Source organism: Pseudomonas sp. URMO17WK12:I6, from assembly GCF_003253625.1.
In the GTDB taxonomy this organism is placed as follows: Bacteria; Pseudomonadota; Gammaproteobacteria; order Pseudomonadales; family Pseudomonadaceae; genus Aquipseudomonas.
On record NZ_QKYZ01000018.1, the window covers coordinates 1 to 113,958 of the forward strand.

Here is a 113,958-nt window from a genome sequence, read left to right on the forward strand (position 1 = left end):
TTTTCAAAGTTTCCTTTGCAACTTCAACCACTTGCGCTTCCGATCTCTCGTTAGCGGGAGGCGAATTCTACAGCGTTAGTCGCTGCTGTCAACACCTCTTTTTCTCCGCTTTCGACCGAGAAGATCGAACCGTCAATAAGGCGACAACATCATGCCCTACCAACTCCTTCTGGCTTCGATGAACTGAAGCGTAACCGCTGTCGAAAACTGCGTAACTCGTTGTTTACCAAGGAGTTTTCCGTTTCGACTGCGCCGGAAGTGGGGCGAATTATAGACGTCCAGAGTCTGCCGTCAACCCCTGATTACGCTTTTCTATCAGGATGTTCAAAATCCCTGCTTATATATAGACGCAACCGCAACGAATGCGCAGTATATTGCCCAACACATTACACACTACTCTCGTTTCTCACCTCGGACGATGCCACGCAATGAATGACCACCCCCGCAGCCTTGCCTCGACCCTGTTCTCGGTAGGCCTGCTCTTGATAGCCATGGCATCGATCCAGTCCGGAGCCTCCCTGGCCAAAAGCATGTTCCCGGTTATCGGCGCTCAAGGGACCACCACCCTGCGGCTGATCTTCGCCAGCGTGATCATGCTGCTGCTATTGCGCCCATGGCGAGCGAAGCTCACCGCAAAATCCCTGCGCACGGTAATTGTCTATGGGATGGCGCTGGGCGGCATGAACTTCCTCTTCTATATGTCCTTGAACACTGTCCCTCTGGGTATCGCGGTAGCTCTGGAGTTCACCGGCCCATTAGCGGTCGCTATTTATGCCTCACGTCGGGCGATCGACTTTCTGTGGATCGCTCTGGCAGCAGTGGGTTTACTGCTGTTGATTCCAACTGGCGCCACGAGTGCAGGTATTGATCTGGTTGGCGCAGGTTATGCCCTTGGCGCCGGTGTCTGCTGGGCGTTGTACATTCTGTTCGGCCAGAAGGCCGGTGCCGACAATGGCGTGCAGACCGCCGCATTGGGCGTGATGATTGCTGCACTGTTCGTAGCCCCCATCGGTATCGTCCATGCTGGTGCTGCGCTGCTGACACCCTCGCTGATTCCCGTGGCCATCGGGGTCGCGATTCTGTCCACTGCCCTGCCCTACACCCTGGAGATGGTCGCCCTCACACGGCTGCCGGCCCGGACCTTCGGCACATTGATGAGTATCGAGCCCGTGTTCGGTGCACTGTCCGGCCTGTTGTTCCTCCATGAATACCTTTCCCTGTCTCAGTGGATGGCAATCCTGTGCATCATTCTGGCGTCCGTCGGCGCAACCATGACCATGGGGAGCACCGCCAAGCCCGCAGTAGCGGCGGATTGATACGAGATTTGACGAGGGTCTAGTATTTACCGCTCATTTAGGCCATGTTTAGGCCACGTAACTCAGTGTCAGACATGGATTTTTTCAGATAGGGATATCAGAACGCTTCAAGCAAAAGCGAATGCAGGCAGACCCGGGCACAAAGATCCGGGGCCTCAATAAGGACAGCAATGAAACGAATTTTGATACTGATCGCCGTGCTTGCAGTTGCGGGCTGCGCGGCGACCTCGAAAACCCAGATCAAACACGGCAAGAAAGGGCTGCATATCAACTGTTCCGGGCTGTCGTCCTCCTGGGACCAGTGCTACACCAGCGCTGCCAACTCGTGCGCGCCCAAGGGTTACAAGGTGATTGCCAAGTCTGGGGATGCGGTCGAAGAGCCCGGAGATTATCCGTTTGGCCTTAACCCGGCCGGCTATACCAGCCGCAGCATGATCGTCATCTGCAAGTAATCCTCCAACCCTATTGGGCTTGCGTAGCCCGATAGGCGCCTCGCCCGGGATGCTGCTAACGTTCGTCAGTCACTGACCGTTCAGCAAAGGGCGACATCCATGACCACCGCTATCAATAGCAAGAAAATCGTATTGGTCGTCGGCGCAGGCGATGCCACCGGCGGCGCCATCGCCAAGCGTTTTGCCCGGGAAGGCTACGTCGCCTGCGTCACACGTCGCAGCGCTGACAAACTTCAGCCACTGGTAGATGCCATCACGATCAGCGGCGGCGAGGCTCATGGTTTTGCCTGCGATGCGCGCAAAGAAGAGGACGTGATTGCGCTCGTCGAGCAGATCGAAACCGCGATCGGCCCCATCGAAGCGTTCGTCTTCAATATCGGCGCCAATGTGCCCTGCAGTATTCTCGAAGAAACCGCCCGCAAGTATTTCAAGATCTGGGAAATGGCCTGTTTCTCAGGGTTTCTCAATGCTCGCGAAGTGGCCAAACGCATGGTCACCCGCCAACGGGGCACGATCCTGTTCACCGGGGCCACCGCCGGTTTGCGCGGTGCCGCAGGTTTTGCTGCCTTCGCCGGCGCCAAGCACGGGATTCGCGCCCTGGCCCAAAGCATGGCCCGCGAACTGGGGCCGATGAACATCCACGTCGCCCATGTGGTGGTCGATGGTGCCATCGACACCGACTTTATCCGCGACAGATTTCCGGAAAAATACGCGACCAAGGATCAGGACGGCATCCTCAATCCCGAGCACATCGCCGAAAACTATTGGTACTTACACAGCCAGCCACGGGACGCCTGGACGTTCGAGCTGGATCTGCGCCCCTGGAGCGAACGCTGGTAAGCCTTCCCCTACGACAAAAAGAAGAGCACATCGACATGAGTAAAACCGTGGAGTTCTTTTTCGACCTCGGCAGCCCCGCCACCTACCTGGCCTACACCCAACTGCCGAAAATCTGCGCGCAGACCGATAGTCAGCTGATCTACAAACCGATGCTGCTGGGCGGCGTCTTCAAAGCCACCGGCAACGCCTCCCCGGTGACCATTCCGGCCAAGGGTCGCTACATGTTTCAGGACCTGGACCGCTATGCCAAGCGTTACGGTGTACCACTGAAGTTCAACCCGCACTTTCCCATCAATACCCTGATGTTGATGCGCGCGGTCACGGGTATGCAATTACGTCATCCCGAACGCTTTCAGGCGTTTATCGATTGCCTGTTTCACGCCCTGTGGGTGGAAGGGTGCAGCCTCGATGATCCCGCGACCGTTGCCGCCGTGCTGACGCAAAACGGTTTCGACCCGAACGAGGTGCTGTCGCTAGCCGCAGATGAGAACGTCAAAGCCGCCCTCAAGAAAAACACCGAGGAAGCAGTACAACGCGGTGTATTCGGCGCACCGAGCATGTTTGTCGGGAATCAGCTGTTCTTTGGCCAGGATCGGCTGGACTTCGTCCTTGAAGCCCTGCGGGCACAATAGCCAGGCATGAGCCAGGCGCTGTTTCCAGCGCCTGAACTCAAGCCGATCAAATAGCCGCGGTCCGGGTGTTCAACCACTCAAGGGCCGCGCCATCGAGCAACGGGCTCAGGCGCTCGCGCACTTCGGCATGGTAGCCGTTGAACCACTGCTTTTCGTCTTCGGTCAGCAGCGACGGTTCCAGGCAACGGGTGTCGATCGGGCACAGGGTCAGGGTTTCGAACTTCAGGAATTCACCGAACTCGCTCTTGCCCGCCTCGCGGTTCAACACCAGGTTCTCGATCCGCACGCCCCAGCGGCCCGGACGGTAGGTGCCCGGTTCGATGGAAGTGATCATCCCTGGCTGCATTGCAGTTTGCGGCGCGGCTGCCGCCTGATAGGCGATCACTTGCGGGCCTTCGTGAACGTTGAGGAAGTAGCCGACGCCGTGACCGGTGCCATGACCGTAGTCGACACTTTCGGCCCAGATCGGTGCGCGGGCAATGGCGTCCAGCAACGGCGACAGAATGCCCCGCGGGAACTGCGCGCGGGAGAGTGCAATCACGCCTTTGAGTACGCGGGTGCAATCGCGCTTCTGCTCGTCAGTCGGCGTCCCCACCGGCACCATCCGCGTAATGTCGGTAGTGCCGCCCAAGTATTGGCCGCCGGAGTCGATCAGCAACAGGCCGTCACCCTCGATGACCGCGTGCTCTTCTTCGGTGGCGTGGTAATGCGGCATCGCACCGTTGGCGTTAAACGCAGCAATGGTGTTGAAGCTCAGTGACACATAATCCGGACGCCGGGTGCGGGCCGCGGTCAGGTGTTCGTCGATGGTCAGTTCGGTGATGCGCTCACGCCCCCATGCCGCCTCCAGCCAGGCGAAGAATTCGCACAGCGCCGCGCCATCCTGCTCCATGGCCCGACGGATGTGCTCGGCATCGGCCAGGCTTTTTTGTGACTTGGCCAGGGTGGTCGGGTTCAAGCCTTCGACCAGTTTCACATCACTGTTCAAGTTATCCAGCAGACCTGCCGTGACCCGCGCCGGATCGACTTGCAGGCTCGCGCCGCTTGGTATGGCGCGCAAGGCGGCGACCACTTCGCTGTAATCGCGCAGGGTCACGCCGTCCTGTTCAAGGATGGCACGCAGCTCGGCGCTGACTTTACTCAGGGCGACGAACAAGGTGGCCTGTTGCTGGCTAATGAGCGCGAAGGACACAAACACCGGGTTGAACGACACATCGCCGCCGCGCAAGTTGAACAGCCAGGCGATGTCATCGAGGGTGGCGATGAAATGCCAGTCGGCACCGCGCTCTTTCAACACGTCACGCAGCTGGGCGAGTTTTTCGCCACGGCTGACGGTCGCCTGAGGCGGTAAGTGCTGATAAATCGGCTCGTTCGGCAAGCTCGGGCGATCACTCCAGACTTCGCTCAGCAAATCGATGTCAGTGCGCAGACGTGCGCCGCGTTCTTGGAGTTTGCTGCTCAGGGTACGCGCCGACGCCACGGCCATCACCGCGCCATCGACTGCAACGACACCGCCTTCAGGCGTTTGCTCGGCCAGCCAATCAAGCGGGCCGGGTTGACCCGGTTGCAGCTTGACCAGCTCGATACCGCTGCCCTTGAGTTCCTTGCTCGCTTGTTCCCAATAGCGGCTGTCGGCCCAGACGCCGGCGAAATCCGGTGTGACGATCAGCGTGCCGACCGAGCCATGGAAACCCGACAGCCACTGCCGCCCCTGCCAATAGCCCGGCAGGTATTCCGACAGGTGCGGGTCGGCCGACGGCACCAACAGAGCATGAATGCCCTCCCGGCTCATCAGCTCGCGGGTTTGCGCCAGGCGCCGGGGTACCAATCCATTGATCGAAGGCTGCGTACTCATCGTGTCTCCTGCTAACCACTTCATCATTATTGTTGGGTGCCGATCAGAGTCGGCGCTTAAGGACCTGTCGCCCAGAATGCCGGAGCACTGGCGGTGGCCGTTTTGATCAGGTGCGCAGCCTGGTCGATATCTTGCTCGGTGGTGAAACGCCCCAGGCTCAGGCGAATGGTGCGACTGGCCGAGCGCGCGTCATGCCCCAGCGCCAGCAGCACATGAGATGGCGCATTACTGGCGGAGTTGCAGGCCGACGTCGCGGAAAACGCGATCGAAGTGCTCAACGCCGCGGAGTTGAACTCACCTTCGTTGAAGGTCAGGCTCAGGGTATGGGGAATGCGTTGGGTCGGACTGCCATTGACGCGAATACCGGAAATGCTCAGCAGCTGATCGAGCAAGCGTTCACGCAGGCGCACGATGGTGGCTTTTTCTTCATCGAACAAAGCGGCCGCCAGTGCGAAAGCGGCGCCCATGGCTGCGATCTGGTGCGTCGCCAGAGTACCGGAACGCAACCCGCCCTCATGGCCGCCACCGTGGATCTGCGCCTGCAGGCGCTGTTGCGCACGAGGCCCGACGTACAGCGCACCGATGCCTTTGGGGCCGTAGACCTTATGCGCCGAGAACGACATCAGATCCACCGGCCACCGGGCCAGGTCGATCGCTACTTTGCCCGCGCCCTGAGCCGCGTCAACGTGGAACAACGCATCGCGATCACGCACCACCTGGCCGATGGCCGGGATGTCGTTGACGGTGCCCAGTTCGTTATTGACCAGCATCAGCGACACCAAAAAGGTGTCTTCGCGCATCGCCTCGCTGACTGCTTGCGGAGTTATCAGGCCTTCGGCATCGGGCACCAGATACGTCACGGCTACGCCGGCATCCTGCAATTGTTTGGCGGTGTCGAGAATTGCCTTGTGTTCAATCTGGCTGGTGATGATATGGCCGCCGGACACACCGCGGGCCTGGGTAACGCCCTTGAGTGCCAGGTTGTTGGATTCGGTGGCTCCGGAGGTCCAGACGATCTGCTCGGCCTGGGCGCCCACCAGTTCGGCGACCTGGCGCCGTGCGTGCTCGACCGATTGCCGGGCCTGTTGACCGAAGGCGTGGGAGCTGGACGCTGGATTGCCGAAGTTACCCGTGAAACCCAGACACTCGACCATCACCTTGATGACCCGCTCATCCACCGGCGTGGTGGCGGCGTAGTCGAAATACAACGGACGTTTATTCATAGAAGACTCGCAGAGCGTGTTCCGGGATCAGGAAGCTCGTCACTGGAAATATCAAAGCGCCGCCTTATGAGCGGCGCCGAATTTGCAGAACGATAGCAATACCCGATCGGAGGCCATTAAAGAAGAACAACTTCATTTAAAAGTGCGTAGGAACGCTCCTGAAGTCGAGCTTAACAGGCATCGGGCAACCGGTTGAAGCAATGCGTCAGCTAAAACTTTCAAGCAACAACGGATACATGGAAGCCACCAGCAACAAGGCCATGCCCCAGTTGAACAGGCGTAGCCAGCGGCGATCGCGCAGCACATTGCGCAACAGCGTGCCACAACCGGCCCACACACCGACGCTCGGCAGGTTGATCAGAGCGAAGACCGCGGCAATCACAATCACATTGGTGAAATAGCCCTGCATCGGCGTGTAGGTGCTGATGGCACCGATGGCCATGATCCAGGCCTTGGGGTTGACCCATTGAAACGCCGCCGCGCCCAAATAATTGATCGGCTTGCCCTCGCCCTGCTCACCCTCGGCGACCGGCCCGGAATGCGCAATCTTCCAGGCCAGGTACAGCAAATACGCCGCGCCGACATAACGCAGCACGGTGTAAAGCAGTGGATAGGTTTGAAACACGGTGCCCAGGCCGAAACCAACGGCCACCACCAACACGAAGAAGCCGCAGGTAATGCCCAGCATGTGAGGGATGGTGCGGCTAAAGCCGAAATTCACGCCCGATGCCAGCAACATGGTGTTGTTCGGGCCGGGGGTGATCGAGGTGACAAGGGCGAACAGGGCAAAGCCCAGCAGCAGGTCGAGCGAGAGCATGGGGGGCAGTCCATCAGAGTCAGTCAGGTGTTGACCCTATCGCACGCCTTGAGGGAAACCCATGGACAGTTGCGTGAAAGTTAGAGCAGTACAGTTGTCGCTCAGCTTTGGCGACCGTGCATCTGTACTGTGCGCTCGGCGTTCATCTCGCCTTGCTTGTCAAAACTGATCGATTTGGTCGGCTGGCCGAGCAATTCGGCTTTCTTCGCGTGGTACTCCTCGAAGGACAAGCCCCGACGGTTCAAGGCTTCCAGCGCCAGTTCCCGGGTTTCTTCAGCGGTGTAGGGGCGTAGTTCCGGTGAAACATGACTGGCACATCCGGCGAGGACGGAAACGGCGAGCAACAGAAAAGTGGTGAGTAGAGTTTTCATTTCGAAAGTCCGGATAGCTGGGTTCGGGGCAATGAACACAGGCTACCGACGCGCCCCGACGGGCAGAAATCAATGCTCTCGATAGTGGGTATCGGGAATTGGTGAACTGGCAGTGAACAAGCGTCGCGCCACAGAGAACCTGTCGATCCAGGTTCTTACCGCTGATGCACCAAAATTGCAGTGCGGCGCGTTGTCGTGACTGCGGCTACTCGTCGGGCACTCAGTTGTGGCGAAGGGGTTGACCTATAGTTATCCGACCGGAAAACGGCGAAGGAACACCTTAACTCCACAACAATAAAGGGAGAACCGTCATGAGCGTCAAACCTATTCCAGAGGGTTATCACAGCATCACCCCTTATCTGGGCATTCAGAAAGCTGCCGAAGCCATCGACTTCTACAAGAAAGCCTTTGGCGCCACCGAAGTCATGCGCCTGGCCATGCCCGACGGCGGCATCGGGCACGCCGAACTGCGTATCGGCGATAGCCCGATCATGCTGGGCACACCCTGTGACCAGGGGCCTTTGAGCAACCCGGACAAATCGCCGTCCGTGGGCCTGCATTTGTATGTGAACGATGTGGACAAGTCCTATAAACAGGCCATCGATGCCGGTGCCACGGCGGTGTCCGAGGTCAAGGATCAGTTTTATGGCGACCGCACGGGGACCTTGAAGGATCCCTATGGGCATGTGTGGTTTCTGGCCACGCGCAAGGAGGATCTGACGCAGGAACAGATCGAACAGCGGGCGAAGGAGATGTTCAAGCAGGGTTGATAGCTTCGGTATGTGATCAGCCCCCATCGCGAGCAGGCTCGCGATGGGGGCATCACATTCAACATCAATATTGGCTGTTCCCACACAGCGCAGAAACACGAAACATTTACTTTCATATCCCCTTTCGGGATTTCCGATGCTCATACGTCTTATTTAGATGCAGCCGGTCGCGTAGGCAAAAGCCACGACCGGGCCTTTCATGGACCTCAACGCTGGGAAGCCCGCAGCAGAAGTCCTCTCATCGAAACAAGACCTTTAATCATGTCGAAGAAATCCCGCTCAAAACTCTGGTTTCTGGTCCATAGCTGGCTGGCCCTGCCCATCTGGTTCTTTGTATTGATCGTCTGTGTGACCGGCACATTGGCGGTGGTCAGTCAGGAAATCGTCTGGCTGGCCAACCCGCAAATGCGCGCCAGCCCGCCTTCGGACGACGCGCCGCTGCTCAGCTATGACCAGATCATCGCCGCCATCAAAAAGGCCGACCCCCAAACGCTGGTCGAAAGTATCAACCGTCCCGACGAGTCGCATTTTGCCCTGGATGTGAAGGTCAGCTACCCGGACGGACGCTCGGTGACGGTCTATGTGAACCCCTACAGCGGGGCGATTCAGGGCACCGCTCCACCCTTCAACTTCCAGGCCTTCACTCGCGCGCTGCATGGCTGGTGGCTGGTGCCATTCACCAACGGCTACAGCTGGGGCTGGTATCTGGTGTCGTTCCTCGGCTTGCCGATGCTGGCTTCACTGGTGACGGGGCTCGTGGTCTACAAACGGTTCTGGAAAGGCTTCTTGCGACCGACCCTGCGCATTCGTCATGGCGCGCGGATTTTCTGGGGCGACTTTCACCGGCTCAGCGGCATCTGGTCGATCTGGTTCATTGCGGTGATTTCCGTCACCAGCACCTGGTTCATGATTGAAGCGATCCTGTCCGATAACCATATTTCGATTTCCACCGCGCCGGTCGCCCCCGTCGTCCCGCGTGAGAGCGTGCCGCTCACCGTCGATGGCGCACCGGCGCCGATGATCAGCCTGGAAAGCGCGATCCGCGAGGCCAAGGAACGCATTCCTGGCCTGGAAGACAGCTCTGTCAGCCTCCCCGCCAATGCCTATAGCCATCTTTTGGTGAGCGGGCGCAGTTGGTACCCGTTGATCTACCAGAGCGCCGAGGTCAACCCTTACACCGGTGACATTTCCACCACGCGCCTGCTGTCGGATCGTTCGGGTCTGGAGCTGGTGACCGAATCCATGCGTCCGCTGCACACCGGCGACTTCGGCGGTATCTGGATCAAGCTGATCTGGTTCTTCTTCGGCCTGATCCTGAGCATGATGGTCCTCAGCGGCCTGTTGATCTGGACCAAACGCACCGCTCTGGCCACGGCCAATGCCCTCAAGCGCAACAACAAGCATCCACGGGCTGCGCTGACCGGCCAGCCGGCCCCGGCCATGTGCCGCGAAGCCCCGGAGGGCAGCCGATGAGCCAGGTCGCAGCAGAAAAACCGCGCTCGCCGCTAAGCCGCTTCTGGCACACATGGCGCTTCCACATCAATGTGCTGCTGTTGCTGGTGCCGCTGGGGTTCATGCCCAAATACTTCGCCGACGCAGCGCTGTTTCGCGGAGACACCGGCCTGGGTGAGCGTGAAGTCGGTGAAATTCAGGTCGGCCCCTGGAGCCTGCGCCTGGCTGAATTGCGCAACGCAGCCCCGGTATCCGATGGCCCGGCCGGCTACTTGAAGTCCTTCAATGCTGCGCTCTGCGACAGTTGTCGCGATCAGGTCAAGGCGACTTACCTGCGCATTGGCAAACCGCGCAGCCTGCGCGCCGCCGGGGTGATTTTCTTCGGCACGCCCTACCACATGGGCGCCGCGCTGCCGGTACCCGAAAAGACCAAAAACGATGCTGAGCTGTGGATCACCATGGAAGGCTGGGACGGCGCCATGCATCAAGCCTCCATCCCCCTGAGCCAGGCGTCCCCGGCCACCGTCGCATGGCTGAACAGACAAGGAGGCAAACCATGACCAGCGTTTTTCGCCCCGTTTTACTGGTGCTCTGCACCGTCTTCAGCACCAGCGCCCTGGCCCACAACCCGATGTGCGAGTGCAAGGCCATCGACGCCGAACAGATCCGTTGCACCGGTGGTTTCTCCGACGGCAGCGGCGCGCCGGGCGTGACTCTGGATGTGATCGGCTACGATGAAACCATTCTGGTGCCAGGCAAGCTCGGCACCGATTCGACCCTGACGTTCAAGAAGCCCGGCGCTGAATTCTACGTGCTGTTCGACGCCGGTCCCGGCCACGTGGTCGAGATCGACCAAGCCGACATCGAGGCGCCCTGAGCATGAGCACGCCAACCACCCAAGTGGTGCGCCCGGCCGGAGCCGGCCATGAAACCCTCTATGTGTTGCTGTTGTGCCTGATGATCCTGGCGGTGGCCGGCTCGGTAGTCGCCTGGCGCGGCGAGTCCCGGGAAGTGAGCAGCGTCGGCAGCCATCAACTGGATGCCCGCCGCGACCTGAGCGCATCCGAGCAAGGTATTTACGCAGACCTGCGGGTCACGCTGGATGAAATCCACCTGTTGCGCGAGGAACAACAAGCACTGCCCACACCCGCCACCCTCGCCGATGAAGGTTTCGCGCCGTTTGCCCAAGACGCCAGTTCTGTCAGCCGAGGCGGTCATGCCTGGCAACTGCTGGACGCCAAGGCGTATTTCGGCCAGAGCCAGGCACCCACCGTGGCCGGCTCATTCCTGATGCGTTTGACTGCTGACGACGATGCGCCAGACGTCTGGCTCAACCGCTCCAAAGCCCTCGCGCCCCCGGCTGATCTGACTGACGCCGCGCTGGAAAGCGCTGGCTGGCAGCAGATCGTCGCGCAATTCGATGCCGGGGTCACCCGCCAGCATCGGCACTGAACCCTCGCCCTCACCCGAGAGAAGACCGCTTTCCCATGCCTAGTTCATCTCAACGTCGTTTTTTGCGCCTGCTGCTGGTCGGCCTGCTTGCCTGTTTGCTGACGCCTCTGGCCAGTGCCGACGAAGCCAAGCGCCTGCGAATCGGCATCACCCTGCACCCTTATTACAGCTACGTGGCCAATATCGTCGGCGACAAGGCCGAAGTGGTGCCGTTGATTCCGGCCGGTTTCAACCCGCACGCCTATGAGCCCCGCGCCGAGGACATCAAACGCATCAGCGGGCTCGACGTGATCGTGCTCAACGGTGTGGGCCATGACGACTTCGCCGACCGCATGATCGCCGCCAGCGAAACCCCGAATATCAAAGTGATCGAAGCCAACGAAAACGTGCCGCTGCTGGCCGCCACCGGTGTCGCCGCTCGCGGTGCCGGTAAAGTGGTCAACCCGCACACGTTCTTGTCGATCAGCGCTTCGATTGCCCAGGTCAACAACATTGCCCGCGAGTTGGGCAAGCTCGACCCGGCCAACGCTAAAACCTACACCCAGAATGCCCGCGCCTACGGTAAGCGCCTGCGGCAGATGCGCGCCGATGCCCTGGCCAAACTGACCCAGGCGCCGAACGCCGAGCTGCGCGTGGCCACGGTCCATGCCGCCTACGACTATCTGCTGCGCGAGTTCGGCCTGGAAGTCACTGCCGTGGTCGAGCCGGCCCACGGCATCGAACCCAGCCCCAGCCAACTGAAAAAGACCATCGATCAACTGCGGGAGCTGGACGTGAAAGTGATCTTCTCGGAGATGGATTTCCCCTCCACCTACGTCGAGACCATCCAGCGTGAGTCCGGGGTGAAGCTGTATCCGCTGTCGCACATTTCCTATGGCGAATACACCGCCGACAAGTACGAAAAGGAAATGACCGGCAACCTCAACACCGTGGTTCGGGCGATTCAGGAGTCTGGCGCATGACCGCTCAAGAAACCCTGACCGTACAAAGCGCCGGCCCGACCCTCGACTTCGCCGAAGTCAGCCTGACGCTGGGGCGCACGACCATCCTCGACAACGTAACTTTTCAGGTCCGGCCCGGCAGCGTGCATGCCCTGGTCGGCCCCAACGGTGGCGGCAAGAGTTCGCTGATCAAGACTCTGCTCGGGCAGATGCAGCATCGGGGTCGCTTGAGCCTGCAATGGCCCGACGAACCGGGGACTATCGGCTACGTGCCGCAAGCGCTGGAGTTTGATCGCGGTTTGCCGATGACCGTCGACGACTTCATGGCGGCCATGTGTCAGCGACGTCCGGCGTTCCTCGGTTTGAGCAAGCATTACGCAACGGCCATTGGCGAGGCGCTGGAACGGGTCGGCATGCAGGACAAACGCAAACGGCGCATGGGCGCGCTGTCCGGCGGCGAGCGCCAGCGGGTTTTGCTGGCCCAAGGGCTGATTCCGACGCCACAGTTGCTGGTGCTCGATGAACCGATGTCGGCGCTCGATGAGGCCGGTATCCAAGTGTTCGAACGGCTGCTGGGCGATTGGCGCCAGAGCGGCATCACCGTGCTGTGGATCGAGCATGATCTGGAAGCGGTCGGGCGTCTGGCGGACCGGGTCACCGGGCTCAATCGCCGGGTGTTGTTCGATGCCACGCCGAAACAGGCGCTGACCCCGGAGCGACTGCTGACCCTGTTCTCGACCCATCCCCGGAGCGCTGCCTGATGAGTTATGAAGCCTTTCGTTTGATGGTCCAGGGTTGGGCCTCGTCGGGTTACCTGCCGGAAGCGCTGGCCTATGGATTTGTGGTCAACGCCCTGCTCGCTGGATTGCTGATCGGCCCGGTGCTGGGCGGTTTGGGCACGCTGGTGGTGGTCAAGCGCTTCGCGTTTTTTTCCGAAGCGGTGGGTCACGCGGCGTTGACTGGCGTGGCCATCGGCATTCTGCTCGGTGAACCTTACACCGGGCCTTATGGCAGCCTGTTCGGTTACTGCCTGCTGTTCGGGATTTTGCTGAACTACCTGCGCAACCGCACAGGTCTGGCGCCGGATACATTGATCGGCGTGTTTCTGTCGGTGTCGTTGGCACTGGGCGCAAGCCTGCTGTTGATCCTGGCGGGCAAGATCAATGTGCACATACTGGAAAACGTGCTGTTCGGCTCGGTACTGACGGTCAACGGCAACGACCTGCTGGTGTTGGCCATCGTCGGCTCGCTGGTCATGGCACTGGCCCTACCGCTGTACAACCGCATCATGCTTGCCAGTTTCAACCCGCAACTGGCGGCGGTACGCGGTGTGGCGGTGAAAACCCTGGACTACCTGTTCGTGATCCTGGTGACGCTGATCACGGTGGCAGCGGTGAAAGTCATCGGCGCGATTCTGGTCGGCGCCCTGCTGGTGATTCCAGCGGCGGCCGCGCGGTTGCTCAGCCAGTCGTTGAAGGGTTTTTTCTGGTGTTCGGTGCTGATTGCCACGGTGAGCACCTTGTGCGGAATTCTCGCGCCGATTGTCTTTGACCTGCCCATCCCGTCCGGTGCCGCGATCATTCTGGTGGCCGGTATCGCCTTCGCCCTGGCCGCGATCGCTCGCGGCATCCTCCCCAGCCTGAAAGGGAACCTCGGATAAATGTGTTTTTCTCTGCGTCAACTGACCCTGGCATTGACCTTCACATTGCCCCTGTGCGGTCTGGCCAATACTGGCTTTGCGGCGGACAGCGCCAAACCGCTGCACGTGCTGGCGTCCTTGCCGATCACCTATGGTCTGGGCGAAGTGTTGCTCAAAGGCACCGAAATCAAACTGGAACGGGCCGCTCCAGAGAATCTGCCCGGCAGCCGACAGACCGCCTATTTCACCGGTCGTGGCGCTCCGGCGCTGGCCAAGCTGGCGACCGACGCCGATGCCGTGATTGGTCTGCGTTCCCTGTGGGCGGATGATCCGCTGTACCCGATATCCCGGCGCAGCAATATTCGTATCGTCGAAGTCGACGCCGCCCGCCCGGTGGATGGCGCCCTTCCCGGCATCGCCGTGCAGCCCGGCAGCAAGGTCGACGGGTTGAACAGCCAGCCGTGGCTTTCCAGCAACAACATGGGGCGCATGGCAGACGTGATGGCGGCGGACCTGGTGCGCCTGGCGCCGGCGGCCAAACCGACCATCGAGGCCAATCTGGCAGCGCTCAAGCAGCGCTTGCTCAAGCTCAGTGCCGACAGCGAAGCGCGGCTGGCCAGTGCCGATAACCTGAGCGTGATGAGCCTGAGCGATCATTTCGGCTACCTGATCGGCGGCCTCAACCTGGAGCTGATCGGCCTCGATGCACGGCCGGATGCCGAGTGGACGCCTGAAGCGCTCAAGCAGTTGAGTGCGACGCTCAAGGACCATGACGTGGCGGTGGTGTTGCATCATCGACAGCCGTCGGAGGCGGTGAAAGCGGCGATCTCGCAGGCAGGCAGTCGGTTGGTGGTGTTGAGTGTCGATGCGGCAGATCCGGTGGCCGAGCTGGAAGGGAATGTGGATCAAGTGATCAAGGGGTTGAGCGGGGCATAACGTCAGTTAAACCCGCGATGGCAGCCGCGCAGACAACAGAGATTTCAAACGTGAAAAACCCGCTGACCGTCACCGGTTCAGCGGGTTTCTTTTTGCGCGGCGACTCAGTGAGCCACGGCCGCCTGCTCTTCCATTTTCTGGCGCAGGCTCAGTGGACGCATGTCAGTCCAGACCTCTTCGATGTAGGCCAGGCATTCCTTTTTCAGGCCGCTCTTGCCCACGGTGCGCCAGCCTTGTGGCACGGCTTTGTAGTCGGGCCAGATCGAGTATTGCTCTTCGTGGTTGACCACGACCTGAAAGAGGATGTCCTCGCGGTCGAATACTGACGTCATGCTGTCTCTCCATCGCTATAGGGTGGGCTGCACACCGCGCGCAGCCGTTATGTAGAAGGAACGTTAAAGGCGCTGAAAAATTTAGAGGCTGGCGACGGCTGCGGCCATGGCCCTGCCGAAAATGTCGGCCACCCGATCGATTTCGGCAGCGGTGATCACCAACGGCGGCAGGAAACGCACGACACCGCCATGACGCCCGCCCAGCTCGAGGATTAACCCACGCTTGAGACATTCGCGCTGCACCAACGACGCCAGACGACCGAATACCGGTGGATGGCCTTGAGCGTCCGGCGCACCAGCCGGGTCGACCAATTCGACACCCAGCATCAAGCCACGTCCGCGAATGTCGCCCAGCTGCGGGAAGTCCCGCTGCAGGATGTGCAGGTGTTCGCTCAAGCGCTCGCCCATGGTGGCGGCGTGCTCGCAAACCTTGTGCTCGGTCAGGTAGCGCATCACCGCAGAGCCTGCGGCCATGGCCATCTGATTACCGCGGAAGGTTCCGGCATGGGCGCCCGGCAGCCAGGTGTCGAGCCATTCGCGATAGACCACCACCGCCAGCGGCAGGCTGCCGCCGATGGCCTTGGACATCACCACCACGTCCGGAATGATTCCGGCGTGCTCGAAGGCGAACATCTTGCCGGTGCGGGCAAAGCCGCTCTGAATCTCATCGACGATCAGCGCCACGCCGGCCTGCTCGGTGATGCGCCGCAAACCGCGCAGCCAGTCGAGATCGGCCGGAATCACCCCGCCCTCGCCCTGCACCACTTCGACGATCACCGCAGCCGGCAGTTGCACGCCAGCCTCTGGATCGTTCAGCAGGTTCTCCAGGTAATTCAGGTTGACCTGCACTCCCTGCACACCACCGAGACCGAACGGGCAACGGTAATCGTAGGGATACGGCATGAACTGCACGCCATTGCCGAGCAAGGCACCCAACGGCTTTTTCGGTCCCAGACTGCCCATCAGGCTCAGTGCACCCTGACTCATGCCGTGGTAACCGCCCTGGAACGACAAGACGGTACTGCGCCCGGTGGCGGTACGCACCAGCTTCAGCGCGGCTTCCACGGCATCGGTGCCGGTGGGGCCACAGAACTGAATCTTCGCTTCAGCGGCCAATGCCGGCGGCAGCAGGCCGAACAGGTCCTGGACAAACCGGTCCTTGACCGGCGTGGTCAGGTCGAGGGTGTGCAGCGGCAGTTCATCGCTCAGCACTTGCTGGATCGCTTCGATCACCACCGGATGGTTGTGCCCCAGGGCCAGGGTTCCGGCACCGGCCAGGCAATCGATGAAACAACGGCCTTCGACGTCTTCGACATAAATGCCCTTGGCACGCTTGAGTGCCAGGGGTATGCGTCGCGGGTAGCTGCGGGCGTTCGATTCCTGTTGGCTCTGACGGGCCAGCAGCGGCGATTCGTTGAACTGATAAAGCGTCTCGGCAGGCGTCGGGGCAATCCGGGCCGGCTGATCTTCGATAAGGCTGGTAGCGACTGACATCTCTCGACCCCTGTTGATAGTGACCAAAACTGCACACCGGGCAGGTGCGCATTCCGTTCACGGGGCGCACTTGCAGGTTTTCCTGTTCTGGAAACGCATCAAGGGCTCGAGGATTTAGACCCTCGATCAGCTTTCTATGAAGGTGGTGGCAGCGCCTTGTGCATGGGAATGGCGTGGAGCCCCGCCACCGTGAAAGCTTCAGCGCAAGCCCGGTAACCCAGGCGGTGGTAAAACGCTTCGCCGGTGCGCGTGCTGTTGAGACGTGCCAGGGGCAAACCCTGAGCAATCAACCACGTCTCCAGATCATGCACCAACGCTTGTCCGGCGCCGCGTCGAAACCATTCCGGTTGCACGTAACAAAACGCAACCTTGCCGCTGATCGCTGCCATGGCGACGCCGACCGGTTTGTCTTGCAACAGGTCGATGTTCAGGTACAACCGCGGGTCGTTCAGCCAGGGCTGCACGTGTTCGATGGTTTTGTTGTGGGTCCAGGTGGCGACGGTTCGCGGGTCGTTACGGTGGTCGAGCGCGCAGCCGACGCGAATGGAGCGCTCGACGATTCGGCTGATGATGCCGGCGTCGGCAGACGTTGCCTTGCAGATGTGTATCGATGCAGTCATGGCGCTGTTACCTCAATCCATTGAGTCAAAGCTGCCGGGGACGATAACGCCGTGGGGGCCGGGAGGCCAACGGAGAGACGTTACATTTGGTGTGCGACAACATAGACACCCTGTGGGAGCGGTGTCTGTTAGACAGGTTGCAACGGCATCGTCAATTCAACCCGCAGGCCATCCGGCCGGCTGTCGAAATGCAGGGTACAGCCGCAGCGCTGGACGATGGCCTGGACAATCGCCAGACCGAGGCCGCAACCGGTGCTCTGGCCATTGCGCCAGAAGCGTTGGGTCAGGTGTTGCAAGTCGTCTTCGGCAATTCCCGGACCGTGGTCGCGCACCAGAAAGTGCACGCGATTGCCATTGGTTTCCAGGCTCAGCTCCACCGCCCTATCGCCCGGCGTGTGGCGCAGGGCGTTGTCGAGCAAGTTGCGTAATGCAGCAATCGACAGCACTGCGGGCATTTGCAGCGGCGCATCGGAGAATCTGGCCGGCACCTGAAACTTGATCCGCTGACGATCGCCGCTGGCGGCATCCTGAATCGCCAGTTTCGCCACCTGCTCAGCGCTGCACTGCACGCCATCATCGAACGACAAGCTGCCCTCGACACGCGCCAGCAGTAGCAATTGTTCAAGGGTACGGTGCAGGCGGTCGGCGCCCTCTTCGGCCCGGGCCAGGGACTGATCCCGTGCGGCACCGTCGGTCATGCGCGCCACTTGCAGGTGGGTTTTGATCGCAGTCAGCGGGCTACGCAATTCGTGCGCCGCATCACCGGTCAGGCGCCGTTCACGCTCGATGGTCTTGCCGATGCGCTGGAACAACTGATTCTGGGTTTCCAGCAGCGGTTGCAATTCGCTGGGCAACGGCTGGATCTGCAATGGCTCCAGAGAATCGGCGCTACGCCGCATCAACGCATCGCGCATACGATTGAGCGGTGCCAGCCCCTGACCGATGCCGAGCCACAACAGGCACAGGCAGCCAAGCAGCGCCACGCCGACCGGCACCGAAGCCGCCAGCAGAATGGACATGTTCAGCGCTTCACGCTCGATCTGCCGGTCGGCGGTGGTAATGCGCACATCGCCCCGCGCCAAGGTGAAACTGCGCCATGGCGCGCCGTCGATAATCTGATCGTGGAAACCCATTTTCTCGGCTTCCAGCGCTTGCTCGGGGTTGCTGTGGCTGCGGGCCAGAATCTCGCCGCGCAACGAGCTGACCTGACAGGCCATGCCGCCGGGGATATTCAGTTGTTCAGCGCTGAAATGGGTGCCCTCGCCCTTGCTCGGCAATGCCGGCAGTTGCTCCAGTAACCCGGCGACCATCCGCGCCGAGGCAACCAGCCGCTGGTCGAGGGAAAACATCATCTGGTTGCGCAGATCGCTGAGCATCCAGGCGGCGGCCAGGGCCCAGATCAGCGCAAATGCGGCGCCGAGGGTCAGGCTCAGACGCAAACGCAGGCTCATCACTTCGATTCTTCTCCGCCATCGGCCGGCCCCAGGCGATAGCCCAGGCCACGCACCGTCTCGACAATGCCATTGCCGAGTTTACGCCGCAGGTGATGGATATGGACGTTAAGGGCGTTGCTTTCCAGCTCATCGTTGAAACCGTAGACGCTGTCTTTCAGTTGCTCGGTTGAGAGTACGCGACCACGGTTGTGCAGCAAGGCTTGCAACAGCGATTGCTCGCGACGGGAAAGGTCCACCGGCTGACCGCCCAGCATGGTTTCGCGGCTGCTCGGATCGTAGGTCAAACGACCGTGCTCGATCAGGTTGACGCTGCGCCCCGCCACTCGTCGCAGCAAGGTGTGCAGGCGCGCTGCCAGTTCGCGCAGGTCAAAAGGCTTGAGCAAGTAATCGTCGGCCCCGGCCTGCAAACCGTCGACGCGATCGGTGACCGAATCCCGCGCCGTGAGAATCAACACCGGAATCTCCAGGCCACTGTGACGTAACTGCTGCAACAGCTTCAGGCCATCCTCATCGGGAAGGCCAAGGTCGAGCACCATGACATCGAACTCAGCCACCTTGAGCATCGCCCGGGCAGCCGACGCGGTGGCGACGTGCTCGACGGTCAGGCCTTGCGCGGTCAGGCCGGCAACAATACCGCTGGCGATCAGCTCATCGTCTTCGCAAACCAGTACATGCATGGGAGCCCCCAGGACAAAAAAGCGAGTGAAGCAGCTGAGGATTAAGCCGCAATTATGGCAAGGCCCGCCGCTGACGAGAAGCAGCGCCTCCCTCGCAGGCGTCGCGATCGCAAATCGACGAAATTGAAAGTGAAGTTTGCTGTTAATGCATGGCCGGACGCCTGCGCACATGTCGTTTCAAACCGAAACATATTCCATCCTGAAAACATGACCACAGCCTAAAACATCACGCTACCCTAGCACGGCTCCACTCCAGGCCAATTATTACCTGGAAGAAAGTCATTTAAGACCCGAACCATACTTAATTATCTGAAAGGAATCAGATCATGCCGACACTTAAAAACATCGTGACCGTCGATTGGCGTTCAGGAAAAGACAAGATCTACTTCATCTTCAAAGACACCGATACTTATTCCCGCTTTGATATTCCCGATAACAAGGTCTCTGATGGATACCCCTGGCCGATTAAAGGAAACTGGGGGACGTTGGAAAACCACATGAAAAACCTACGGTTTGGATTTACGACCACGGGCATAACGCTTGATCGTCCCATGGACTCTTCTGACCTCGATATCCTTTGGCTTTTCTATTACGAGCGCACTACGCCGATGGTCTGCGCCTACAATCAGGATACCGATGCGGCAATGCAGACCCGCAAGGTTGAAGACACTAAATGGAAGCTGCTGTTGCCTCACTTTGATCGAATCGTTGCAGGGACATGGTGGCAAGTAAGTCGCCCCTCACTCTTTCGATTCATCATGAATGACGGGAACTCCCTCTATCTGGATTTGGACGAGGATCCCAACCGGGACCGCGGCTATATCGGTGGCAAACTTGACGACGACCTCCCTCCTCCTGTTGTGACCCCGGTCCAGTCACTGAGGACAGAGCCCATTACAGAAGCTACCTGGCCCGGTCTTGCTCCCTATAAAGACCGGATCATTACAGCGGTGCAAAACGATCGGACTTTCGCCGACAGTTATTACTATATCTTTCTGACTGACAATCAGTTTCTGACTTACAACATTCCGGAAAATCGCCTGGTTTCCGGTCCGCTTGCGGTCGACAGTCAATCCTGGCCAGGCCTGTTGCGCAACTGAAGACTGCCTTCTGACGGGGCAAGCGGGCGGTACCGGCGGCGGTTAATCATCGGTTAATCGCCGCCACCCATTGTGCAGTCAACTTGCACAGGGATAAGGCTTACCCATGCGTCGACTGTTTCTATTTTTTGTTCTCTTGATCTCGGGTGTGGCCCAGGCAGGGATAAATCCGTTCGACACCAAACCTGAATTCTTGCCAGTGGAAAAGGCCTTTGCCTTTACCTCCGAACGCCTCGAATCAGGTGAAACACAGCTCTATTGGCAGATTACCGACGGTTATTACCTTTATCAGAAACGCCTGAATTTCGAGGGTTTGTCTGCGCAACAGCACCCGGTATTACCTGACGGCGAAGCACACAGCGATGAGTTCTTCGGCGAACAAGAGGTTTATCGCCAAGGCCTGGAGCTGAAGATTCCGGCGGGAGCCACCGGTCAGATCAAGGTGGGTTTCCAGGGGTGTGCCGATGCGGGTTTGTGTTATCCGCCGCAAACCCAGATCGTGGACCTGGGCGGCAAGGCTACTGCATCTGCGGCCAGCGAAGCGCCGGACCAAGCCTTGGCCAGCGGCCTGCAACAACGTGCGCTGGGCTGGAGCTTGTTGGTGTTCTTTGGTCTGGGCCTGTTGCTGGCCTTCACCCCTTGCTCGTTGCCGATGCTGCCGATTCTGGCGGGGTTGATCGTTGGCAGTGGTGCCACGCCCAAACGCGGTTTTGCCCTCGCCGGCAGTTATGTGATCAGCATGGCGCTGGTGTATGCGGCGATGGGTGTTCTGGCGGCGTCGCTTGGCGCGAACCTTCAAGCGCTGTTGCAGAATCCATGGCTGTTGGGCAGCTTTGCGGCGGTGTTCGTGCTGCTGGCCTTGCCGATGTTCGGTTTTTTTGAACTGCAATTGCCGGTGGCCGTGCGGGATCGGCTGGAACATGTTTCACGCAGCCAGCGCGGTGGCAACCTGATGGGCGCCGGTGTGCTGGGGGCCTTGTCCGGTCTGTTGGTGGGACCGTGCATGACTGCCCCATTGGCCGGCGCCCTGCTCTATATCGCCCAGAGCGGCAATGCGCTGCACGGCGGGTTGATTCTGTTCGCCCTGGGCATCGGCATCGGTGTGCCGCTGTTGCTGCTGGTGACCGTCGGCAATCGCTTCCTGCCTAAACCTGGCGCCTGGATGAACCTGCTCAAGGGTGTGTTCGGTTTCCTGTTTCTCGCCACGGCTTTGCTGATGCTGCGCCCGGTGCTGGATGAATCGCTGTGGCTCGGTATGTGTGGCGGTTTGCTGCTGATCGCCGCCTACAGCGCCTGGCAGCAGTCCCAGGGGTTTGGCCGCGTTGCCCACCTGTTCGGCGCCAGTTCGCTGCTCTTGGGTTTATGGGGCAGCCTGCTGGTGGTCGGTGCGGCGGGCGGCAGTGACGATCCGTATCAGCCGTTGCAGGTGTACAGCGCCGGTCGTACCGGCGCTGTCTCGCCAAGCGCTCACGATGCATTCACTACGATCAAGGAGCCCGCGTCCCTGCAACGCGAGCTCGACGCTGCCAAGGCCCAGGGCCAATGGGTGCTGCTGGACTATTACGCCGACTGGTGTGTGTCGTGCAAAGTCATGGAAAAACAGGTCTTCGGCAAACCCCAGGTACTGGATGCGCTGAGCGATGTGCGCTTGCTACGGCTGGACGTCACCGCCGACAATGCCGCCAGCCGCGAACTGCTCGGCCGTTATAAAGTGCCGGGGCCGCCGAGCCTGTTGTGGATCGGCACCGACGGCGAAGAGCGTCGCAGCCAGCGCATCACCGGCGAGGTCGATGCCGGCACTTTCCTGCAACGCTGGACCACCACCCGAGACGCTCGTTAATGCTGACCTTTACCCTCGGCACCTTTGCCATCGCGCTTAACCATTTGCTGCTGATCAGTGCCCTGGCGCTGGCGACGTTTGTCGGCTGGCGGGTGGCCAAGCGTGGCGGCGAGAACCCGGAATCGGTGCTGTTCAGCCTGTTCCTGCTGGGCATGCTGGCGGCCCGGGTCGGCTTCGTGATTGCCTACTGGGCACAGTATCGCAACGATCCGTGGCAGATCATCGACCTGCGCGACGGTGGTTTTCTCGCCTGGCCGGGGGTGGTCGTGCTCTTGCTGGCGGCGTTGTACCGCGGCTGGCGTCAACCGGGCCTGCGTCGGCCATTGGGCTTTGGCGTGGCCAGCGGTCTGGTGTTCTGGCTGCTGGCGAGTTTCTCCCTGAGTATTTACGAACAAGGCACGCGCCTGCCGCAGATCACCCTGCGCAATGCCGCCGGCCAGACCATCCAACTCAGCGATTACCAGGGTGGCCCGTTGGTCATCAACCTCTGGGCCACCTGGTGCCCGCCGTGCCGCCGGGAAATGCCGGTGCTGGAGAACGCCCAGCAACAGCGCCCGGACCTGACCTTCCTGTTCGTCAACCAGAGCGAAAGCATGCAGAGCGTCGCCACTTTCCTCGAAACCCAGGGCCTGAGCCTGACCAACGTGCTGTTCGATGGCAGCGGTCGATTGAGCCATGCCGTGGGTTCCATGGCATTGCCGACTACGCTGTTCTATAGCCCCAACGGGTATCTGTTGGGCAGTCACCTGGGTGAGTTGTCGGAAGCCAGCCTGGCCCGCGCCCTGGAACACTTCGACACCCCGAACCCGGCCACCTCGGCCACGCCTTCAAGGAAATTGCCATGCTCCGCCTCCGCCACCTGCTGACACTGACCCTGGGTGCTGCCCTGCTGCACCTGCCGTCGGTACAGGCCGAAGAACTGCCTGAAGCGATCAAGAAGATCGAAGCCAAGGGCGCCAAAATCGTCGGTACCTTCGACGCGCCCGACGGCCTGCGCGGTTACGCGGCGCAGTACCAGAACCGCGGCATGACGCTGTACCTGACCCCGGACGGCAAACATGTGCTGCTCGGCAATCTGTACGACGCCGACGGCAATGACCTGAGCAGCGCACCGTTGCAGAAACTGGTCTACGCGCCGATGGCCAAGGAAGTCTGGGGCAAGATGGAAGCAAGCAGCTGGATCGGTGACGGCAATAAGGACGCACCACGGGTCGTCTACCTGTTCAGCGACCCGAACTGCCCGTACTGCAACATGTTCTGGGAACAGGCACGGCCGTGGGTCCAGGCCGGCAAGGTGCAGCTGCGGCACATCATGGTCGGTATCATTCGCGAAGACAGCCCCGGCAAATCCGCCGCGCTGCTGGCCGCCAAGGACCCGCAGAAAGCCCTGGAAGAACACGAGAAATCCGGCAAGGGCAGCTCGCTCAAGGCCTTGAAGGACGTACCACCGGCGGTTCAGGCGAAACTGGCGGCGAACATGAAGTTGATGGAAGACCTGGAACTGGCCGCCACCCCGGCGATTTTCTACATGGATGAAAAGGGCCAGTTGCAACAACAGCAAGGCGCGCCGTCGCCGGACAAGTTGCTGAAGATTCTCGGGCCCAAATAAAGATCAAAAAATCGCAGCCTTCGCCCTACGCGCCTGTGGGCAAAACCGAAGGCTGCGATCTTTTTAATCAAGCGCTACACGGATTTCTGTCGGCCAGAAACTTCAGCAGCGCCTCAGTGACAAACTCGGGGTTCTCCAGATTGGAGATATGCCCCGCCTCCGGCACCAGCACATACGGGCAATCGATCAACTCAGCCATTTCTCTGGTTTCCGACGGCGGCCGCGGTTTGTCCTGGTCGCCACACATCAACAGTGTGGTTTCAGGGTTCAGCTGAGCCAGGCGCGGCAACAAATCATCACGACTAAACGTGATCCGTCCCATCGGCACAATGCTTTCACGCAGCCGGTTGACTGGCAACGCAGCCAGTTTTGCGCGGAAATCCTGATACAGCGCCGACTGAGGATCGATGCCCGTCCGGAAGAAGATCGGCACAATAATGTCGAGCAGTTGCGGCGAGATCTCACCGCTGTCTTCGATCTGTTTGAACAGCGAGAAGTAATACTGACGAGTCGGTTCCGGTTCGACACCAACGTAGGTGTCCATCAGCACCAACCCGTTGAGCCGCTGCGGCGCTGACAGTGCCAGGCGAACGCCCCACATGCCACCGACCGAAAGACCGACCAGCGTGACGCGATCGATGTCCAGATGATCGAGCAATGCCAGTGCCTGACGCGCCACGTCATCCAGCGACGTCATGCCCTCGGGCATCCGCCCGGACTCGCCATGGCCCCAGAGGTCCAGGGCAATGACCCGATAGTACTGCGACAGCGCCGCAATCTGCGGTGCCCACATGGCTTGGTCCCACAGGTAGCTCCCGGCCAGCAATACCGCCGGGCCCGTGCCTTGATCTATGTAGTGAAGCGCTTGTCCATCAACCGTTACGAAGGGCATCGACTGTCTCCCTGGTGAAGATAGGATCCATTAAAAAACCACGGGAAGCCTGAGCCGCGTGGGCTCGGCAGTCAACCCGGGTTAAAGGCCCTCCAGCTCCGCCATCAGGTCATTCAACCGATCCACCTTCTCCTCGGTAATGTCGCTTGCCGCCAACCCATCGATGTACTCGGCCAATTCCGCCACCGTGCTGCACTCGAACATCGCCCGCAGCGGCACGTTGCGTTGCAGGGCTTTTTGTACCCGCGAGGCAATTTGCGTGGCCAACAGCGAATGCCCACCCAGCTCGAAGAAGTTGTCACGCACGCCAACCTTCTCGACCTTCAACACTTCGGCCCAGATATCCGCCAAGGTCTGCTCCAGCTCATTGCCCGGCGCCTGATAGTCCTGGCTCTGCAACTGGCCGATCTCCAGTGCCGGCAAGGCCTTGCGATCGAGTTTGCCGTTGGCGTTGAGCGGCAGCTTGTCGAGCCACAACCAGTGCAGCGGCACCATGTATTCCGGCAACTCGGCACGCAGGCGCTGCTTGATCCGCTCCAGTCGTTCGTTCGGATTGAGCGCCGAATCCGCTGCCACCAGATAGCCGACCAGATGCTTGCCGTTGACGCCCTCCTGCACCCCGACCGCCGCGTCGCGGACTTCCGGCTGTTCATGCAGACGCGCCTCGATTTCACCCAGTTCGATGCGGTACCCGCGAATCTTCACTTGATGATCGATACGCCCGACGTATTCCAGCACGCCATCACTGCGCCGACGGGCCAGGTCACCGGTGCGATACAGCCGATCCCCTGGCGCACCGAACGGGTTCGGCACAAACACCTGCGCGGTGCGCAACGGATCGCTCACATAACCGCGCCCCACCCCGGTGCCGGCCACGCACAACTCACCCACCGCCCCCAACGGCACCAGCTCCAGCGCGCCATCGAGCAGGTACAAACGGTTGTTGTCGGTCGGCGTACCGATCGGCAAATAGCTGCCACGGGTCGAAGCCAGGTCGATGCGGAAGAACGCCACATCGTCCGAGCATTCCGCCGGGCCATAAGCGTTCACCAGCCCCATCTGCGGGTAACGCAGCAACCATTGATGCGCCAGTTCCGGCGGCATCGCTTCACCGGTCGGCAACATCCAGCGCAGGCCATCGAGGCTCATGCAGTCCTGGGCGAGCATGCCCTGAATCAGCGACGGCACGCTTTCCAGCACGCTAATGCCCTGGTTCTGGACATGGGCCATCAAGCCTTGGGGATCATGGGCGATGCTGTTCGGCACGATGTCCACCCGAGCACCGAACAACAGCGCCGCGAGGAACTGCCAGACCGAAATATCGAAGCTTTGCGAAGCGGTCTGGGCGATCACATCGGCGTCGCTCAGCTTCAGGTACGGTACCTTGCTCAACTGGTTATTGAGCATGCCGCGCTGCTCGACCATCACGCCCTTCGGCAGGCCGGTGGAGCCCGAGGTGTAGATCACGTAGGCGAGGTTGTCCGGGCCACTGTAGACACCCGGATTGGCCACCGAAACGTCGCTCGCCTGCACGTCTTCCCAGACCAGCAATCGAGGCCGGTTGGCACATCCGAATTCCTCCAGCAGCGCGACGGCTTGTTCACGGCACGCCTGGGTGCAGACCAGCAACGGCGTGCGGCTCAGGTCGATGATGCGGCTTAGACGTTGACTCGGCAGGCCCGGGTCCAGCGGCAGGTAACCGGCACCGGCCTTGAAGCTGCCGATAATCATGCCCAGCAGATCGAGATTACGCTCGGCGAGCAGCGCCACCGGTTGATCGAGGCCGACGCCTGCAGCGATCAAGGCATGGCCGAGACGGTTGCTGCGCTGGTTCAACTCAACATAGCTGTGTTGCTGATCGAGATAACTGGCGGCAATCCGCTGTGGATGCCGGGCAACCTGCGCTTCGAACAATGAGACATAGCTCTGCTCCAGCGGATAGTCGTGTTCGCTCTGGTTGCAGCCATGGATCAGGAAGTCCTGCTCCTCGACGCCCAGCAGCGGCAAATCGGCCATGTCACCGTGGAAGCCCTCGACCAGCGCCAGCAACAGGCGCTTGAACTCACCGAGCATGCGCTCGACGGTGGATTCGTCGAAATAGCGCTGGTCGTAGGACAGGTGCAAACCCAGGTCATCCCCCGGATAGCAGACCGCCGTCAACGGGAAGTTAGTGTGGGTGCGGCCCGAATCCGAAGTGGCATTGAGGCTTTGCGCACGGTCCAGCACCGAGACTTCCACCGGGGCGTTTTCGAACACGAACAGGCTGTCGAACAGCGGCTGGCCTTTCGGCAACTCGCTGTTTTCCTGGATGCTCACCAACGGCAGGTACTCGTATTCGCGCAGTTGCATGTTGCTGTCGAGCAAACCGCTGAGCCACTGACGAACGCTGCAGCGCTGATCGTCCTCGGGCATTTTCACCCGCAGGGCGATGCTGTTGATGAACAGCCCGACGGTGCGCTGCATCTCTGGCATCTCCACCGGACGCCCGGCCACCGTGACGCCGAACAACACGTCGCGATCGCCGCTCAAGCGACGCAGCACCAGCGCCCACGCCGCCTGGGCGAAGGTGTTGACGGTCAACTGATGGGCCTGGGCCAGTTCGCGCAATTGTGCGCCATCCCGGGGATCAAGCCTTGTGTAACGGTCGCCGACGATCATGCCGCCGCTGTCGCCGGCATGTTCACGCAGGAACGGCCGGTCGCTCGGAATCGGCGTGGTGCGCTCGAAACCTTGCAGGTTCTGCCGCCACCACTGCCGCGCCTCGGCCAGACTCTGGCGTTGCAGCCAGCCGATGTAATCGCGATAACGCGGCGGCACGGCCAGTTGCGCTTGCCGGCCTTCGCCGAGGGCGGTGTAGATTTCGAAGAAGTCGTTCATCAGCAGCGAACGGCACCAGGCATCGATGAGGATGTGGTGGTTGCTCATCATGAACCAGTAGCGCGCCGCGCCGACGCGGATCAAACGCAGATGGAACGGTGCCTGGTTGAGCAGATCGAACCCGGCCTCGCGCTCGCTTTTCAGCAGCGCCTGCAGCTTCGGTTCTTGCTCGGTTTCGGCAACCGCGCTCCAGTCCAGATACTCGATCGGCGTGCTGCCCGGCTTATGGATCACTTGCAGCATGTCTTCGCCGACGTTCCAGCAGAACGAGGCGCGCAAGGCTTCGTGACGGGCGATCACCGCTTGCCAGGCCTGGGCGAAACGCACCGGGTCGAGCTCGCTGTTGATGCGGTAGCGGTCCTGCATGTAGTAGAGGCCGGTGCCCGGTTCGAGCAAGGTGTGCAGCAACATGCCTTCCTGCATCGGGGTCAGCGGGTAAACGTCTTCGATCATCGCCGCCGGAACTGGCAGTGCGTCGAGTTGCGGCTGAGTCAGTCCGGCCAACGGGAAGTCCGACGGTGTCAGGCCGCCCGCGTTGTCGCTCAGGCAGTGCTGGATCAGGCTGTGCAATTCATCCAGATACGCCTGCGCCAGGTCGGCGATGGTTTGCCGGTCGTGGCGCTCGGCGCTGAAGGTCCAGCGCAACACCAGTTCACCACCGTACACCTGACTGTCGATGCTCAGTTCGTTGGGCAGCGGCGCATGCGAATCATGGGCCGCACCCACCGGCTCATCGAGCGGACGGAACAGCGCATCGCTGCCGAAGCTCTGGTCGAACTGGCCGAGGTAGTTGAAGGTGATCGGCGCCACCGGCAGCGCGGCCATGGTCTGCCGACACAGGCCATCGGCCAGGTAACACAGCACGCCATACCCCAGGCCTTTATGCGGCACCGCGCGCAGTTGCTCCTTGATTACCTTGATCGACGCACCCTGCTCACTCACCGGAGTGAGGCGCAGTGGATAAGCACTGGTGAACCAGCCGACGGTGCGGGTCAGGTCAATCTCGTCGAACAGGGTTTCGCGGCCGTGGCCTTCGAGTTGAATCAACGCCGACCCATGACCGCTCCAGCGGCACAACACACGGGCCAACGCAGTCAGCAGTAAATCGTTGACTTGGGTGCGATAGGCCGCCGGCGCCTGTTGCAACAGTTGCCGGGTGCGCTCGCTGTCGAGGCGCACGCTGACGGTTTGTGCGTGACGATTCTGCTGCCCGCCCCGAGGCCGATCACACGGCAATTCAGCGCTTGGGCCGGCCAGTTGCGCCTGCCACCAGCTCAATTCTTCCCGCAAGGATTCGCTGCCGGCATAAGCCTGCAACCGTGCGGCCCAGTCCCTGAAGGCACTGGTTTTCGCTGGCAGTTTTACTGACTGCTCTGCGTCCAGTTGACGATAAACCGTTTGCAGATCGTCCAGCAGCACCCGCCACGACACCCCGTCCACCACCAAGTGGTGAATGGCAATGAACAGCCGTTGGTGCCCCTCGGGATCATCGACCAGCAGCGCCCGCATCAGCGGCCCTTGCTCAAGGTCGAGGCTGCGCTGGGCATCGGCGAACAGCGCCGCGCACGCGTCCAGGGTCGGCACTTGCACCTGCCATAGCACGGTAGCGTCGGAAACTGCCTGATGCTCGGCCTGCCAATGACCGGCGACTTCGGTGAAGCGCAGGCGCAAGGCATCGTGCTGTTCGATCACCGCCAACAGCGCTTGCTCCAGGCGATGCGGCTCCAGCACCACGGTCGGTTCCAGCAGCAACGCCTGGTTCCAGTGTTGACGCTGCGGGATTTCGGTGTCGAAGAACCAGTGCTGAATTGGCGTCAGACGCGATTCACCCGTGAGCAAACCTTGTTCGGCGGTGACCTGCTCGGTACGAGTCGCCACCGCAGCCAACGTCTGCACGGTCTGGTGCTGGAACAGGTCGCGGGGGCTGAAGTGAATGCCCTGCTGCCGCGCACGGCTCACCACCTGGATCGACAGGATCGAATCGCCGCCCAGTTCGAAGAAGTTGTCGTTGAGGCCGACCTGTTGAACGTTGAGCACTTCACACCAGATGCCGGCCAGGGTCAGCTCAAGTTCGTTGCTCGGCGCCACGTACTGCTGACGATTCAACTCCGGGTCCGGTGCCGGCAGTGCGCGACGGTCGAGTTTGCCGTTGGCGGTCAGCGGCATGCTGGCCAGCAGGATCAAGTGCGTCGGCACCATGTAATCCGGCAACTGAGATTTGAGGTGCGCCTTCAACGCTTCGCGCAGTGCAGTTTGTTGCGCTTCATCCTGCTCGGCCACGTCTGTAACCAGATAGCCCACCAGTTGTTTGCCGCTCGGTGCATCGAGCGCCAGCACGACCGCTTCACGGATCGACTCATGTTCCAGCAGACGGGTTTCGATCTCGCCCAGTTCGATGCGGAAACCACGGATCTTCACTTGATGGTCGATACGGCCGAGGTACTCGACCAGGCCATCGGCGCGCTGCCGGACAAGGTCGCCGGTGCGGTACAAGCGTCCGCCGTTCGCGGCAAAAGGATCAGCGACAAAGCGTTCGGCGGTCATGCCCGGACGTTGGTGATAACCCTGCGCCAGACCGGCGCCGCCGACATACAACTCGCCGGTCGCGCCTTGTGGCAGCAACGCCAGGTCGGCGTCGAGAACGTACGCCACCCGAGCGCCGATCACGCTGCCGATCGGCACACTGCCCAGCCCTTCTTCCAATTGCTCGGGGGCCAGGCTGGCGAGCGGCATGACCACGGTTTCGGTCGGGCCATACGCGTTGAAAAACAGGCTCGGCTCGAACGCCGCGCGAATCCGCTGCAAGTGTTCGCCAGTCAGGGCTTCGCCACCGGTGATGCACATGCGCACCGGCAGGGTTTCACCCTGGGTTGCCAGCCATTGCGCCAATTGGCTGCCGTAGCTTGGGGTGAAGCCGAGGATGTTGATGTTATGGCGACGAATCAGCCCGCAGATTTCCTGCGCATCCCACTGGCCTTGAGCGCGAAAGACCACTTGCGCACCGCTCAATAACGGCACCAGCAGACGCTCGGTCGCGGCATCGAAGTTGATCGAATAGAAGTGCAACTCGCAATCATCGGGGCGCATGCCGAAACGCTCGATCACCGCGCGGCAATGCATGGCGATTTCACCGTGGGACACCACCACGCCTTTCGGTTTTCCGGTGGAGCCCGAGGTGTAAATCAGGTACGCCTGATGCTGCGGCATACTGATAAACGGCAGCTCGCTGGCCGGGTAATTGGCCAGGTCCGCGGCATCGTCTTCCAGGCACCAACGACCGACGCTGGCCGGCAATTCACCGAGTGCTGCGAACATCGCCGCATCGCTGAGCAACAAACCGATGCCGCTGTCTTCGATCATGTAGTGCAGGCGATCCAGTGGGTATTCCGGGTCCAGCGGCACATAGGCGCCGCCCGCCTTGAGGATTGCCAGCAAGCCGAGGACCATCTCCAGCGAACGTTCCAACGCCAAGCCGACCCGCACTTGCGGCCCGACACCGCGCTCACGGAGCATCCAGGCCAGACGATTGGCGCGGCTGTCGAGCTCGGCGTAGCTCAGGGTTTGCCCGGCGAACGTCAGCGCCGGCGCGTCCTTGCGTACCAGCGCCTGCTCAGCGAACAGCTGATGGATGCATTGATCGAGGCGATGCTCACCCGGCTCGATGCCGAGGCTGTCGAGCAGGTTTTGCTGTTCAGTGGCGTCGAGCAACGGCAGTTCACTCAAGCGCTGTTGCGGATCGGCCAGCAACGCTTCCAGCAGATTGCGCCAGTGCCCGGCCATGCGCGCAATGCGCGGCTCGTCGAACAGATCGGTGCTGTAAGTCAGGCAGCAACCGAGGCGATGGTCGAGGTCGGTGACTTCCAGGTTGAGGTCGAACTTGGTCGCTCGCGCATCATTGGCCAGGTACTCGACGGTCATCCCGGCCAGGTTGCGACTCTGCTGGAACTCCCAGCGCTGCACGTTGCACATCACCTGGAACAGCGGGTTGTAAGCGGCGCTGCGCGGTGGCTGCAGGGCTTCGACCAAGTGATCGAACGGCAGGTCCTGATGGGACTGGCCTTCGATCACCGTGTGGCGAACCTGCTCGAACAACTCGCCCACGGACATCTGCCCGTCGAGCTGGCAACGCAGCACTTGGGTGTTGAGGAACGCGCCGATCAGCCCTTCGCTTTCCGGACGAATGCGGTTGGCCACCGGCGCACCAATGCGCAGGTCGGTCTGGCCGCTGTAGCGGTAAAGCAGCACGGCCAGGGCGGCGGTCATGGTCATGAACAGGGTCAGGCCGTTGTCTGCGTTGAAGGTACGAACCCGCGCCGCGAGGTCATCGCTGAGGTCGAAGCGAAACAGTTCGCCCTGATGACTTTGCACCGGCGGACGCGGACGATCGGCGGGCAATTCCAGCAGCGGATGTTCGCGGCCCAGTTGCGCGGTCCAGTAATCGAGCTGGCGCTGACGTTCGCCGGATTCCAGCCACTGACGCTGCCACACGCTGTAATCCAGGTACTGCACCGGCAAGGGTTGCAGTGGCGATTCGCGGTCATCGACGAAGGCTTCGTAGAGCGCGCTGAGTTCCCGGGCGAAGATGTCCATCGCCCAGCCTTCGGTGACGATGTGGTGCAGGGTCAGCACCAGGTAATGTTCCTGCTCGGCGGTCTTGACCAGGCAGGCGCGCAGCAACGGTCCGGTTTCCAGATCGAAAGGCGTGTGCGCCTCGCTGTCGGCCAGTTGCTGGACTCGCTGCTCACGGGTATCGGCCGCCAGTGCGGAGAAATCCTTCCAGTCCATGCGCATACCGGTGTCCGGATGCACCTGTTGCCGGGCCACGCCGTCGACGCTCGGGAACGTCGTGCGCAGGGTTTCATGACGCATGATCAGCGCTTGCAGCGCCGCTTCGAAACGCCCGACATCCAGCACGCCGCGCAACCGCGCCATGCCGCCGACGTTGTAGGCCGGGCTGTCCGGTTCCATCTGCCACAAGAACCACATGCGTTGCTGGGAATAGGACAAGGGCACCGGTTGGCGGCGGTCGACCTTCTCGATCGGCGGCTGCCGGTTGGTTTTGCCGCTGGCCTGGATCAAGCGAACTTGCTCGGCAAACGCGCCCAGCTCACTGGCCTCGAACAGCGCTCGCAACGGCAACTCGACGTCGCAGGCCTGACGGGTACGGGAGATGATTTGCGTGGCCAGCAGCGAGTGGCCACCAAGGGCGAAGAAGTCGTCGCGCAGACCGATCTGCGTCTGGCCCAGCACTTCGCGCCAGATGCCGGCGATTTGTTGCTCAAGCGCCGTGACCGGTTCAACGTGCTCGCGGACGTGCCACTGAGGTTCCGGCAAGGCGCGGCGATCGAGTTTGCCGCTCGGGCTCAGGGGCATTTGGTCCAGACGCAGCAGCTGCGCCGGGACCATGTATTCCGGCAACTCGGCGGCCAGTGCGGCTTTCAGGCGTGCGGTTTGAGTGTCGAGGTCTTCAGTGGAATCAGTGGCGGTGTAGTAACCGATCAACTGCCCGCCGACCGCTGTTTCGCGCACCAGCACCACCGCTTGGGCGACGCCGGATTGTGCCAACAGCCGCGCTTCGATCTCTTGCGGCTCGACACGAAAGCCACGCAGTTTGACCTGCTGATCGAGACGACCGAGGTATTCGATTACGCCATCGGCGGTCCAGCGCGCACGGTCGCCGGTGCGGTACAGACGCGCGCCCTGCTCGCCCAGTGGATCGACCACGAAACGCTCAGCGGTCAGCCCCGGACGGCCCAGATAGCCCCGAGCCAAACCAATACCGCTGATGCACAGTTCACCCGGCACGCCGGCCGGCACCGGGTTGAGGTCACTGTCGAGCACCCGGCACAGCACGTTGCCCAATGGCCGGCCAATCGGCGAGCGCTCGCCATCGGCGGTTGTGCAGTGCCAGTGAGTGACGTTGATCGCTGTTTCGGTCGGGCCATAACGGTTGTGCAGTTGCACCGCCGGTAGCTGCTCCAGCACGCGGTTGCGCAGTTCGACGGGCAAGGCTTCGCCGCCGGAAAACACCCGGCGCAGGCTGGTGCATTCGGCGGTCAGCGGTTCGTCGATGAACAGCGAAAGCAGCGGCGGCACAAAGTGCAGCGTGGTCACGCCGTATTGCTGAACCAGTTGCGCGATGCGGTGTGGATCGCGGTGTTCGCCGGGACCGGCGATCAGCAAGCGGCACCCAGTGATCAGCGGCCAGAAACACTCCCACACCGACACGTCAAAACTGATCGGGGCTTTTTGCATCAGCACGTCGGTATCGTTCAGGCGATAAGTGCTCTGCATCCATTGCAGACGTTCAGCGAGCGCTGCGTGAGTGTTGCCAACGCCCTTGGGCTGGCCGGTGGAACCCGAGGTATAAATCACGTAGGCCAGGTTGTCGCCGTGCAGGTGCAAACCCGGTGCATGGCTTGGCCAGTTCTCCAGGTGCAGGGCGTCCATGGCGATCACGCAGACGCCATCAGTGGCCGGCAAGCGGTCGAGCAATTCGGTTTGGGTCAGCAACAACTCGACGCCACTGTCGCGGAGCATGTAGGCCAGGCGCTCGGCAGGGTAATCTGGGTCCAGCGGCACATAAGCGCCGCCGGCCTTGATGATCGCCAGCAAACCGATCAGCAACTGCGGCGAACGTTCGGCGGCGATCGCCACGCACACGTCCGGGCCGACGCCTTTGTCGCGCAGGTAATGCGCCAGGCGGTTGGCCTGAGTATGCAGTTCGGCGAAGTCCAGGCTGCCGCCGTCCCACAGCAACGCGGTGCGCTCCGGGGTCTGGCGCACTTGTTCGTTGAGCAGTTCCGGCAACCACTGCTGCGCCGGGTTGCAGGGGGCAACGCTCCAGTCATTTTGCTGAGCGTGTTCGGCGGTAGTCAGTAGTTGCAGGTCACCGATCGCTTGTTGCGGGCGTTCACAGATGGCTCGCAGCATGTTGCTGAAGTGCTCGGCCAGACGCTCGATGGTCGGCGCGTCAAACAGTTCGCTGGCGTAGTCGAACGACAGGCTCAAGCGTCCGTTGCGGTCTTCTTCGCTGTGCAGTTGCAGGTCGAACTTGGCTTCGCGGCTGTGCCACGGCAGCTCTTCGGCGAGCAGCCCCGGCAGACGACGCAGAGCGCCGAGATCCCGTTGTTGATGGTTGAACATGACCTGGAACAGACCTTGTTCGCGGGCCTGCGGGAAAGCTTCGAGCAGTTGTTCGAACGGCAGGTCCTGATGCGCTTGCGCCCCCAATGAGGCTTGCCGGGTTTGCGCCAGCAACTCCACGAATGGCAGTCGCGAGTCCACTTCGGCACGCAACACTTGGGTGTTGATGAAGAAGCCGATCAACCCTTGGGTTTCCAGGCGTGGACGGTTGGCATTCGGCACGCCGACGCGGATGTCGCGCTGGCCGCTGTAGCGATGCAGCAGGCTCTGGAACGCTGCGAGCAACAGCATGAACGGTGTCGATTCATGGGCCTGGGCGGTCTGGCGAATCGCGTTGCTCAGGCTCGCGTCCAACCGCAGCGTGTGGCGGGCGGCGCTGTAAGTGTGCTGCGCCGAACGTGGGTGGTCGGTGGCCAGGCTCAGGGTCGGATGCTCATCACCCAACTGCTCTTTCCAGTAAGCGAGTTGCCGTTCACCCTCCCCTTGCGCCAGCCACTGGCGCTGCCAACTGCCGTAGTCGGCGTATTGGGTCGGCAAGGCCGGGAGGCTGGCGGCCTGGCCTTGAGAGGCCGCCGCATACAGGCGCGAGAATTCGTCGATCAGCACGTTCAGCGACCAGCCATCGGCGATGATGTGGTGCATCGTCACCAGCAGTTGATGATCCTCATCATCGAGGCGCACCAGGGTCACCCACAGCAGCGGGCCGTTCTCCAGATCGAACTGGGTGCGCGCTTCGTCCTCGCGGATTTGTTGCGCGCGGGCTTCACGCTCAGCGGCCGGCACGTCGCTGATGTCGATCACTTGAAGATTGAATTCAGCGGCAGCATCGACCCGTTGCAGGGCCACACCGTCGCGCTCGAAAAACCGTGTGCGCAGGGATTCGTGACGTTCGATCAGTTGCTGGAAACTGGCGCGCAAGGCGTCTTCGTCCAGTTCGCCGCGCAGGCGCAAGGCGCCGGGAATGTTGTAGGCGCTGCTCTGCGGGTCGAGTTGCCAGGTGATCCACAAACGGTTTTGCGCCAGGGATTGCGGCATGGCTTCGTTGTGCGACAGCTGAGTGATCGCGCCTTGGGCGAGGCCGCCATCCTGTTGTTGCCGGGCGACTGCGGCGGCGAATGCGCCGAGGGTTGGCGCTTCGAACAACAGACGCAGATTCAGCTCCAGACCCAACGTTTCACGTAGTCGAGCAACCACTTGAGTAGCGGCGATGGAGTTACCGCCGAGCAGGAAGAAATGATCGTCGGCGTTGACTTGTTTGACCTGCAATTGCTCGCACCAGATCTGGCCGATCAGGGTTTGCAGTTCGGAACCCGACTCGCTGCTGCCTTCACTTTCGTTCGCTGCCGACGGGAAAACCGCATAGCTGTCGAGGCTGCCATCGGCCAGGCGATTGCGGCAGGCCGAACGTTGCAACTTGCCGCTGGAGGTCTTGGGCAGTGCCCCCGGATTGAGCAGCACCACCACGCTCGGCGCCTCCTGATACGCCTCGGCCACCGCTTGGCGGATGGCTTTGATCAGCGCCTCGGGCGACAGGATTTTCTGCACGCTGCGGCTGATTTCCGCGGCAATGCCGATGCCTTCCTGACCCTCGAGATTGACCGCGAACGCGGCCACACGCCCCTTGCGCACCACCTCCACTTCGCGCTCGATGGTCTGCTCGATGTCCTGCGGATAGAGGTTGTGACCACGAACGATCAGCATGTCTTTCAGGCGCCCGGTGATGAACAGTTCACCGTCACGCAAAAAGCCCAGGTCGCCGGTGCGCAGCCAGGTGCGGCCCGCGTGCTGGACGAAGGTCTTGGCCGTGGCTTCAGGGTTGCGCCAGTAGCCATGGGCGATGCTCGGCCCGGCGGCCCAGACTTCACCGACCGCGTTGTCGGCGAGTTCTTCGAGCGATACCGAATCGACAATCAGCACCGCATGATCCGGCTGGCCGATGCCGCAACTCATGACCGGACTGCCGTCGCCCGGTTCGGCGCGGTTTTGCGCCAAGGCCTGATCGTCCACGCGCAACGCCGGAATGCCCTGACCGCGCGGAGTGCCGGCAACGAACAGTGTCGCTTCCGCGAGGCCGTAAGAAGCCATGAAGCTGTCCGACGTAAAACCACAGGCCGAGAACTTCTCGGCGAAGCGTTCCAGGGTGTCGAGGCGAATCGGTTCGGAACCAGAATACGCCACGCGCCAGCCGCTCAAATCAATGCGCTCCAGAGCCGATTCGCTGACGCGCTCGCTGCACAGTCGATAGGCGAAGTCCGGCCCGCCGCTGATGGTGCCGCCGTATTCGCTGATCGCTTCCAGCCAGCGCAACGGGCGACTGAGGAAGTACGCCGGCGACATCAACACGCACGGCACACCACTGAAAATCGGCTGCAGCAGACCACCGATCAGGCCCATGTCGTGGTACAGCGGCAGCCAGCTGACGATCACGTCATCAGGATTGAGGTCAATGCCAAAGCCGTGACGAATCAATCGTTCGTTGGCCACCAGGTTGCCGTGGCTGACTTGCACACCTTTAGGCAAAGCAGTGGAGCCGGAGGTGTATTGCAGGAAAGCGATGTGCTCGCCTTGCAGGTCCGGTGCAACCCAGCGTTCAGCCACGGCGTTGTCGAGGGTGTCGACACATAGCAGCGGCGGCGCCCCGTTGATTTGCAACAAGGCGTCGCGCAGGTCGGCGCTGGTCAACAGCAGACGCGGCTCGGCATCGCTGATGATCGACAGCAGGCGTTCCTGATGATGACGACGGGTCGATTCCGGCGGATAGGCCGGCACCGCGATCACCCCGGCGTACAGGCAACCAAAGAACGCCGCGACGTAATCCGGACCGCTGGGAAACAGCAGCACCGCGCGATCACCGAACGACGCCTGGGCCTGCAACGCGCCGGCAATGGTTCGCGCCCGTTGGTCCAGCTCACGATAACTGAGCACCACAGCCTGATCCTGGGTTTCGGCAAGAAAACGCAAGGCCACCCGGTCCGGCGTCAGGGCCGCGCGGCGCTGGAGGGCTTGGACCAGTGTGCTGGGGAGTTCGAACGCGTCGGTCATGAGGTTTCCTGCCTGAATTCGGCTTGCAAGTGGAATCGGTTTTCATATTTCACGCCCGTTCTCGGGCATGCAGGACGCGGTCTTCGCCGACCGCGCAAGGCTTGGGAATGCTGTTTTGGCCGGGGTTTGCGCCCGCAGCCATTCACCAATGAGAACGGATGAGGTCTTGGAATAATTAGTCGCCGGGCTTGAGCGCCGGCAGGCTTGTGGCCGGTGGGTGAGTCAGCGTGTCGCCGTTCTCGGTCCGCACCGCAACGGAGCATTAATTCTCTTTCTCAATTGACAATCATTATCATTCAACATAATTTGTCGCTCGATATGTAGGACGGCTCCGACCCCCTTGTCGTCCCACGACCCTATTTGCAGCAAGGTGATTTCCAATGACGGAACAAGTATCCACAAGCAGGTGCGATTCACCGCTACTTCAGGCCTTCGTCGACAACCGAATGATTCTGGTCAAGATCGCCGCCCGCATTACCGGCTGCCGATCCCGCGCCGAAGACGTGGTGCAGGATGCGTTCTTCCGGTTGCAATCGGCGCCGCAGATCACCTCGTCCATCAAGGCGCAGCTCAGTTACCTGTTCCAGATCGTGCGCAACCTGGCGATCGATCACTACCGCAAGCAGGCGCTGGAGCAGAAGTATTCGGGCCCGGAAGAAGAAGGCCTGAACGTGGTGATCCAAGGCGCTTCGCCGGAAACCTCGCACATGAATTTCTCGACCTTGGAAAACATTGCCGATGCACTGACGGAGCTGCCCAGCCGCACCCGTTACGCCTTCGAGATGTACCGCCTGCACGGCGTGCCGCAAAAAGACATCGCCAAGGAACTGGGCGTCTCGCCGACCCTGGTGAACTTCATGATTCGTGATGCGCTGGTGCATTGCCGCAAGGTGTCGGGCAATCGTGCCGATACCTTCGCCCGTCGTTAAACGCTTCGCGGGCAAGCCTCGCTCCACAGGGAATATTGCCTGTCACTGTAGGAGCGAGCGGTGCGGCGATCCGACTTGCCCGCGAAGACTGACTCAAGCCAACGAACACCGATCAAAAAACCGCTCACGCCCCAGCACCATCAACGCCGCGCGCTTGTGCGGGAAGTCGAACTCTTTCTCGCAGTGAAAACACTGATTATGCAGATGCCCGATCATCTTCGCGTTGTCGGCGCGAGGTTCGGCGACCACCCGTTGAGTGCGCGGATCATCGAGAAACAGGTAGTGCACCAGCGCCGATAACCAACTCGCCACCTTGTGCGGGCCACGGTGATCTTCCTCACCCACCAGCATGTGAATGCCACGGTCGTAATCGCCGGCGTCATAGAACGGCGCAATGCGATCTTCCTTGGCCCAGTAGGCTTCAAAGTAGGCAAACGGCTGATCATCGAAGCAACCGATCAGGGTCAAGGTGTGCGGGTCGGCTTCGAGTTTGCCGAGGTATTCCCGATGCTTCTCGAGGCTGCCCTCCTCCTGCCAGAAACTCGCGACCCGCGGGCTGTTCTGCCAGCGGTTGAAACGCGCCAGGTCATGCTCAATTTCTACCGTGCGCAAGGAGACCCACGCACCGAGCCGCGCATCGAAGCGTCGATAGACCTCACCACGGGGTTTCACCGCACGCAGGGGATGGCGCTTGCCGTCACTGATGACCATCTGCTGCGGATAGCTATCGGTCAACGACTCACCCAGCCAAGGCTGAGGCAATTGCCAGAACAGCGTGCGTTCACAGCGATATTGACCGTTGACGTCGGTCGCGATCAGCAACCCGCTGAGCAAGGCTTCGGTGGGCACTTGATCGAGGTGCCAGGTCAGACGCTGACACTGCGCATCACGGGCAAACAGCCAATAACAGGCCGCCCAGAATGCTTGACCGTCAGGACGGCCAAAGCGCTCCTCCAGCCGCAGATGCACCTCGGGCTCGCGGATCAGCCGCAGTTCGATCAGCGGCTGCCCTTCCAGACTGAGGCTCAGGCGACTTGCGGTTTCATCGGCTACAAGACGGTTGCCTGACGGCAAGGCCAGGGCGGTCAGGTCATTCAGATTGGACATGGGTCGGGCTCACGGTAATCGTCGACAGTTCAACGATGTGACGTGAGCCGGGGCAGAAAATTTAAGCGCCGTCGCCAAATACGCGCCCCATGGCGCGATTCAGTGCTTGCCCACCGGCACCAGGGCAATTTTGTAGGGATCGAAAATCTTCAGCATCTGGCCGTTGTTTCGCAGGCCTTGCAGCAACTTGCCGAATGCTTCCCCCGTAATCGGCGCCTCTGGACGAATCAGCGCGTAATGGTGATAGACCTGATCGATGCGTTGCGACACCAGCAACTGCTCGCCGACTTTTTCGTTGCGCAGCAGGTAATCGCTCAGATAAGAGCGTGTCACCAGGGCAATGTCCGCTCGCCCGCGCAGCACCATCAGCAGGTTGCTGTCGTGGGAATAGGTCAACGTGGCCTTGTAAGTGTCGGCCAGATACTTGGGATCGGCATTGAAATTGGCAAACTCGTAGTGATAGCCGCTGTACAGCGCCAGCCGCTTGCCCGTCAGGTCCTTGAAGTAACTCTCATCGCGACCGGGTTGCTTCTGCGCGACAAAGATTTCTGCATCTTCCAGGTCCATGTCAACGAGGGTATGCGGGATGTCCTTCCAGCCCCAGTCCGGGTTCTCGAAAATCGCCATATCGACCCGGCCTTCCTTGAAGTCATTGAAACGCCGGGGAATCGAGGTGGGCACCAGCACAAACTGATAATCGGTTTGCAGCTGATTCAACGCTTCCACCAGTTGCGGCAGCAGACCGGTGTCGGCACCGGACTCCGGGCGCACGGTATAGGGGGGAAAATGGGCGGCCCCGACCCGCACCTGTTGCGCGGCCTGAGATGGCAACACCCAGCACACTACAAGCGCCGCCAGCAAAAGCCGCGACGCCATTCGAATTGATGAAGACATCAAAACAGCACACTCCCCAAAAAAATACTCACCAATGCATACAAACTAGGCGGTTTCGTCAACTTAGCCAGTTTCTTGCCGAGATAGACGGCTCTTACCGTTCTTCAAGCACCAAAATCAGCGCTTCATCGGCCAATTGATCGAGGTTCATACTGCCATCGGCGCGAAACCAGGTGGTGGTCCAGGAGAGCGCGCCCGTCAGGAAGCGGCGGGTGATGAACACGTCGCCCCGGATAAAACCGGCGTCCTTGGCTTCTCCCAGCACCTGCAGCCAGATGGCTTCATAAATATCGCGCAGCGCCAGAACCTGCGCCTGGCCTTCCTCAGACAGCGAACGCCACTCATACACCAGCACCGCCATGGCCTCGCCACTGCCGCCCATGATCGACTGCAATTCGCAGCGAATCAGCGCCAGCACCCGCTCACGCACATTGCCGGCCTCGGCCAGCGCTGCACGCATCAACGCGGTGTTGTAGCGAATGGTCTCCTCCATCACTGCCCGCAGAATCTCGTCCTTGCTTTTGAAGTGATGAAAAATGCTGCCTGACTGAATGCCCACCGCACTGGCCAGGTCACGCACGGTGGTGCGTTCATAACCTTTGTTGCGAAACAGGTGAGCGGCCACTTGCAGCAGTTTGCCGCGGGCGCTGTCGGGGTCGGTCAATTGGCCGCTGTCGACCAATTCGCGCATCACCCTCAGGGCTTTTTGCTCGTCCACCCGTTCTCTCCTACAGTCGATCAATCAAATGCGCCGCTGCCCGTTAAAACAGCAGGGTTGCGCGGGCAATTTAAGCTGGCGGGGGCGACCAAGCAAGCGCTCGGGAAGAAGATAATCAAGGCGTTTACAAACCAAGCGCTTGCTTGGTAGTCTCGAAGCACTTCTGTCGCAGGTGGCTATGGAGTTGACTGTGCCTAAAACAATTCGCATCGGTTGTGCCAGTGCATTCTGGGGCGACACCTCGACCGCCGCCGCACAGTTGGTGGAGGGCGGGCGACTGGACTATCTGGTGTTCGATTATCTGGCCGAAATAACAATGTCGATCATGGCCGGGGCGCGGATGAAAGACCCCGCCACCGGCTACGCCAGCGACTTCATCGAAGTCCTCAGCCCCCTCCTCGAGCAGCTCGCGAAACAACAGATCCGGGTGATCAGCAATGCCGGCGGGGTTAATCCACAGGCCTACGCCGTTGCCCTGCAAACGGCCTGCGACAAGGCCGGGGTGGCGCTGAAAATCGCCGCGCTGTCGGGTGACGACCTGCAACCGCAGTTCAAACACCTGAGCAGCCTGGGTATCCATGAGATGTTCAGTGGCGCACCCCTGCCGCTGATGTGCGTGTCGACCAACGCCTACCTCGGCGCACCGGGCATCGTCGAAGCCCTGCGCTTGGGCGCCGACATTGTGATCACCGGGCGCGTGGTCGACAGCGCCGTGGTCAGCGCCGCGCTGGTGCATGAGTTCGGCTGGTCGTGGCACGACTACGACAAACTCGCCCAGGCCGCATTGGCCGGGCATCTGATCGAATGCGGCGCCCAGTGCACCGGCGGCAATTTCACCGATTGGCATGACGTGCCCGACTACGAACACATCGGCTTTCCGATCGTCGAAGTCGGTGCCGACAGCCAGTTCATCGTCAGCAAACCCGACGGCTCCGGCGGCCTGGTCACGCCCCTGACGGTAGGCGAGCAGATGCTCTATGAAATCGGCGATCCGCAGGCCTATTTGCTGCCCGATGTGGTGTGCGATTTCAGCCAGGTCAAACTCGTGCAACAAGGCAAAAACGCGGTTCAGGTGCATGGCGCAAAAGGCTTGCCGCCGACCGCTCAGTACAAGGTCAGCGCAACGTACCCGGACGGTTTCCGCTGCACCGCCAGTTGCCTGATCGCCGGGATCGATGCCGTGGCCAAGGCCCGACGGGTCAGCCAGGCGATCATCAACAAGACCTCGGAAATGTTTAGCCAGCGCGGCTGGGCGCCCTACAGCGAGGTGAACATCGAACTGCTGGGCAGCGAAGCCACTTACGGCCCCCACGGCCAGCGCCAGGACAGCCGCGAAGTGGTGATCAAACTCGCCGTGCGCCATCCGAGCAAGCAGGCCTTGATTCTGTTCTCCAGGGAAATCGCTCAGGCTGCCACCGGTATGGCGCCTGGGCTGACGGGAATCGTCGGCGGGCGGCCGACGGTGTATCCGTTGATCCGGCTGTTTTCGTTCCTGATCGACAAAACCGCCTGCACCTTGGAGATCGACCTTGCCGGTGAGCGCCATCCGTGTGCCCTGCCCGCCCTCGATGCGCTCGACCCAGCTGACTTGCCGCTGCCGTTCGACCCACCCAAAGCCACAGAGCGTGCCGACGCCAGCGTGGCCTTGATCAAACTCGCCGTGGCGCGCTCCGGCGACAAGGGTAACCACAGCAACATCGGCGTCATGGCCCGCCACTCCGACTACCTGCCGTGGATCGCCGAAACACTGACACCCGAGGTGATGGTCGACTGGATGAGCCATGTCCTCGACCCGATCCACGGACGCGTCGAACGCTGGTATTTACCCGGCACTCAGAGCTTTAATTTTCTTCTGGAAAACGCACTCGGTGGCGGTGGCGTGGCCAGCCTGCGGATCGATCCGCAGGGCAAGGCGTTCGCCCAACAACTGTTGGAAATCCAGATTCCGGTGCCCCAGCGCATCGCCGATCAGTTCAATTAGAGGACTGTCGCCATGGCCTATGACTCGATTTTCAAACCCGATCTGTTCACCGGCCAAACCATCATCGTCACCGGTGGCGGCAGCGGCATCGGTCGTTGCACCGCCCATGAGCTCGCGGCCCTCGGCGCGCAAGTGCTGCTGGTGGGACGCAATGCCGACAAATTGAAAAAGGTCAGCGCCGAAATCACCGAAGACGGCGGTAAAGCCAGTTGGCAGGTCTGCGATATCCGCAACGAAGACGCCGTCACGCAACGGGTCAGCGAGCTGATCCGCGAACACGGGCCGATTCATGGGTTGGTCAATAATGCCGGCGGGCAGTACCCGTCGCCGCTGGCGTCGATCAATCAGAAAGGTTTCGAAACCATCCTGCGCACCAATCTGGTGGGCGGTTTTCTGATGGCCCGGGAGGTGTTCAATCAGTCCATGAGCAAGCACGGCGGTGCCATCGTCAACATGCTCGCCGACATGTGGGGCGGCATGCCCGGCATGGGCCACTCAGGCGCGGCGCGCTCGGGCATGGACAACTTTACCAAGACCGCCGCGTTCGAATGGGGCTACGCCGGCGTGCGGGTCAACGCCGTCGCGCCGGGCTGGGTCGCGTCCAGCGGCATGGACACCTACGAAGGCGCGTTCCGGGCGGTGATTCCGACGCTGTGCGAACACGTGCCGCTCAAGCGCATCGGCACCGAATCGGAAATCAGCGCGGCGATTGTGTTCCTGCTCAGCCCGGCAGCGGCGTTTGTCAGCGGCAGCACGTTGCGCATCGACGGTGCCGCCAGCCTCGGCGGGCGGGCCTGGCCAATGCACAAGGCGCAGAACAGTCACTCGTACAACGGCTTTCACCGCGCCTATTTACCTGAAGTACTCAGGCCGGACGCCTCCAAACCAGACGAACCGAAGGACAAGGAATAACCATGCCGGTCATCCAGTCCCAGATAGACCCGTTCAGCGAACCATTCGCCCGCAACCGTGCGGCCATGCTGGCCGGCATCGAGCAGGTCCGCCAGCTCGAACAGAACCTGTTGAATAAAGCCGCTGAAGCCAAACCGAGGTTCGACAAGCGCGGGCAATTGCTGCCCCGGGAGCGGCTGAACCTGCTGCTTGATCCCGGCGCGCCATTCCTCGAGCTGGCGAGCCTGGCCGGCTACAAGCTGCACGACGACAAGGACGGCAGCGCGGCCGGCGGCGGTTTGATCGCCGGGATCGGTTACGTATCCGGCGTGCGGGTGCTGGTGGTGGCGAACAACAGCGCGATCAAGGGCGGCACCATTTCCCCCAGCGGCCTGAAAAAGTCCCTGCGTCTGCAACAGATCGCCATGGAAAACAAACTGCCGGTGATCACCCTCGCCGAGAGCGGTGGCGCCAACCTCAATTATGCGGCGGAGATTTTCGTCGAAGGCGCGCGCAGCTTTGCCAATCAGGCGCGTATGTCGGCGATGGGCTTGCCACAGATCACCGTGGTCCACGGCTCGGCCACGGCGGGCGGTGCTTACCAGCCAGGGTTGTCGGATTACGTGGTGGTGGTGCGTGGCAAGGCCAAGCTGTTTCTCGCCGGCCCCCCGCTGCTCAAGGCCGCCACCGGTGAAGTCGCCACCGACGAAGAACTGGGCGGTGCCGAGATGCATGCGCAAACCGCCGGCACCGCCGAATACCTGGCCGAGAACGATGCCGATGGCGTGCGCCAGGTGCGCGAGATTGTCAGTCTGTTGCCGTGGAACGATCAGTTGCCGTGGTTACCGGAACGTCGGTGGGAAGAGCCGCTCTACCCCATCGACGAACTGCTGGGGCTGATCCCGGATGACCCGAAAAAACCTTACGACGTGCGTGAAATCATCGCGCGGGTTGCCGACGCTTCGAACTTCCTCGAATTCAAAAGCGAGTTCGATCAGCAGACGGTGTGCGGGCATTTGCAGATCCAGGGTCGAGCCTGCGGTTTCATCGGCAACAACGGCCCGATCACCTCCAAAGGCGCGAGCAAGGCCGCGCAGTTCATTCAACTCTGCGACCAGAGCCAGACGCCGCTGCTGTTTTTCCACAACACCACCGGCTTCATGGTCGGCACCGAGTCGGAACAGCAAGGCGTGATCAAGCACGGCGCGAAAATGATTCAAGCGGTGGCCAATGCCCGGGTGCCTAAACTGACAATCGTCGTCGGCGGTTCCTACGGTGCCGGCAATTACGCGATGTGCGGCCGCGGTCTCGACCCGAGCTTCATCTTCGCCTGGCCCAACAGCCGCACCGCGGTGATGGGCGGCGCCCAGGCCGGCAAAGTGTTGCGGATCGTCACCGAAGCCAAACAACTCAAGGACGGATTGGTGCCCGACCCGAAAATGCTCGACATGCTGGAACAAGTCACCGCGCAGAAACTCGACAGCCAGTCCACCGCGCTGTATGGCAGCGCCAACCTGTGGGATGACGGGCTGATCGATCCACGGGATACCCGCACGTTGCTTGGATACTTGCTGGACATCTGCCATGAGGCCGAGGTTCGGGCGCTGCAACCCAACAGCTTTGGTGTCGCCCGCTTCTAAGGGCGATCAGGAGAACAATAAAAATGATCTTCACCCAGGAACACGAAGCACTGCGCCGCACCGTCCGCCAATTCGTCGATCATGAAATCAATCCCCACGTCGAGGAATGGGAAAAGGCCGGGCGCTTTCCGATCCATGAGATCTTCCGCAAGGCTGGCGACCTCGGTCTGTTGGGAATCTCCAAACCGGAAAAATTCGGCGGCATGGGCCTCGACTACAGCTATTCGATTGTGGCGGCCGAAGAGTTCGGCACCATTCATTGCGGCGGCATTCCGATGTCCATCGGCGTGCAGACCGACATGTGCACCCCGGCCCTGGCGCGCTTCGGCTCCGATGAACTGCGCGAAGAGTTCCTGCGGCCGGCGATCACCGGCGAGCAGGTCGGCTGCATCGGTGTTTCCGAAGTCGGCGCCGGCTCCGACGTCGCCGGGCTGAAAACCACCGCCCGCAAGGACGGCGACGATTATGTGATCAATGGCAGCAAGATGTGGATCACCAACTCGCCGAGCGCCGATTTCATTTGCCTGCTGGCCAACACCTCGGACGACAAACCGCACATCAACAAGTCGCTGATCATGGTGCCGATGAACAGCCCCGGGATCAGCCTCAGCTCGCCCCTGGACAAGCTCGGCATGCGCAGCTCGGAAACTGCCCAGGTGTTTTTCGATAACGTGCGCGTGCCGCAACGCAACCGCATCGGCCACGAAGGCGCGGGGTTCATGATGCAGATGCTGCAATTCCAGGAAGAGCGGCTGTTCGGCGCGGCGAACATGATCAAAGGCCTGGAGTACTGCGTCGACAGCACCATCGAGTACTGCAAGGAGCGCAAAACCTTCGGCAACGCGCTGATCGACAACCAGGTCATCCACTTTCGCCTGGCCGAACTGCAAACCGAAATCGAATGCCTGCGGGCATTGGTCTACCAGGCCACCGAGCAATACATCAAAGGCCAGGACGTCACCCGCCTGGCATCGATGGCCAAACTCAAGGCCGGGCGACTGGGCCGGGAAGTCAGCGACAGTTGCCTGCAATACTGGGGCGGCATGGGCTTCATGTGGGACAACCCGGTGGCCAGAGCTTACCGCGATGTGCGGCTGGTATCGATTGGCGGCGGTGCCGACGAAATCATGCTGGGGATCATCTGCAAACTCATGGGCATCCTGCCGGGGAAAAACAAATGAGCACCCTCCCCACCTGTCAAACCCTGTTGCTCGGCCTGCATGACAGCGTGCTGCACATCACCCTCAATCGTCCCGAAAGCCGTAATGCCATGAGCTTGCAGATGGTCACCGAACTGCGTGCGGTGCTGGCGGCGGTTCGCGATGATCGGCAGATTCGTGCGCTGGTGATCGGCGGTGCCGGCGGGCATTTTTGTGCCGGTGCCGACATCAAGGACATGGCCAACGCCCGCGCTCAAGGCCAGCCCGCCTACCGCGATTTGAATCGTGCGTTCGGTGTGCTACTGCAAGAGGTGCAACACGCGCCGCAAGTGGTGATTACGGTGCTGCAAGGTGCGGTGCTTGGCGGCGGCTTCGGCCTGGCCTGCGTCAGCGACATCGCGATGGCCGATCATCAGGCGCAGTTCGGCCTGCCGGAAACCAGCCTCGGCCTGTTGCCGGCGCAGATCGCGCCTTACGTGGTGCAACGCATCGGCCTGACCCAGGCCCGCCGACTGGCCCTGACCGCCGCACGCTTCGATGGTACCCAGGCGCGGCGCATGGGGCTGGTGCATTTTGTCGAACATGACCCACAAGCCTTGGCCGAACGCCTCGATGAGGTGCTGGCCCATGTGTTGTGTTGCGCACCGGGGGCGAACGCGGCGACCAAAAAGCTGTTGCTGGCGAGTGCCGGACAACCCTCGGATGATCTGCTGGATCAGGCAGCCGAGTGGTTCAGCGAAGCAGTGACCGGGGCTGAAGGGATCGAGGGGACGATGGCTTTTGTGCAGAAGCGCAAACCAGGGTGGTCCGTTTAAGAGCTTCGCGAGCAAGCCCTTACATTCACCGCAAAAACCAAGGGAATATCCCATGCCGGCCCTCAAGAAAATCCTGATCGCCAACCGCGGTGAAATCGCCTGCCGCGTCCAACGCACCGCGCAAGAGCTGGGCTACCGCACCGTCGCCGTATTCAGCGACGCCGACGCCAATGCGCTGCATGTGCAGATGGCCGACGAAGCCGTGAACATCGGCCCGGCCCCGGTGCAGCAGTCTTATCTGAACATCCCGGCCATCATCGATGCTGCCCGGCGCACCGGTGCCGATGCAATCCATCCCGGTTACGGCTTCCTCTCGGAAAACTCAGGTTTCGCCCTCGCCTGCCAACAAGCCGGCATCATCTTCATCGGTCCCAGCTCCGAAGCCATCGAGCTGATGGGCAGTAAACGGCTGTCGAAACTGGCCATGATCAAAGCCGGCGTGCCCTGCATCAAAGGCTATCAGGGCAGCGAACAGGACGACGCCACCCTGCACCGCGAAGCCGAACGCATCGGCTATCCGCTGATGATCAAGGCCAGTGCCGGCGGTGGCGGTCGCGGCATGCGCCTGGTGCACAGCGCCGCCGAATTGCCGGAACAGCTCCGTAGCGCACGCTCCGAAGCGCTGCACGGGTTTGGCAGCGACGAATTGATCCTCGAACAAGCCTTGATCGATCCGCGTCACGTTGAAATTCAGCTGTTCGGCGACCAGCACGGCAACCTGATCTACCTCGGCGAGCGCGACTGTTCGATCCAGCGCCGCCACCAGAAAATCATCGAAGAAGCGCCCTGCCCGGCGATGACCACCGAGTTGCGCCAGGCCATGGGCGAGGCGGCGCTCAAGGCGGGTCGCACGGTGAATTACGTGGGGGCGGGTACCGTGGAATTCCTACTGGATGCTCACGGCCGGTTTTACTTCCTGGAGATGAACACCCGATTGCAAGTGGAACACCCGGTGACTGAACTGATCACCGGCCTCGATCTGGTGGCCTGGCAATTACACATCGCCGAAGGGCAACCGCTGCCGCTACGACAGGAACAGGTGCAGCTCAACGGGCATGCCATGGAAGTGCGCCTGTACGCCGAAGATCCGGCCCAGGGATTTCTGCCGCAAACCGGTCGAATCGTGGCCTGGGAGCCAGCGATCCAGGGCAGCGTACGGATCGACCATGGCCTGATCGAAGGCCAGTCTGTCAGCCCGTTCTATGACCCGCTGCTGGGCAAGCTCATCGCCCACGGTGCCACCCGTGAAGAAGCCCGACGCAAGTTGCTCCGGGCGATACAGGACAATGTGCTGCTGGGCGTGCAGAGCAATCAGCGCTTGCTCGCCAATCTGCTGGAACACCCCCAGTTCATCAGTGGCGAGTTCAGCACCGGGTTCATCCCCACGAACTTCGCCGACCATCCCTGCCTGCACCCTCATGCGCCGAGCGCCGACGAGCTGGCCATCGCCGCGGTGCTTTTTTATCAAGCATCAGCGCAGGCTCACCCCACCCCGCTGGCCGGTTGGCGCAACAATGCCAGCGTGCCTCTGCACTATCGGATCGGCTTGGGGGATCAGGAATGGCCGGTCGAACTGCACGCTGAACCTGGCGAACCCTACCGTGTTCAGATCGGCGCCCGGACCCTCGAACTGAAGGTCATCCAGTGCGACGAACGCTGGGCCACCCTGCAAATCGACGGCATCCGCCAACGCCATGCCTACCACCTCGAAGCCGGGCAACTCTGGTTGTTCGCGCGCCCCGGCAGCCTGCAGCTGGTCGATCGGACCCGGGCGCTGGTCAGCGGCCAGGCCAGAGTCAGCTCCGGCACGCTCAAGGCGCCGATGGACGGGGCGATCGTCGACGTATTGGTCAGTGAGGGGAGCCCGGTCAGCAAAGGACAGCTGCTGGTGGTGCTTGAAGCGATGAAAATGGAGCATCCACTCAAATCGGGTATCGACGGCGTGCTCAAGCGCTTGCAGGTCAGGGTCGGCGACCAGGTAAAAAATCGTCAGATTCTGTTGGAGGTCGAATAAGCCGCTAGGCGGATCCGCCGGGTTTGGCTACGCTCAAGCCCTATCAGGATGCGGATACCAGGAAACCTGCAATGCCTCACTGGCTGGTCATTGATCTGGAAGCCACCACCGATGAGGGCGGCTGGCCAGTAACAGAAATGGAAATCATCGAAATCGGCGCCACCCTCGTGGACCGAAAAGGCCGGGAACTGGATCACTTCCAGTGCTTCGTGCGCCCGTTGCGTCGGCCCCTGTTGACCCCGTTTTGCCGCGAATTGACCCACATCACCCAGGCCAATGTCGATGCTGCCCAGCCCCTGAGCGACGTCTGGGTTTCGTTCGAACACTGGCTCGACCAACATCTCTCGAATCTGGAAGGCTGGGCCAGTTGGGGTGACTACGACCGCAAACAGCTGCTTCAGGAATGGCAGCGGCTGCAACTCGACAGCGCCCTGAGCCGGGTGCCGCACATGAATCTCAAGCAACGTTTCGCCAAGGCCTGTCGACTGGAGCGCCCGCTGGGGCTTAATGGCGCCCTGCAACTGGCGGGCCTGCAGTTCAACGGTCAGCAGCATCGGGCGCTGGAGGATGCGCGCAATACCGCGCGCCTGTTACCGCTGATTTTCCCCGCCAATCCTTGAGTGCAGGAGGTGACGCCTATCGACACCTTGTGCATACTGGCCGGCCCTTTTTAGCCCTTTTCGAGGAATCGCCCATGTTTAAAGTCAACGAGTACTTCGACGGCACCGTCAAGTCGATCGCCTTTGGCACCGCTGAAGGTCCGGCGACCATCGGCGTCATGGCACCGGGCGAATACGAATTCGGCACCAGCCAGCGTGAAATCATGCACGTGGTGTCCGGCGCCCTGACCGTCAAACTGCCTGACAGCAGCGACTGGCAAACCTTCGCCGCCGGCAGCCAGTTCAACGTGCCCGCCAACAGCAAGTTCCAGCTGAAAGTGGCCGTCGACACCGCTTACCTGTGCGAATACCGCGGCTAACCCCCTAGGGTTTCACAGCGAAAAAAAATGCCCGTGTTCTTGGACACGGGCATTTTTTTTATCAGGGCTGCTATTCGAGGATCGTCACCGGCATGCCGACTTCGAGCCGACCGTTACCGTCATTGACCAGGTTCTGCCCGAACATCGCGCCGTCCTCTTGAGCCCGATATTGCTGCAAGGTCGCCAGAGGCTCGCGGTCGTCGCTACGTTCGCCGGTCTGCGGGTCGATGGTGGTCAGAATGCAACGTGAGCAGGACTTGACCACGCGGAACTCGACATCGCCAATGCGGATGCGCTTCCAGCCATCTTCGGCGAACGCCTCGCTGCCCTCGATCACCAGATTGGGCCGAAAGCGCAGCATCTCCAGCGGTCGCCCGACCCGTTGCGACAAGTCTTCCAGCGACGCCTGGCCAATCAGCAACAACGGAAAACCGTCGGCAAAAGCCACCTGATCGTCGTCCTTGCCGTAGCCGGCCTGGGTGGTCCGCGCACGATCGAGCGGCACATGCACCAGACGCGTCGGCTTGCCGATGAACTCACTGACCCAGGCAGCCGCAGCAATGCCGGCATCGGGCACGCGCAAGGTGTCGCGCCAGATGGTCACGCCACGCAGCTCTGCATCGCTGGCGGGCAAGGCGATATCGATCGGTGAATGGCCTTGGGCACTGAGGGTCAAGCCACCGCTTGCGTTCCACAACGCCGACAGCTGACTCATTTTCGCCTCCGCGCGCTGGGTCAGAAAACGCCCGCTGGCCTCGTCGACCAGCATCCAGCGCCGGTCGCCGTCCAGCCCCAGTTTGTCCAGGCTGACCTGATTCAAGGTCTCGCCCTTGCCGGATTTCAACGGAAAACGATAAAGCGCGCTCAGATGCATGGCCACAGCTCCCTGGTGGGCAAAAACGCCACCCTATACGAGCTTGATCGCTGAATCAAAGACCCTGTGGCGAGGGGGCTTGCCCCCGTTGGGCTGCGCAGCAGCCCCAAACCCTGCCACCGCGCTTTTCCAGATTGTTATCAGGCCGGCACTTCGTCGAGCATCAGGCGCTGACGCACCACGTCGACGAGTTTGTCGGGCTGGAATTTGGAGAGGAAGTTGTCGCAGCCGACCTTCTTGACCATCGAGTCATTGAAGCTACCCGACAGCGAGGTGTGCAGGACCACATAAAGGCCGCGCAAACGGGGGTCGTTGCGGATCTCGGTGGTCAGGCGATAGCCGTCCATCTCCGGCATTTCCGCATCGGTGAAGATCATCAACAGCTTGTCAGTCATGTTCACACCGGTATCAGCCCAAGCCTTGAGCATGTTCAGCGCCTTCAAGCCATCACTGGCGATATGCATTTTCACGCCCAACTGACCCAAGGTGTCGCGCAATTGCGACAGAGCCACGTTCGAGTCATCCACCAGCAGCACTTCACGGCCACGGGCGCGCTCCAGAACCGGATCGTCGAGTTTGTCGCGAGAGACCTTGGCGTTGTACGGCACGATTTCGGCCAGGACTTTTTCGACGTCGATGATTTCCACCAGTTGATCGTCGACCTTGCTGATGGCGGTCAGGTAATGCTGGCGACCGGCGCTGGTCGGCGGCGGCAGAATGGCTTCCCAGTTCATATTGACGATGCGGTCCACGCCACCGACCAGAAATGCCTGCACCGAGCGGTTGTACTCGGTGACGATAATCGTACTGGTGGGGCTTGGCACCAGCGGACGCATGCCGATGGCCTGGGACAGGTCGATCACCGGCAGCGTCTGGCCACGCAGGTTGACCACGCCACAAACAAAGGGGTGACGCTGCGGCATCAGGGTCAGCTTCGGCAGCTGCAGCACTTCCTGGACCTTGAAGACGTTGATCGCGAACAATTGCCGTCCGGCCAGCCGGAACATGAGAATTTCCAGGCGATTCTCACCCACCAGTTGCGTGCGTTGGTCTACCGTGTCGAGAATGCCGGCCATTAATGACTCCTGGGCTTGTTCTGATGAATTCACTAAAGAGAGTTATCGGCAGTTTTTGCCGAATCTTGACCCCCGGACAAAATGCCATGCCCAAGCATTGATGTCACATTAACATCATGCTTTACTGACCCCGTGAATTCATCTGCTTCATCCCTTGCGGCGCGACCTCGGTTTGCACGTTAGGTTCCCCTGTGTAAGGGATTCCCCTAGGCACAATCAGGCCCAACCTGATATTCGCAATATCCAATAGCCATTAATGTGACGCCATTCTCATTGCATGAACGGAGTCAGGCTTTTGTGTGCGATCGCAGGTCAGTGGCCATCCACCCTCTCGAGTTCCCCAGTCGGTGCCCAAGCCTGCCAGAGCGCGATCTCACCAAGGCATGGCAGCGCCGGGACACGTAAGGTTCTCGTCGACACACACGACATTCCCTCATCTGACATGACGTTGTGGAGATAAGCATGGCGAACAACCCTAAAGAGTGGGCCCAGCGGATTCCGGAGTTTCTCGTCGAGGCTGAAACACTCCTGGCCAAGTTCGAGGAGTGCCTGAGTCATTTGCAGTTGATCAGCAATGACAAGGACGCCATCGATTGCATGCTCAGTACCCTTCTCAAGCTGGCAAGCAAGGCCGATGCCTTGGCACTGGCAACGGTTTCGGAATTCTCGCTGCACATTCATGGATTGCTGAGCCACGCCCAGAATCACATGGACCTGCATGATCAGGCCCTGGATGCGCTCAAGGATTGCTTCACGTTAATGGCCTGGCAACTCGAACTCATCGACCAGACCACCGGTCAACTCGGCCTCGATGACAGTGAACAGACGTCCCTGATCGAAGCGTTTGCATTTCAAGTGGGACAAAGTCAGTTTCAGCCGCCCAGCCACTCCAAGCAGTTCAGGCTCGTTTCGTTCTCTGAACGGCAGGCTTAAATTCACCAACCCCGTGTTGCGCATTTTTTATTGTAATGATGCCGCCCTGTAACTTGAGTGTGCGCATACCGCAATTGAATATTTCATACCCGTCGATGGCAGCTCGAAACAAATAGATACCCCCGCCCCGACTTCAGATAGTGCCTGCCAATAGAAATTAAACGCCTGGCACACTCGATATCTTTCGAAGATAAAAATCAAAAAGTTTTTCCATTGTGGAACTATCGTCCAAAAACGTTATTTCCTGAAGGTGCCTACCTATGTGCCGAACGCGACCAACGGTATCTTAAGTGGTATTATGCCGCCCATTCGTTGACGTCAATTAATGACAGAGTGCCCCTTGGCGCGAACAAGCTCATAACATTGAAGGCTTTATTTCGAGCATTGCACTGCCATCATTAAAGGCGACTCATACAACCTATTTTCAAACAGAGACCCGTCAGCCCTTATGACCGGTCTGCCCGCAGCGAACATCCATTGGCTCCATCCGCTATGTACGCCAGCCTCAAGTCAATCGCCCTGTGGCCACCCTCCCGAAAAAGCGCTCGCCGGTTCACGCTTTTCGTGTGCACCTGCTCGACGCTTGGCAGCCTGTTGGTCTACAGCTTGTCGATGCCTCTGCCGGTGAGTCTGCTGGTGCTCAATACTGCGGCGCTGACCTGCGTCTGGGTGGGGCATCGCCTCTCGCTCAAATCGATAAAGTTTCAGCCTCAAGAATTGGCCGACCGTCTGCTGGAAGTTCAGGAAAATGAACGTCACCGGCTCAGTCGGGAACTGCATGATGATATTGGCCAATTGCTGACCGCCGCAAAACTTCAGAGTGAATGGCTCAAACGTCGATTGCCTGAAGAACTGCAGGGTCAATGTTCGGTCCTCTGCGATACGCTGGACGAAACCCTGACCAAAGTTCGTGATGTATCAGCCATCCTGAACCCACGACAGTTGACCAGTCTCGGGCTGGAAGCCAGTCTGCGTGCGCATTTACTCAGAACCCTGGCCAATACGTCCGTGAACTGGAGCCTGGAATGCCATCAACGTTTGACTGGCATACCGGAAGAAATGGCGGTGGCGGCCTTTCGCATCACTCAAGAGGCGGTTACCAATATGCTGCGCCATGCCGAAGCCAGGAATCTGTTGGTCCGCCTGCAACGTCTGCCCCAAGGCCTGACGTTGTTAATCAGTGACGATGGCCTGGGGTTCGAGCCAGCGGCAGACCCTGCTCGCGAGGGGCAACGCGGAATGGCCGGAATGTCGGAACGGATCGATCAGTTGGGCGGCACGCTGACCGTGACCAGCGAGCCGGGCAAAGGCACTCAAATCGAAGCACTCTTCCCCTGGGCGCCCCGTGCGCTGGAACGGGCCAGTACGAATAAGGTTATGCGTTGACTTGTAACTTACTTCTGGTGGACGACCACTCGCTTATCAGGGCTGGCGTGCGCGCTCTGGTGCTGGATATTCCCGGCTATGCGGTCATTGGGGAGGCCAGTGACGGCTCGCAGTTACTCGAGATGGTCGAGCAACTGTCCCCGGACATCATCCTGCTGGATATCTCCATGAGGAAAACCGGTGGCCTTGAAGCCTTGCAGCGACTCAAACGAGTACGTCCGCAGTGCAAAGTGCTCATCCTGTCGATGCACACCGACCCGGCACTCATCATGCAAGCACTCGAATCCGGGGCTCATGGCTACCTGCTCAAAGACACCACGGCCACCGAGCTCGAACATGCCCTGGACGCCTTGCGCAATAACGAACGCTACCTGAGCCCGGCCATTGCCCACACCGTCATCAACCAGGCGCTGACCCGAACCCAGAAAAATCAGGCGCCAACCCAAGACTCGCACAACCTGACGGCACGCCAGCTGGAAATCCTGCGATTGATTGTTCGCGGAAAATCCACCCGGGAAATTGCCAATGGCTTGGGCCTGAGCATCAAGACTGTCGAAACCCACCGCTCGCAGATCATGAAACGCTTGCAGATCTACGATGTGGCCGGCCTGGTGTTGTTCGCCGTGCGCGAGCAAATCATCAGTCTGGACGATTAGCCGGATTCGAGCCGCTCAGCAGCGGCGAGCCCTCGGGCAAATGCACCCGCAATGCCGCCGGCCGTGCCGAAAACCGCAGGCTATCGCCCTCCAGAGGCTCACCATCAAGGTTGATATAAAGGCCCTCCGATACTTTGATCTCGACCCATGGCAAGCGGGCTCGCACAAACATGTTGTCGATTCCGAAGCCATCGGTCAGCAGGTCTTTCAAGGTACCGACCACTTCCTGGGGCGCGGGCAAAATGCTGATATCCAGCAAACCATCGTCAGCCAGCGCCTGCGGGCACAACATATGACCACCGCCAGCCTGTCGGCCATTGCCGATGCCTAATGCCAACAACTCACCGGCCCAGTGAAAATCCGGCCCCTGCAACTCGCCATAGGCCGCATGCAACTCACTGAAGCGCGATAAACCGGTGAAGAGATAAGCCGCGCCGCCAAGAATTTTTTTCAGTTCCTCGGAAGTATTGGCCGTGACCTGACTGCCAAAGCCGCCCGTGGCCATGTTCAGAAAAACCTGCCCACCCACCTCCCCCAGATCAATGGCATGCGGGGCGGCCTCCAAAAGCTCCAGCGCTTGAGCGGGCTCCAGGGGCACACCCGCGGCGCGTGCAAAATCGTTGGCGGTGCCCAAGGGCAAAAGCACCAGGCTGGCCTGAGTCGAATGCGCCGCCATGGCTTCGGCGATATCACGCAAGGTGCCATCGCCGCCGCCGGCAATCAGCTGCGTATAGCCCGCCGTCAACGCTTCCCCCACCAGCCGCTGCGCATCACCAGCCTCCCAGGTCAGTCGAACAGCCAGTTCCCAGCCTTGTTGGCGCTTGCCTTCGACAGCTGAACGGACCTGCTCATTGAGTGCCTGCTTGCCATGCAGAATCAACAGCGCCTTGCGCTCGTTCATTTTGATCACCCCCCTTTCCGAATCCGTATGGGAGATGTTGACCTCGCAGCCCCTCATAAAAGTCGCAAGGATTTCAATTATTTCCTGGGGAAGGACACTTGAGTCCTACAGAGCGGTATTTTTTCTTACAAAACCTGAGGAATCGGCTCAATTGACCCATCAGGGCAATTGGTACACCGTTGTGTCAGCGGTTATCAGTCATCACCAGTAAATTACACAGGGATGTGCAAACAATGAATGGAACCCCTTTAAGGTCCTCAAAAATCGTAAGTAATAACCGTATCGGCCACCTGAATGGTTTTAACGCAAGGAGCCAATTATTCCATGCAAAGCCATGACCTCAGACTACCGGTAACTCCGGTTGCGCCGTTCTCAGACAATCACGTCAATCAGCAGGCTGAATTCAAAAGCAGCGCAAAGCCCACCGGAGAAGTTGATATGGAACCTCGCGTCACTGAACTGGAGACACATCTCAAGTACATCCGCAGAGACCTGGATGAAGTCCGTGGCGACGTCAAATCCATCAAGCACAGGCTTGCCTATTCAGCTGGCGGAACAGCTGTGGTCCTGGGGCTTTTGAGCTGGATCTCCAATAGTCGCTTCGACCAGGTCGTGACACTTCTGGCAAATTAAGGAACGGTCATGCACGCAAGCCCCAACGCTTTCGACCGGGCTTGCGTGGCAGAACCAGGACCTGCATCAGCCCAGGACTTCACTCAACGGGATGAAGCTCACACTATCACCCTCGATCAGCGTACGGTCCTCCAGCACTTCAACCAGACCGTCCGCCCAGGCGGCACTGCGAAGTACGCCAGAGCTCTGATTCCTGTAGATGATTGCCCGGCCATTCTCCAGACGTCCGCGCAAGTACTCACGTCGGTTACCAGCCTTTGGCCAGACAAACCCTGCCGGTACCTGAAACTTCAGGGGTTCGATCTCTTTTACGCCTTGGCGGCGCAAGAGGTAGGGCCTCGCCAACAAAGCAAAAGTCACCAGGGTTGACGCCGGATTGCCGGGCAAACCAATGACAGGCACACCGCGAAAATGCCCGAACGTCAGCGGCTTGCCTGGCTTGATGGCAAGCTTCCACAGGGTCAACTCGCCCTCTTCCCGCAAGGCAATGCCCAGAAAGTCGGCTTCTCCCACCGATACGCCACCGGTGGAGAGAATCAGGTCGACATCCTTCAACTCGCCGAGACGGGCACGAGTGGTCGCTAAATCATCGGGAAGAATGCCAGCATCGATCACCTCACAGCCCAAGCGCTGCAACCAGCTGCAAAGCAACACTCGATTGCTGTTGTAGATCTGTCCCGGTCCAAGGGCCTGGCCCGGCTCAATCAGCTCATCCCCGGTAGACAAAACCGCAACACGAACCTTGCGAACCACATCCAATTCAGCGCATCCCAACGATGCCGCCAGCCCCTGTTCGATGGGCCCCAGGCGTGTACCGGCGGGCAAGATCAACTCACCGGCGGTGGTTTCCTGGCCTTGTGGACGGATGTTCTGCCCCGGCGTCATGGTCTCGGTGAAACGTACCCGCTCATCCGCCTGAACCTCGGCGTTCTCCTGCATCTCGACACAGTCAGCACCCGCGGGCACAGGCGCGCCGGTGAAGATCCGCGCACAGGTCCCCGGCTTCAAGGGCTCCGGAGCCTGACCTGCAAAAATCTTCTGGCTGACCGGCAACGGTTCTCCCGTCCAGTCGGCGACGCGCAAGGCATACCCGTCCATGGCACTGTTGGGCCAGGGCGGCAGATCAAGTGTCGAGACCAGATCAGCAGCCAGTACACGCCCCAGAACCTGCGCCAACGGCAAGCGTTGGTGCTCATGAATTCTCGAGGCGTCGGCCATTTCCAGTAACCGCGCGAGCGCCACCTCGACGGCCATCAGGCTGCCAGTCTTGCCTGGCTTACCCGCGGGATTCACAGGGTGCCGCCTGTTTCAGATGAGTCACGAAATTGCACGGACGGTGCCGGGAATCCAGTTGTTCGGCGAGAATGCCGTCCCAACCGGTGCGCACCGCATTGGTCGAACCCGGCAAGCAGCAAACCAGCGTGCCATTGGCCAGACCGGCCAAGGCCCGGGACTGAACCGTGGAAGTACCGATATCCGCCACCGATATCTGCCGGAACAGTTCACCAAAACCATCGACCTGCTTATCCAGCAGGCAACTCACCGCTTCAGGCGTGCTGTCACGACCGGTAAACCCGGTACCGCCAGTGATCAGCACCACTTGCACGACTTCATCGGCAATCCAGTTGGCCACTTGCGCACGAATTTTGTAGAGATCATCTTTGAGCAATACACGGGCCGCCAGGTTATGACCGGCAGCGCTCAAGCGGTCGACGAAGACCTGGCCTGAGGTGTCGGTTTCCAGGGTACGGGTATCGCTGACAGTCAGCACCGCGATGTTGAGCGGTGCGAAAGGTACATCAGCCTTGGCTTTCATAGGCTCGTCCAGTTGTAGGAGAAACAGCCCGGTGTTATATCACAGCGCCTCATTTTTTCGCCGCCCCCATGGAGAAGTGCAATGACCTCGGATACACCTTTGGCGCCGTGCTCCATTTTGCTCCTGGCGGGTGGGCGTGGCCAACGCATGGGCGGTCAGGACAAGGGTTTGCTGGAATGGCACGGCGAGCCACTGATCGCGCATCTGCACCGCAAGACCCGTCTGCTGAGTGATGATCTGATCATCTCCTGCAACAGAAACCTGGAGAAATATGCGCCTTATGCGGATCAGCTGGTCCATGACGATGAAGGCGACTTTCCGGGACCATTGGCGGGTATTCGCGCTGGCCTGAAGGCCGCCCGCCACACGCACCTGCTGGTATTGCCCTGCGATGTGCCATGCATCGATGCGGCGCTGCTCCAGAACATGCGTGAAACTGCCGCGCAGCATCCGGACAAACCGCTGATGCTACGCCATGGAGAACACTGGGAACCTTTGCTGTGCATGATTCCCGTCGCTCTTTCAGGGGCTTTCGAGACGGCCTGGAACGAAGGCGAGCGCAGCCCGGGCAGACTGATGCGCACATTGGGCGCCATGGCCCTGCAGTGCCCCGAGAACGACTCTCGCCTGGCCAACCTCAACACGCCGGAACTGTTAAGCACGCATCACACTGTGTCAGACTGATAATTGAAGGAACTTGCGCGTGTTGCATACGTCTCAAGCTCAGCAATCAAAAGATTTTCCATTCGGAGACACACCCATGACCCAACGGACCCTCGCCACTTTCATGCTCGCCCTGGGCCTTGCGACCCTCGCCGGTTGTGCATCGCCTTCAGTGATCACCTTGAATGACGGTCGAGAAATCCAGGCCGTCGACGCGCCTAAGTACGATAAAGAATCGGGCTTTTACGAGTTCGAACAGCTGGATGGCAAGCACACCCGCATCAACAAGGATCAGATTCGTACCGTTAAAGAGTTGTAATCTTTGCGGCGACCATCGGATACAGAAAAGCCCGCTTTTAAAGCGGGCTTTTTCGTGACAGAAGAAAAACAGGATCGCCTATGATCACCACTCCAGAGTGATTGTGCTTTCGAACTCTCTTTCCTGCCCCGTAACCGGATCGACAAATCGCAACCCCTGGGCCAGCAGCTTCAAGGGATTGGCATAGTCGTCTTCAACATCCTTGAGCACCTGCGGATAGAACGGGTCATTGCAGATACCAGCCCCCAGGGCCGCCATGTGCACTCGCAACTGATGTTTCTTGCCTGTTACCGGGTAAAGCGCATAGCGCCAGAACTCACCGTTTTTTTCCCGGACCTCGACAGCCGTCTCGGTATTGCTGACGCCCGGACCTTCCTGCATGCGAAAGAACGGTTCGCCATCGATGAGTCGACTTTTATGAACCATCGGGAAGGTCAGTTCAGGCAATGCCCGGGCGATTGCTTCGTAGCGTTTTTCGATCTGGCGTGTAGGAAACAATGACTGATACGCCGACCGACTCTGAGGATTGGCTGAGAACAGCACCAGCCCTGCCGTATGCCGGTCAATACGATGCAAAGGCACCAGATGCGGGTTATCCAGTCGCCGGATCAGTCGTCGCAGCAATGTCTGCTCCACATACTCCCCAGCCGGCGTCACCGGCAGGAAGTGCGGTTTGTCCGCCACCACCAGATGCTCGTCGGCATAGAGGATCGACTCCACCACCGGGATCGGTTTTTCGTCCGGTACTTCACGAAAATAATGAATCCGCAGACCTTCCTTGTAAGGCAGATCCAGGGCGATCGGCATGCCTTGTCCATCGAGGACACGACCGCGAGCAATTCTGTCCAGCCATTGCTCACGACCGATGGCGCTGAAGTGTTCGCACAGGCAATCGAATACGGTCTGCCACGGACCAGGCGGCAGATAGAGCGTGCTGGCCTGGTTGTGCGCAGCAGAAAACGATGAAGTGGACATACGAAAAACTCTAACCCTCAATGCAGGGCAGCATTATCCAACAGTGGCCGGAACGAACCTAGAAGAGAATCCTCAGGCCGGTATTGACTGCGTTCGAGCGGCCGCTTCGGTGAACTCCTTGAGCCAGCGCAGCACATCGACCGCTTCCCAGCGACCCGGATCATAAAGCGCGTACAACAACCCCTGATAGCCCACGACATCGAGCTGCCGGTGATAACCCGCACGCTGGAACAAGGCTTCGATTTCGGCGAAACAGGTATTGAAATGCAGTTTGTTGAAAGGCGTTTTTCCTTCCGTGACCAGACCATCCAGACGCAACTCGAGAACCGCCTCGCGCACCACATCGGCCGACATCCGGTTCACACTGTTCTTCAATTGTTCGACATTGACCACATTTCATCCCTCTGACGTCCGGGATCATCTGCCCAAACCCGAACAGGGAGAAGCATGGCAGGCAATCCGAATAACTGTATAGGCATACAGTAACCGAATAACCAACCTTTCGCCAACGAATGAAACGAGGATCGCGACAGGTGGGGCATCGCCAGCAGTGTCAGGACTCGCGCAGGAACGCCACCACCTGCTCGGCACTAAACGGCCAGCCCAGTTCAGCGCCGGTATCGACCCGACGCAACACCGGAATACGCAGGCTGTAGGCTTCGAACCAGGTTTCATCATCAGCGATATCCACCAGCTCCACCAACAGACCACGCTCGACAAACTCCATCAGCATGGCTTCGGCGACTTCACAAAGATGGCAACCAACGGTGCCGAACAGCTGACATTCAGGAGGCATGACGACAAGACCAAACGAAGTAAGCGCTCATTCTAGGCCCGCCATCAAACGCAGTCGAGCCGACGTCCGAGCAACGGTGACTTCAAGAGATTTCAGCAAAACTCTGACGCAAATCATTTGCGTCGCCGGTCATTTGCGCAATGCTCGCGTCTTTTTTGCCTCTACGCTTGAGTAGCCAGAACCCTCACCGGAGTTTTTTGTGTTTGCCAACTTGTTGATCATCCTCGCCTCCTCCCTGGTGGTGATTGCACTGTTCCAGCGCCTGCGTTTGCCACCGGTGCTGGGCTACTTGTGCGTAGGGCTGATGATCGGGCCGACAGCGTTCAACTGGGTGAATGAAAACGAAGATTTGCCCGATCTGGCCGAATTGGGCGTGGTGTTCCTGCTGTTCTCCCTGGGGCTTGAGTTTTCCCTGTCGAAGATGCTCGCACTGCGCCAGGTGGTGTTTGGCCTGGGCAGCCTGCAAGTGCTGGGGTCCGGGATCTTGCTGGGAGCTTTGCTGATGCTGTTCGGCATGCCGATCACACCAGCCCTATTACTCGGCGCCGGTCTGGCGCTGTCGTCTACCGCCATTGTCAGCAAGGAGTTGAGCAGCCTCGGCGAAATATTCAGCCGTCACGGCCAGAATGCCATCGCCGTGCTGTTGTTCCAGGACGTGGTTGCGGTGTTGCTGCTGACGCTTGTGCCGGTGTTCGCCGGCAGCAGTGACCACGCCTGGTATTGGGCGCTGCCGCTGACGCTGGCCAAGACCCTGGTGCTGTTCGTCGGTTTGCTGCTGGTCAGTCGCTGGTTTCTGCCACGGCTGTTCCATGAAGTCGCCGCGGCCCGGTCCGCGGAGCTGTTCGTGCTGTTGGCACTGGTGATTGTTCTGCTGACGGCCTGGCTGACTCACCTGCTCGGCCTCTCTCCTGCCCTGGGCGCCTTTCTCGCCGGCATGCTGCTGGGGGAAAGCCATTACCGACATCAGATCGAGGCCGATATCCGTCCGTTCCGCGATATTCTGCTCGGAGTATTCTTCGTCAGTATCGGCATGCTGATCGACTTGCGCCTGTTTGCCAGCCACGGCCTGCTGATTCTCGGTCTGACGTTGGGGTTGCTGCTGATCAAGGGCACCCTGGTCGCACTGCTGGTCAAATGGCGCGGCAGCGATGGCGAAACTGCATGGCGCAGCGGCCTGGCATTGGCCCAGGGGGGTGAGTTCTGTTTTGCCCTGATGGCGCAGATGCAACAGAACAAACTGATGCCCGCCGACCTCGGCGGCCTGCTGCTGGCGGCCACGTTCTGCTCGATGCTGGTAACGCCTTTACTTCTGCGCGCCGCTCCCCGCATCGCCATGCGTCTGCACCGCAAACCCAACAAAGCAGCCGAACTCGAAGAAATCAGCGCGCTCAATGCCGGCCTGCACAATCACGTGGTGATCTGTGGCTATGGCCGCGTCGGTCAATCCATCGGGCGCTTCCTGCGTCATGTTCAGCAACCGTACATCGCGCTGGACACCGATCCGGTGCGGGTCCAGGAAGCCGTGGTCAATGAGAGCAGTGTGCATTACGGCGACTCACGCCGCGGCGAGCTGCTGATCGCGATAGGGCTGGAGCGCGCAAGACTGTTGGTGGTTGCCGTGGACAAGACGGACATCGCCCTGCTGATTCTCAAGGAAGCACGGCGGTTCAACCCGACCGTGCCGATCCTGGTGCGCACCCGGGATGACAGTCAGTTGGCCGAGTTGAAGGCGGCTGGAGCCAGCGAAGTCGTACCCGAGTTGCTGGAGTCCAGCCTGATGCTCGCCTCCCACGCGCTGATCATGCTGGGCATACCCGGCCAGCAGGTGCAGGACCGGGTCGACCAGGTACGGCATGACCGCTATCGCCTGCTGCACGATTTTTATCCCGGCGCCAACGATGAAGAACGCTGATTCAATCCTGGCTCACGGCGCCGATCTTGTGCACCGACAAATCCGCGCCGTAATACTCTTCTTCCTGGCTCAGGCGCAAGCCATGGACCGCCTTGATCGCGCCATACACGGCAAAACCACCGGCCAGCGCCACGACTACCCCCAAAGAGGTGCCGATCAACTGGCTGATCAGGCTCACGCCCCCCAATCCACCCAAAGCGGTTTGCCCGAAAACGCCGCAAGCGATCCCGCCCCAGACACCACACAGCCCATGCAAAGGCCAGACACCCAGCACATCGTCGATACGCCATTTGCCTTGAGCCGCGGTAAAGCACCAGACAAACAGGCCCCCGGCGATGGCGCCGGTCACCAATGCGCCCACCGGGTGCATCAGATCCGAGCCGGCGCAGATCGCCACCAATCCAGCCAACGGGCCGTTATGCAGGAAGCCCGGGTCATTGCGCCCGACGATCAACGCCGCCACCGTGCCGCCGACCATGGCCATCAACGAATTCACCGCCACCAGCCCGCTGACCCCTTGCAGGGTCTGGGCGCTCATCACGTTGAAACCGAACCAGCCGACGATCAGGATCCACGACCCCAACGCCAGGAAGGGAATGCTCGACGGCGCGAATGCCACCAGTCGCCCGTCGCGATAACGACCTTGCCTCGGCCCCAGCAGCAACACCGCCGCGAGTGCCAGCCAGCCGCCCATGGCGTGAACCACCACGGAGCCGGCGAAGTCATGGAAACTGGCGCCGAAACGTGCCAGCAACCAGGTTTGCAGGCCGAAGTTGCCGTTCCAGACCACGCCCTCGAAGAAGGGGTAGATAAACGCCACGATCAGCGCCGTCGCGCACAACTGCGGGACGAACCGGGCGCGCTCGGCGATGCCTCCGGAAATGATCGCCGGTATCGCCGCGGCAAAGGTCAGCAGAAAGAAAAACTTCACCAACCCATAGCCATGGTCGGCGGTGATCACCGCCGCCGGTTGCATAAAACTGACCCCATAGGAAATCCAATAGCCTATAAAGAAGTAGGCCAGGGTCGAAATGGCGAAGTCACTGAGGATCTTCGACAAGGCGTTGACCTGATTCTTTTGGCGAACCGTGCCGACCTCAAGAAAGGCGAAACCGGCGTGCATGGCCAGAACCATGACCGCACCGATAAGGATGAACAACGTGTTGGAGCTATGGACCAGACTGTCCACAGCACTTTGCAGATTTTCCATGGATTGGCAGACCTGAAGGCTGAAAAAAGCACCAAAGCAGTTCGCGCAGATGGTCGACGCACCAAGTTGCAGCCAATCCAGACCGCAACGCTGATCCGGATGAACCGCTTTGGCGCACAAGACCGCCGCCTCTGCGCGAGTTTTGATTGTTTGAGTTAGGGTTTTCCTGAAATCATGCCCGGCAACAGCGCAATAGCGCCGGCTGACGCACCACGACGTAGCAAAAGATGTACCAGTCATTTGTACTGAACCTTCGCGCAAGGCTCATACTCGAACGCTTCAGAAGCCACTTACGGAGATCACCAATGGCACGCATCAAGGCAAAGACTGCTCAAGAAATTCTGATGGAAGATTTTCAGACACTGGTCAGCGATACCGAACGGTTGCTGGAACACACCGCCTCCCTGGCCGGTGATCAGGCCGATGAGCTGCGCGAACAGATCCGCGACAGCCTGCTGCGTGCCCGGGAAACCCTGAGGCTGACCGAAGACGCCCTGCAAGAGCGCGGCAAAGCGGCTGTCGCCGCCACGGAAGATTACGTCCAGGCCAACCCATGGCAATCGGTCGGGATTGCAGCCGGCGTGGGTTTCCTGATTGGTCTGCTGGCTACTCGGCGCTGATATGGCAATCGATGAATCCGGCTCGTCCGCGACGGGCACCCGCTCTTCATCGCGGCGCCTGGGTGCCGCGTTTCTTGGATTGCTGCATAGCCATGTCGAACTGTTCGGCATCGAACTGCAGGAGCAAAAAGCACGTACCGTAAGCCTGTTGCTGTTTGCAGGCCTGACGCTGGTCTTTGCCTTGTTGTTGCTGGTGGGGTTGTCGACGCTGGTGTTGATCCTGTTCTGGGACACCTATCGCCTGGCGGCGATCATCGGGCTCTGTGTGTTCTACACCCTCGCTACGTTGTTCTGCGCGATGCGCTTGAGGGCGGCGATTTTCGATGAATCCTCACCCTTCCATGGCACCCTCGAGGAGCTGGCCAATGATCGGGAGCGTCTGTTGCCATGAGCATGCCTGAACTTCCCCGCAATAGTTCGCGAACGGAAATGCGCAAGGCACTGATCCGTCTGCGCATGGAAATGCATCGCCAGGAAATTCGCCACGAATCCCAACAACTGCTGCAGCCCCTGCAACGGGTGCGCGGCATGACACAAAGCCTGCAAGACGGCTTCGGCATCAAACACGCCCCGCTCTGGGGCATCGCCGCCGTGATCGGGTTGGGTTTTCTGACCGGCAAGGGTGCCAAGGGCGGCGGTATCGGCAGCCTGACCAAGCTGGTTAGCCTGGGCGCCGCACTAGGGCCGCTGATCAAGCTGGTCATGCAGAGCGCTTCGCGCAAACACTAATCAGTCTTGTCTGGCTGCATTCTTGCAATACCACCAGGATCAACCTCTTTATCGAGAGGTTGATCCTGCGTGCCTACCTGGGACCAGGTATTTATCCAGAACAACACCTTAATAAGGAGGCCTCGTGATCGACGGGCAACCGCTCGCCTGTTTTCAGCCATTCATCGATACCGCCACAGGCCGTATCGCGGGTGTCGAAGCGCTGGGCCGACTGCGCCAGGCCGATGGTCAACTGGCCTCGGTAGGTGCGCTGTTCGCCGATCCGCGAACCCCGGCCATCGCCCTGCGACGTCTCGATCGCCAGATTCGCGACAACGCCCTGAGCCGTCTGCACGAAGCGCCCGCGGACTGGTTTCTCAGCCTGAACATCTCACCCCGCTGGATCAGCCGCTTGCGCCGGGACCAGGCACTGCCGAGCCTCAAGCAACTGAGCAGGCATGGTGTCGATGCACAGCGAATCGTCTTCGAGATCACCGAATTGGGCGGCGACAGCCAGCGTCTGGCTGAAGTCGTGGCCCGCTACCGGCAAGCCGGGGCGCGGATCGCCATCGATGATTTCGGTGCCGGTTACTCTCAACTCGATCGCGTGCTGGCCCTGCAACCGGACATTCTCAAGCTCGACATGCGGTTGTTCCAGGCCGCCGCGCTGGGCGGTCCCAGCAGCGATGTGGTCAAGGCACTGGCGCAAATGGCGGAAAAAACCGGTTGCTGGATCATCGCCGAAGGCGTGGAAACCGAAGCTCAACTGAATTTTGCCCTGGAGTGCGGCTCACGCTACGTACAGGGCTTTCTGTTCGCCCGAGCGCAAGCGGATTTCTTCGCCACCGACGCCTTTGTCGAGCGCTTCGCGCAACTGCGCCAGCGTTACGTTCAGCAAAAGCTGACTGAACGCGCTCGCCTGATGATCATGCGCCAGCAACTCAGCGAACTGATGACCATCCTGCAAGCCTGGGCTCAAGCCAGCGCGCCCCTCAGCGCCTTGCCGCAACTGCAGGCGTTTCCCTGGCTGCTGCGTTTTTATCAGTGCGACCGCCACGGCACGCAACTGACCCCCAACCTGGAATGGCGCAACAACGGCTGGGAAGCCGATAGCCGCTACCTGGGCCATAACTGGTCATGGCGCCCCTATTTCTATCACTTGCTGGCCGAGGGTTGGGATGAGCGCCGTCTGACGCTTTCCAACACTTACCGCGACGCCACCAGCAATCAGTACTGCCTCACTGCGGGGCAGTTTTTCGATAACGGCGAACGGCTACTGCTCATCGATATCGACGCTGCGGGGTTGTAGTTCTCCTTGCAGGTACCGGCGCGAAACGGGAAGCTAGGGGTTCAGTCACCTGACGGAGAAACCAGCCTTGGATTGGCACACCCTGCTTACCCGCGAACGCCTCGGAAAACCTGTGCACAGCCCGGAAGAACTCGGCCGCAGTCCTTTCCATAAAGACCACGACCGGATCATTTTCTCAGGCGCGTTTCGCCGTCTCGGGCGCAAGACCCAGGTCCATCCGGTCTCCAGCAACGATCACATTCATACGCGCCTGACTCACTCGCTGGAAGTCAGCTGCGTCGGCCGTTCGCTGGGGATGCGCGTCGGTGAAACCATCCGCAGCGCGCTGCCCGACTGGTGTGAACCGAGCGACCTGGGGATGGTGGTGCAATCGGCTTGCCTGGCCCATGACATCGGCAACCCACCCTTCGGCCACTCCGGCGAAGACGCGATCCGCCACTGGTTCCAGCAGGCCGCTGGCCGTGGCTGGCTGGATGCCATGAGCGAAGCCGAACGCAACGACTTCCTCAACTTCGAAGGCAATGCCCAAGGTTTCCGGGTGCTCACCCAGCTTGAATACCATCAGTTCGAAGGAGGCACCCGGCTGACCTATGCCACCCTGGGCACCTACCTGAAATACCCGTGGACGGCCCGGCACGCCGACTCACTGGGCTACAAGAAGCACAAGTTCGGCTGCTACCAGAGTGAACTGCCGCTGCTGGAACAGATCGCTCATAAACTCGGCCTGCCCCAACTGGAAGAACAGCGCTGGGCGCGCCATCCGCTGGTGTATCTGATGGAGGCCGCCGACGACATCTGCTACGCGCTGATCGATCTGGAAGATGGCCTGGAAATGGAGCTGCTGGAGTACGCCGAAGTCGAGTCCCTGCTGCTGGACCTGGTGGGCGACGATCTCCCGGAAACCTATCGTCAGCTCGGTCCACAGGATTCGCGGCGGCGTAAACTGGCGATTCTGCGGGGCAAAGCCATCGAACACCTGACCAACGCAGCAGCCCGAGCCTTTGTCGAGCAACAGGACGCGTTGCTGTCCGGCACGCTACCGGGGGACCTTGTCGAACACATGCATGGCCCGGCCAAACGCTGTGTCTTGAATGCCAAGGACATGGCACGCAAAAAAATCTTCCAGGACAAGCGCAAGACGCTCCACGAAATCGGTGCCTACACCACCCTGGAAATCCTGCTCAATGCTTTTTGCGGCGCAGCACTGGAGCAGCACAATGGTCGTACGCCCTCCTTCAAGAACCGGCGCATACTCGACCTGTTGGGCAACAATGCACCCGACCCGCATGGCCCGTTGCACACCTCTTTCTTGCGCATGATTGATTTCATCGCTGGCATGACCGACAGCTATGCCGGTGAAATGGCGCTGGAAATGACCGGTCGTTCAAGCCACGGATAACAGCGCATCGATCAGCCGCGTCAGCGACGTCTGAACGGCTGATCGAATGTCTCGACATTCATCTGTATTTCAACATCGACAGAATCGCCCTACACCTTGTGCAGAGCTGACTGATCGATTGTTCGACCATCTCGCGAAACAATTGCACACCCACTGCTCGACAGATGACGCATGAAAACTCCTACGTTCAAACACGATTGGCACATATTGCTGGTGGAAGATCATCCGTTTCAGCTGAGAGCGACTCAATACCTGCTCGAGAGTTACGGCTTCACCCAACTGACCACCACTGACAGTGCCGAAGGCGCCTTGCAACAAATGCTCAAAGCTGCGCAACCGTTCGATATTCTTCTGTGCGACCAATGCCTGCCCGACCTTCCCGGTCTTGATTTGATCGAGTTCGCCAGTCACCGGGGAATGATCAGACAGGCAATACTGCTGAGCAGCCTGACATCCGCCGAACTGGAAAAACTTAAAACAGTAGCCTACGAACACGGACTTCCCTTGCTGGGTTACTTGATCAAGCCATTGAAACAATCAGATCTTAGAAACTTGTTGACCTTGGCCTCACAATAAAAAACACCAACTCTCACACACTAGAACCACATCCAAAACACAGATTAATACTTATAGCCAAACGCCTTTTAGCCTCTTGACTAAACCATCAAATTTTTAACCCTTCCTCATTCAAAACCTAGTTGACACGTAGTCCATTTCTTTTTCAGTTGTAGGACTTTTCCTATATTGCTGCTATCGGCTTGTCAGTTCATGCGCCCCCTCAACTACTGAGCTAAGGTGCGCGCTTTATTTGTGCACGTATGGGATTTGATTATGAACTCCGTTTTTATTGTCGACGATCACCCTGTCATCCGCCTTGCCGTTCGAATGCTGCTGGAACATGAAGGTTACAAAGTCGTCGGTGAAACTGACAATGGCGTCGATGCCATGCAAATGGTTCGCGAATGCATGCCCGACCTGATCATCCTCGACATCAGTATTCCCAAACTGGATGGGCTGGAAGTGCTCTCACGTTTCAACGCAATGAGCACACCATTAAAAACACTGGTGTTGACTGCACAATGCCCAAAACTTTTTGGTATTCGCTGCATGCAGTCAGGTGCATCAGGGTATGTATGCAAACAGGAAGAGCTCAGTGAACTGGTAAGCGCGATCAAAGCAGTATTATCAGGTTACAACTACTTCCCCAGCGAGGCCTTGAACCCAGTTCGTTGTGACGACGCACAGTGGGCAGACCTGGACTTGTTCAAATCCGTAAATGATCGAGAGTTGATGGTATTACAACTTTTTGCCCAAGGTCGCACCAACAAGGAAATTGCCAAGGGCATGTTCCTCAGCAACAAGACTGTCAGCACCTATAAAAAACGACTTATGCAGAAACTCAAAGCCAAATCTCTGGTTGAACTCATCGATATGGCAAAACGTAACGCGCTAGTGTGAGGAACAGGATGCCCAGTCGTTTGAAGGATTATCTAAGACTCATGGTCACGGCTTTATGCATGAGTACCCCGGTGCTCGCGGCGCAGACAGCCAGTGAAAACTACACCCTGCTCAGTCGCTCAACGACCGGGCACATGGAAGTCCGACTGGATACCTCACAACGACAATGGGTCAAAGACAAACGTGAATTGATCCTGGGCACATCAGGCCCGGATTATCCGCCTTTCGACCTGACCCTCAGCGGCCACGACTACGAAGGTTTCACCGCCGACTACGCCGGCATCCTCGGCAAGGTTACGGGGTTGCCCGTCAAGGTTCAGCGCTTCGCGTCCCGAGGGGCTGCGATCGAGGCACTGGAAAAGGGTCAGGTCGACATGCTCGGCACCGCCAACGGGTTCGAGGCCGACAATGCCGACATTGCGCTGTCCATCCCTTACGCCGTGGATCAACCCGTGCTGGTCACACGGGAAGGAGAAACCCGATCACTGACCGAGGGTCTTGCCGGCCTGCGGCTTAGCATGGTCTATCACTATCTGCCCCTGGACGAAGTCAGGGCGCTGTATCCGAAGGCAATCATCACCTCCTACCCGTCCTACCAGAATGCAATCAACGCGGTTGCCTTCGACCAGGCCGACGTTTTTCTCGGTGACACCATTTCAACTCATTACATGATCAACAAGGGGTATCTGAACAACATCCGCATGGCCAACTTCGGTAAACACGAAGCCCATGGTTTCAGCTTTGCCGTACAGAAGGACAACCCGGACCTGCTCGGGATCATCAACGCGGTACTCAAGGCCATCCCCACCAGCGAACGGGAAAACATCGCCAAACGCTGGAGTGCCGGCAGCGACATTCTTCTCACCGATCAAAAACTGCAACTCACCCACCACGAAGAACGCTGGCTGGCGCAACATCCGGTTGTGCGGGTGGTGGTTAATGAAGCATTTGCGCCGCTGACGTTTTTTGACAGCGACGGCAACTTTCGGGGTGTCACGGCTGACCTGCTCGAACTGATCAGATTGCGCACCGGTTTGCGCTTCGAGATCCAGCGCAGCCGAAGCGATGACGAGATGGTCGAGCAGATCGCCAACCAGCAGGCCGACCTGATCGCCGCCCTGCTCCCCAGCGCACAGCGTGAAACGATGTTGAACTTCAGCCGCCCGTATCTGGAAAACTCCTTTGTCCTGCTGACACGCAAAGCGGCCGACAGCCCGACCAACCTCAACCAACTGCAGGACAAACGCCTGGCCATTGCCCAGGGCAATCCACTGGTGGATTACCTGCGCAGCGAGTTTCCGCGGATCAATCTGGTTGAAACTCCAGACACATTCAGTGCCGTGGAGTTGCTCGCCGAGGGCAAGGCAGAAGGTGCGGTGAACTCATTGGTGATCGCCAATTATTTCATCTCATCGCGGATCTTCGAGCGGGCACTTCAGATCACCACCACCATCGGCACTCAACAGGCGGCATTTTCCCTGGCGACCGGGCGCGACGCCAAAGAACTGAATGCCATCCTCGACAAGGCGCTGTTGAGCATCGCACCGGAAGAGCTGGGCATCATCAATAACCGCTGGCGTGGCTATTCGGCAGCCTCGCAAAGTACCTGGCGCAACTATCACAGAGTGTTCTATCAGATCGTTACCGGTGCTGGCGTACTGCTGCTGATCTCCGTTGCCTGGAACGCCTATATGAGACGCCAGATAAAACATCGGCAGGCGGCGAAAGAACGTGCCGATGAAGCCAACCGGGCTAAAAGCACCTTTCTGGCAACCATGAGCCATGAGATCCGCACGCCGATGAACGCGATCATCGGCATGCTGGAGCTAACACTCAAACGCATTGATCCTGGCCATCCGGATCGACCGGCCATCGACGTCGCGTATCACTCGGCAAAAGACCTGTTGGAACTGATCGGGGACATTCTCGACATTGCGCGCATCGAATCCGGACGTCTGAGCCTGAGCCCGGAACGCGTCAATCTGGCTGAAGCCGTGGCCTCGGTGGTGAGGATCTTCGACGGGCTGGCCCGGCAAAAGAATCTCGGACTGCACCTGGCATTCAACCCTGCTAAACCTGCGACCGATGTCCTGCTGGACCCGATGCGTTTCAAGCAGGTGCTGTCCAACCTGGTCAGCAATGCAATCAAGTTTACGCAACAGGGTCAGGTCAGGATCAGCCTCGAGTTGCAACCGACCGACGAGCCCGACCGCATGCAGCTGCAGTTGCTGGTTGAGGACAGTGGCGCCGGGATCAGCGAGCAGGATCAGCAGCGACTGTTCGAGCCTTTCGTCCAGGCCAATAACTCCAGCCAGTTACCCAGGGGCGGTGCGGGTCTGGGACTGGTGATCAGCCGCAATCTGTGCGAAATGATGGGCGGCAACCTGCAATTGAGCAGCCAGCCTGGGGTCGGCACTCAGGTTCGGGTTTCGCTGAATCTGGCAACCCTGCCGCCTGTACAGATGCCGGAAATTGCCGAGCCACAGATTCACCAGAGCGCTGCCCCCTTGAACGTTCTGGTGGTCGATGATCACCCGGCCAATCGCTTGCTCATGTGCCAGCAACTGGAGTTTCTGGGGCATCGGTTCAAGGTTGCAGCAGATGGCGAGGCGGGATTGGAGGCGTGGAAAGATCAGCCATTCGACCTGGTGATTGCCGATTGCAATATGCCGATCATGAATGGATATGAGATGGCTCGTGCCATTCGCCAACATGAACAGCGCGTGCAGCGCCCTGCCTGTACCGTTCTGGGTTTCACCGCTAATGCGCAACCGGAGGAAAGACAACGCTGCAAACAAGCCGGGATGGACGATTGCCTGTTCAAACCTCTCAGCCTGACAGCCTTGAGCCAATGGATCGAAGGCATTGCACCGACGGTCCGCGACCCGGCGTTCAGTCTGGAGGGGCTGCACCTGTTAACCGGTGGCAACCCGGCACTGAACCGGCGATTGTTGACCGAGCTGCTGAATAGCAACCACCTGGATCGGCAAACGCTGCTGACGTTGTCCCGGTCAAACGACCGGCAGTCACTCCTCGACATTGCCCACAAAATCAAGGGAGCGGCGCGAATCGTCCAGGCCTCCCGACTGATCGACAGTTGCGAGGCGCTCGAAAAGGCCTGCCATAACAGGCCCCACCACGATCAAGTGGCCGATTGCAGCAAGTCCATGGAGCGCGCCATGCTCGAACTGGATCACGCGTTGCGACAACAGCTCGCACGCCACGACAAACAGCAGAATGACGGAGCGTTAACTATGCTGGAAGGCTGAGCAGTGTGTTCATCGTCATGGAGAAATCTGCAATGCCCAGCCCACTGCGCCCGGACCAGCGCCGATTTCCCCTGCACATCCATATCAGCGTGATGTTCACGTTCCTGCTGTTGCTGACCGGGGTGGTGCTGGGCATTTTCAACTATCGGCAAACCACCCGGATCATTCTTTCCAGCAGTGAAAAGCTCTTCAATCGCATCGAGCAGGATGTCCGTCTGGACCTGCATCGCACCTATGAGCCGATTCGTCATCTGCTGAGCCTGCTGGCGGACAATCCGGCAACCCAGGCCGCCGACCTTGAGCAACGCCTGGCGTTGCTCAAGCCCTTCAGTCAATCACTCACGGACAACCCCGATCTGGCCTCTCTGTACCTGGGCTACAGCAATGGCGACTTTTTCATGGTTCGCCCCCTGCGCAGCGTCGCCCTGAAAACGCAGCTCAAGGCACCGGACACCGCGGCGTATCAGGTATGGAGCATCGAGCATCCAGGCGGCGGTCAGGTCCGCTCCCAATCCTTGTTTTTCGATCAGAACCTGGCCCTCGTCAGCCGTCTGGACAACCCCGACGAAATCTACGATCCACGCACCCGCGCCTGGTTCTCCAGCGCCCGCAGCGACCGTGATCAGATCACCACCGAGCCCTACCTGTTTTTCTCCACCCACAATGTCGGCACAACCCTGGCGCGGCGCAGTGGTGAGCAAGCGGTGATGGGGGCCGACCTTACGCTGGCGGAACTGTCAGCGACCCTGGCCAAACATGTGGTGACGCCCGGCACCGAAATTGTGCTGCTCGATGCCGAGGGTAATGCCGTCGCCTACCCCGACAGCAGCAAACTGATCGTCGACGACCAGACAGCCCGGCTGATCAAAGCCGCCGACCTGAGCCCCAGCCTCGCGGCCCTGCTCACCAGTCCGCCTGAGATCAATCGCCTGAACGCCGCGGGTCGTCAATGGATCGCGGCGCGCAGCAGCATGCAGGAAGGTGGCCCACAGGGGCTGCAACTGGCGCTGCTGGTGCCGGAAGACGAATTGCTCGTCGATGCCTACCGCATGCGCTGGCAAGGCGCGCTGATTACCCTGGCAACGCTACTGTTGTGCCTGCCCATGGGTTGGCTGACCTCCAGAGTCCTGGTCACCCCCCTGCGCGCCCTGGTGCGGGAAGCCGATGCGATTCGTAGTTTCGATTTCAATTTTCCGGCCAGCCGTCGCTCGCCGGTGCTGGAAGTCGACCAACTGAGCGTGTCGATGGCGCGCATGAAAGACACCCTGGCGAGTTTTTTCCGGATCACCGAAAGCCTGAGCGCCGAAACCCGTTTCGCCCCCTTGCTGCAACGGGTGTTGTTTGAAACCGTGCAGATCGGCCAGGCCCAGGCCGGTCTGATCTACCTGCGTGAAGGTGATGAAAATCGCGTGGAACCTCATGCGCTGGTCATCAACGGCAGTTCACAGGCCTTGCCGCCATTCGACATTCAAGGACACGTGCTCCAGGATTTTCAGAGCCCTCAGTGGATGCAAACACTGTCGACCGCCGACAATGTCGTCACCTCCCTGGGTTTCGAACAGGCGGGGGATCTGCAGAAAGTCTTGCTCGCGCTGGAGTGCCCGCGGGTTCATCTGGTCGGTATTCGGCTGCACAATCGTCATAACGAAACCGTGGGGCTGCTGGTCCTGCTGCTGGCCGACAGCGGCACACAAGACGACCTGGAAAAACTGCGCCCGGATCGCATCGCGTTTCTCCAGGCGGTGTCTGGCGCGGCCGCCGTGAGTATCGAAAGTCAGCGCCTGCAAGCCAGACAAAAACAGCTGCTGGACTCATTCATTCAATTGCTGGCCGGCGCAATCGACGCCAAGAGCCCCTACACCGGCGGGCACTGCCAGCGAGTACCGGTACTGACGCTGATGCTGGCACAGGCGGCCGCTGCCAGTCAGGACCCGGCCTTCCGTAGCTATCAGCCCAGCGAAGATGAATGGGAGGCGCTGCACATCGCCGCCTGGCTGCATGATTGCGGCAAGGTCACCACCCCTGAATACGTGGTCGACAAAGCCACGAAACTTGAGACCCTGTACGACCGCATCCACGAAATCCGCACCCGTTTCGAAGTCCTCAAGCGTGATGCCTGGATCAATTATTGGCAGGCCATCGCCCTGGGGGGTGACGAGTCGCCTCTGGCGCAATTGCGCAATGCGAGCCTGGCGGCGCTGGATGATGATTTCGCGTTTGTGGCGCGCTGCAACCTGGGCAGCGAGGCCATGGCCGAGGCCGATCTGCAGCGGTTGAACACCATCGCCCAACGTACCTGGACCCGAACCCTGGATGATCGGCTTGGCGTTTCGTGGGAAGAGAACCGGCGCCAGGCCCGGACCCCGGTGCCGACCCTGCCGGTCAGCGAGCCACTGCTGGCGGATAAACCCGAGCATCTGCTCGAGCGCGCCGACAGCGAACTGATCCCGGACGACAATCCCTGGGGATTCAAGCTCGACGTGCCGCGATACAAGTACAACCGGGGCGAACTGTACAACCTGAGCATCGTCCGAGGCACCCTGACCCGCGAGGAGCGTTACATCATCAATCACCACATGGTGCAGACGATCCTGATGCTCAGTCGCCTGCCCTTCCCCGGTCACCTCAATAACGTCGCGGAAATCGCCGGCGGCCACCACGAAAAAATGGACGGCACCGGTTATCCCAAACGCTTGAAGCGCGAAGACATGAGCCTGCCGGCGCGGATGATGGCGATTGCCGATATTTTCGAAGCGCTGACCGCCGCCGATCGCCCCTACAAGAAAACCAAGTCCTTGAGCGAAGCGCTGGGCATCATGGCCACCATGTGCCGTGACGCCCACATCGACGCTGAATTGTTCGGGCTGTTCATCAACGACGAAATCTACTTGCAGTACGCCAGCCAATTCCTTGAGCCACAGCAGATAGACACCGTTGACCCGACAAGCCTGCTGATCAAGGCCGGCTTGAAGGGCTGATCAGCAGTCGGTCAGACGCAGGAAAATCGCCGCCAGCTGCTCGATTCCGGCCTGATCGTCAGCGGTAAAACGCGCCAGCTTCGGGCTGTCGAGGTCCAGCACACCGATCAGTCGACCGTCCTTGACCAATGGCACGACGAGTTCACTGTTCGATGCGCTGTCACAAGCGATGTGGCCGGGGAATTCATGTACGTCTTCGACCCGCTGGGTCTGCAAGGTGGCAGCGGCAGCCCCGCACACGCCGCGACCGAATGGAATCCGTACACAGGCGATCTGCCCCTGAAACGGGCCAAGCACCAGTTCTTCGTTGCGATTAAGGTAGAAACCGGCCCAGTTCAGGTCATCGAGCTGGTTGAACACAAACGCGGAAAATTGCGCGGCGTTGGCGATAAAATCACGCTCGTCCGCCAGCAACGATTCCAGCTGTGCCCATAGCATGCCGTAGCCCTCAAGGCCCTGGCCGCTCTTTTGTAAATCGATCATGCCTTTTGCTCCAACAGCTTCAGCCCGACCCAATAGCGGGCAAATTGATACGCGCAACGTCCGTTGCGATTACCCCGGCCCGTGGCCCAGCGCACCGCGAGGATGTCCAACTCTTCGTCACGCTGCCACTTGAGACCGGCCTTGTCGGCCAATTGGCCGATCCAGTGCTCGACGACGTTGAGGAAATGTTCCTGAGTAAACGGATAGAACGACAGCCACAGGCCAAAACGGTCCGACAGTGCGATCTTGTCTTCCACCGCCTCATTGGGATGGAGCTCGCCATCGACCCTTTTCCAGTTTTCGTTATCGCTTTCCTTTTCCGGCACCAGATGGCGACGGTTGGAGGTGGCGTACAGCAGAACGTTATCTGGCGCCTGCTCGAGAGAGCCATCGAGTACGCTCTTGAGCACGCGATAATCGCCCTCGCCCGACTCGAACGACAGGTCATCGCAGAACAGCACAAACCGTTGAGGCAGCTTGGCAATCTGCTCGACCACCCGCGGCAAGTCCGCCAGGTGATCGCGCTCGATCTCGATCAGCCGCAGGCCGTTCTTGGCGTGTTCGGCCAGCAAGGCGCGCACCAGCGACGATTTACCGGTGCCCCGCGAGCCCCAGAGCAAGGCGTGATTGGCAGGCATGCCGTCGAGGAACTGTTGAGTATTGCGGCCCAATTGCTCAAGTTGCCGGTCAACGCCGATCAGGTCGGACAGGCGCATGTCGAGGCTGACTTGCAGCGGCAACAGAAAACCGTTGCGACCCTCGCGTTGCCAGCGTGCGGCCAGGCAGTGTGTCCAGTCGACCGTTTGCCGAGGCGCCGGCAGCAGCGGTTCGATACGGGCCAGAACGGCATCGGCGCGTTCAAGAAAAGCATTCAATCGGGAATCCACGTCTTCTCCTCGGGCACGTTCACAGTGATGATGGCGGTACAGCGACGAAACACAGCATCCGATGCCCGGCCAACACCCCGTACAGGTGTTTTGCGAGAACATCGGTATCCATTGATGATCGACTATGCTTGAGCAGCGAAGGGAAACGGAAGTGGTTCAACACCCCATGGATATCAAGTTCAGCCAGCGGCTGTCGTACAAGCAAGCCAAGCTTACGGTGCTGGTCGGTTTCATTCTGGGCACGCTGCTCAGCCTTGTGCAAATAGGCATCGATTATGCCAGCGAAGACGCCTCCATCAACCGCGAAATCCTGTCGTTGCTGGAAATCAGCCATAACCCCGCGTCTCGCATCGCCTACAACATCGATGCCGAACTCGCCCAGGAACTGATCCTGGGCCTGCTGCGCTCCCCGGCGATCATCGGCGCGAAATTGACCGACAACAACAATACCGTGCTGGCCAGCGCCAAACGTCCGGGCCTGGAAAACAATTACCGGGTGCTCAGCGACTTCCTGTTCGGCGCCAACCGACAGTTTGAAGACCGTCTTTACCTCGACCACTTGCCGGACGAATCCCTGGGGACCTTGCACCTGGATGTCGATACCTACACTTTCGGCAGTCGTTTCCTGCGCCGGGCCGAAGTGACCCTGCTCAATGGCTTCGCGCGCAGCCTGATCCTTACGGGCATTCTGCTGGCGCTGTTTTACGTGATGCTGACCAAACCGCTGGTACGGGTCATCCGAGAACTCAGTGGTCGTGATCCGCGCAGCGCGGAGCCGACTTGGCTGGAGTATCCGGCGGGGCATGAAAACGATGAAATCGGCGTCTTGGTCAAGGTCGCCAATCAACAGTTCGATAACATTGCCACCGAGATCCAGCAGCGGCGCAATGCCGAAAACCGCCTGACCGACTACCTCTCGCAACTGGAAAATATCGTCTCGGCCCGTACGGCGGAACTCAAGGCCATCAACTCGCGGCTCAGCCAGTCCAACGAGGAACTGGAAGTCGCCCGCCGCACCGCCCTGGACATGGCCGAGGCACGCTCGGTGTTCCTGGCCAACATGAGCCATGAAATCCGCACGCCTCTCAACGGTCTGCTGGGGATGATCGCGCTCTCGCTGGACGGCCCGCTCAATGCCGAGCAGCAGCAACAGCTGTCCATCGCCCATGACTCGGGCAAAGTGCTGGTGGAGCTGCTCAACGATATTCTCGACCTGTCGAAATTCGATGCCGGCCAGCTGGAACTCGAACACATTCCATTCGACCTCGGCTCGCTGATCGAAGACACCGCCAACCTGCTGTCCCAGAACGCCGCGCCGAGCGTCGAGCTGACGTGCCTGATCGACCCGCAATTTCCCGCGCTGGTACTCGGTGATCCGACCCGGGTCCGGCAGATCGTCAGCAACCTGTTGTCCAACGCCCTCAAGTTCACCCGCTTCGGGCGGGTCGATGTGCGTCTTTCAACGTTCGAAGACGGCGTGCGAATCGAGGTCTGCGACACTGGCATCGGCATTGCCCAGGACGCACAGGTCAAAATCTTCCAGCCCTTTACCCAGGCCGGTGCCGGCATTACCCGGCAATTCGGCGGTACCGGGCTGGGCCTGGCGCTGACTTACAACCTCTGCGAAGCCATGCAGGGGCGTCTGACGATCAGCTCGGAAGCAGGCTTCGGCAGTCAGTTCTGCGCCGACCTGCCGCTGCCCTGCCACACCCGCGCCATCCCGCCAGCAGCTCTGCAAGGCAACATCGTCGCGATCACGGCTGCCAGCAGCGGACTGGCGGAACTGCTACAGAATCTATTGCCCGAATGGGGGCTCGGCTATCAACAACGTTCCATCGATGACCGATTGATCGGCCTGAAACCGGACGTGTTGATCACCGACTGCCCCGAATGCCTGTTTGGCCTGCGCCCGACTTTTACCGCGCCGATTCTGCTGGTGACCGCTTACGGCAGTTTCCTGCCCAGCGAGCAAGCCAGCGCCCTGGCACCTTTGCAGCAACAGGCGCGACCGTTGGCGCGCAATGCGCTGTACCAGACATTGCGACGGATCTTGCAGCCGGAACTCAACACGATCAACGGTGCCCGGGTCGAAGTCCTCTCGCCCCAGCGACGCGGGCGCATCCTGCTGGTGGAGGACAACCCGGTCAATCAGTTGGTGGCCAAGGGCATGCTCGGCAAACTTGGCTGCGAGGTGAGCGTCGCGGCCCATGGTGCCGAAGCCCTGGATCAGCTCGAACACAGCGAATTCGACCTGGTGCTGATGGACTGCAACATGCCGGTGATGGACGGTTATGAAGCCAGCCGGCAGATCCGTCGCAGCGGGCGCTGGCCACAACTGCCCATCGTCGCCCTGACCGCCAACGCCATGTCCGAAGAACGCGAACGTTGCCGTGCGGCGGGCATGAGCGACTACCTGGCCAAACCCTTCCGCCGGGAAGAACTGGCGGCCCTGCTCGACTTGTGGATACCCACTACGACAGCGATTTGATTTGCCCCAACAGGTGATCAAGACCATCGCGCAGCTCATTCAGGCGATCCAGATCGACACCGCTATCGCACAACAGGCGGGCCTTGAGCGGCCCGACCTGATCGCGCAAGGCCTTGCCGGTGGACGACAGGCTCAAGTGCACCTCGCGCTCATCGCGCGCCGAACGCTGGCGCTGCACCAGTTGCAGTTGCTCAAGACGCTTGAGCAGCGGCGTCAGGGTCCCGGAATCCAGCGCCAGGCGCTCGCCCAGCGCCTTGACCGTCGGCTGCTCCGGCGCCGCCTCCTGCCATTCCCACAGCACCAGCATCGCCAGGTATTGCGGGTAGGTCAGGCCCAGTTGATCGAGCATCGGCTTGTAGGCACGGATCACCGCCCGAGAAGCGGCGTACAGCTTGAAGCAGAGCTGACTGTCGAGTTTCAGCGAATCAACTGACAACGTGTTCATTTGAGCAGAGCTTCGATCTCGCGGCGCAGCGCTTGCGGCTTGGTTGCCGGAGCAAAGCGCTTGACCAGCTGACCGTCCTTGCCGATCAGGAACTTGGTGAAGTTCCATTTGATGCCCTGGGAACCCAATACACCTGGCGCGCGTTTTTTCAGCTGAACGAACAGCGGATGAGCGCCGGTACCGTTGACTTCGATCTTCTTGAACAGCGGGAAACTCACCCCGTAATTCAGCTCGCAGAACTCGGAAATCGCCCCTTCGTTGCCCGGCTCCTGCTGGCCGAACTGATTGCAGGGAAAGCCGAGTACCACCAAACCTTGATCCTTGTAGCTCTGCCAGAGCTCTTCGAGGCCTTTGTACTGCGGGGTGAAACCACATTTGCTGGCGGTGTTGACCACCAGCACCGCTTTACCGGCGAAATCGGCCAGGGTCTTTTGCTCCCCCTTGATGGTGGTGCAAGGGATGCTCAGCAGGTTGTCGCTCATGGCACGAACTCCGAGTGAAGGAAGATCAAACATAGCGAGCAATTGAATTGTGTGCAATTTAATAAATCAATAGATGCCCGGCACGCGAACATCATTGCAGGAGCTGCCGGAGGCTGCTCCTGCGTATACAAATCAAGCGCACGACATCAGCAGATTATTCGCGGGGAACGAGGTCCAGGCACACCGAGTTGATGCAATAACGCAAACCGGTTGGCGGCGGACCGTCCGGGAACACATGCCCAAGGTGCGCATCGCATTTGGCGCAGACCACTTCGGTACGGATCATGCCATGGCTGATATCACGGATCTCGACCATCGCGCTGTCGCCAATCGGCGCATAGAAGCTCGGCCAGCCGCAGCCGGAATCGAACTTGGTTTTGGAGTCGAACAGCGGTGCGTTGCAGCAGATGCAGTGGTAAACGCCGTCGGTTTTGGTGCCGTTGTATTTACCGGAGAACGGTCGCTCGGTGCCCTTGAGGCGGCAAACGTTGTACTGCTCCGGATCAAGCATGGCCCGCCATTCTTCCAGGGTTTTTTCCAACTTTTCCATTGATACACCTCAGCAGCTGAAAAAGCCCGATCTGTACCTTTTCCACGGATCGGGCGGCACGTATGATTGCGCCTCGTCAAACGCCAGTCTGGCAGCCAGACCACGCGCATTCAAACGGATTTATGAGTGCCGCCACTCAAGGCGTCAGGCCTGTGTGAATACGCAGGATTCCCAGCACGGTCGTTCACACGCCGCCTGGATCGTTCATTTTCGGGAACACATCGCCATGCAGGTCAGCAAATCGAACAAGCTCGCCAACGTCTGCTACGACATTCGCGGCCCAGTGCTCAAGCACGCCAAACGCCTGGAAGAGGAAGGTCATCGCATCCTCAAGCTGAACATCGGCAACCCGGCGCCCTTTGGTTTCGAAGCGCCGGACGAAATTCTTCAGGACGTGATCCGCAACCTGCCGACCGCCCAGGGCTACAGCGACTCCAAAGGCCTGTTCAGCGCCCGTAAAGCCGTGATGCAGTACTACCAGCAAAAGCAGGTGGAAGGCGTCGGCATTGAAGACATTTACCTGGGCAACGGCGTTTCCGAGCTGATCGTGATGTCGATGCAGGCCCTGCTCAACAACGGCGACGAAGTGCTGGTGCCGGCCCCCGACTATCCGCTGTGGACCGCCGCAGTGAGCCTGGCGGGCGGCAACCCGGTGCATTACCTGTGCGACGAGCAGGCCAACTGGTGGCCGGACCTGGCCGACATCAAGGCCAAGATCACCCCGAACACCAAGGCCCTGGTGATCATCAACCCGAACAACCCGACCGGCGCGGTGTATTCGAAAGAAGTCCTGCTGGGCATGCTGGAACTGGCCCGTCAGCACAATCTGGTGGTGTTCTCCGACGAGATCTACGACAAGATCCTGTACGACGACGCCGTGCACATCTGCACCGCCTCGCTGGCACCGGACCTGCTGTGCCTGACCTTCAACGGCCTGTCCAAGTCCTATCGCGTGGCCGGCTTCCGCTCCGGCTGGATCGCCATTTCCGGCCCGAAACACCACGCCCAGAGCTACATCGAAGGCATCGACATGCTGGCTAATATGCGCCTGTGTGCCAACGTGCCGAGCCAGCACGCAATCCAGACCGCACTCGGTGGTTATCAGAGCATCAACGATCTGGTATTGCCCCAAGGGCGTCTGCTGGAACAGCGTAATCGTACCTGGGAACTGCTCAACGACATTCCGGGCGTGAGCTGCGTCAAGCCGATGGGTGCGCTGTATGCGTTCCCGCGGATCGATCCGAAAGTCTGCCCGATCCACAACGACGAGAAATTCGTGCTCGACCTGCTGCTCTCGGAAAAGCTGCTGGTGGTACAAGGCACGGCCTTCAACTGGCCATGGCCAGACCATTTCCGCGTGGTCACCCTGCCACGGGTCGACGACCTGGATCAGGCCATTGGCCGGATCGGCAACTTCCTCAAGTCCTATCGCCAGTAAATGGCCTGTCACCGTGCGACGCGGATAAAAGTCGCACGGTGATTAATTCAGCAACACTTCTGTGCGCCCTGCCCTGCCTCGTTGTTTCAAGCGCTGACTGACGACACGCTTCATGCCCACGCCCAATAACGGCGGGGGCCTGTGAAGCTAATCGGCTGACAACCGTTTCCCATGTCGACGTCGGAAATGCCCTTCAAGCAGCTAGACTGTTGCCGTAGGACACAGTTTGAAATAGTCACCCGGTTGAATAGCCCGGTGCAGCACCTTATATACCCCGCAGTACGCTACATCTTTAGCACGAGGAGATTTCTACAACCATGATGCGCATTTTGCTGTTTTTGGCCACTAACCTGGCGGTCGTGCTGATTGCCAGCATCACCCTGAGCCTTTTCGGCTTCAACGGGTTCATGGCGGCCAACGGGGTTGATCTCAACCTCAATCAGCTGCTGATTTTCTGTGCGGTCTTTGGTTTCGCCGGTTCCCTGTTCTCGCTGTTCATCTCCAAGTGGATGGCGAAAATGAGCACCAGCACCCAGATCATCAGCCAGCCGCGCACCCGGCATGAGCAATGGCTGCTGCAAACCGTCGAGCAACTGTCCCGCGAAGCCGGGATCAAGATGCCCGAAGTCGGGATTTTCCCGGCCTATGAAGCCAACGCCTTCGCCACCGGCTGGAACAAGAACGACGCACTGGTCGCGGTCAGCCAGGGCTTGCTCGAGCGTTTCTCGCCGGATGAAGTGAAAGCCGTTCTGGCCCACGAAATCGGTCACGTGGCCAATGGCGACATGGTCACCCTGGCGCTGATCCAGGGCGTGGTGAACACCTTCGTGATGTTCTTCGCCCGGATCATCGGCAATTTTGTCGACAAGGTGATCTTCAAGAACGAAGAAGGCCAGGGTATCGCCTACTACGTGGCGACCATCTTCGCTGAACTGGTCCTGGGCATCCTGGCCAGCGCCATCGTCATGTGGTTCTCGCGCAAGCGCGAATTCCGCGCCGACGACGCCGGCGCACGCCTGGCGGGTACCAGCGCAATGATCGGTGCCCTGCAGCGCCTGCGTGCCGAACAAGGGCTGCCGGTGCACATGCCGGATACCCTGAATGCCTTCGGCATCAACGGTGGTCTCAAACAAGGGTTCGCCCGCATGTTCATGAGCCACCCGCCGCTGGAAGAACGCATCGACGCACTGCGTCGCCGGGGCTGACAGCTTCCGCAGCACTAAAAGAAAAGGCCCGCAGTGAATGCGGGCCTTTTTTGTCTGTTTGATTAATGCGGTGCTCTTCAGGCCCTCTTCGCGGGCAAGCCTCGCTCCTACAGGTCTTGTGTCGTTCACATAATCGGCGAATTACACAAAGCCTGTAGGAGCGAGCGGTGCGGCGATCCAACTTGCCCGCGAAGAGGCCAGCAAGCTCAACACACCTTAATGGCTGGAAACCCGATACACACGCTCCTCAAGCCGCGTGACACCGGCCTCGAGAAACTTCCAGCTCTCACCCAGGACATCCTGGTCTTCCAGGATCTTCAGCTCCCACGAAGCCCCCAGCAGCCGTTGCACTTCGTCATCAAGCACAGCAAATGGCGGTCCGGCCATTTGCTTCTGGTCGTAATCCAGCGTAATCAAAATCCCTAAAGAATCCTTCGGCAGAATCCGGATCAGATGAGCCGCGTATTGTTCACGCATCGCTGGCGGCAAGGCGATCAGCGCCGCGCGGTCGTACAGTGCGCTGCAATCGGCAACATCGCCTGCCGTCAACTCGAAGAAATCGCCGCACCACAGCTCGATCGACCCGGCCCGATAGACGTTGAAAGGCCCCTGGTCGCTGATTGCCGGGTCCAGTTGATGCTCATTGAAAAAGTCCTCGATGGCCTTTTCCGACAACTCGATACCCAGCACCTCATGACCGCAGTGCGCCAGCCACAACAGGTCCAGGCTCTTGCCACACAACGGCACCAGTACGCGAGAACCTTCATCAAGGCCCAGTTGCGGCCAGAACCGTTGCAGATAGGGATTTACTTCCGGCAGATGAAAGCCGATCTGATTCGACGCCCACCGTTTGTGCCAAAACTCCGGCTGCATAATTAACCCCGAAAAATTCGATCAAAAGACTCTAAAACTTATATTAGATTTAGATCAATGATCTGACTGAAGATGCTGCCATCTTACTCCCAGGAGCTCAATTATGTTCCCCAGCCTGTATATCTCTCATGGCTCCCCCATGCTGGCCCTGGAACCTGGCGCCAGTGGGCCGGCCCTCGCGAATCTGGCCGCGACAATGCCCAAGCCCAAGGCCATCGTGATCGTTTCCGCACACTGGGAAAGCAGCGAATTGCTGGTCAGCGGCAACCCCCAACCCGAAACCTGGCACGACTTCGGCGGTTTTCCGCGGGCCTTGTTCGAGGTGCAATACCCGGCACCCGGCAGCCCGCAACTGGCGACAGAGGTCGTCGAGCTGCTAAAAGCCGATGGCCTGCCTGCGCGCATCGACGCCAAGCGCCCCTTCGACCACGGCGTTTGGGTACCCTTGTCGTTGATGTACCCGCAGGCCGATGTCCCGGTGGTGCAGGTCTCGCTGCCCACCCGTGGCGGCCCGGAGCTGCAAACCCGCGTCGGCCATGCCCTGGCCAGCCTGCGTGAGCACGGCGTGCTGTTGATCGGCTCTGGCAGCATCACCCACAACCTGCGCGAACTGGACTGGCACGCCGGCCCGGAAAGCGTCGAACCTTGGGCCAAGGCGTTCCGCGACTGGATGATCGAAAAACTCGAAGCGAACGATGAAGCCGCGCTACACGACTATCGCCAGCAAGCGCCGAACGCGGTGCGCAACCATCCGAGTGACGAACATCTGTTACCGCTGTACTTCGCCCGCGCGGCCGGAGGCGAGTTCAGCGTTGTGCACCAGGGGTTCACCATGGGGGCGCTGGGGATGGATATCTATCGTTTCGACTAATAAGTCGACCGCTGCCCCCGCTCAAACGCCAGACACAAAACAGCAGGCAAAAAAAATCCCCGAACCAGTCGGGGATTTTTTATGTTCGATCAATCAGCCCGAGAGCGGATCAATCTTCGCGGTAGCGACGCAGCTTCAACTGCTTACCGGCAACGCGAGTGTCCTTCAGTTTGGTCAGCAGACGCTCCAGACCATCTTCCGGCAGCTCGACGAGGCTGAAGCTGTCACGCACCTGAATGCGACCGATGGCTTCACGCGCCAGACCACCTTCGTTGAGGATGGCGCCCAGCAGGTTCTTGGCAGCGATACCATCACGCGCGCCCAGCGCGGTACGGCAACGAGCACGGCCTTCAGCCAGCGGGATCGGAGCACGACGCTCGCGGTCACCACGGTCCGGACGATCACCGGAACGCTCTGGACGATCGCCACGCGGTGCATTGTTCGGCACCAGCGGACGTTCTTTCTCGATCGCGGCCAGGGTCAGCGCTTGACCGTTGGTAGCCTTGCGCAGCAGAGCTGCGGCCAGGGCACGCGGGCTGCAACCGATGTCGGCAGTCAGACGATCCAGCAGATCACCGTGAGTCGACTCGGCATCACCTACCAGCGGCGACAGGCTGTTGGTCAGTTTCTTGATGCGGGCATCGAGAACAGCTTGAGCGTCCGGCAGGCGAACTTCGGCAACTTTCTGACCGGTAACACGCTCGATCACTTGCAGCATGCGGCGCTCACGAGGAGTGACCAGCAGCAGCGCGCGACCTTCGCGACCGGCACGGCCGGTACGGCCGATACGGTGAACGTAGGATTCCGGGTCGTACGGCATATCAACGTTGAACACGTGAGTGATACGCGGAACGTCCAGGCCACGAGCGGCAACGTCGGTCGCCACAACGATGTCCAGACGGCCATCCTTGAGGGATTCGATGACGCGCTCACGCTGGTTCTGAGCAATGTCACCGTTCAGCGCAGCGGCTTTGTAGCCTTTGGCTTCCAGGGCACTGGCCAGGTCCAGGGTCGCTTGCTTGGTGCGCACGAACATGATCAGGGCGTCGAAATCTTCCACTTCCAGCAAGCTGAGAACGGCAGAAGTCTTCTGGTCAGCGTGAACCAACAGGTGAGCCTGTTCGATCGCGGTAACGGTCTGAGTCTTGCTCTGGATCTTCACATGCTTCGGATCGCGCAGGTGGCGTTCGGCGATGGCACGGATCGATTGCGGCAGGGTGGCCGAGAACAATACGGTCTGACGGGTTTCCGGCATGGCCTTGAAGATAACTTCCAGGTCGTCCATGAAGCCCAGCTTGAGCATTTCGTCCGCTTCGTCGAGAACCAGGTGGTTCACGGTAGCCAGGACTTTTTCGTCGCGACGCAGGTGGTCGCACAGACGACCCGGAGTGGCGACAACAATCTGTGCGCCATTACGGATTGCTTTCAATTGTGGGCCCATCGGCGCGCCGCCGTAGACAGCCACAACAGTTACGCCCGGCATTTGCTTGGCGTAGGTTTCGAAAGCGGTTGCAACTTGTAGCGCCAACTCACGAGTTGGGGCCAGGATCAGAGCTTGCGGCTCGCGCTTGGACGGATCAATGCGGTGCAGAATCGGCAGGGCAAAGGCAGCGGTTTTACCGGTACCGGTTTGCGCCTGGCCAATCATATCGTGACCGGCGAGAATGATCGGGATCGACTGCTGCTGAATGGCCGAAGGCTCTTCATAGCCGGTAGCGACTACTGCAGCGACAATATTAGGGTGAAGTTCAAGAGCGGCGAAGCCGCCGATTTCCTGGGTCATGGGTCTGCCTCTAAGTGCATCCGCAAAGACCCATGCTCCAAAGCTGCGCATGCCGTGTTGAGACTCAAGAGTCGCCCTGGCAGCTTTGTCGGCGGGGATTTGCGAAAACGAATGAATGAAAAGAATCGTCAAGGAAGAGTCCGCGGGGCGGACGTGCAGCCGAAGCTGGCTTCGGGGAATTGCGCTACCTAAACGCGGCCCGGTTAAAGGCCGGCGCGCACTATACCGGAATTCGGCAAAAAAGGGAGCTTTTTTTGTCGGAAAAAACCGGCATACGCCGTTGTGTCACAGGCTTTGCGGATAATCGTACAACCGTCTATTTTGCAAAGGCCCGGCCCTGCTGACGATGGCGCTAAAACGGTTCACCCTTGCGACGCAGACCTTTGGTCTGACGCACCCTTCCCGCCCGAGGAAATGCTCCATGAATCAGCCCAGCCCCAGTCGTGTAACCCGTGAAAGACACGGTCATGTCCTGATGATCGGCCTGGATCGGGTGGCCAAGCGCAATGCCTTCGACCTCGACCTGCTCAATGCGCTCAGCCTGGCCTATGGCGAATTCGAAGCCGACAGTGAGGCGCGGGTCGCAGTGGTGTTCGGCCATGGCGAGCATTTCACTGCCGGGCTCGACCTGGTCAGCGCCGGCGCAGCCCTGGCCGAAGGCTGGCAGGCACCGCCCGGCGGCTGCGATCCCTGGGGCGTGTTCGGCGGCCCCCGGGTCAGCAAACCGGTGATTGTCGCGGCGCAAGGCTACTGCCTGACCGCGGGCATCGAATTGATGCTGGCCGCCGACATCAACCTGTGCGCCAGCAATACCCGTTTTGCCCAAAAGGAAGTGCAGCGCGGACTCCTCCCGTTCGGTGGCGCCACCTTGCGCCTGCATCAGGTCGCCGGTTGGGGCAACGCCATGCGCTGGCTGCTCACCGGCGATGAATTCGATGCACATGACGCCTTGCATCTGGGCCTGGTGCAGGAAGTCATGGCCAGCGAGGACTTGCTGCCACGGGCGATCGAGTTGGCCGAGAGGATTGCGAGGCAGGCACCGCTGGGGGTTCAGGCGACGTTGATGTCTGCGCGACAGGCGCGCTACGAGGGTGAAATTGCTGCGACCCAGGCATTGCCGCCGCTGGTGAAGAAACTGCTCAACAGCGAGGACGCCAAGGAGGGTGTGCGGTCGATGATCGAGAAGCGGCCAGGCGTCTTCAAAGGCTGCTGACAGATCGGCTTTTGTGGCGAGGGAGCAAGCTCCCTCGCCACAGATGACCTCATCGCATTAAGTCGCCGGCCGAATATCCTTGATCAGCGATTGCAACGAATACCCCAACCGCGGCGCCAGGCCTTCCGCGCGGGCGATCAGCCCTTCCATGTCCAGCTCCTGATCCAGCTCCGATGGCACGATCAGAATCACGTTGCCCTCCTTCACCGGCAGTTCCCAGTAATGCCGGTGATAGAGACCGCGCAACAACGCTGCACCCAACGGCTTGCCGTCGTCGGTAGCCCACTGGTTGATCACCAGCCACCCCCCCGGATTCAAGCGTTTCTGACAGTTTTCCAGAAAGCTCCAGGCCAGATGCCCGACACCCGGCCCGACATCGGTGTACAAGTCGACGAAAATCAGATCGGCCGGTTCAGCCGTATCGAGCAACTCCAGCGCATCGCCGACGCGGATGTACAGCCGCGGATCGTCATCCAGCCCCAGGTATTCGATGGCCAGGCGCGGTACGTCAGGGCGCAGCTCGATGGCTTCGACATCTTCCAGTGGCAGGAACTTCAAGCAAGCCTGGGTCAGTGTCCCAGCACCAAGGCCGAGGAACAGCGCGCTTTCCGGCTGCTCGTGGCACAGCGCACCAATCAGCATCGCGCGGGTGTAATCGTACTCGAGCCAGCTAGGGTCGGCGGTGAACACGCAGCTCTGTTCGATGGCGTCACCGAACTCCAGAAAACGGTAATCGGCCACTTCCAGCACGCGAATCACGCCGAACTCATCCTGCACCTCGGCGAGCAGATGCTCGACGCGCTCCTCAGTCATTTCGTCTCCTGATCGTTACCGGCCCCGGCAACACGATAAACCGCAACATAAAGCGGCAAAGGCGCGATTGTCCGCGAAGCGACGGGAGCAGGTCACGCACTAATTGCTGATAACATAACCGTCCGAGCGTAAAACACTAGAGACTGCGATGAGCCAACCCTGGAGCCCTGACAGCTGGCGCGCCCTGCCGATCCAGCAACAACCTCAATACCCCGACGCGGCGCATTTGCTGCACGTCGAGCAAACCCTGGCGAGCTATCCGCCACTGGTGTTTGCCGGTGAAGCGCGGGAGTTGCGCCGTCAGTTTGCCGAAGTCACCCAGGGCCGGGCATTTCTGTTGCAGGGCGGCGACTGCGCCGAAAGCTTCGCCGAATTCTCCGCCGCGAAAATTCGCGACACCTTTAAAGTGTTGCTGCAAATGGCGATCGTCATGACCTTCGCGGCCGGTTGCCCGGTGGTCAAAGTCGGACGCATGGCCGGTCAGTTCGCCAAACCCCGTTCGGCCAACGATGAAACCATCAACGGCGTGACGCTGCCGGCCTACCGTGGCGACATCGTCAACGGCATTGGTTTCGACGAAAAAAGCCGCGTACCGGACCCGGATCGCCTGCTGCAGTCCTACCATCAGTCCACCGCGACCCTGAATCTGCTGCGCGCCTTTGCCCAGGGCGGCTTTGCCGATCTGCATCAGGTACACAAATGGAACCTGGACTTCATCGCCAACTCGGCACTGGCCGAGAAATACAGCCACCTGGCCGATCGCATCGATGAAACCCTGGCCTTCATGCGCGCCTGCGGCATGGACAGCTCGCCGCAACTGCGCGAAACCAGTTTCTTCACCGCCCACGAAGCGCTGCTGCTGAACTACGAAGAAGCCTTCGTGCGTCGCGACAGCCTGACCAACGACTACTACGACTGCTCGGCCCACATGCTGTGGATCGGTGACCGTACACGTCAACTGGACGGTGCTCACGTCGAATTCCTGCGCGGGGTGCATAACCCGATCGGGGTCAAGGTCGGCCCGAGCATGAACCCTGAAGACCTGATTCGCCTGATCGATGTGCTCAACCCGGACAACGACCCGGGTCGCCTGAACCTGATTGCGCGGATGGGCGCGAACAAGGTCGGCGATCACCTGCCGCAACTGATTCGCGCGGTGCAGCGCGAAGGCAAGCAAGTGCTTTGGAGCTCCGACCCGATGCACGGCAACACCATCAAGGCCAGCAGCGGCTACAAGACCCGCGACTTCGCGCAGATCCTTGGCGAGGTGAAGCAGTTCTTCCAGGTTCACGAAGCGGAAGGCAGTTATGCCGGCGGCATACACATCGAAATGACCGGGCAGAACGTCACCGAATGCATCGGTGGTGCGCGGCCGATTACCGAAGACGGGCTGTCGGATCGTTATCACACCCATTGCGACCCGCGGATGAATGCCGATCAGTCGCTGGAACTGGCGTTTTTGATTGCAGAGACCCTGAAGCAAGTCCGCCGTTAAATCGCGTTAAGCCCTTCGCGGGCAAGCCTCGCTCCTACAGGTTTTGGGTCGTTCACATTTCCGGTGGACGACATAAAACCTGTAGGAGCGAGGCTTGCCCGCGAAGGCGTCAATTCAAACAACACTGAATTGAGCCAACGCCCCCCGCAACCGCGCCGCACTCGCCCGCGGGCAATTCAGCTGAAGCCGCTCGAGCCCCAACCAGTCCGCCATCCGCCGCAGATTGACCGCCAACGCCAGCATCCCTTCATCATCCAGCCCCGGCTCTTCCTCATGCACGGCATGCACCGCCAACCGGCCCGACGCTCGTTCGGCTCGCAAGTCGACCCGCGCAGCAATCCGCTCATTGTGCAAAAACGGCAAGACGTAATAGCCGTAGACGCGTTTATTCTGCGGCGTATAAATCTCCAGCCGATAACGGAAATCGAACAATCGCTCGGTACGGCTGCGCTCCCAAATCAGCGAATCGAATGGTGAAAGCAGCGCACTGGCCTCGACCTTACGCGGCACTTTCGGCTCAGCCAGGCAATAAGCCGGTTGCCGCCAGCCTTCAACTCCACAGACCAGCAGCTTTCCGCCCTCGACCAGTTCCGCCAGACGCGGCCGGCTGTCTGCCGGGCTCAAGCGAAAATAGTCCCGCAGGTCCTTTTCCGTGCCGACGCCCAACGCCGTGGCCGCATGCAGCAATAACCCGCGCTGGGCTTCGGCTTCACTGAGCAAGGGCTGCTGCAGAAGCGCCGAAGGAATCACCCGTTCCGGCAAATCATAAAGCCGTTCGAACCCGCGCCGGCTGGCCACGGTCACTTCACCGGCGGCGAACAACCATTCAAGCGCATGCTTTTCAGCGCTCCAGTCCCACCACGGCCCTGCCCGTTCCTGACGGGTCGACAGGCTGCCCGCCCCCAGCGCACCGAGCTCCTGGACCGACGCTAAAACACGGCGAATCGTGTCCTGCTGCTCACGACCGAAACGCGCCAGTTGCTGGTAGATATCTTCGCCACGGGAAGCGCGCTGCATGCGCCAGCGCATCAAGGGGTACATCGACAACGGTAATAACGAAGCTTCGTGGCCCCAATACTCGAACAACGTGCGCCGGCGGCCCTGACTCCAGGCAGCCTGATCGAGCAAGTCGGTTGAATAATTGCCAAGACGGGAAAACACGGGAAGGTAGTGCGAACGCACCAGTGCATTGACCGAATCGATCTGCAGAATGCCGAGCCGTTCGATCAGCCGGTTGAGCTGAACCGGCTTGATCGCCGCCGGCGGCTGGCGCCCGTTGAACCCTTGGGCAGCCAGCGCCAGACGCCGAGCCTGTTTGAGGGAAAAGGACAGTGTGGCGGGCATGAGCATCTCCTTGTCTGCTCGCAACCTACCTCACCCGAAAGTGGTTTGTGTAGCGATGGCATCATCATTTGTGCATCGGATCATCCCAGAACGGTCTTACTGCCTCATGCTCCACATCTGCGCGGCTCACGCCGATATCCTTCAGTGCTTCGTCGCTCAAGCTCGCCAGTAATTCACGTTCACGGTGAAGTTCGTACCAGCGACTAAACTTGTGCAGCAGATCGGATACCGCGTGGATTGAGAATTTTTGTTCCGTTACATGCTCGTTGTGACCTTTCATCGTGTAGCCCTCCTTTAGGGATGGATCCAGTCTCGCCGCAGCGCTAAGATCAATCCAACGAATGTTTCTGATGGCATACATCTCGGAGATTGATGAATGTCCGCCTACCCCAGTATCGACACCGATGTACTGCGCACCTTCGTCGCGATCGCTGATCAGGGCGGCTTTACCCGCGCCGGGGAAATGGTCAACCGCACCCAGTCGGCGGTGAGCATGCAGATGAAACGTCTGGAAGAAGACGTGTTGCAGCGCCAGCTGTTCGAACGCGACGGGCGCCAGGTCAAGCTGACCGCCGAAGGCCAGGTGCTGCTCGGCTATGCGCGGCGCATCCTCAAACTCCACAGCGAAGTCTTCAATACCCTGCGCGAGCCGCACATGGTCGGCACGGTGCGCATCGGCACGCCCGACGATTACGTGATGCGCTTTCTGCCGGGCATCCTGTCGCGCTTCGCGCAGTTCTACCCGCTGATCCAGATCGAGGTTCATTGCGAGTCGACCCGGCAACTGTTGCAGCGCCAGGACCTGGACCTGTCCATCGTCACCCGCGAGCCGGGTAACGAGATCGGCCAGTTGTTGCGCAAGGAGCGCTTTGTCTGGGCCGAGGCCCAATGCTTCAACGCCCACGAGCAGACGCCGCTGCCGCTGGCGATGTTCAATAGCGATTGTTTCTGCCGTGCCTGGGCGTGTAATGCGCTGGAAGCCATGGGTCGCGATTATCGCATTGCCTACAACAGCTCCAGCCTGTCGGCGTTGATGGCCGTGGTCAGCGCGGGGCTTGCGATCACCGCGCAACTGGAAAGCCTGATCACGCCAGACATGCGCATCCTTGGCGCCGACGAAGACCTGCCCCTGTTGCCGGAAGCCAGCATCATGCTGATCCGCAACCTGAACAACCCTTCACCGATCACCGAATGCCTGGCCGAGCACATCGTCGAAGGCTTCAAACTTTAAAGGCGAGCATCACCGCGCAGCACACCAGAAACCCACAGAACAGCCCGCGCAACAGCCGCTCCGGCAGTGCGTGGGCGATTCTCACGCCCCAACTGATGCTCATCAATCCACCGACCGCCAAGGGAATACCGATCGCCCAGTGCACCTGATGGTGCACCGCATAAGTCGCCAACGTGACGCCCGTGCTCGGCAATGCCAGTGCCAGCGACAAGCCCTGGGCAACCACTTGGCTGGTACCGAACAGACTGGTCAACACCGGCGTGGCCACCACCGCCCCACCCACGCCAAACAACCCGCCCATGGTCCCGGAAGCCGCGCCGAGCACACCCAGCCACGGCCATGAATAATGCATCTGTGAAGACGCCGGCGCAGTGGCGGTGAACATTCGCATCAGGTTGTAGGCCGACAGCGCGACCAGGAACGCGACAAACCCCACGCGCATGGTTTGCGCATCGATGCCCACCGCCCAGATCGAACCGATCCAGGCGAAGCAGAATCCCATCGAAGCCAATGGCAGCGCATGACGCAATTCGATGCGATTGCGCTGGTGATAACGCCATAGCGCCAGCATCACGTTCGGCACCACCATCACCAGCGCCGTGCCTTGGGCGACCTGCTGATCGAGACCGCACCACACGCCCAGCAGCGGAATCGCCACCAACCCACCACCAATGCCGAAGAGCCCGCCGAGGGTGCCCATGGCGGCGCCAAAAACCAGGTACATCACGAACTCAATCACAGGCGGTTTCCTCTTGTCAGGCCGCTCATCCTACGCAGTCGGCTCTGGCAGGGAAACGCATAGCAACGCACAATGGCTGTGCCAAATTCGCATAAGCGTTAATGAAGCCATGAACCCCAATCAATTGACCGAACAACTCGGACTGTTTCTGGATGTGCTGGAGACCGGCAGTTTTTCCGCTGCATCCCGCCGTCATCCCCTGACGCCATCGGCGGTGGCGCGACGTATCGATAGCCTGGAAAGCGCCGTCGGCAGTCAGCTGTTCATTCGCAGCACCCACGCGGTGCGGGCTACCCCGGCAGGCTTGGCCTTTGCCGAGCGCGCGCGGCGGATCGTCGCGGAACTGCGGCTGGCGCGGGCGGAAGCGGTGTCCCTGAGCAACGCGCCGGAAGGCTTGATTCGGGTCGATGCGCCGGCAGCGTTCGGACGACGCCATCTGGCACCGGTGATTGCCGACTTCCTGACCCTTTACCCCGGTCTCGACGTGCAATTGCACCTGATCGACAGCTTTGTCGACATGCAGGGTTCGAACCTGGGCAAGGTCGACCTGGTATTGCGTGCCGGGCAAATGGCCGATACCCGGCTGGTGGCCACGCCGCTGGCGAGCATGGTGCGCATCGCCTGCGCCAGCCCCGATTACCTGCAACGCCGTGGCGTGCCGACCGAGCCGGCGCAATTGGTCGACCACGACGGTCTGGATTGGGATGGCCTGGCTCCGCCGTTCGCCTGGCGCTTCGAGCGGGATGGGCAGATGCACTTGCACCGGCCTGCGCGAATCCGCATGAGCGCCAACAACGCCGAGGCGCTGGTCTGCGGCGCACTGGCCGGGTTGGGTGTCGCGCATCTGCCGACCTGGCTGGCCAGTGAGTATTTATTGCGCGGCGAATTGCTGCCGCTGTTCTGCGAACAAGGTCTGCCAAAACCGGAAAGCACCGGTATTTATGCGTTACGCCTGGAGCAGCAGCCCAGTTCGCGTAGCCGCTTGCTGCTGGAATACCTGAAGACCCGTTTCAGCCCCATCCCACCGTGGGATCTGGCGCTGCAAACCAACCTGGACCGCCACTAGTCCATAATTATCTGGCGCATTAAAGATTCGCCCGCTAGATTCATGACGATCACTGATCAAGGCTTTGAAATGAACACCGAGCGCGACACCCCGGACAACTGCGATAACCTGCTGCTGGATAATCAGGTCTGCTTCGCCCTGCATTCCACTTCATTGCTGATGACCAAGGTTTACAAGCCGCTGCTGCAAGCGCTGGGCCTGACGTATCCGCAGTACCTGGCAATGATGGTGTTGTGGGAAAAGGACGGATTGACGGTCGGCGAAATCAGCAGCCGACTGCTGACCGACCCCGGCTCCCTCACCCCGCTGCTCAAACGCCTGGAAGCCGAAGGCCTGCTGAGCCGCACCCGCAGCCGCGAAGACGAACGGGTGGTGATTGTCGAACTCACCGAGCAAGGCCATGCGCTGCGAGACAAAGCGCGCGACATTCCGCAGTGCATCCTCGGCGCCAGCGGGCAGACGCTGGAGCAGTTGAAGAAGCTGCAAGCGGATCTCCAGGAGCTGCGCAGCCACCTGCAAGACAGCCTTTAGACCGCGTTATCGTTCTTCGCGGGCAAGTCGGATCGCCCGCGAAGGCGTCCTCCCCCGTCGCAAAAAAATTCACTTCGCATAAATCCCGCACGAAAGCCTCTATCTCAAGCATCTCCCGCCTGATCGAATCTCCAGGTGATGGGCAGGGTCAGTTTTTTTCAAAAATTTATCTTGCGCGCTAAATATTAGCGAGCTACATTCACTTCGCACTTACTTAGCGCTCAAACATTTAGCGCGAAACACCCAATCCGAAACGAGGCTCACACCATGCAAACTCTCTACACCGCAATCGCAACCTCCACCGGCGGCCGTGACGGTCGTTCGATCTCCAGCGACAACGTCCTCGACGTCAAACTCGCGACCCCGAAAGAACTCGGTGGCGCCGGCGGTGCGGCAACCAACCCTGAACAATTGTTCGCCGCCGGCTATTCCGCCTGCTTCATCGGCGCGCTGAAATTCGTCGCCAGCCAGACCAAACGCAAAATCCCCGACGACGCCTCGATCACCGCCCATGTCGGCATCGGCCAGATCCCTGGTGGTTTCGGCCTGGACATCGACCTGCACATCAGCCTGCCGGGCCTTGAACAAGCCGATGCACAAAGCCTGGTCGACGCCGCCCACCAGGTCTGCCCGTACTCCAACGCCACGCGTGGCAACGTCGATGTGCGCCTGCACGTTGCCGTTTAATCACTGATCTTGATCATTCGCCCACAAAAAAGCCCGACTCAATGGTCGGGCTTTTTCATTCCTCAAGCGGTGCTTATTTAGCACGGCCTTTGTAGGAACCGCCTTCGCGGGTATCGATCTCGATCATGTCGCCGATTTCGATGAAGTCAGCAACCGACAGCTCGGTACCGTTCTTCAGTTTGGCAGGCTTCATCACCTTGCCGGAAGTATCACCGCGAGCGGAGCCTTCGGTGTAGTCAACCTGACGCACGATAGTGGTCGGCAGTTCTACGGAAACCAGACGCTCTTCGAAGAAGATCGCTTCGCAAACATCGGTCATGCCTTCTTCAACGAAAGGCAGAACGGCTTCGATGTCTTCAGCGTTCAGCTCGTACATGGTGTAGTCAGTGGTGTCCATGAACGTGTAGGAGTCGCCGCTGATGAAGGACAGGGTCGCTTCTTTGCGGTCGAGGATCACGTCGTCCAGTTTGTCGTCGGCGCTGTAAACGGTCTCGGTCTTGTAACCGGTCAACAGGTTTTTCAGCTTGGTCTTCATGATCGCGCTGTTACGACCCGACTTGGTGAATTCAGCTTTCTGAACCAGCCAAGGATCGTTGTCGATACGGATCACCATACCGGGTTTCAGTTCTTTACCAGTTTTCATTGCGAATATCCGAATTTGGATGGGATTTACAAAAATCTAGGCCGCGTATCATATCCAATTTAGGTAAAACTGTACCAGCGCTGCGGCAAGATCTGCCTGCAAGGCTTGTTCCAGACACCACGCCTCGGCATGTTTTTCCAGTTCCGGCCAATGTTTGCGGGTTGATTTCCAGTACTCGCCCATTGTCTCACCTGCATTCCATGCCCGCCATAGACCGCTGATCGCTTCGCCAGCAGGTTTGGACAGGCCTTGGGTGTACAGGGTCAGGAAGGCGTCGAGCTTGTCCAGGTGGATATCTTCGTCCTGCCGATAGATGTGCCAGAGCAGTGGCCGGCCTGCCCATTGCGCGCGAACAAAGGAATCTTCGCCGCGCACGGCGTTGAAATCGCAGCTCCACAGCAGCAGGTCATATTGATCCTGCCGGACGAACGGCAGCACTTGCACAGTCAGGGCATCGCGCACATGCACCGCGCCGGCCGTCAGCCCGTCCACTGCGAGCCAGCGTTCGACGTCGCCGAGAATCCGCCCCTCGGGCACCAACAGATGAGTGGGCGTCGAGTCGGCAGCCATGGCGTCGAGCCAACTGGCCAGCCCGTTATTCTCGTAGGCGAACAGCGAGATCAGCTGCGCATTCGGGGCGCGTTCAACCCCCAGGCCTTGCAGGAACTCTCGCTGAGCCTCGGGACTTTGCTGAAACTGCCGACGCCGCTCGAGCAATCCCCTCTCACGCAGCAAGCCACCGGTGCCCTTGCGAAAACCCGGGAAGAAAAAGAACTTCTGCACGTTCTTGTACTTCACCGACGGCAAGCCGTGACAACCGACCACCCAGTCTTCGGCGCTCAGATAATCGAGGTTCATCCACAGCGGCGGCTTTTCCCGCTCGGCCATGGCCTCCATATAAGCACTCGGCAACTGGCAGGCGAACGCGGCGATAACGACATCCGCGGCTTCGGTGGGTTGCCAGTGCGCTGACCACTGCCGCACCTCGACACCCTGCTGCCACTGCTGCGTAGCGTGGATGTCGATTTCTGGACACAACCGCTCGAAGGCCCGCAGGTCATCGACCCACAAGCGCACCGTCACTGAATGTTCGGCCACCAGTTGGCGGGCCAGACGCCAAGTCACACCGATGTCGCCGAAATTGTCGACCACGGTGCAAAAAATATCCCAGCGGGTTTTCATTTCAGGCATCCCAGGTTCCCGTTGGCAAAAGCGCCGATTGTCCGCATAAATTACCCCGCGCAGAAGAGCCGACGACGATTAATCTTCGTGCGACAATCGCCACTCGCCCGCGACCACCCGCCAGGAGGCAGTCATGCCCTACCGTCCCCACCCGCGCCGCTCCATGCCGATCCAGCTCAATGCGCTGCAACTGACCGGCAGCATCGCCCTCGGTTTGTGGCTGGGATTTATCGCGATCGCACTGACTTGCTGGCTCGCCTGGCGCCTGTTGTTCAACGAGCAATTGGCACCCTTGGCCCAGGCGGTGGAGCAACAGGCCAAGCCGCCGGTGATTGAACAACCCGCTGCGCAAAACCCGATGTTCGAACAGTACGAGGAACACCTGCGCAGGAACGATCAGCAGCAAATGGTGGAACAGGCCAGAAGCAGCAAACACAATCTGGCCAATCCAAAATGTCAGTTCTGGCTGCAACAGGACCAGACCGCGCCGAGCGAAAAAAGCCGCGCCAACGTCCTGCAATTCTGCGATTGATCATGAAGCTCTCTATGCACAAGCCGACCGTCCACCAACTGATTATCGACAAGCTGCGGATCGATCTCGACATCGCCGAGCGTGCCGCGCAAACCGCTTACGAAACCGCGACCCACGAAGAAAACATAGCCGAAAACAAGTACGACACCCTGGGGCTGGAGGCGTCTTATCTGGCGGCCGGGCAGGCCAGGCGAGTGGAAGAAATCAGGCTGTCATTGACCCTTTGCCAGAACCTGACACTGCGGCCTTATGACGAGCGGCGCGGCATCGAGGTCGGCGCCCTGCTCGGCCTGGAAGACGAAAAGGGTCGCGAACAATGGCTGTTCCTGGCCCCCGACGCAGCCGGATTGAAGATTGATCTGGTGGGGCAACTGATTACCGTCATCACCCCTCGTTCGCCGCTGGGTAAAAGCCTGCTGGGCAAGTTCGAAGGGGATGAAGTGGAGATTCTGGTGGCGGGCGCTCGGCAACAGTTTGCTGTCACCGAGGTGATCTAGCGTCTGTTGACGCTTAATGGACCGGCAGTTCGACGCCGTCGAACAGCTCTTCCAGTTCCTGTTTGTTGTGGCACTGAATGGCCTTGGCCATCACTTCGCGGGTCAGGTGCGGAGCGAACTTCTCGATAAAGTCGCACATGAAGCCACGCAGGAAAGTGCCGCGACGGAAACCGATTTTGGTAATACTGGATTCGAACAACTCGCTGGCATCGAGCACCACCAGGTCGCTATCGAGCTTGGTATCGACCGCCATTTTCGCCACGATGCCCACACCCAGCCCCAGGCGAACGTACGTCTTGATCACGTCGGCGTCAGCGGCGGTGAACACCACTTTCGGTGTCAGGCCACGGTGGCTGAAGGCTTCGTCGAGTTTCGAACGGCCGGTGAAGCCGAATACGTACGTCACGATCGGGTATTCGGCCAGGGCTTCGAGGGTCAGCTTCGACAGCTTGGTCAGCGGGTGGCCCTGAGGCACGACCACGCAGCGGTTCCAGCGATAGCACGGCATCATCACCAGATCACCGAACAGCTCCAGGGCTTCGGTGGCGATGGCGAAATCGACGGTGCCGTCCGCAGCCATCTCGGCGATCTGCATCGGCGAACCCTGGTGCATGTGCAGGGCAACATCCGGGTATTGCTTGATGAAATTGCTGATCACCGGTGGCAATGCATAACGCGCCTGGGTGTGGGTGGTGGCGATCGACAGGGTGCCTTTTTTCTCGTTGGAGAATTCCTGGGCGATCTGTTTGATGCTTTCAACTTTGCGCAGGATCTCACCGGCGGTGGTGATGATGCGCTCGCCGGCCGGGGTAACGCGGGTCAGATGCTTGCCGCTGCGGGCGAAAACCTCGACCCCCAATTCGTCTTCCAGCAGACGAATCTGTTTGCTGATGCCCGGTTGCGAGGTGTAGAGGCTTTGGGCTGTAGCAGAAACGTTGAGGTCGTGGTGCGCCACTTCCCAGATGTAGCGCAGTTGTTGAAGCTTCATATGAATCCCTCAAAGCAGGTAGACGCCACGGGCATCAGCGACGGTATATAACTATATTAATGGTTAGACCAATAAATCTAGAACTTTTTTGTCAAAATGCCATTATTCGTGTTCTAGCGATCCTCTTTGCGGCGACGCTCTACCAGCGGCACCAGATAGACCGGCACCCTGGCCAGTTGCAACACGCGCGCAGCGGTTCGACCCAACGGCGTTTCCGCGCCAGCACCATGGCTGTGACTCCCTACGATCAGTAAATCGACAGAGAGTTTCTGCGCCTGGTCGAGAATCACCTGCGACGGATCGCCCTGCAGCACCCGCACAGCCTGAATCCGCTGCAAATCCTGCTCTCCTTCATCCCCCAGCTCTTCGCGAAAGTTGTCGAGCACCCGTTGCTGAATATTGGCGATCACATTGTTCAGACCTTGACTGTGAAATTCGTTCAAGGCCTTCTCGTCGAGATAGCTTTGCAACACGGATTCGGCAAACAGCCCCATGGGCTCTACCGCGTGCACCACATACAAGTCGGCATTGAATGTTCGAGCCAGTTCCAAGGCATGCTGCATCACCAATGGTGCGTACAGACCCAAGTCAGTGGCATACAGCATCGAACGAATCATATGACCTCCTCAAATGCCAACATGGCGGAGATTGATTCAGCTTAGCAGTGCCGTGGCGAGTGCGGCGCCCGGCGCAACGTATTGAACCGCCGGGCTTTAAACCGACGGTTCGTTACTGATGCCATGGGGCACGTGCCCGGTGGCGACCACTTCGCGGGCCAGTTCGCAATGGCCTGCCTGATCGTCGAAAAATACGTCGGCGGCAAAGGCTTCGAGAAAAGCTGATTTGGTCAAGCCGCCAAGAAACAGCGATTCGTCCAGACGAATGTCCCATTCGCGCAAGGTACGGATCACCCGTTCATGGGCCGGCGCCGATCGCGCGGTCACCAGCGCGGTACGGATCGGACAGGCATCATCCGGAAACTCGCGCTGCAACAGATTGAGCGCCGCGAGGAAACCTTTGAACGGCCCGCCACGCAAAGGCTCGCGGGCCGCCTCACGCTCGCTGGCCTGAAACGCCGCCAGGCCTCCCGACTGATAGACCCGCTCCGACTCGTCGGAAAACAGCACCGCGTCACCGTCGAAGGCAATGCGCAATTCATCGCTGGCGGCGCGACTGGCACCGCCCGATAGAATAGTCGCTGCGGCGAATCCGGCCTCCAGCGCATTGCGCACATCTTCGGCATGGGTCGAGAGAAACAGGTCGCAACCAAAAGCCTTGAGGTACGGATAAGGACTGCGCCCGCCGACGAACGCCGCACGCGAGATCGACAGGCCATAGTGATGAATCGAGTTGAAAACCCGCAGGCCGGTGTCGGCGCTGTTACGCGACACAAGGATCACCTCGACCCGGGCACGGCCGAGACGGGTATTCAGGTTCAGGAGTTTTTCCACCAACGGGAACGCATCGCCGGGCTCGAGAATTTCGTCTTCGTGTTCGATCTGGTACTGCCGATAAGCCTCGACGCCGCTCGACAGATAGACCTTGTGGCTCTCGCTCAAGTCGAACAGCGCTCGCGAAGAAATCGCCAGCACCAGTTTGTCGTCTATGACATTTGCCATGCCCTTCCCCCTTCTTGACCGACTCAGTGGTTACGTCGGTCGATAAAACTCAAGCTGCGATACAAGGCCTCGATTCGCGGCAACTCACATCCCGCCGCCTTCGCCGCTGCCAGTGGCCGAGTGTAGATGGCGTCCAGTTCCAGCGGCCGCTTGTGCAGAAAATCGTGATGCATGCTCGGCCAGTAGTCGGGCATTTTCTCGGTCATCATGAACAGATAATCGGCGTAACCCGGCGGCATGTCATGACCGCAAGCCTTGGCCCCCTGAACCACTTCGGCCATCAAGGCCTGAATCAGCGCGCGGCTGTCGGCATCCGCCATCAACGGTGTGGTGCTGGCCCCGAGCAGCACCGACAGACCGTTGTAGGGAATATTCCAGACCAGTTTCTGCCAGCGCGCCTGCTGCAGATTCGGCATGGCCTGGGCGTCGATACCGGCCGTGCGGAACAATCCGGCGCCCTCCTCGACGATGTTCATGCGTACCTGTGCATCGGCGGCGGGGCCACTGTGGTAGCCGACATTCACCGCCCCCAGCGCTTGATGGGTGATGACCCCGGGGCCGGCGCGATGGACGCAGATCAGACAAAGCCCGCCCAGCAGGTGCAGCGAATCGGGGAGCAACTCGCGCAGATGGTCTTCGACGTCCAGGCCATTTTGCAGCAACAGCACTTTGGCATCAGGTGCCGCGGCTTGAATAATGGCCGGTGCCAGGTCCGCGTTGCTGGTGGTCTTGGCGCCCACCAGCAGCCAGTCACAGGGCGGCATGTCGGCAGCCGACGAATAGGCCTGGACCGGGTTCAGGGTCAGCGGGCCCAACGACGCATGGTCAAGATGCAAGCCGCGTTCGGCCACCGCTGAAAACTCGCTGCGCAACAGAAAATGCACATCGAAGCCGGCACGCGCCAGCATCAGCCCGTAGAAACCACCGATCGCGCCGGTACCGATAATGCCGATTGTCGGCTTGGCCACTGTGCCTGTCATGGCAGCTCCTCTGCTGGTCGATTCAACGCCTGCTCCACAGCCTCGTTGAGCGCTGTGCGGGTCAGGCGCGACTGTAACGCCCCGAAATACTCACCGTCGCGCACCACAAACAGTGCCGGCAAATGAAAGACCCGATAACGCTCAACCACCCCGCCATTGCTTCCGGCATCGATCCAGCACAGCCGATCGACCGCCAGTGCGAGCCAGGGCAACTGCTCGCGGGCAAAACGGCAACTGGCACAGCCGACGCTGGTAAAAATCACCAGTGAAATGCCGCTCATTGCCAGCAACCGTTGGTCGGCGTCGAAATCGGTCAGTTCCAATTCGACCACTATACTGGGAGAAACAGTGTCAAGTGGCCGACACAGGGAGTCCGTGTTCATGAGACGTTATCTTCCTCATCCTGACGATGTGCCCGTCGAATTAACGTTGCTCAAACATGAGTGTATTTCGCGGCAAGAGCTGCACACTATCAGCCTCGGCGGCATGGCTTGCAATTACCACCGCGCGTGGCGCCACGGTACGGCGCTGGAAATACGCATGCCGACCCTGAACCCGGACTTGCGTTTCCTGGGTTATGTGGCGTGGTGCTTGCGACGCAAACGCGGCTATCTGGTGGGGATCGCCTTCGTCGACGAACAGACGCTGTTTTGCGCGCGGATGGGTGAGCAGATCTGCCAGATCGAACGTTACTGCCGTCAGCATGAACCCCAAAGCCAACAGCAGAACAATGAGACCCTGGCCCTCGAGTGGGTCCAGCAGCACGCCGACGAGTTCTCCCACGATACGGTCAGCAAGGCATTTGCGCAGCCAATGGCCGGTTAGGGTGCATTCCCCATCAGTTTCCCCGCCACGGTGGGGGAAACTGATGGGGAATGCCCATTAAACCGGTGTCTGCCCATTGTCGAGCCACGGTGTAACGCGCTAAGGTTCTGCTCCCCGACGCGCTTAATTTGCTGTGCTCCGCCGCGCGGGCTCGCTGGCGGCCGGCACCCGTGACCTGACGAGTAAACGATGGCTGATTTACCGATCAACGACCTAAACGTCGCCTCCAACGAGACCCTGATCACTCCCGATCAGCTCAAGCGTGATATCCCTCTGAGCGACGCTGCCCTGCGCACCGTCACCAAGGGCCGCGAAGTCATTCGCAACATTCTTGATGGCACCGACCACCGCCTGTTCGTCGTGATCGGGCCGTGCTCGATCCATGACATCAAGGCTGCCCACGAATACGCCGAGCGCCTGAAAGTGCTCGCGGCCGAAGTGTCCGATACCCTGTATCTGGTCATGCGCGTGTATTTCGAGAAGCCACGCACCACCATTGGCTGGAAAGGCTTGATCAACGATCCGTACCTGGACGACTCGTTCAAGATTCAGGATGGCCTGCACATCGGTCGTCAGTTGCTGCTGGACCTGGCCGAGATGGGCCTGCCGACCGCAACCGAAGCCCTCGACCCGATCTCCCCGCAATACTTGCAGGACCTGATCAGCTGGTCGGCGATCGGCGCACGCACCACCGAATCCCAGACGCACCGTGAAATGGCTTCCGGCCTGTCTTCGGCCGTCGGCTTCAAGAACGGCACCGATGGCGGCCTGACGGTGGCCATCAACGCCCTGCAATCGGTTTCCAGCCCGCACCGTTTCCTGGGCATCAACCAGGAAGGTGGCGTATCGATCGTCACCACCAAGGGCAACGCCTATGGTCACGTGGTACTGCGCGGTGGCAACGGCAAGCCGAACTACGATTCGGTCAGCGTCGCGCTCTGCGAGCAAGCGCTGAAAAAGGCCAACATCAAGCCGAACATCATGGTCGATTGCAGCCACGCCAACTCCAACAAGGATCCGGCCCTGCAACCGCTGGTGATGGAGAACGTCGCCAACCAGATCCTCGAAGGCAACCAGTCAATCATCGGCCTGATGGTCGAGAGCCACTTGAACTGGGGCTGCCAGGCAATCCCGAAAGACCTCGCCGACCTGCAATACGGCGTGTCGATCACCGATGCCTGTATCGATTGGACTGCCACTGAAAACACCTTGCGCAGCATGCATGCCAAGCTCAAGGACGTGTTGCCTAAACGCAATCGCAGCTGATCGCCGTTTCGCGCATAAAAAAACGCCAGGTTTGAACCTGGCGTTTTTTTATGCGTTGGTTTTGCTCACAGCTTGGCAGCATGCCGCTGATGACGCTCCATGTAGCGCTCCACGTAGGAGCACGATGGAATCACCGTGTAGCCCATTTCATCAGCGTATTGCAGCGCCTGCTCGGTCAAAGCCGCCGCAATGCCGCGACCACGCAACGCGTTGGGCACAAAAGTGCGATAAATATCCAGGGTCTGTTTTCCCAGATCCATATAGGTCAGGTAGGCACGATAACCGTCCACAGTGGTCTCGAACTGATGACCAGCCTGGTCATGGTGGATGGACAACGCCTCGCTCATCACTACTCCTCGCGGGTCTTTAATTCTGACCCCTACCTTACCGATGTTTTTCCGGCGAAGGAACAACTACGCCACCCCGTGCCTGAATGGACACCGAGAGAGCCGCACCAATCTCGCGCAACCGAGCACGTATCAAATAGTAGGCACCATTGGCAAAAATGCTCAAGGGACGCTCGTCATTGTGCATCGGGTGGCGGGTGTTGCCGCGGATTACGCAGGAACGGCTCGACCGAACGGGTCAAAGCCTGAACATTGCCGGATATTGAGACTTAAGACGAGCGCCCTTTGTTTAAGTCACCTCAACATGGATAAAGATATGCGAGAGGCTGCGCAAAATTCGAACACAAGTGTAGACAAACCCATCTAGACGGACTTTGGGCAAGACCAAAAAACAGCCGCCGAGCCAGGGAACTTTTTCCCAACGGCTCGCTCAGTTCGGGCCTCGTAGCTGGATATTTTTTATACAACGCAGTTAAAAGTTGCTCGAAAAAGAATCAACGCCTACAATTTTTTTTGCTTCTTGCGCTACGTCAGTTTACTTACTACAAGTAATGGGTAGTATGTACGCCGGCTATTTCCTCACTCTGAGGAGACAGCTACTTAATAGAAAGTCCTTGAAGGGGAACACGATGAACAACGTTCTGAAATTCTCTGCTCTGGCTCTGGCCGCAGTTCTGGCTACCGGTTGCAGCAGCGTATCGAAAGAAACTGAAGCACGTCTGACTGCTACTGAAGACGCAGCAGCTCGCTCCCAAGCTCGTGCAGACGAAGCTTACCGTAAAGCTGATGAAGCTCTGGCTGCTGCTCAAAAAGCACAACAGACTGCTGACGAAGCTAACGAGCGTGCTCTGCGCATGCTGGAAAAAGCTAGCCGCAAGTAATAATCCTTCGGGATTGTTATCAAGCCGATCCATTTTTTGGGTCGGCTTTTTTATTGCCTGAGGTTTCTGCAGGCCATAAAAAACCCGCCGATGCGGCCTGCATCGGCGGGTTGCTTTAACGCGTTACTGCTGCAGGTCGATCGGCGCACTCGAGACCATCGGTGCCGACGTATTCGGCACGGCGATTTCCACCGGCAGGCCATCCTCAGCGGCGACCACGTCGCGCACTACATCCCAGTTCATGCGCAAGTTGTTGGTGATGTCCTCACGCTTGAGCATCGCATTGATCACGGCGGTGTGCTTGTCGACCACCGAAGGGTTGCCCTTGTCATCCAGCGGCGTGTGCGCTTCCAGATAAACCTTGCCGCCACTGAGGCCGAACTTGTACGGATCGTTGAGGATGCGAACCGACGTCCCTACCGGCACCATGCTGGCCATTTCCAGCACGTTGTTGTTGAACATGCGGAAGCAACCGTGGCTGGTACGCATGCCAATGCCGAACTTCTTGTTCGAACCGTGGATAAGGTACCCCGGAGTGCCCAGGGTGAATTTGAATGGCCCCAGCGGGTTATCCGGGCCGGCCGGCACTACGTTCGGCAGTGGGTCGCCATCGGCGGCGTGCTCAGCCTTGATCGACGCTGGAGGGGTCCAGGTCGGGTTCGGCGTCTTGGCGACGATGCTGGTGTGGGCAATCGGCGAACCCCAGCCTTCACGGCCGATACCCAGCGGGAAGGTGTACACCACGTTCCGGCCTTTCGGGTAGTAGTAGAGGCGGTATTCAGCCAGATTGATGACGATGCCTTCACGCGGGCCAGGTGGCAGGATGAAGCGCGTCGGCAGGACGATTTCGGTACCGGCGCCCGGCAGCCATGGATCGACGCCAGGGTTGGCCGCGACCATTTCCAAATAGCCCAGGTCGTAGGTGGTGCCAAGGTCGGCGAAGGTGTCTTCGTATTTGGCCTTGATCACTTGCACCTGGCCGACAATGTCTTCACCGGGTGGTGGCAGGGGCAACTCCAATGCTGCAACGGGACCCGCCACGCAGAGCGCAGCAAGAGACAGGCAGCGGGTGACGGCGGGAAAGCGCGGCAACATCCGGAAAATCCTTCGCATGATCGACAAGGGTATAAAAACCCGATTGTACACCGCCGCCCGTTATTTCGGGGAGATGCAAGACCTGCGGCGAGGGGGATTACCTGTGGTGGAAGCTTTCCTGTGGCAAGGGAGCTACAGCTCGAACCGCAACTCAGGCCAGATCGGCGAAGTGCCGCGTTTTTGCGATTCCAGAATGGCCCGGCACAGCGAGCACAGGCGCTGGTCCTGGAAGACCGTGCGATCGACGCTCGACCAGCGTGGTTGCGCCGGCAACAGGCTGCCGCACAGGGTTCGGTCCGCCGAGCCGCCCAGTTCCAGCTGACGGGTCACCAGATGCACCCGCACTTCCTGGCAGGCGAACAGATCCAGCTGTTCGTCAGGCTCGATCAGTTGATAGGCAAAAAGGGACCAGGCGGGACGCGGCATCGGGGCCTCCAAATCGGGGGCGCCACCTTAGCCGAAACGCCGCCGCTAGAAAAGCGTCAAAGCAGCGGTTTCAGTGTCGGCCAGACATTTTCCAGCAACTTGCCCTGAGCCCCCGCCGCCGGGTGCAGGCCGTCGGATTGCATCAGGTCTGGATGACCGCCCACGCCGTCGAGAAAAAACGGCACCAACGGGATTTTTTTCTCGTCGGCCACCTTGGTGAAAGCCTCGGCAAATGCCTGGGTGTAACGCGCACCGTAGTTGGGCGGCAACTGCATGCCCAGCAGCAGTACCTTGGCACCACTGGCGCGGGAGCTGTCGATCATCGATGCAAGATTTTGTTGCAATTGTGTTGGCAGCATTCCGCGCAGTCCGTCATTGCCCCCCAACTCGAGGATAACCAGCTCAGGCTTATGCTCTGCAAGCAGCGCCGGCAGGCGTGCCCGGCCTCCGGCACTGGTGTCGCCACTGATGGATGCATTGACCACCTTATCGTCGAAACCTTCGTGCTTGAGCCGTTGCTCGAGCAATGACACCCACCCCAACCGGGTATCCAGGCCGAAACCGGCGCTGATACTATCGCCAACGATCAGGACTGTACCCGCCGCTGCGTTCTGGGCCATGCACATCAAGGCCAGGCCAGCACTCAAAAACCACACACGCATCGGATTCTCCATGGGCGCAAGCATTCTCACCGCGAAGAACCTCAGCAAAGTGGTTCCCAGCGCGGAAGGTGAACTGACTATCCTGCACGAACTCAGCCTGGAACTGAACAAGGGCGATAGCCTGGCCATTGTCGGCGCCTCCGGTTCCGGCAAATCCACCCTCCTCGGTCTGCTTGCCGGCCTCGACCTGCCGAGCAGCGGCGAAGTCACTCTCGCCGGCCAAGGCCTGAGCAATCTCGACGAAGACCAGCGCGCGCGCATTCGCGCCGAGCACGTGGGGTTTGTCTTCCAATCCTTTCAACTGCTCGACAGCCTCAACGCCCTGGAAAACGTCATGCTGCCGCTGGAACTCGACGGCCGCAAAGACGCCCGTGAGCGCGCCACCGAGCTGTTGCAACGGGTCGGCCTGGGTCAACGCCTGACCCACTCGCCGCGCCAGCTCTCCGGTGGCGAACAGCAGCGTGTGGCGATTGCCCGTGCCTTCGCCGCCGAGCCCGATGTGTTGTTCGCCGATGAGCCCACCGGCAACCTCGACAGCCACACTGGCGAGCGCATCAGCGATCTGCTATTCGAACTCAACAAGGAACGCGGCACCACCCTGGTGCTGGTAACTCATGACGAACGCCTGGCACATCGCTGCCGGCGCCTGATCCGCCTTGAAGCCGGCCTGCTGGTCGCCCCTCTGGAGCCTTGATGGCACGCCTGCCGCTGTTGCGCCTGTTCAGTCTCGCCATTCGCCAACTGCTGCGCGATGCCCGCGCCGGTGAGTTGCGCGTGTTGTTCTTCGCCTTGCTGGTGGCCGTGGCGGCGAGTACCGCCATCGGTTACTTCGGCGCCCGCCTGAACGGCGCCATGATGCTGCGCGCCACCGAGTTTCTCGGCGCCGACCTGTTGCTGGAAGGCAGTTCGCCGGCGCGGCCGGAACAGATCAATAGTGGCATCGAGCTGGGCCTTGAACATGCTCAGGTGGTGGAATTTTCCAGTGTCATTGCCACCGACAACGGCATTCAGCTGTCCAGCATCAAAGCCGCCGATGACGTCTACCCGTTGCGCGGCGAACTGAAAAGCGCCCCCGCGCCGTTCGCGCAGGAAGCACCCGGTGGCGGTCCGAAACCCGGCGAAGCCTGGGTTGAAGCGCGACTGCTGACTGCGCTGGACTTGAAGATCGGCGACAGCATCGATGTCGGCATGAAAACCCTGAAACTGGCGCGGGTGCTGACCTACGAACCGGATCGCGCCGGTAACTTCTACAGCCTGACGCCACGGGTGCTGATCAATCTCAGCGACCTCGAGGCGACCGGCGTGGTGCAACCCGGCAGCCGGGTCAGTTACCGCGAACTCTGGCGCGGCAACGCCCAGGCGCTGGAAACCTATCGTCAATTGATCAAGCCAGGCCTGGCCGCCAACCAGCGCATCCAGGATGCCCGCGATGGCAATCGGCAGATCGGCGGTGCCTTGGGCAAGGCCGAACGTTACTTGAACATGGCCAGCCTGGTAGCGGTGCTGCTGTCCGGCGTGGCGGTGGCGTTGTCGGCGACACGCTTCGCCACCCGCCGATTCGATGCCAGTGCATTGCTGCGCTGTCTGGGCCTGTCCCGCCGGGAAACCATGGTGCTGTTCAGTCTGCAACTGACGGTTCTCGGACTGCTCGCCAGCATCAGCGGCGCCCTGCTTGGGTGGCTGGCGCAGCTCGGGCTGTTTGCGCTGCTGCATGATTTACTGCCGACTGACGTTCCACCGGGAGGCCTGTTGCCGGCCATTGCGGGGATCGGCACCGGGCTGGTCGCGCTGGCCGGTTTCGCCCTGCCGCCGTTGGCCGCTTTGGGGCGAGTCCCACCGCTACGGGTATTGCGCCGGGACTTGCTACCGATTCCCTCCAGCACCTGGATGGTCTATGGCGCGGCGTTGGGCGCCCTCGGCCTGATCATGTGGCGTTTGAGCCTGGACCTGGTGCTGACTTTCGCCCTGCTCGGCGGCGGCGTGATCGCGGCACTGGTGCTTGGCGGTTTGCTCTTGCTGCTGCTCAAGAGCCTGCGCCGGATGCTGGCCCGCGCCTCATTGCCATGGCGTCTGGGGTTGGGCCAACTGTTGCGCCATCCACTGGCGGCGGCGGGTCAATCCCTGGCCTTCGGCTTGATTCTGCTGTCGATGGCGTTGATCGCTTTGCTGCGTGGCGAGCTGCTCGACACCTGGCAAAACCAGTTGCCGAAAAATGCCCCGAACTATTTCGCCCTGAACATTCTGCCGGCGGACAAACAAGCCTTCAGCGATCGGTTGATGGAGCTGTCAGCACAATCGGCACCGCTGTACCCGGTGGTGCCGGGACGGCTGATCAGCATCAATGGCAAACCGGTGCAGCAGATCGTCAGCAAGGACTCGGCCGGTGACCGGGCCATTCAACGCGACCTGAGCCTGACCTGGGCGGCGGACCTGCCGGCGGGCAACAAGCTCACCGCCGGCAACTGGTGGGATCAGCAACCGGCGGATGAACTACCCGGTGTTTCGGTGGAAGGCAAAGTTGCCGAAAGCCTCAAGCTCAAGCTCGGCGATCACATGGTGTTTAGCGTTGGCGGGGTCAATCGGGAGGCGAAAGTCACCAGCCTGCGGGAGATCAACTGGGACAACTTCCAGCCGAACTTTTTCATGATCTTCCAACCCGGCACCTTGAAGGATTTGCCGGCGACCTACCTGACCAGTTTCTATCTGGCACCCGGTCACGACCAGCAGATCGTCGACCTGTCCCGCAGTTTTCCAGCGGTGACCATCCTGCAAGTCGAAGCGTTGCTGGAGCAGTTACGCAGCATTCTCGCGCAAGTGACCCTGGCAGTGGAGTACGTGCTGTTGTTCGTGTTGGCGGCGGGGATGGCGGTATTGTTCTCCGGCTTGCAGGCCACCCTCGATGAACGTATTCGCCAAGGCGCATTGCTGCGAGCGCTGGGCGCCGAACGGCAGTTGCTGGTCAGGGCGCGGCGGATCGAGTTCGGTTTGCTCGGCGCGGTCAGCGGGCTGTTGGCGGCATTGGGCTCGGAACTGGTGAGCCTGGTGCTCTACCGCTACGCCTTCGATCTGCCCTGGCATCCGCATCCATGGCTGCTGGTCATGCCGCTGATCGGCGCGGCGCTGATCGGCGGTGCCGGTGTGTTCGGCACGCGCCGCGCCTTGAACGCCAGCCCGCTGACAGTCTTGCGCGAGGGTTGATAAACTCAAGTACGCTTGTTTAAAAACCCGATTCAAGAACTCAACCACAAGAAGTCGCCATGAGCCGTTATCGCCCTCCCCGCACCGCCGGCACCGCGCTGATCACCCCCGAAGGTGAAGCGCGGATGCGCGCCGAGTTTCATGAGCTCTGGCATGTGCGCCGACCGCAAGTGACGCAATCGGTCAGCGAGGCGGCGGCCCAGGGCGATCGCTCGGAAAACGCCGAATACACCTACGGCAAAAAGATGCTGCGCGAGATCGATAGCCGTGTGCGCTTTCTCACCAAACGGTTGGAAGCGCTCAAGGTGGTCAGTGAAAAGCCCAGCGATCCGAACAAGGTCTACTTTGGCGCCTGGGTCACGATCGAAGACGAGGACGGCAAAGAGTCGCGCTATCGCATCGTCGGCCCGGATGAGCTGGACCTGAAGCTAGGCCTGATCAGCATCGACTCACCGCTGGCCCGCGCCTTGATCGGCAAGGCACTGGACGCCGAAGTGCGAGTGCAGACACCCACCGGTGAACAGTGCGTGTATATCGTGGCGATCGACTATTTTTGAGCCGCGGCGCTCTAAGTCGCAGCGCCCTGAGCCTCAGCAGCGGGCAATCAGCCCTTGGCGCGCGACGCGGGTCAGTTGCCTGATCACTTCAGGCGCGTCCTCGGCGCTGGGTGCCTGAATCACCGCCAGATCGAAACTGTCAGTCGCGAAGCGCTCCAGCGACTCGCCATCTTCGACAAACTGGATCAGGAATGCTGCCGGACCGCCGGTGCGACGTGGCCAGCCATCGAGGTAACGCAACAGCGTCGGCTGATGTTTACCGCCAAGCAGGATTTTTGGATTGCGCTGGGTGAGATGTGCCGTAATCGGCGCGGGGCGTACAACGGGGTTCAATGCATTCATTGTGTCGTGTCTCTGCCTCAAAAGTCTGCATGGCAGGTGAGAGGCAACACCGAACCAGCGCTTTAGCGGTATTTCGAAGCCTGTTTCAAGCTTCTATCGGCAACTGAATGAGTCACCTGGCGCCCCGCAAGTAGCTGTTTAAATCGGCGCATGGCAGCATCCTAGAGAAGCTGACCGGACAGTGTCAAGAATCGCCAGTGTCTAGTCCTGAAATAGGTTTACACCTGTTTCACCCTCAAAACGCCCGATGCACCGCATCGGGCGTTTTGCATTTCAACGATAGGTGCGGACGTTTGCTGTTGTAGATGCTTATCGACTCGTCGACCATTCGAATCGCCTCGGCCAGATCTCTAGGTCGGTGAAGCAGAAACTCTGTCTTCAAGATCCCGTTCACACGCTCTGCCAAAGCGTTCTGATAACAGTCATACCCGTCGGTCATCGAGCACCTGATTCCATGTTTGGCGTGCAACTTCTGGTAGAGATCAGAGCAGTATTG

General features: G+C 60.0%; 106 protein-coding genes and 1 pseudogene. 60 read left to right on the forward strand and 47 right to left on the reverse strand.

Annotated elements, in window-relative coordinates; all coding sequences use genetic code 11:
- Positions 1 to 428: 428 nt before the first annotated feature.
- The 4 genes from rhtA to F475_RS25095 all read left to right on the forward strand — a co-directional run bounded on the left by rhtA (position 429) and on the right by F475_RS25095 (position 3,240).
- Complete coding sequence (gene rhtA / locus F475_RS25080) at positions 429 to 1,316, forward strand: threonine/homoserine exporter RhtA (protein WP_111454968.1); 888 nt, start codon at positions 429 to 431, stop codon at positions 1,314 to 1,316.
- Positions 1,317 to 1,486: 170 nt separating this feature from the next.
- The gene (locus tag F475_RS25085; RefSeq protein ID WP_018929955.1) at positions 1,487 to 1,768 is read left to right on the forward strand and encodes a hypothetical protein; all 282 of its coding nucleotides are present in this window, start codon (positions 1,487 to 1,489) and stop codon (positions 1,766 to 1,768) included.
- A gap of 99 nt (positions 1,769 to 1,867) precedes the next feature.
- Positions 1,868 to 2,608 carry an SDR family oxidoreductase gene (locus F475_RS25090; RefSeq protein WP_018929956.1) on the forward strand — a complete coding sequence of 247 codons (741 nt, stop codon included), beginning with the start codon at positions 1,868 to 1,870 and terminating at the stop codon, positions 2,606 to 2,608.
- Between the two features lie 35 nt (positions 2,609 to 2,643).
- Positions 2,644 to 3,240 carry a 2-hydroxychromene-2-carboxylate isomerase gene (locus F475_RS25095; protein ID WP_111454969.1) on the forward strand — a complete coding sequence of 199 codons (597 nt, stop codon included), beginning with the start codon at positions 2,644 to 2,646 and terminating at the stop codon, positions 3,238 to 3,240.
- A gap of 46 nt (positions 3,241 to 3,286) precedes the next feature.
- Here F475_RS25095 and F475_RS25100 read toward each other — a convergent pair whose 3' ends face one another.
- The 4 genes from F475_RS25100 to F475_RS25115 form a co-directional block, all read right to left on the reverse strand.
- A complete protein-coding gene (locus F475_RS25100) occupies positions 3,287 to 5,095 on the reverse strand; it encodes an aminopeptidase P family protein (RefSeq protein ID WP_111454971.1) in 1,809 nt (602 codons plus the stop codon).
- A 56-nt stretch (positions 5,096 to 5,151) separates the two neighbouring features.
- Positions 5,152 to 6,318 (reverse strand): cysteine desulfurase family protein, encoded by a 1,167-nt coding sequence (locus F475_RS25105; RefSeq protein ID WP_111454973.1) that lies wholly within the window; start codon positions 6,316 to 6,318, stop codon positions 5,152 to 5,154.
- Positions 6,319 to 6,523: 205 nt separating this feature from the next.
- The gene (locus tag F475_RS25110) at positions 6,524 to 7,135 is read right to left on the reverse strand and encodes a LysE family translocator (RefSeq protein WP_111454974.1); all 612 of its coding nucleotides are present in this window, start codon (positions 7,133 to 7,135) and stop codon (positions 6,524 to 6,526) included.
- 101 nt (positions 7,136 to 7,236) lie between these two features.
- Entirely contained in the window at positions 7,237 to 7,506 is a 270-nt protein-coding gene (locus tag F475_RS25115) for a hypothetical protein (RefSeq protein ID WP_018929961.1), read from the reverse strand.
- Positions 7,507 to 7,817: 311 nt separating this feature from the next.
- On the opposite strand from F475_RS25115, the gene F475_RS25120 reads away from it, so the two are divergent.
- The 9 genes from F475_RS25120 to F475_RS25160 all read left to right on the forward strand — a co-directional run bounded on the left by F475_RS25120 (position 7,818) and on the right by F475_RS25160 (position 14,696).
- Positions 7,818 to 8,276, forward strand: a complete 459-nt coding sequence (locus tag F475_RS25120) for a VOC family protein (protein WP_111454976.1) — start codon at positions 7,818 to 7,820, stop codon at positions 8,274 to 8,276.
- 261 nt (positions 8,277 to 8,537) lie between these two features.
- Positions 8,538 to 9,749, forward strand: a complete 1,212-nt coding sequence (locus F475_RS25125) for a PepSY domain-containing protein (RefSeq protein ID WP_111454977.1) — start codon at positions 8,538 to 8,540, stop codon at positions 9,747 to 9,749.
- Positions 9,746 to 10,288 carry a hypothetical protein gene (locus F475_RS25130; protein WP_018929964.1) on the forward strand — a complete coding sequence of 181 codons (543 nt, stop codon included), beginning with the start codon at positions 9,746 to 9,748 and terminating at the stop codon, positions 10,286 to 10,288. The genes F475_RS25125 and F475_RS25130 overlap by 4 nt, the downstream gene beginning before the upstream one ends.
- Complete coding sequence (locus tag F475_RS25135; RefSeq protein ID WP_111454979.1) at positions 10,285 to 10,605, forward strand: hypothetical protein; 321 nt, start codon at positions 10,285 to 10,287, stop codon at positions 10,603 to 10,605. The genes F475_RS25130 and F475_RS25135 overlap by 4 nt, the downstream gene beginning before the upstream one ends.
- Positions 10,606 to 10,607: 2 nt before the next feature.
- Positions 10,608 to 11,180 (forward strand): DUF6162 family protein, encoded by a 573-nt coding sequence (locus F475_RS25140; RefSeq protein WP_111454981.1) that lies wholly within the window; start codon positions 10,608 to 10,610, stop codon positions 11,178 to 11,180.
- A 35-nt stretch (positions 11,181 to 11,215) separates the two neighbouring features.
- Positions 11,216 to 12,142 carry a metal ABC transporter substrate-binding protein gene (locus F475_RS25145; RefSeq protein WP_019582483.1) on the forward strand — a complete coding sequence of 309 codons (927 nt, stop codon included), beginning with the start codon at positions 11,216 to 11,218 and terminating at the stop codon, positions 12,140 to 12,142.
- The gene (locus tag F475_RS25150) at positions 12,139 to 12,882 is read left to right on the forward strand and encodes a metal ABC transporter ATP-binding protein (protein ID WP_111454983.1); all 744 of its coding nucleotides are present in this window, start codon (positions 12,139 to 12,141) and stop codon (positions 12,880 to 12,882) included. The genes F475_RS25145 and F475_RS25150 overlap by 4 nt, the downstream gene beginning before the upstream one ends.
- Complete coding sequence (locus tag F475_RS25155; RefSeq protein ID WP_018929969.1) at positions 12,882 to 13,781, forward strand: metal ABC transporter permease; 900 nt, start codon at positions 12,882 to 12,884, stop codon at positions 13,779 to 13,781. The genes F475_RS25150 and F475_RS25155 overlap by 1 nt, the downstream gene beginning before the upstream one ends.
- A complete protein-coding gene (locus F475_RS25160) occupies positions 13,782 to 14,696 on the forward strand; it encodes a metal ABC transporter solute-binding protein, Zn/Mn family (protein ID WP_111454984.1) in 915 nt (304 codons plus the stop codon).
- A 104-nt stretch (positions 14,697 to 14,800) separates the two neighbouring features.
- Here the strand turns inward: F475_RS25160 and F475_RS25165 are convergent, their stop codons facing one another.
- The 5 genes from F475_RS25165 to F475_RS25185 form a co-directional block, all read right to left on the reverse strand.
- Positions 14,801 to 15,028, reverse strand: a complete 228-nt coding sequence (locus F475_RS25165) for an MbtH family protein (RefSeq protein ID WP_007934245.1) — start codon at positions 15,026 to 15,028, stop codon at positions 14,801 to 14,803.
- 81 nt (positions 15,029 to 15,109) lie between these two features.
- Positions 15,110 to 16,522, reverse strand: a complete 1,413-nt coding sequence (locus F475_RS25170; protein WP_111454986.1) for an aspartate aminotransferase family protein — start codon at positions 16,520 to 16,522, stop codon at positions 15,110 to 15,112.
- 134 nt (positions 16,523 to 16,656) lie between these two features.
- Positions 16,657 to 17,142 (reverse strand): GNAT family N-acetyltransferase, encoded by a 486-nt coding sequence (locus tag F475_RS25175; protein WP_111454988.1) that lies wholly within the window; start codon positions 17,140 to 17,142, stop codon positions 16,657 to 16,659.
- 128 nt (positions 17,143 to 17,270) lie between these two features.
- On the reverse strand, positions 17,271 to 18,596 hold the full coding sequence (locus F475_RS25180) for an ATP-binding protein (RefSeq protein WP_026286707.1): 1,326 nt from the start codon (positions 18,594 to 18,596) through the stop codon (positions 17,271 to 17,273).
- Positions 18,593 to 19,273, reverse strand: a complete 681-nt coding sequence (locus F475_RS25185; RefSeq protein WP_018929974.1) for a response regulator — start codon at positions 19,271 to 19,273, stop codon at positions 18,593 to 18,595. Before F475_RS25185 ends, F475_RS25180 begins: the two co-directional genes overlap by 4 nt.
- Before the next feature lie 326 nt (positions 19,274 to 19,599).
- Here F475_RS25185 and F475_RS25190 point away from each other — a divergent pair, with 326 nt between their 5' ends.
- From F475_RS25190 to dsbG, 4 genes are all read left to right on the forward strand, one after another.
- Positions 19,600 to 20,373 carry a hypothetical protein gene (locus F475_RS25190; RefSeq protein ID WP_111454990.1) on the forward strand — a complete coding sequence of 258 codons (774 nt, stop codon included), beginning with the start codon at positions 19,600 to 19,602 and terminating at the stop codon, positions 20,371 to 20,373.
- Between the two features lie 106 nt (positions 20,374 to 20,479).
- Positions 20,480 to 22,213, forward strand: a complete 1,734-nt coding sequence (dsbD, locus tag F475_RS25195; protein ID WP_111454992.1) for a protein-disulfide reductase DsbD — start codon at positions 20,480 to 20,482, stop codon at positions 22,211 to 22,213.
- Positions 22,213 to 23,079 carry a TlpA disulfide reductase family protein gene (locus tag F475_RS25200; RefSeq protein ID WP_111454993.1) on the forward strand — a complete coding sequence of 289 codons (867 nt, stop codon included), beginning with the start codon at positions 22,213 to 22,215 and terminating at the stop codon, positions 23,077 to 23,079. Before dsbD ends, F475_RS25200 begins: the two co-directional genes overlap by 1 nt.
- On the forward strand, positions 23,055 to 23,822 hold the full coding sequence (gene dsbG, locus F475_RS25205; RefSeq protein WP_018929978.1) for a thiol:disulfide interchange protein DsbG: 768 nt from the start codon (positions 23,055 to 23,057) through the stop codon (positions 23,820 to 23,822). Before F475_RS25200 ends, dsbG begins: the two co-directional genes overlap by 25 nt.
- Before the next feature lie 67 nt (positions 23,823 to 23,889).
- Here the strand turns inward: dsbG and F475_RS25210 are convergent, their stop codons facing one another.
- Together F475_RS25210 and F475_RS25215 are read right to left on the reverse strand one after the other, a co-directional pair.
- Positions 23,890 to 24,714 (reverse strand): alpha/beta fold hydrolase, encoded by an 825-nt coding sequence (locus F475_RS25210; RefSeq protein WP_111454994.1) that lies wholly within the window; start codon positions 24,712 to 24,714, stop codon positions 23,890 to 23,892.
- Positions 24,715 to 24,795: 81 nt separating this feature from the next.
- Complete coding sequence (locus F475_RS25215; protein ID WP_111454996.1) at positions 24,796 to 37,779, reverse strand: non-ribosomal peptide synthetase; 12,984 nt, start codon at positions 37,777 to 37,779, stop codon at positions 24,796 to 24,798.
- A gap of 380 nt (positions 37,780 to 38,159) precedes the next feature.
- Here F475_RS25215 and F475_RS25220 point away from each other — a divergent pair, with 380 nt between their 5' ends.
- Positions 38,160 to 38,708 (forward strand): RNA polymerase factor sigma-70, encoded by a 549-nt coding sequence (locus F475_RS25220; RefSeq protein ID WP_026286708.1) that lies wholly within the window; start codon positions 38,160 to 38,162, stop codon positions 38,706 to 38,708.
- Positions 38,709 to 38,801: 93 nt separating this feature from the next.
- Here the strand turns inward: F475_RS25220 and F475_RS25225 are convergent, their stop codons facing one another.
- The 3 genes from F475_RS25225 to F475_RS25235 all read right to left on the reverse strand — a co-directional run bounded on the left by F475_RS25225 (position 38,802) and on the right by F475_RS25235 (position 41,427).
- Positions 38,802 to 39,815, reverse strand: a complete 1,014-nt coding sequence (locus F475_RS25225) for a GNAT family N-acetyltransferase (protein WP_111454998.1) — start codon at positions 39,813 to 39,815, stop codon at positions 38,802 to 38,804.
- 99 nt (positions 39,816 to 39,914) lie between these two features.
- A complete protein-coding gene (locus F475_RS25230) occupies positions 39,915 to 40,709 on the reverse strand; it encodes an ABC transporter substrate-binding protein (RefSeq protein WP_026345972.1) in 795 nt (264 codons plus the stop codon).
- A 94-nt stretch (positions 40,710 to 40,803) separates the two neighbouring features.
- Entirely contained in the window at positions 40,804 to 41,427 is a 624-nt protein-coding gene (locus F475_RS25235; protein ID WP_064616776.1) for a TetR/AcrR family transcriptional regulator, read from the reverse strand.
- A 190-nt stretch (positions 41,428 to 41,617) separates the two neighbouring features.
- On the opposite strand from F475_RS25235, the gene F475_RS25240 reads away from it, so the two are divergent.
- From F475_RS25240 to F475_RS25275, 8 genes are all read left to right on the forward strand, one after another.
- Complete coding sequence (locus F475_RS25240; RefSeq protein ID WP_177431132.1) at positions 41,618 to 43,408, forward strand: acyclic terpene utilization AtuA family protein; 1,791 nt, start codon at positions 41,618 to 41,620, stop codon at positions 43,406 to 43,408.
- 12 nt (positions 43,409 to 43,420) lie between these two features.
- Positions 43,421 to 44,320: an SDR family oxidoreductase gene (locus F475_RS25245; RefSeq protein ID WP_111455001.1), complete on the forward strand. Its 900-nt coding sequence runs from the start codon at positions 43,421 to 43,423 to the stop codon at positions 44,318 to 44,320.
- A gap of 2 nt (positions 44,321 to 44,322) precedes the next feature.
- Positions 44,323 to 45,939, forward strand: a complete 1,617-nt coding sequence (atuC, locus tag F475_RS25250; RefSeq protein ID WP_111455002.1) for a geranyl-CoA carboxylase subunit beta — start codon at positions 44,323 to 44,325, stop codon at positions 45,937 to 45,939.
- A 23-nt stretch (positions 45,940 to 45,962) separates the two neighbouring features.
- Complete coding sequence (gene atuD, locus F475_RS25255; protein ID WP_111455004.1) at positions 45,963 to 47,120, forward strand: citronellyl-CoA dehydrogenase; 1,158 nt, start codon at positions 45,963 to 45,965, stop codon at positions 47,118 to 47,120.
- Positions 47,117 to 47,914 carry an enoyl-CoA hydratase/isomerase family protein gene (locus tag F475_RS25260; RefSeq protein ID WP_111455006.1) on the forward strand — a complete coding sequence of 266 codons (798 nt, stop codon included), beginning with the start codon at positions 47,117 to 47,119 and terminating at the stop codon, positions 47,912 to 47,914. Before atuD ends, F475_RS25260 begins: the two co-directional genes overlap by 4 nt.
- A gap of 52 nt (positions 47,915 to 47,966) precedes the next feature.
- Positions 47,967 to 49,928 (forward strand): acetyl/propionyl/methylcrotonyl-CoA carboxylase subunit alpha, encoded by a 1,962-nt coding sequence (locus tag F475_RS25265; RefSeq protein ID WP_111455008.1) that lies wholly within the window; start codon positions 47,967 to 47,969, stop codon positions 49,926 to 49,928.
- A gap of 71 nt (positions 49,929 to 49,999) precedes the next feature.
- Positions 50,000 to 50,548, forward strand: coding sequence for an exonuclease domain-containing protein (locus F475_RS25270; protein WP_018929992.1), 549 nt, complete (start codon positions 50,000 to 50,002; stop codon positions 50,546 to 50,548).
- Between the two features lie 74 nt (positions 50,549 to 50,622).
- A complete protein-coding gene (locus F475_RS25275; protein WP_018929993.1) occupies positions 50,623 to 50,907 on the forward strand; it encodes a pyrimidine/purine nucleoside phosphorylase in 285 nt (94 codons plus the stop codon).
- Positions 50,908 to 50,977: 70 nt separating this feature from the next.
- Here the strand turns inward: F475_RS25275 and F475_RS25280 are convergent, their stop codons facing one another.
- Positions 50,978 to 51,781, reverse strand: coding sequence for an MOSC domain-containing protein (locus F475_RS25280; RefSeq protein WP_019582506.1), 804 nt, complete (start codon positions 51,779 to 51,781; stop codon positions 50,978 to 50,980).
- A gap of 140 nt (positions 51,782 to 51,921) precedes the next feature.
- Positions 51,922 to 52,857, reverse strand: a complete 936-nt coding sequence (locus tag F475_RS25285) for a chemotaxis protein CheV (RefSeq protein ID WP_018929995.1) — start codon at positions 52,855 to 52,857, stop codon at positions 51,922 to 51,924.
- Between the two features lie 462 nt (positions 52,858 to 53,319).
- On the opposite strand from F475_RS25285, the gene F475_RS25290 reads away from it, so the two are divergent.
- From F475_RS25290 to F475_RS25300, 3 genes are all read left to right on the forward strand, one after another.
- Positions 53,320 to 53,790, forward strand: a complete 471-nt coding sequence (locus F475_RS25290) for a hypothetical protein (protein WP_018929996.1) — start codon at positions 53,320 to 53,322, stop codon at positions 53,788 to 53,790.
- A 492-nt stretch (positions 53,791 to 54,282) separates the two neighbouring features.
- Complete coding sequence (locus tag F475_RS25295; protein WP_018929997.1) at positions 54,283 to 55,176, forward strand: sensor histidine kinase; 894 nt, start codon at positions 54,283 to 54,285, stop codon at positions 55,174 to 55,176.
- A complete protein-coding gene (locus F475_RS25300) occupies positions 55,173 to 55,832 on the forward strand; it encodes a response regulator transcription factor (RefSeq protein ID WP_019582509.1) in 660 nt (219 codons plus the stop codon). The genes F475_RS25295 and F475_RS25300 overlap by 4 nt, the downstream gene beginning before the upstream one ends.
- Here F475_RS25300 and yegS read toward each other — a convergent pair.
- The gene (yegS, locus tag F475_RS25305; RefSeq protein ID WP_026286710.1) at positions 55,816 to 56,733 is read right to left on the reverse strand and encodes a lipid kinase YegS; all 918 of its coding nucleotides are present in this window, start codon (positions 56,731 to 56,733) and stop codon (positions 55,816 to 55,818) included. The two genes, F475_RS25300 and yegS, sit on opposite strands and share 17 nt — an antisense overlap.
- Positions 56,734 to 57,057: 324 nt before the next feature.
- On the opposite strand from yegS, the gene F475_RS25310 reads away from it, so the two are divergent.
- Positions 57,058 to 57,366 carry a hypothetical protein gene (locus F475_RS25310; RefSeq protein ID WP_086944670.1) on the forward strand — a complete coding sequence of 103 codons (309 nt, stop codon included), beginning with the start codon at positions 57,058 to 57,060 and terminating at the stop codon, positions 57,364 to 57,366.
- A gap of 66 nt (positions 57,367 to 57,432) precedes the next feature.
- Here F475_RS25310 and glp read toward each other — a convergent pair whose 3' ends face one another.
- Together glp and moaB are read right to left on the reverse strand one after the other, a co-directional pair.
- Positions 57,433 to 58,659, reverse strand: a complete 1,227-nt coding sequence (gene glp, locus F475_RS25315; protein WP_018930000.1) for a gephyrin-like molybdotransferase Glp — start codon at positions 58,657 to 58,659, stop codon at positions 57,433 to 57,435.
- The gene (gene moaB, locus F475_RS25320) at positions 58,643 to 59,182 is read right to left on the reverse strand and encodes a molybdenum cofactor biosynthesis protein B (protein WP_007940044.1); all 540 of its coding nucleotides are present in this window, start codon (positions 59,180 to 59,182) and stop codon (positions 58,643 to 58,645) included. Before moaB ends, glp begins: the two co-directional genes overlap by 17 nt.
- 81 nt (positions 59,183 to 59,263) lie before the next feature.
- Between moaB and mobA the strand changes: the two genes are divergently transcribed.
- Together mobA and F475_RS25330 are read left to right on the forward strand one after the other, a co-directional pair.
- Complete coding sequence (gene mobA / locus F475_RS25325; protein ID WP_111455009.1) at positions 59,264 to 59,866, forward strand: molybdenum cofactor guanylyltransferase MobA; 603 nt, start codon at positions 59,264 to 59,266, stop codon at positions 59,864 to 59,866.
- 76 nt (positions 59,867 to 59,942) lie between these two features.
- Positions 59,943 to 60,164 carry a YgdI/YgdR family lipoprotein gene (locus tag F475_RS25330; RefSeq protein WP_064616755.1) on the forward strand — a complete coding sequence of 74 codons (222 nt, stop codon included), beginning with the start codon at positions 59,943 to 59,945 and terminating at the stop codon, positions 60,162 to 60,164.
- A gap of 84 nt (positions 60,165 to 60,248) precedes the next feature.
- Here F475_RS25330 and F475_RS25335 read toward each other — a convergent pair whose 3' ends face one another.
- From F475_RS25335 to F475_RS25345, 3 genes are all read right to left on the reverse strand, one after another.
- Positions 60,249 to 61,139, reverse strand: coding sequence for a pseudouridine synthase (locus F475_RS25335; protein ID WP_111455011.1), 891 nt, complete (start codon positions 61,137 to 61,139; stop codon positions 60,249 to 60,251).
- Positions 61,140 to 61,211: 72 nt separating this feature from the next.
- The gene (locus F475_RS25340) at positions 61,212 to 61,532 is read right to left on the reverse strand and encodes a hypothetical protein (RefSeq protein WP_007895054.1); all 321 of its coding nucleotides are present in this window, start codon (positions 61,530 to 61,532) and stop codon (positions 61,212 to 61,214) included.
- 160 nt (positions 61,533 to 61,692) lie between these two features.
- Positions 61,693 to 61,935, reverse strand: a complete 243-nt coding sequence (locus tag F475_RS25345) for a glutaredoxin family protein (RefSeq protein WP_019582515.1) — start codon at positions 61,933 to 61,935, stop codon at positions 61,693 to 61,695.
- 199 nt (positions 61,936 to 62,134) lie between these two features.
- Between F475_RS25345 and F475_RS25350 the strand changes: the two genes are divergently transcribed.
- Positions 62,135 to 63,847, forward strand: coding sequence for a monovalent cation:proton antiporter-2 (CPA2) family protein (locus F475_RS25350; protein WP_111455013.1), 1,713 nt, complete (start codon positions 62,135 to 62,137; stop codon positions 63,845 to 63,847).
- 1 nt (position 63,848) lies between these two features.
- Here the strand turns inward: F475_RS25350 and F475_RS25355 are convergent, their stop codons facing one another.
- Complete coding sequence (locus tag F475_RS25355; protein ID WP_111455040.1) at positions 63,849 to 65,057, reverse strand: ammonium transporter; 1,209 nt, start codon at positions 65,055 to 65,057, stop codon at positions 63,849 to 63,851.
- 305 nt (positions 65,058 to 65,362) lie between these two features.
- Here F475_RS25355 and F475_RS25360 point away from each other — a divergent pair, with 305 nt between their 5' ends.
- The 9 genes from F475_RS25360 to F475_RS25400 all read left to right on the forward strand — a co-directional run bounded on the left by F475_RS25360 (position 65,363) and on the right by F475_RS25400 (position 76,798).
- A complete protein-coding gene (locus tag F475_RS25360) occupies positions 65,363 to 65,677 on the forward strand; it encodes a YqjD family protein (protein WP_018930006.1) in 315 nt (104 codons plus the stop codon).
- Position 65,678: 1 nt separating this feature from the next.
- Positions 65,679 to 66,068 (forward strand): phage holin family protein, encoded by a 390-nt coding sequence (locus tag F475_RS25365; protein WP_018930007.1) that lies wholly within the window; start codon positions 65,679 to 65,681, stop codon positions 66,066 to 66,068.
- Positions 66,065 to 66,406 (forward strand): hypothetical protein, encoded by a 342-nt coding sequence (locus tag F475_RS25370; protein WP_019020946.1) that lies wholly within the window; start codon positions 66,065 to 66,067, stop codon positions 66,404 to 66,406. Before F475_RS25365 ends, F475_RS25370 begins: the two co-directional genes overlap by 4 nt.
- Before the next feature lie 124 nt (positions 66,407 to 66,530).
- Positions 66,531 to 67,694, forward strand: a complete 1,164-nt coding sequence (locus tag F475_RS25375; protein ID WP_111455015.1) for an EAL domain-containing protein — start codon at positions 66,531 to 66,533, stop codon at positions 67,692 to 67,694.
- 67 nt (positions 67,695 to 67,761) lie between these two features.
- Positions 67,762 to 69,093 carry a deoxyguanosinetriphosphate triphosphohydrolase gene (locus F475_RS25380; RefSeq protein WP_007940029.1) on the forward strand — a complete coding sequence of 444 codons (1,332 nt, stop codon included), beginning with the start codon at positions 67,762 to 67,764 and terminating at the stop codon, positions 69,091 to 69,093.
- 171 nt (positions 69,094 to 69,264) lie between these two features.
- Positions 69,265 to 69,669 (forward strand): response regulator, encoded by a 405-nt coding sequence (locus tag F475_RS25385; protein ID WP_111455016.1) that lies wholly within the window; start codon positions 69,265 to 69,267, stop codon positions 69,667 to 69,669.
- Positions 69,670 to 69,924: 255 nt separating this feature from the next.
- On the forward strand, positions 69,925 to 70,551 hold the full coding sequence (locus F475_RS25390) for a response regulator transcription factor (RefSeq protein ID WP_007940027.1): 627 nt from the start codon (positions 69,925 to 69,927) through the stop codon (positions 70,549 to 70,551).
- A 41-nt stretch (positions 70,552 to 70,592) separates the two neighbouring features.
- The gene (locus F475_RS25395; protein WP_256597245.1) at positions 70,593 to 73,820 is read left to right on the forward strand and encodes a transporter substrate-binding domain-containing protein; all 3,228 of its coding nucleotides are present in this window, start codon (positions 70,593 to 70,595) and stop codon (positions 73,818 to 73,820) included.
- 32 nt (positions 73,821 to 73,852) lie between these two features.
- Positions 73,853 to 76,798 (forward strand): HD domain-containing phosphohydrolase, encoded by a 2,946-nt coding sequence (locus F475_RS25400; protein WP_111455018.1) that lies wholly within the window; start codon positions 73,853 to 73,855, stop codon positions 76,796 to 76,798.
- On the opposite strand, the gene F475_RS25405 is transcribed toward F475_RS25400, so the two are convergent.
- Together F475_RS25405 and F475_RS25410 are read right to left on the reverse strand one after the other, a co-directional pair.
- Positions 76,799 to 77,281 (reverse strand): GAF domain-containing protein, encoded by a 483-nt coding sequence (locus F475_RS25405; RefSeq protein WP_111455020.1) that lies wholly within the window; start codon positions 77,279 to 77,281, stop codon positions 76,799 to 76,801.
- Positions 77,278 to 78,168: an ATP-binding protein gene (locus F475_RS25410; protein ID WP_018930014.1), complete on the reverse strand. Its 891-nt coding sequence runs from the start codon at positions 78,166 to 78,168 to the stop codon at positions 77,278 to 77,280. The genes F475_RS25405 and F475_RS25410 overlap by 4 nt, the downstream gene beginning before the upstream one ends.
- A 166-nt stretch (positions 78,169 to 78,334) precedes the next feature.
- On the opposite strand from F475_RS25410, the gene F475_RS25415 reads away from it, so the two are divergent.
- A complete protein-coding gene (locus tag F475_RS25415; protein ID WP_111455021.1) occupies positions 78,335 to 80,656 on the forward strand; it encodes a response regulator in 2,322 nt (773 codons plus the stop codon).
- On the opposite strand, the gene F475_RS25420 is transcribed toward F475_RS25415, so the two are convergent.
- From F475_RS25420 to msrB, 3 genes are all read right to left on the reverse strand, one after another.
- Positions 80,640 to 81,101 (reverse strand): MarR family winged helix-turn-helix transcriptional regulator, encoded by a 462-nt coding sequence (locus tag F475_RS25420; protein ID WP_007940020.1) that lies wholly within the window; start codon positions 81,099 to 81,101, stop codon positions 80,640 to 80,642. The genes F475_RS25415 and F475_RS25420 overlap by 17 nt on opposite strands.
- The gene (locus F475_RS25425; protein ID WP_111455023.1) at positions 81,098 to 81,583 is read right to left on the reverse strand and encodes a glutathione peroxidase; all 486 of its coding nucleotides are present in this window, start codon (positions 81,581 to 81,583) and stop codon (positions 81,098 to 81,100) included. The genes F475_RS25420 and F475_RS25425 overlap by 4 nt, the downstream gene beginning before the upstream one ends.
- A gap of 154 nt (positions 81,584 to 81,737) precedes the next feature.
- Positions 81,738 to 82,133: a peptide-methionine (R)-S-oxide reductase MsrB gene (gene msrB, locus F475_RS25430; protein ID WP_007940018.1), complete on the reverse strand. Its 396-nt coding sequence runs from the start codon at positions 82,131 to 82,133 to the stop codon at positions 81,738 to 81,740.
- 226 nt (positions 82,134 to 82,359) lie between these two features.
- On the opposite strand from msrB, the gene F475_RS25435 reads away from it, so the two are divergent.
- Both F475_RS25435 and htpX read left to right on the forward strand, forming a co-directional pair.
- On the forward strand, positions 82,360 to 83,571 hold the full coding sequence (locus F475_RS25435; protein ID WP_007940017.1) for a pyridoxal phosphate-dependent aminotransferase: 1,212 nt from the start codon (positions 82,360 to 82,362) through the stop codon (positions 83,569 to 83,571).
- 317 nt (positions 83,572 to 83,888) lie between these two features.
- On the forward strand, positions 83,889 to 84,776 hold the full coding sequence (gene htpX, locus F475_RS25440) for a protease HtpX (protein WP_008075669.1): 888 nt from the start codon (positions 83,889 to 83,891) through the stop codon (positions 84,774 to 84,776).
- Positions 84,777 to 84,992: 216 nt separating this feature from the next.
- Here htpX and F475_RS25445 read toward each other — a convergent pair whose 3' ends face one another.
- Positions 84,993 to 85,649, reverse strand: coding sequence for a thiopurine S-methyltransferase (locus F475_RS25445; protein ID WP_111455025.1), 657 nt, complete (start codon positions 85,647 to 85,649; stop codon positions 84,993 to 84,995).
- A gap of 103 nt (positions 85,650 to 85,752) precedes the next feature.
- On the opposite strand from F475_RS25445, the gene F475_RS25450 reads away from it, so the two are divergent.
- Positions 85,753 to 86,520 carry a class III extradiol ring-cleavage dioxygenase gene (locus F475_RS25450; protein WP_111455027.1) on the forward strand — a complete coding sequence of 256 codons (768 nt, stop codon included), beginning with the start codon at positions 85,753 to 85,755 and terminating at the stop codon, positions 86,518 to 86,520.
- 109 nt (positions 86,521 to 86,629) lie between these two features.
- On the opposite strand, the pseudogene F475_RS25455 reads toward F475_RS25450, so the two are convergent.
- Positions 86,630 to 88,337, reverse strand: a pseudogene (locus F475_RS25455) (DEAD/DEAH box helicase).
- Positions 88,338 to 88,724: 387 nt separating this feature from the next.
- On the opposite strand from F475_RS25455, the gene F475_RS25465 reads away from it, so the two are divergent.
- Complete coding sequence (locus F475_RS25465; RefSeq protein WP_111455028.1) at positions 88,725 to 89,516, forward strand: crotonase/enoyl-CoA hydratase family protein; 792 nt, start codon at positions 88,725 to 88,727, stop codon at positions 89,514 to 89,516.
- A gap of 57 nt (positions 89,517 to 89,573) precedes the next feature.
- Here F475_RS25465 and F475_RS25470 read toward each other — a convergent pair whose 3' ends face one another.
- Positions 89,574 to 90,329, reverse strand: a complete 756-nt coding sequence (locus tag F475_RS25470; RefSeq protein WP_007940010.1) for a spermidine synthase — start codon at positions 90,327 to 90,329, stop codon at positions 89,574 to 89,576.
- 148 nt (positions 90,330 to 90,477) lie between these two features.
- Here F475_RS25470 and F475_RS25475 point away from each other — a divergent pair, with 148 nt between their 5' ends.
- Positions 90,478 to 91,824 carry a class II 3-deoxy-7-phosphoheptulonate synthase gene (locus F475_RS25475; protein WP_007899909.1) on the forward strand — a complete coding sequence of 449 codons (1,347 nt, stop codon included), beginning with the start codon at positions 90,478 to 90,480 and terminating at the stop codon, positions 91,822 to 91,824.
- 114 nt (positions 91,825 to 91,938) lie between these two features.
- Here the strand turns inward: F475_RS25475 and F475_RS25480 are convergent, their stop codons facing one another.
- Together F475_RS25480 and F475_RS25485 are read right to left on the reverse strand one after the other, a co-directional pair.
- On the reverse strand, positions 91,939 to 93,168 hold the full coding sequence (locus tag F475_RS25480) for a winged helix-turn-helix domain-containing protein (protein ID WP_111455030.1): 1,230 nt from the start codon (positions 93,166 to 93,168) through the stop codon (positions 91,939 to 91,941).
- Between the two features lie 64 nt (positions 93,169 to 93,232).
- Entirely contained in the window at positions 93,233 to 93,448 is a 216-nt protein-coding gene (locus tag F475_RS25485; RefSeq protein ID WP_018930023.1) for a DUF1127 domain-containing protein, read from the reverse strand.
- A 96-nt stretch (positions 93,449 to 93,544) separates the two neighbouring features.
- Between F475_RS25485 and F475_RS25490 the strand changes: the two genes are divergently transcribed.
- On the forward strand, positions 93,545 to 94,399 hold the full coding sequence (locus tag F475_RS25490) for a LysR substrate-binding domain-containing protein (protein ID WP_018930024.1): 855 nt from the start codon (positions 93,545 to 93,547) through the stop codon (positions 94,397 to 94,399).
- Here F475_RS25490 and F475_RS25495 read toward each other — a convergent pair.
- Positions 94,389 to 95,123: a sulfite exporter TauE/SafE family protein gene (locus F475_RS25495; RefSeq protein ID WP_081626569.1), complete on the reverse strand. Its 735-nt coding sequence runs from the start codon at positions 95,121 to 95,123 to the stop codon at positions 94,389 to 94,391. The genes F475_RS25490 and F475_RS25495 overlap by 11 nt on opposite strands.
- Before the next feature lie 124 nt (positions 95,124 to 95,247).
- Between F475_RS25495 and F475_RS25500 the strand changes: the two genes are divergently transcribed.
- The 3 genes from F475_RS25500 to F475_RS25510 all read left to right on the forward strand — a co-directional run bounded on the left by F475_RS25500 (position 95,248) and on the right by F475_RS25510 (position 97,422).
- Entirely contained in the window at positions 95,248 to 96,204 is a 957-nt protein-coding gene (locus F475_RS25500; protein WP_086944663.1) for a LysR family transcriptional regulator, read from the forward strand.
- A 69-nt stretch (positions 96,205 to 96,273) separates the two neighbouring features.
- Entirely contained in the window at positions 96,274 to 96,735 is a 462-nt protein-coding gene (locus F475_RS25505) for a MarR family winged helix-turn-helix transcriptional regulator (RefSeq protein WP_026286713.1), read from the forward strand.
- Positions 96,736 to 97,002: 267 nt separating this feature from the next.
- Positions 97,003 to 97,422 (forward strand): organic hydroperoxide resistance protein, encoded by a 420-nt coding sequence (locus F475_RS25510; RefSeq protein ID WP_018930027.1) that lies wholly within the window; start codon positions 97,003 to 97,005, stop codon positions 97,420 to 97,422.
- Positions 97,423 to 97,495: 73 nt separating this feature from the next.
- Here F475_RS25510 and F475_RS25515 read toward each other — a convergent pair whose 3' ends face one another.
- Together F475_RS25515 and earP are read right to left on the reverse strand one after the other, a co-directional pair.
- Complete coding sequence (locus tag F475_RS25515) at positions 97,496 to 98,065, reverse strand: elongation factor P (RefSeq protein WP_007940000.1); 570 nt, start codon at positions 98,063 to 98,065, stop codon at positions 97,496 to 97,498.
- Positions 98,066 to 98,113: 48 nt separating this feature from the next.
- Complete coding sequence (gene earP, locus F475_RS25520; protein WP_111455031.1) at positions 98,114 to 99,256, reverse strand: elongation factor P maturation arginine rhamnosyltransferase EarP; 1,143 nt, start codon at positions 99,254 to 99,256, stop codon at positions 98,114 to 98,116.
- Positions 99,257 to 99,380: 124 nt separating this feature from the next.
- Here earP and F475_RS25525 point away from each other — a divergent pair, with 124 nt between their 5' ends.
- Together F475_RS25525 and F475_RS25530 are read left to right on the forward strand one after the other, a co-directional pair.
- Positions 99,381 to 99,779 (forward strand): hypothetical protein, encoded by a 399-nt coding sequence (locus F475_RS25525; protein WP_064616722.1) that lies wholly within the window; start codon positions 99,381 to 99,383, stop codon positions 99,777 to 99,779.
- Positions 99,780 to 99,793: 14 nt separating this feature from the next.
- Positions 99,794 to 100,276: a GreA/GreB family elongation factor gene (locus F475_RS25530; RefSeq protein ID WP_111455033.1), complete on the forward strand. Its 483-nt coding sequence runs from the start codon at positions 99,794 to 99,796 to the stop codon at positions 100,274 to 100,276.
- A gap of 13 nt (positions 100,277 to 100,289) precedes the next feature.
- On the opposite strand, the gene cysB is transcribed toward F475_RS25530, so the two are convergent.
- From cysB to F475_RS25555, 5 genes are all read right to left on the reverse strand, one after another.
- The gene (gene cysB / locus F475_RS25535; protein WP_007899921.1) at positions 100,290 to 101,264 is read right to left on the reverse strand and encodes an HTH-type transcriptional regulator CysB; all 975 of its coding nucleotides are present in this window, start codon (positions 101,262 to 101,264) and stop codon (positions 100,290 to 100,292) included.
- A 113-nt stretch (positions 101,265 to 101,377) separates the two neighbouring features.
- On the reverse strand, positions 101,378 to 101,881 hold the full coding sequence (locus F475_RS25540) for a universal stress protein (RefSeq protein ID WP_007939995.1): 504 nt from the start codon (positions 101,879 to 101,881) through the stop codon (positions 101,378 to 101,380).
- A gap of 96 nt (positions 101,882 to 101,977) precedes the next feature.
- The gene (locus tag F475_RS25545) at positions 101,978 to 102,883 is read right to left on the reverse strand and encodes a 5'-nucleotidase (RefSeq protein ID WP_018929795.1); all 906 of its coding nucleotides are present in this window, start codon (positions 102,881 to 102,883) and stop codon (positions 101,978 to 101,980) included.
- A gap of 23 nt (positions 102,884 to 102,906) precedes the next feature.
- Positions 102,907 to 103,863, reverse strand: coding sequence for a putative 2-dehydropantoate 2-reductase (locus tag F475_RS25550; RefSeq protein WP_064616717.1), 957 nt, complete (start codon positions 103,861 to 103,863; stop codon positions 102,907 to 102,909).
- Positions 103,860 to 104,246, reverse strand: a complete 387-nt coding sequence (locus F475_RS25555) for a co-chaperone YbbN (protein ID WP_111455034.1) — start codon at positions 104,244 to 104,246, stop codon at positions 103,860 to 103,862. Before F475_RS25555 ends, F475_RS25550 begins: the two co-directional genes overlap by 4 nt.
- On the opposite strand from F475_RS25555, the gene F475_RS25560 reads away from it, so the two are divergent.
- Complete coding sequence (locus F475_RS25560) at positions 104,245 to 104,688, forward strand: PilZ domain-containing protein (RefSeq protein ID WP_081625788.1); 444 nt, start codon at positions 104,245 to 104,247, stop codon at positions 104,686 to 104,688. The genes F475_RS25555 and F475_RS25560 overlap by 2 nt on opposite strands.
- A 189-nt stretch (positions 104,689 to 104,877) precedes the next feature.
- Complete coding sequence (locus tag F475_RS25565) at positions 104,878 to 105,954, forward strand: 3-deoxy-7-phosphoheptulonate synthase (protein WP_111455036.1); 1,077 nt, start codon at positions 104,878 to 104,880, stop codon at positions 105,952 to 105,954.
- Between the two features lie 65 nt (positions 105,955 to 106,019).
- Here the strand turns inward: F475_RS25565 and F475_RS25570 are convergent, their stop codons facing one another.
- Positions 106,020 to 106,301 (reverse strand): GNAT family N-acetyltransferase, encoded by a 282-nt coding sequence (locus F475_RS25570; RefSeq protein ID WP_007939987.1) that lies wholly within the window; start codon positions 106,299 to 106,301, stop codon positions 106,020 to 106,022.
- Between the two features lie 629 nt (positions 106,302 to 106,930).
- Here F475_RS25570 and oprI point away from each other — a divergent pair.
- A complete protein-coding gene (gene oprI / locus F475_RS25575; protein WP_003172710.1) occupies positions 106,931 to 107,182 on the forward strand; it encodes an outer membrane lipoprotei OprI in 252 nt (83 codons plus the stop codon).
- 123 nt (positions 107,183 to 107,305) lie between these two features.
- Here the strand turns inward: oprI and F475_RS25580 are convergent, their stop codons facing one another.
- The 3 genes from F475_RS25580 to F475_RS25590 all read right to left on the reverse strand — a co-directional run bounded on the left by F475_RS25580 (position 107,306) and on the right by F475_RS25590 (position 109,365).
- Positions 107,306 to 108,277: a L,D-transpeptidase family protein gene (locus F475_RS25580; RefSeq protein ID WP_018929800.1), complete on the reverse strand. Its 972-nt coding sequence runs from the start codon at positions 108,275 to 108,277 to the stop codon at positions 107,306 to 107,308.
- Between the two features lie 132 nt (positions 108,278 to 108,409).
- The gene (locus tag F475_RS25585) at positions 108,410 to 108,703 is read right to left on the reverse strand and encodes a hypothetical protein (protein WP_007899882.1); all 294 of its coding nucleotides are present in this window, start codon (positions 108,701 to 108,703) and stop codon (positions 108,410 to 108,412) included.
- 56 nt (positions 108,704 to 108,759) lie between these two features.
- Positions 108,760 to 109,365, reverse strand: coding sequence for an arylesterase (locus tag F475_RS25590; protein ID WP_018929801.1), 606 nt, complete (start codon positions 109,363 to 109,365; stop codon positions 108,760 to 108,762).
- 10 nt (positions 109,366 to 109,375) lie between these two features.
- Between F475_RS25590 and F475_RS25595 the strand changes: the two genes are divergently transcribed.
- Genes F475_RS25595 through greB form a run of 3 tightly spaced genes read left to right on the forward strand, consistent with a single transcriptional unit; the run spans position 109,376 to position 113,120 of the window.
- Positions 109,376 to 110,059: an ABC transporter ATP-binding protein gene (locus tag F475_RS25595; RefSeq protein ID WP_007939984.1), complete on the forward strand. Its 684-nt coding sequence runs from the start codon at positions 109,376 to 109,378 to the stop codon at positions 110,057 to 110,059.
- The gene (locus F475_RS25600; protein WP_111455038.1) at positions 110,059 to 112,563 is read left to right on the forward strand and encodes an ABC transporter permease; all 2,505 of its coding nucleotides are present in this window, start codon (positions 110,059 to 110,061) and stop codon (positions 112,561 to 112,563) included. The genes F475_RS25595 and F475_RS25600 overlap by 1 nt, the downstream gene beginning before the upstream one ends.
- A 59-nt stretch (positions 112,564 to 112,622) precedes the next feature.
- Positions 112,623 to 113,120 carry a transcription elongation factor GreB gene (gene greB, locus F475_RS25605; protein WP_018929803.1) on the forward strand — a complete coding sequence of 166 codons (498 nt, stop codon included), beginning with the start codon at positions 112,623 to 112,625 and terminating at the stop codon, positions 113,118 to 113,120.
- Positions 113,121 to 113,153: 33 nt separating this feature from the next.
- Here the strand turns inward: greB and F475_RS25610 are convergent, their stop codons facing one another.
- Together F475_RS25610 and F475_RS25615 are read right to left on the reverse strand one after the other, a co-directional pair.
- Entirely contained in the window at positions 113,154 to 113,462 is a 309-nt protein-coding gene (locus F475_RS25610) for a hypothetical protein (protein WP_007939981.1), read from the reverse strand.
- Between the two features lie 235 nt (positions 113,463 to 113,697).
- Positions 113,698 to 113,958: integrase core domain-containing protein (locus F475_RS25615; protein WP_019020896.1), on the reverse strand; the 261-nt coding region annotated here is incomplete at its 5' end.

Excerpts from the sequence above, each read along its gene's own strand:
- F475_RS25135 (WP_111454979.1), top strand. The coding sequence starts at position 10,285 with ATGACCAGCGTTTTTCGCCCCGTTTTACTGGTGCTCTGCACCGTCTTC.
- atuD (WP_111455004.1), top strand. The coding sequence starts at position 45,963 with ATGATCTTCACCCAGGAACACGAAGCACTGCGCCGCACCGTCCGCCAA.
- F475_RS25295 (WP_018929997.1), top strand. The coding sequence starts at position 54,283 with ATGTACGCCAGCCTCAAGTCAATCGCCCTGTGGCCACCCTCCCGAAAA.
- F475_RS25485 (WP_018930023.1), bottom strand. The coding sequence starts at position 93,448 with ATGAAAGGTCACAACGAGCATGTAACGGAACAAAAATTCTCAATCCAC.
- F475_RS25550 (WP_064616717.1), bottom strand. The coding sequence starts at position 103,863 with ATGACAGGCACAGTGGCCAAGCCGACAATCGGCATTATCGGTACCGGC.
- dsbG (WP_018929978.1), top strand. The coding sequence starts at position 23,055 with ATGCTCCGCCTCCGCCACCTGCTGACACTGACCCTGGGTGCTGCCCTG.
- atuC (WP_111455002.1), top strand. The coding sequence starts at position 44,323 with ATGCCGGTCATCCAGTCCCAGATAGACCCGTTCAGCGAACCATTCGCC.
- F475_RS25160 (WP_111454984.1), top strand. The coding sequence starts at position 13,782 with ATGTGTTTTTCTCTGCGTCAACTGACCCTGGCATTGACCTTCACATTG.
- F475_RS25225 (WP_111454998.1), bottom strand. The coding sequence starts at position 39,815 with ATGTCCAATCTGAATGACCTGACCGCCCTGGCCTTGCCGTCAGGCAAC.
- F475_RS25175 (WP_111454988.1), bottom strand. The coding sequence starts at position 17,142 with ATGACTGCATCGATACACATCTGCAAGGCAACGTCTGCCGACGCCGGC.
- F475_RS25405 (WP_111455020.1), bottom strand. The coding sequence starts at position 77,281 with ATGATCGATTTACAAAAGAGCGGCCAGGGCCTTGAGGGCTACGGCATG.
- oprI (WP_003172710.1), top strand. The coding sequence starts at position 106,931 with ATGAACAACGTTCTGAAATTCTCTGCTCTGGCTCTGGCCGCAGTTCTG.
- F475_RS25595 (WP_007939984.1), top strand. The coding sequence starts at position 109,376 with ATGGGCGCAAGCATTCTCACCGCGAAGAACCTCAGCAAAGTGGTTCCC.
- F475_RS25415 (WP_111455021.1), top strand. The coding sequence starts at position 78,335 with ATGGATATCAAGTTCAGCCAGCGGCTGTCGTACAAGCAAGCCAAGCTT.
- F475_RS25590 (WP_018929801.1), bottom strand. The coding sequence starts at position 109,365 with ATGCGTGTGTGGTTTTTGAGTGCTGGCCTGGCCTTGATGTGCATGGCC.
- F475_RS25465 (WP_111455028.1), top strand. The coding sequence starts at position 88,725 with ATGAATCAGCCCAGCCCCAGTCGTGTAACCCGTGAAAGACACGGTCAT.
- cysB (WP_007899921.1), bottom strand. The coding sequence starts at position 101,264 with ATGAAGCTTCAACAACTGCGCTACATCTGGGAAGTGGCGCACCACGAC.
- F475_RS25265 (WP_111455008.1), top strand. The coding sequence starts at position 47,967 with ATGCCGGCCCTCAAGAAAATCCTGATCGCCAACCGCGGTGAAATCGCC.
- F475_RS25270 (WP_018929992.1), top strand. The coding sequence starts at position 50,000 with ATGCCTCACTGGCTGGTCATTGATCTGGAAGCCACCACCGATGAGGGC.
- F475_RS25190 (WP_111454990.1), top strand. The coding sequence starts at position 19,600 with ATGCCGACACTTAAAAACATCGTGACCGTCGATTGGCGTTCAGGAAAA.
- F475_RS25555 (WP_111455034.1), bottom strand. The coding sequence starts at position 104,246 with ATGAACACGGACTCCCTGTGTCGGCCACTTGACACTGTTTCTCCCAGT.
- greB (WP_018929803.1), top strand. The coding sequence starts at position 112,623 with ATGAGCCGTTATCGCCCTCCCCGCACCGCCGGCACCGCGCTGATCACC.
- F475_RS25285 (WP_018929995.1), bottom strand. The coding sequence starts at position 52,857 with ATGGCCGGCATTCTCGACACGGTAGACCAACGCACGCAACTGGTGGGT.
- mobA (WP_111455009.1), top strand. The coding sequence starts at position 59,264 with ATGACCTCGGATACACCTTTGGCGCCGTGCTCCATTTTGCTCCTGGCG.
- F475_RS25215 (WP_111454996.1), bottom strand. The coding sequence starts at position 37,779 with ATGACCGACGCGTTCGAACTCCCCAGCACACTGGTCCAAGCCCTCCAG.
- earP (WP_111455031.1), bottom strand. The coding sequence starts at position 99,256 with ATGCCTGAAATGAAAACCCGCTGGGATATTTTTTGCACCGTGGTCGAC.
- F475_RS25085 (WP_018929955.1), top strand. The coding sequence starts at position 1,487 with ATGAAACGAATTTTGATACTGATCGCCGTGCTTGCAGTTGCGGGCTGC.
- F475_RS25610 (WP_007939981.1), bottom strand. The coding sequence starts at position 113,462 with ATGAATGCATTGAACCCCGTTGTACGCCCCGCGCCGATTACGGCACAT.
- F475_RS25505 (WP_026286713.1), top strand. The coding sequence starts at position 96,274 with ATGAACACCGAGCGCGACACCCCGGACAACTGCGATAACCTGCTGCTG.
- yegS (WP_026286710.1), bottom strand. The coding sequence starts at position 56,733 with ATGAACGAGCGCAAGGCGCTGTTGATTCTGCATGGCAAGCAGGCACTC.
- F475_RS25420 (WP_007940020.1), bottom strand. The coding sequence starts at position 81,101 with ATGAACACGTTGTCAGTTGATTCGCTGAAACTCGACAGTCAGCTCTGC.
- F475_RS25540 (WP_007939995.1), bottom strand. The coding sequence starts at position 101,881 with ATGATTCGTTCGATGCTGTATGCCACTGACTTGGGTCTGTACGCACCA.
- F475_RS25165 (WP_007934245.1), bottom strand. The coding sequence starts at position 15,028 with ATGACGTCAGTATTCGACCGCGAGGACATCCTCTTTCAGGTCGTGGTC.
- F475_RS25095 (WP_111454969.1), top strand. The coding sequence starts at position 2,644 with ATGAGTAAAACCGTGGAGTTCTTTTTCGACCTCGGCAGCCCCGCCACC.
- F475_RS25570 (WP_007939987.1), bottom strand. The coding sequence starts at position 106,301 with ATGAGCGAGGCGTTGTCCATCCACCATGACCAGGCTGGTCATCAGTTC.
- F475_RS25450 (WP_111455027.1), top strand. The coding sequence starts at position 85,753 with ATGTTCCCCAGCCTGTATATCTCTCATGGCTCCCCCATGCTGGCCCTG.
- F475_RS25530 (WP_111455033.1), top strand. The coding sequence starts at position 99,794 with ATGCACAAGCCGACCGTCCACCAACTGATTATCGACAAGCTGCGGATC.
- F475_RS25310 (WP_086944670.1), top strand. The coding sequence starts at position 57,058 with ATGCAAAGCCATGACCTCAGACTACCGGTAACTCCGGTTGCGCCGTTC.
- F475_RS25105 (WP_111454973.1), bottom strand. The coding sequence starts at position 6,318 with ATGAATAAACGTCCGTTGTATTTCGACTACGCCGCCACCACGCCGGTG.
- F475_RS25115 (WP_018929961.1), bottom strand. The coding sequence starts at position 7,506 with ATGAAAACTCTACTCACCACTTTTCTGTTGCTCGCCGTTTCCGTCCTC.
- F475_RS25280 (WP_019582506.1), bottom strand. The coding sequence starts at position 51,781 with ATGCATCTGAGCGCGCTTTATCGTTTTCCGTTGAAATCCGGCAAGGGC.
- F475_RS25500 (WP_086944663.1), top strand. The coding sequence starts at position 95,248 with ATGAACCCCAATCAATTGACCGAACAACTCGGACTGTTTCTGGATGTG.
- F475_RS25200 (WP_111454993.1), top strand. The coding sequence starts at position 22,213 with ATGCTGACCTTTACCCTCGGCACCTTTGCCATCGCGCTTAACCATTTG.
- F475_RS25385 (WP_111455016.1), top strand. The coding sequence starts at position 69,265 with ATGAAAACTCCTACGTTCAAACACGATTGGCACATATTGCTGGTGGAA.
- F475_RS25110 (WP_111454974.1), bottom strand. The coding sequence starts at position 7,135 with ATGCTCTCGCTCGACCTGCTGCTGGGCTTTGCCCTGTTCGCCCTTGTC.
- F475_RS25170 (WP_111454986.1), bottom strand. The coding sequence starts at position 16,522 with ATGTCAGTCGCTACCAGCCTTATCGAAGATCAGCCGGCCCGGATTGCC.
- F475_RS25220 (WP_026286708.1), top strand. The coding sequence starts at position 38,160 with ATGACGGAACAAGTATCCACAAGCAGGTGCGATTCACCGCTACTTCAG.
- rhtA (WP_111454968.1), top strand. The coding sequence starts at position 429 with ATGAATGACCACCCCCGCAGCCTTGCCTCGACCCTGTTCTCGGTAGGC.
- F475_RS25395 (WP_256597245.1), top strand. The coding sequence starts at position 70,593 with ATGGTCACGGCTTTATGCATGAGTACCCCGGTGCTCGCGGCGCAGACA.
- F475_RS25275 (WP_018929993.1), top strand. The coding sequence starts at position 50,623 with ATGTTTAAAGTCAACGAGTACTTCGACGGCACCGTCAAGTCGATCGCC.
- F475_RS25425 (WP_111455023.1), bottom strand. The coding sequence starts at position 81,583 with ATGAGCGACAACCTGCTGAGCATCCCTTGCACCACCATCAAGGGGGAG.
- msrB (WP_007940018.1), bottom strand. The coding sequence starts at position 82,133 with ATGGAAAAGTTGGAAAAAACCCTGGAAGAATGGCGGGCCATGCTTGAT.
- moaB (WP_007940044.1), bottom strand. The coding sequence starts at position 59,182 with ATGAAAGCCAAGGCTGATGTACCTTTCGCACCGCTCAACATCGCGGTG.
- F475_RS25145 (WP_019582483.1), top strand. The coding sequence starts at position 11,216 with ATGCCTAGTTCATCTCAACGTCGTTTTTTGCGCCTGCTGCTGGTCGGC.
- F475_RS25445 (WP_111455025.1), bottom strand. The coding sequence starts at position 85,649 with ATGCAGCCGGAGTTTTGGCACAAACGGTGGGCGTCGAATCAGATCGGC.
- dsbD (WP_111454992.1), top strand. The coding sequence starts at position 20,480 with ATGCGTCGACTGTTTCTATTTTTTGTTCTCTTGATCTCGGGTGTGGCC.
- F475_RS25150 (WP_111454983.1), top strand. The coding sequence starts at position 12,139 with ATGACCGCTCAAGAAACCCTGACCGTACAAAGCGCCGGCCCGACCCTC.
- F475_RS25100 (WP_111454971.1), bottom strand. The coding sequence starts at position 5,095 with ATGAGTACGCAGCCTTCGATCAATGGATTGGTACCCCGGCGCCTGGCG.
- F475_RS25185 (WP_018929974.1), bottom strand. The coding sequence starts at position 19,273 with ATGCATGTACTGGTTTGCGAAGACGATGAGCTGATCGCCAGCGGTATT.
- F475_RS25335 (WP_111455011.1), bottom strand. The coding sequence starts at position 61,139 with ATGTCCACTTCATCGTTTTCTGCTGCGCACAACCAGGCCAGCACGCTC.
- F475_RS25475 (WP_007899909.1), top strand. The coding sequence starts at position 90,478 with ATGAGCCAACCCTGGAGCCCTGACAGCTGGCGCGCCCTGCCGATCCAG.
- F475_RS25245 (WP_111455001.1), top strand. The coding sequence starts at position 43,421 with ATGGCCTATGACTCGATTTTCAAACCCGATCTGTTCACCGGCCAAACC.
- F475_RS25390 (WP_007940027.1), top strand. The coding sequence starts at position 69,925 with ATGAACTCCGTTTTTATTGTCGACGATCACCCTGTCATCCGCCTTGCC.
- F475_RS25230 (WP_026345972.1), bottom strand. The coding sequence starts at position 40,709 with ATGTCTTCATCAATTCGAATGGCGTCGCGGCTTTTGCTGGCGGCGCTT.
- F475_RS25565 (WP_111455036.1), top strand. The coding sequence starts at position 104,878 with ATGGCTGATTTACCGATCAACGACCTAAACGTCGCCTCCAACGAGACC.
- F475_RS25345 (WP_019582515.1), bottom strand. The coding sequence starts at position 61,935 with ATGCCTCCTGAATGTCAGCTGTTCGGCACCGTTGGTTGCCATCTTTGT.
- htpX (WP_008075669.1), top strand. The coding sequence starts at position 83,889 with ATGATGCGCATTTTGCTGTTTTTGGCCACTAACCTGGCGGTCGTGCTG.
- F475_RS25330 (WP_064616755.1), top strand. The coding sequence starts at position 59,943 with ATGACCCAACGGACCCTCGCCACTTTCATGCTCGCCCTGGGCCTTGCG.
- F475_RS25140 (WP_111454981.1), top strand. The coding sequence starts at position 10,608 with ATGAGCACGCCAACCACCCAAGTGGTGCGCCCGGCCGGAGCCGGCCAT.
- F475_RS25600 (WP_111455038.1), top strand. The coding sequence starts at position 110,059 with ATGGCACGCCTGCCGCTGTTGCGCCTGTTCAGTCTCGCCATTCGCCAA.
- F475_RS25560 (WP_081625788.1), top strand. The coding sequence starts at position 104,245 with ATGAGACGTTATCTTCCTCATCCTGACGATGTGCCCGTCGAATTAACG.
- F475_RS25480 (WP_111455030.1), bottom strand. The coding sequence starts at position 93,168 with ATGCCCGCCACACTGTCCTTTTCCCTCAAACAGGCTCGGCGTCTGGCG.
- F475_RS25515 (WP_007940000.1), bottom strand. The coding sequence starts at position 98,065 with ATGAAAACTGGTAAAGAACTGAAACCCGGTATGGTGATCCGTATCGAC.
- F475_RS25130 (WP_018929964.1), top strand. The coding sequence starts at position 9,746 with ATGAGCCAGGTCGCAGCAGAAAAACCGCGCTCGCCGCTAAGCCGCTTC.
- F475_RS25355 (WP_111455040.1), bottom strand. The coding sequence starts at position 65,057 with ATGGAAAATCTGCAAAGTGCTGTGGACAGTCTGGTCCATAGCTCCAAC.
- F475_RS25525 (WP_064616722.1), top strand. The coding sequence starts at position 99,381 with ATGCCCTACCGTCCCCACCCGCGCCGCTCCATGCCGATCCAGCTCAAT.
- F475_RS25365 (WP_018930007.1), top strand. The coding sequence starts at position 65,679 with ATGGCAATCGATGAATCCGGCTCGTCCGCGACGGGCACCCGCTCTTCA.
- F475_RS25360 (WP_018930006.1), top strand. The coding sequence starts at position 65,363 with ATGGCACGCATCAAGGCAAAGACTGCTCAAGAAATTCTGATGGAAGAT.
- F475_RS25470 (WP_007940010.1), bottom strand. The coding sequence starts at position 90,329 with ATGACTGAGGAGCGCGTCGAGCATCTGCTCGCCGAGGTGCAGGATGAG.
- F475_RS25585 (WP_007899882.1), bottom strand. The coding sequence starts at position 108,703 with ATGCCGCGTCCCGCCTGGTCCCTTTTTGCCTATCAACTGATCGAGCCT.
- F475_RS25370 (WP_019020946.1), top strand. The coding sequence starts at position 66,065 with ATGAGCATGCCTGAACTTCCCCGCAATAGTTCGCGAACGGAAATGCGC.
- F475_RS25400 (WP_111455018.1), top strand. The coding sequence starts at position 73,853 with ATGCCCAGCCCACTGCGCCCGGACCAGCGCCGATTTCCCCTGCACATC.
- F475_RS25510 (WP_018930027.1), top strand. The coding sequence starts at position 97,003 with ATGCAAACTCTCTACACCGCAATCGCAACCTCCACCGGCGGCCGTGAC.
- F475_RS25435 (WP_007940017.1), top strand. The coding sequence starts at position 82,360 with ATGCAGGTCAGCAAATCGAACAAGCTCGCCAACGTCTGCTACGACATT.
- F475_RS25545 (WP_018929795.1), bottom strand. The coding sequence starts at position 102,883 with ATGGCAAATGTCATAGACGACAAACTGGTGCTGGCGATTTCTTCGCGA.
- F475_RS25490 (WP_018930024.1), top strand. The coding sequence starts at position 93,545 with ATGTCCGCCTACCCCAGTATCGACACCGATGTACTGCGCACCTTCGTC.
- F475_RS25210 (WP_111454994.1), bottom strand. The coding sequence starts at position 24,714 with ATGCCCTTCGTAACGGTTGATGGACAAGCGCTTCACTACATAGATCAA.
- F475_RS25090 (WP_018929956.1), top strand. The coding sequence starts at position 1,868 with ATGACCACCGCTATCAATAGCAAGAAAATCGTATTGGTCGTCGGCGCA.
- F475_RS25125 (WP_111454977.1), top strand. The coding sequence starts at position 8,538 with ATGTCGAAGAAATCCCGCTCAAAACTCTGGTTTCTGGTCCATAGCTGG.
- F475_RS25155 (WP_018929969.1), top strand. The coding sequence starts at position 12,882 with ATGAGTTATGAAGCCTTTCGTTTGATGGTCCAGGGTTGGGCCTCGTCG.
- F475_RS25580 (WP_018929800.1), bottom strand. The coding sequence starts at position 108,277 with ATGTTGCCGCGCTTTCCCGCCGTCACCCGCTGCCTGTCTCTTGCTGCG.
- F475_RS25260 (WP_111455006.1), top strand. The coding sequence starts at position 47,117 with ATGAGCACCCTCCCCACCTGTCAAACCCTGTTGCTCGGCCTGCATGAC.
- F475_RS25495 (WP_081626569.1), bottom strand. The coding sequence starts at position 95,123 with ATGTACCTGGTTTTTGGCGCCGCCATGGGCACCCTCGGCGGGCTCTTC.
- F475_RS25120 (WP_111454976.1), top strand. The coding sequence starts at position 7,818 with ATGAGCGTCAAACCTATTCCAGAGGGTTATCACAGCATCACCCCTTAT.
- F475_RS25290 (WP_018929996.1), top strand. The coding sequence starts at position 53,320 with ATGGCGAACAACCCTAAAGAGTGGGCCCAGCGGATTCCGGAGTTTCTC.